This is a genomic window from Rathayibacter sp. VKM Ac-2762, assembly GCF_009866585.1.
Classification (GTDB): domain Bacteria; phylum Actinomycetota; class Actinomycetes; order Actinomycetales; family Microbacteriaceae; genus Rathayibacter.
The window spans coordinates 2426926-2539150 of sequence record NZ_CP047419.1 but is presented as its reverse complement, the minus strand read 5'-3'; the positions used below and the strand labels follow the sequence as shown (position 1 = coordinate 2539150).

Below are 112225 nucleotides of genomic sequence, written 5' to 3'. Positions count from 1 at the left end.
GGCGAGCAGCAGCACGGGCAGGATCGCGCCTCCCGCGACCACGAACCACCGTCGCGTGGTGAGCGGGTGGGAGCGGTCCTCGCGGAGGCGGCGCTGGGAGGCCGCGACCGACGGGCCCGCCGTCACGAGTCCGGGCTCACCCGGCATCGGCGCGGACAGCGCGCTCCGCCGCAGCACATCGGCGTCGGTCGCGGTGTCGTCGTCGCGGATCGTCATCGTCGGTCTCCTCGGATCACGGGGTCGGGGGCGGAGGGCCGGACCCTCAGGCGCCGATGGCGCTCGGGTCGGCCGCCGAGGCGTAGGTGTCGTCGAGCAGCGAGTCGAGCGCGTCGTCGACCTGCTGCTGCGAGGCGACGTCGCCGTTCTCGACGAAGATCGGGCCGATCACGGCGAGCACGTCGGTCTGCGCGGAGCCGGGGACGTTGTCGACGTCGAGGTTGCTGCGCTCGGTGATGACCGTCGTCGCCACCGCCACGTCGAGGCCGGCGACGGAGGCGAGGATGCTCGCCGTCTCGTCCTGGTTCTCGAGCGCCCAGGCGCGGGCGTGCTCGTACGCGTTCACGACGGTCTGCGCGAGGTCCGGCTTCTCGGCGAGGAAGCTCTCGGTCGCGTTGAGCAGGCCGTAGGAGTTGAAGTCGACGTTGCGGTAGAGCAGGGTCGCCCCGGCCGCCTCGGCGCCGGCCATGATCGGGTCCAGGCCCGCCCAGGCGTCGACGGAGCCGTTCTGCAGCGCCGCCCAGCCGTCGGCGTGCTGCAGGTTCTGCACCGTCACGTCGCCGATGCCCAGCCCGGCGGCCTCGAGCGCCTGCACCAGGAAGAAGTACGGGTCGGTGCCCTTGGTGGCCGCGATCTGCTTGCCCTCGAGCTGCTCGACCGACGTGATCGCCGAGCCGGCGGGGACGACGAGGGCCGACCACTCCGGCTGCGAGAAGATGTCGATCGTCTTGATCGGCGAGCCGTTCGAGCGGGCGAGCAGCGCGGCGGAGCCGGCGGTGGAGCCGACGTCGATCGCTCCGGCGCGCAGGGCCTCGTTGGCCTTGTTGGAGCCGGCCGACTGCACCCAGGCGACGGTGACCTGCTGCTCGGCGAGGGCGGCCTCGAGCCAGCCCTTCTCCTTGATGACCAGGCTCAGCGGGTTGTACGTCGCGAAGTCGAGCGTGAGCGTGCCGCCCTGAGTTCCTCCGGAGGCGGCGTCGGCGGTCGCGGCCGCCGCTCCTCCTCCGCCCTCGCCCTGCACGCAGCCCGCGAGGAGCGGGACGGCGGCGGCGGTGAGCAGACCGGCGAGAGCGGTGCGGCGGGTGAGCGGGGAGCTGGTGAACGACATGGGGGCCTCGGCTTCGGGGATGCGGTGACAGCGAGTGTGGACGCTGCAGGGGAGGGGCGGTGCGGGGAGGTGCTCGTGCGGTGGAGAGCGGGAGGAGGAGGCGGCTGGGGAGGGAGGTCGTGCCGCCCGGACCGTGCCGCCCGGGTGGAGGGACGCGGGTCGATCCGCCCGGGGTCAGTGCCGCTCGATGCCCAGCCCCGCGAGGAGCTCGGCCCGGTGCTCGGCGAGCTCCGCCGAGCCGCGGTCGCGGGGCCGCGCGCCGGGGACGGTGACGATCCGCTGGATGCGCGAGACGCCTCCGGGCTCGTCGCGCCCGAGGAGCACGATGCGGTCGGCCAGCTGGAGGGCCTCGTCGACGTCGTGGGTGACGAGCAGGATCGTCGCCGGAGCCGCCGCGTGCACGTCGAGCAGCAGGTCCTGCATCCGCAGGCGGGTCAGCGCGTCGAGCGCCCCGAAGGGCTCGTCCAGGAGGAGCACGCCGGGGTTCCGGGCGAGGGCGCGGGCGAGGGAGGCGCGCTGGGCCATCCCCCCGGACACCTCGCGGGGCCGCGAGCGGGCGTGCGCGGTGAGGCCGACCAGCGAGAGCAGCTCGTCGACGGCGGCGCGGGCGGCCGGGCGCGGGGTGCCGCGCGGCAGTCCGAGCGCGACATTGTCGGCGATGCTCCGCCAGGGCAGCAGCCGCGGCTCCTGGAACGCCACCGCGCAGCGCGGGTCGATGCCGGAGACGGGGGCGCCGTCGATGAGGACGGACCCCTCGGAGGCGGTGTCCAGGCCCGCCGCGATGCGCAGCAGCGTCGACTTGCCGCAGCCGCTCGGGCCGAGGATCGCGATGACCTCGCCCGCGGCGGCCTCGAGCGTCACGTCCGTCAGCACGGGGGACCCGGGCGCGAAGGTGCGGCCGACCCCCTCGAAGCGCACGGGGAACGCCGACTGGCCGAGCTCGGCGTCGAAGGCCAGGCTCGTGCGGGCGGCGGGGGTGGCGGGCATGTCTCTCCGGGCAGCGGGACGGGCGGGCGGATCGTCCGATCGTACGGAGAGGCTCCCGGCGGCACAGCGGGGACCGACACGGGGAGTAACACAGGGGGTGGGACGCGGAAGGCCTCCCCGGTCCGCGGACGGGGGAGGCCTTCTGCCGGAGGGCTACGCCTGGACGAGCACGAGCTCCTCGAGGGGCAGGCGGGTGCGCGGCGCGGTCTCGCGCTCGCGGAGGGTCTCGTTCGCCAGCGCGTCGGCGTCGGCCGCGACTCCCACCGCGGCGATCGTCACCGGGTCGAAGCGCTCGTCGACGCCGAACGCGGCGCGGACGGCGTCCTTGTCGAAGCCGGCCATCTGGTGCACGTGCAGGCCCTCGTGGTGCGCCTGGACGCTGAGGTGGGCGATCGACTGGCCGAGGTCGTAGACGGCCCAGGGGCGCGGCTTCCCCTCGGAGTCGACGGTCTCGGCGAGCGCGACGACCAGGACGGCGGCGGAGCCGGCCCAGGCGCCGTTGAAGCCGGCGAGCGTCGCGACGATGCGGTCGAACTCGTCGGTTCCGCGGCGGGCGACGATGAAGCGCCACGGCTGCGAGTTGCTGGCGGACGGGGACCAGCGCGCGGCCTCGAGGAGGGACGCGAGGGTCTCGTCGGAGACGGTCGCGGACGCGTCGTAGGAGCGGGGGCTCCAGCGCTCCGCGAGGACGTCGAGGATCGGGGCGCTGGTGCTGGCGGTGCGGGAGGCGGTGGCGGACATCGCGGGGCTTCTTCCGTGCGGGGGACTGGGGGAGGGGCTCCGTCGCCCGTGGAGCCCAACCGTCCCCGCCCCGCGGGCATTCCCGCGCGTGCACGGCAGGCGCCCGCACGCGCGTTCGCCCACGGAGGAGCGGGCCGCCTCCGAGCCCCGGAACGGTACGGTGGGAGACGGCGTGGTCACCCCGCGCACCACCATCCACGACTCTGGAGGATCATCCATGGCCCAGCACTTCGACGTCGTCGTCCTGGGGGCAGGCCCCGGCGGATACGTGGCCGCGATCCGCGCCGCCCAGCTCGGCAAGTCCGTCGCCGTCGTCGAGAAGCAGTACTGGGGCGGTGTCTGCCTTAACGTCGGCTGCATCCCGTCCAAGGCGCTGCTGCGCAACGCGGAGCTCGCCCACCTCTTCCACACCCAGGCGAAGCAGTTCGGCATCTCGGGCGACGTCTCGTTCGACTTCGGCGCGGCGTTCGACCGCAGCCGCTCGGTCGCGGACGGCCGCACCAAGGGCGTCCACTTCCTGATGAAGAAGAACAAGATCGCCGAGTTCGACGGCGTCGGCTCCTTCACCGGCCCGCAGGGCCTCGACGTGCAGCTGAGCAAGGGCGGCACGGAGTCGCTGACCTTCGACGACGCGATCATCGCGACCGGCGCGAGCGTCCGCCTCCTCCCCGGCGTCGAGCTCTCCGAGAACGTCGTCACCTACGAGACCCAGATCATGACCCGCGAGCTCCCCGACACGATGGCCATCGTGGGCGCGGGCGCGATCGGCATGGAGTTCGCCTACGTCCTCAAGAACTACGGCGTCGACGTGACGATCATCGAGTTCATGGACCGCGCCCTCCCCAACGAGGACCCGGACGTCTCCAAGGAGATCCAGAAGCAGTACAAGAAGCTCGGCGTCGAGATCCTGACCTCGACCAAGGTCGAGTCGGTCGTCGACAAGGACGGCTACGTCACGGTCACCTACACCGCGAAGGACGGCACGCAGTCGACCCTCGAGGTCGACAAGGTGCTCATGTCGATCGGCTGGGTCCCCCGCACCGAGGGCTTCGGCCTCGAGAAGACGGGCGTCGAGCTCACCGAGCGCGGCGCGATCGCGATCGACGACCACATGCGCACCAACGTGCCGCACATCTACGCCATCGGCGACGTCACCGCGAAGCTGCAGCTCGCGCACGTCGCGGAGGCGCAGGGCGTCGTCGCCGCCGAGACCCTCGCCGGTGCCGAGACCCAGACCCTGGGCGACTACCGGATGATGCCGCGCGCGACGTTCTGCCAGCCGCAGATCGCCTCCTTCGGCCTCACCGAGAAGCAGGCGACGGACGAGGGACACGAGATCACCGTCTCGACCTTCCCCTTCATGGCGAACGGCAAGGCCCATGGCCTCGGCGAGCCCACCGGCTTCGTGAAGCTCATCGCGAGCAAGAAGTACGGCGAGCTCCTCGGCGCCCACATGATCGGCCCGGACGTCTCGGAGCTGCTCCCCGAGCTCACGCTCGCCCAGAAGTGGGACCTCACCGCGACCGAGCTGGCCCGCAACGTGCACACCCACCCGACGCTGTCGGAGGCGCTGCAGGAGGGCTTCCACGGCCTCAAGGGGCACATGATCAACATGTAGGGCTCGTCCCTCCACGGCCTCCGGCCCGCAGGATCCCGCTCGGCTCGTCCGCGGCGGATCCTGCGGGCCGGAGCCGTCTCCGGGGGCGTCCGCGGGGCTCCGGCGCCGCTCCCGCTACCGTGGCCCGATGGATCCGCGCCTGCTCGACCGCCTCGCCGCCGACGCCTGGCCCGCGCTCGTGCGGCGCCCCTTCGGCGCGTGGGAGCTGCGCGCCTCCGCAGGGGTCACCAAGCGCGCGAACTCGGTGCTCGCGTCCGGCGACGTCGTCGACCAGGAGGCGGCGCTCGACGCGGCGGAGGCGTTCGCCCGCGAGCACGGGATCGCGCCCCTCGTGCAGATCGGGCCGCCGAGCCCCGCCGGTCTGACCGGGCTGCTCGCCGAGCGGGGCGCCGCGCCGATCGACCGGACGCTCGTGCTGACGGGTTCGGTGCAGGAGGCGCTCGCCGCCCTGTCCACGACGTCGGGGTCCGCGCCGTCGGTATCCGCGCCGCGGCCTCGCGTCCGGCTCGCCCCGGCTCCCGACGAGGACTGGCTCGCCCTCTGGTGGTCGGTGGACGGTCGCGGGGGAGCGGAGGAGCGCGCGGTCGCCGAGCGCATCCTCGCGGGCTGCCCCTCCTCCTACGCTCTCGCCGTCGACGGGGACGGCCCGGCCGCGACCGGCCGCCTCGCGCTCGTCACGGCGCCGGACGGCGAGCTCTGGGGCGGCCTCTTCGCCCTGGCGACCCGGCCGGACGCCCGGCGCCGCGGGCTCGCCTCCGCCGTGATCCGCGCCCTCCTCGAGGACGCGTCCGGCCGGGGTGTCGCGCGCTTCTGGCTCCAGGTGCTCGCCGAGAACGCCGGCGCCCGCCGCCTCTACGCGTCCCTCGGCTGCCGCGAGTCGTCCTGGTACGAGTACTGGCGCTGACGCGCTCGCGGAGGAGGAGAGAGGCGCCGCGGGTCAGGCGTTCGCGAGCACGGCGCGGGCGACGGCCTCGGCCTTCGCCGCGTCGCCGGTGACGGTCACGCGCCACCACACGTCGTCGGCCAGCGCGTCGATCTCGCAGACGCCCGCCGCGCAGCCGGTGAGGGCCTTCTCGCCGAAGCCGTCGAGCGGCTCGAGCGGGATCGCCAGGCCCGAGGTCAGCGAGAGGTTCCGCCAGCCGTCGTCGCCGTTCGGGAGCGCGTCGACCGTCACGCCCGAGTAGGCGGCGCTGGAGGCGTCGCTCCAGCTGCAGGAGGCGTACCCGGCCCGGGCGGCGGCAGCGGCCGACGCGGTGGTCGGCGTCCCGGTCCCCGTCCCCGCGGTCGCCTGCGCGAGACCGGCGGCACCGGACAGCTGCTCGGCCGTCAGGACCTCGGTGCAGACGGGCGCCGTCGCGGTGACCGGCTCGTCGAGGGTACCGAGCGCGGCGGAGGCGGTGCCGGTCGCCAGCGCGGCGAGGTCGACGGCCGCGGGGGCGCCGCGCAGCTGCAGCGTCACCCAGGTGGCGCCGGCGAGCAGGTCCAGGTCGCAGCTGCCGTCGGTGCAGGAGCCGTAGGCCTCGACGGCGGTCTCGAGGCGCGGGCCCGGACGGCCGGCGAAGGCCTCGGCGGCGTCGTCGACCGCGGCCGCGGTGATCGAGGCGTCCTCGTCGTACCAGGCGCAGCGGAGCACTCCGCCGTTCTCCTCCGCGGCCTCGCGGATCAGCTCGCCCGAGGAGCGCGTCGTCACCTCGCGGCTGCCCTCGAGAGCGCTGCGGGAGACCCCCAGCGCCGAGGCCGCCCGTGTGGCGGGGAGGAGGGAGTCGCAGCCCAGGCGGGTCGAGGCCGTGGGCGAGGGCGTCGGAGTCGCGGAGGGAGTCGGAGCGGCGGTCTCGGACGCCGACGGGGTGGCCGCGACGTCCGAGCGCTCGGCCGACGTGCAGCCCGTCAGCGCGACGAGAACGGCGAGCGCGGCGCCGACCGTCGCCAGGCGCGGGAGGCGGGCCCTCACGCGGCCAGCTCGCGCTCGATCGCGGCCGTGAACGCGTCGATGTCGTCCTCCGTCGTGTCGAAGGAGCAGACCCAGCGGACCTCGCCGGTCGCCGGGTTCCAGTCGTAGAAGCGGTAGGCGGTGCGGAGCCGGTCCGCGACTCCGGGCGGCAGCGTCGCGAACACCGCGTTGGCCTGGGTCTGCTGCGTGAACTCGAGCCCGGTGATCCGGCCGGCGGCGATCGCCTCCTCGAGCCCCGAGCGCAGGCGCGCCGCCATGGCGTTCGCGTGCCGGGCCGAGCGGAGCCACAGGGGCTCCTCCTCGCCGCCGTCGCCGAGCAGGGCGAGCAGCTGCGCCGAGATGAAGCGCATCTTGGAGGACAGCTGCATGTTGGTCTTGCGGAGGAAGGTCAGCCCGGTCGAGGCCGCCGGGTCGAGCACGACGATCGCCTCGCCGAGCAGGATGCCGTTCTTGGTGCCGCCGAACGAGAGCACGTCGACGCCCGCGTCGGTCGTGAAGGAGCGCAGGGGCAGGCCGAGGGCGGCCGCGGCGTTCGCGATGCGCGCCCCGTCCATGTGCAGCCGCATGCCGAGGCCGTGCGCGTGGTCGGCGAGCGCGCGCACCTCCTCGGGGGTGTAGACGGTGCCGAGCTCGGAGGACTGGGTGATCGAGACCACGAGCGGCTGGGCGCGGTGCTCGTCGCCGAAGCCCCACGCCTCCTGGTCGACCAGCGCCGGGGTCAGCTTGCCGTCGGGCGTGGGGACCGTGAGGATCTTGATCCCGCCGACCTTCTCGGGCGCTCCGCCCTCGTCGGAGGTGATGTGCGCGGTGCCCGCCGAGACGACGGCGCCCCACCGGGGCAGCATCGACTGCAGGCCGGTGACGTTGGCGCCCGTGCCGTTGAAGACGGGGAAGGCCTGGGCCTGCTCGCCGAACTCGCGGCGGAACGCCTCCTGCAGGCGCTCGGTGTAGACGTCCTCGCCGTAGGCGATCTGGTGCGCTCCGTTGGCCGCGGCGATCGCGGCGAGGACCTCGTCGTGCACTCCGGAGTAGTTGTCGGAGGCGAAGCCGCGGACGTCGGGATCGTGCAGAGCGCTCATCCCTCCATCTTCGCAGCCCGCCGCCCGGAGGAGCCCGGGAGGCGCCCGCCGAGACACCCCTCCTGCCTCCCGCATGTTTCGGGCAGGTGAACGGACGACGACCCGAAAGCCGATCTCCGTCAAGAAGTTGGTATCGGCTGGGAGGCAGGCCACTCTTGACGTATGCGCATGGACACGACGGGAGCTGTCCGCGACATGCCCGCCCCTCCCGGGGTGGACGAGATCGCGGCTCGCTTCGGCGATCCCGTCCTCGCGTTCGCGCCCCAGCCGAGGCTGGAGGAGTTCGCCGCGGCGCAGACGATGGCGCTCGGCCGCTTCGTCGAGATCTCGCTCTCGTACTCGTTCTACAAGAACCCGCGCAACCGCGCCGACCCCGTCAACCACGTCCCGCTGACCCCCGAGCAGAAGCGCGCGATCGAGCGCGCCGAGAACGACCACCTGCCGCCATGGATGGTCGACCAGGTGACGCGGATGCGGTACCCGGTGCTCTGGGAGGCGGTCCGCACCTCCGTGCCGATCCCCGCCGAGCGCAGCCGGCCCCTGGAGTCCCGCCTCGCGGCCCACATGGGCGACGTGCTCCGCAACACCTTCCCGGGCCGCGTGCGCAGCCGCCGCGGCGGGATGCCGGTGGTCGCCGCCGCCCTCCGCGACGAGGACGTCGTGCGCGGCGTCCCGGTGATCGTGGACGGGGAGGCGCTGCGCGGCTACCGCGTGGACACCGACCCGGACGTGGTCGCGATCGGCGCCCGCGTCGACGGCCGCTACATGACGGTCGTGCTCGACCGGAAGATCGTGCCGGAGATCCGGATGGAGTTCGTCCGCCGCGCCCCGCCGCGCCCGGCCTCGAGCCAGCCCCGGCGCTGACCGCCCCGGCGTCGAGCACCCGCAAGCAGATCCCCCGGCCGACCGCTCAGGGGCGCCCCGGCACCGCGATCCCGTGCTCGTAGGCGAACACGACCGCCTGGATCCGGTCGCGCACGCCGAGCTTCATCAGGATCTTCGAGACGTGCGTCTTCACGGTCGCCTCGCCCACGAACAGCTCGGCCGCGATCTCGGCGTTCGACCAGCCCCGCGCCAGGTGCACGAGCACCTCCCGCTCGCGGTCCGTCAGGTCGGCCACTCCGGAGTGGTCGGCCGCGGCCGGCGTGTGCTCGGGCACGGACGCGAACCGCTCGATCACGCGCCGGGTGACGTCGGGGGCGAGCATCGCGTCGCCGCGGGCGACCACCTGCACGGCCTCGACCAGCTCCTCCGGCGACGCGTTCTTGAGCAGGAACCCGCTGGCGCCGGCCGAGAGCGCCTCGAAGAGGTAGTCGTCGCGGTCGAAGGTGGTGAGGATGAGCACCCGCGAGCACAGGCGCGGGTCGGCCACGATCTCGCGGGTCGCGGCCAGGCCGTCGAGGCCGGGCATCTGCACGTCCATGCAGATCACGTCGGGGCGCAGCTCGGAGGCGCGCTGCAGGGCCTCGAGCCCGGTGCGGGCCTCGCCGACCACCTCGATCCCCGGCTCCGACTCGAGGATGATGCGGAAGCCCACGCGGACGAGCTCCTGGTCGTCGACGAGCAGCACCCGCACGTGCTCGGTCATGGGCGGCCCCCGCTCGCTCGCTCCTGACGCCCCCGCGACGTCTCCGACGACGGTACCGGGTCGTCGGCGTCCGGCACGCTCGCCCGGACGGGGGACAGCGGCACCCGGGCGTGCACGAGGTAGCCTGCGCCCCTCGGCCCCATCTCGATCCAGCCGCCGACCGCGGCCGCGCGCTCGCTCATGCCGGTGTGCCCCAGTCCGCAGGAGGCGGGAGCGCTCGGGTGCGGGCCGGACCCGCCGTCGTCGGCGATCTCGAGCTCGACCGCGTCGGGGGCGTAGCGGAGGCGCACCTCGGCGTGCGCGCCGCGCCCCGCGTGCTTGCGGACGTTCGTGAGCGACTCCTGCGCGATGCGGTAGAGGCTGAGCCCTACCGTCGCGGGGATCTCGCGGGGCGTGCCGAGGGTGAGGAAGACGGTGGGCAGGCCCGACCCGCCGGACGCCGCGACCAGCTCCTCGAGCTGGGCCACCCCGCGGGTGGACGCGGCGTCGGTGAGCGGATTCGGGACCGCGTCCTCGGCGCGCAGCGCGACCAGGATGCGGTGCAGCTCCTCGATCGCCGAGCGCGCGTCGCCCTCGATGGCGCTGAGCGAGGCCGCCGCCCGCTCCGGATCCCGCGCCAGCACCCGCCGCGCCGCTCCCGCCTGCACGCCCATCACGCTGACGTGGTGCGCGACCACGTCGTGCAGCTCGCGGGCGATCCGCAGCCGCTCGGAGGACACCGCCTGCCGCGAGGAGCGCTCCCGCTCGTCGTCGAGCTCGGCCGTGCGCGTCTCGAGCGCCTCCAGCCGGCGGGCCGACTGCCACGACGCCTCGCCGAAGACGTAGGCGCTGCCGAAGTAGAGCAGGTTCGAGACGACCGCGAGGGCCGACTCCGCCGCGTAGGGCGAGAGCAGGCCGGGGGAGTCGTCGACCGGCACGGAGCTGCCGAAGTACTCGCCCGTGGCGAGGGTGGTGAGCAGCCAGCCCAGCATCCCGACCGCGATCGCCACTCGGACGACGAGCGCCGTGCGCCGGTTCCGGCCCCACGCGCCGACCGTGTAGAGCGCGAGGAACAGGCAGATCTGGCCGAAGAGCGACTCCGGCACCTGGAGCACGATCCCGAGCGCGTAGACGACGGAGAGCCCGGCCGCCACGCTCGCGGGGAACCGGCGGCGCAGCGCGAGGGGAAGGGTCATCAGGACGGCCCAGTGGGCGCTGACGACGGGGTGCGCCGCGTCCGGGAAGCCCGCCGAGGAGTACAGCGCGACGGAGACGATCGTCGCCACCAGCAGGATCCCCGCGGTGACCGCGTCGCGCACGTATCCGGCCCGGCTCGGCGCTCGCCGGATCCAGCCCGCGTCGAGCGGGTCCGCGGCTCCGTCACCTGAGGGCATGCGCCCCACGCTAACCGACGCCGGTCGGACGGGGCCCCGGGAGGCGGAGGAGCGCACCCCGCCGCCTCCCGGGCGCGACGTCAGTCCCGGCCGGTGATGCCCCGGGTCGAGGCGATGACGTCGCCCATCTTCTTCCCGAGGGCCTCGTAGAACATCGACAGCGGGAACTCGTCGTCCAGCACCGCGTCGGTGAGCCCGCGCGGGGCGCCGAGCAGCACCTCGTCCGGGAGCCCGCGGGCCCAGGCGGAGGCGGGGTGCGGAGTGAGAGTGGCCGCGATCAGCTCGTGCGCGGCCAGCCAGTGCGCCGTCTTCGGCCGGTCGATCGAGCGCCAGTAGAGCTCGTCGATCGCGTCCGAGAGGGCGACGACCACGTCGGCGACGCCGTCCCACTCGAACGCCAGCCGGGTGTCGGTCCAGTGCAGGACGCCGTGCTGGTGCAGCCAGGCGAAGAGCAGCTGGCCGCCGAGGCCGTCGTAGTTGCGCACCCGCGACCCGGTGAGCGGGAAGCGGAAGAGCCGGTCGAACAGGATCGCGTACTGCACGAAGCGCGAGCGCTCGGCCAGCGCCTCCTCCTCGTCGTCGCGGCGGTCGAGCGCGCCGAGGCGGCGCTCGATGGCGACGGCCTCGCGGAAGGCGGTGAGGTCGCACCGCAGCTCCTCCAGCGAGTAGAGGAAGAAGGGCATCCGCTGCTTGATCATGAACGGGTCGAACGGCAGGTCGCCGCGCATGTGGGTGCGGTCGTGGATGAGGTCCCACATCACGAAGGACTCCTCCGCCAGGCGCTGGTCGGCCAGCAGGCGCTGCGCGTCCTCCGGGAGCTCGAGACGGGTGATCCGGGCCGCCTCCGTGACGACGCGGCGGAACCGGGCCGCCTCGCGGTCGGCGAAGATCGCGCCCCAGGTGAAGGACGGGACGGAGCGCATCGCGACCGTCTCGGGGAACAGCACGGCGCTGTCGGTGTCGTAGCCGGCGGTGAAGTCGACGAAGCGCACGGGCACGAAGAGGGCGTTGGAGTAGTCGCCCGCCTCCAGCTCGGCGACGAACCGCGGCCAGACGACCTCGACGAGGACGGCCTCGACGTGGCGGTCGCGGCTGCCGTTCTGGGTGTACATGGGGAAGATGACGAGGTGGCGGCGGCCGTCGACGCGCTCGAGCTGCGGCTGGAACGCGGTGAGCGAGTCGAGGAAGTCGGGCAGGCCGAGGCCGCCGGCGCTCCAGCGCTCGAGGTCGACGACCAGCGCGTCGAGGTACGCGGCGTCGTGCGGGAACGCGGGGGCGAGGGTGCGGACGCCGGCGACGATCCGCTCGACGAGGGTGCGCGCCTCCTCGAGCCGCTCGGGCTCGGCGAGCGAGCCGTCCTGGGACTGGAGCGGCTGCAGCGCGGCGGCGGCCGCCTTCAGGTCGAGCCAGGCGGCGGACTCCTCCACGCGGTCCTCGACGACCTCGGGTTCTCCGACGACGGTGCTCTGCACGGCTTGCGACATGGTGATCCTCCTCACGCTGGTGATACGGGGCTGCAGGAGCGGAACGCGCTCCGACTCCGAGCGTATGGGCTCGTGCGCGCGCTTTTCTTGCGTCTCGGCGGAGCGAAGCGGCGATCTCGCGGGGGCGGGCGCACGTCTCCGCCGCCCCTCGGAGGCCCCGCGGTCAGCGGTTGCCCAGGTGTTGTGCAGGTGCCACCCCCCGTCCGGGGCTAGATTCCTCACCGCTTCCGTTTCCCTCCCCTCATCGGGTCGAAGATGGGGCGATACCGTGTCCGCATCCCGAGTGCGGAGACATCCGATCGGACAGGCGCGCCGAACACCCTGGCGGCGCGCTCGATCGGCGAGCCATCCTGAGAGAGAGGATCGGAGCGCGTGACGGGACCCGAACCCGGAAGCGACCAGAGAACAGCCAGCATCGACCACCACCCCGAGAACCTCCGCCTGCTCCCCTGGCCGCAGGCGGACGCCTCCGTCCTTCGCGACACCCTCGCGCACGCGGGCGGCGGACTCGAGAGCGAGAGCGAGATCCTCGTGCGCCACGACCGCTACCTGCGCGGTTGGGCGGACGGCGACGCGTTCTTCTACGTGGTCGAGCTGGACGGACTCTCCGTCGGCTCCATCGGCTATTGGTACGGCTGCTCGCGCGGCGTCGTCGCCTACGAGGCGGCGTGGAGCATCGCTCCGCACGCCCGCGGCATCACCGCGGACTCCGTGCGGATGCTGCTCGAGGAGGCGGCGGCGTTCCCCGTGCCCCGCTTCGTGCACGCCTTTGTAGCGGAGAGCGACCTGGACGCCGGCGCGACCTGCGTCGAGGCCGGCTTCGACCGGATCGACCTCGTCGAGCAGGGCGAGCCGCCGGAGCTCTACGTGGACTGGGCGTTCGACCTGGCCGCCGTGGCCTGATCAGATCCCGTGGCGCTCCAGCCACGGCCGCAGCACCGCGAGGAACTCCTCCGGGTGCTCGAGGCTGGGCAGGTGCGCCGCGTCCTCGAGCACGTGCAGCTCGGCACCGCTCACCTCGGCGGCGAGGTGCTCGCAGACCGGCAGCGACTCCGAGAGGTCGTGCGCGCCCGCCACGACGAGGGTCGGCACGGCGATCTCCCCGAGCCGCTCGCCCGCCGGCCCGGAGGGCCCGATCGGGCGGGGGGCCTCCGCCTCGTGGCCGACGCCCGTGAGCGCGAGCTCCCGGACCCGCGCGAGGAACTCCGGAGCGACGTCGTCCGCGGAGCGGTCGGGACCCACGGCCCAGAGCTCCGCCTCGACGATCGCCGCGGCCTCCCGCTCGCCCGCGAGCTCCAGCGCCTCGACCTCCCCGAAGCGGCGCTCCTCCTCCGCCGTCAGCGCGGGGTAGTCGAAGCCCGCCAGGCCCGGGGCGATCACGACCAGGCCGGTCACCCGCTCCGGATGCTCGAGCGCCAGGTCGAGCGCGAGCGTCCCGCCCCGCGAGCAGCCGACGACCACCGCGTGCTCGACCCCGAGGTGGTCGAGCACGTCCAGGGCGTCCCGGCGCGGGTCGTACTCCACGTCCTCCGTGCTCGTTCCGCCCGCGCCGCGGACGTCGTAGCGGACCACCAGCCGGTCGCGCGAGAGGTCGGGGACGAGCGGGTCCCACATCCGCAGGTCGGCGATGCCCGCGTGCACGAGCAGCAGGGCGGGCGCGGAGGCGTGGCCGTCCGCCTCCCAGTGGAGGCTCGCGCCGGGGACCTCGAGATGCGGCATGCCGCACACCGTAGGCGCGTCCCGCCGGCGCTGCAACGCCCGGCCACTGCCTAGGGTGGAGGCGCGACAGCGGACGGGCCGCGGCGGGGAGGCGGCGGCGTGGAGGGCGTGCTCACCGGCTTCTCGATCATCGGGGTCGTCATCGCGGTCGGCTACCTGATCGCGCGGTTCCGGATCGTCCCGCCCGAGAGCCGGCTGATCCTGTCGCGGATCGCCTTCTTCGTCACGACGCCGGCGCTGCTGTTCACCGTGCTGTCGCGGGCCGACGTCTCCGTCCTCTTCTCCTCGTTCCTGCTCGTCTCGCTCCTGACGGTGCTGACCGTCGCCCTGCTCTACGTGCTGGCCTCGCGGCTGCTCTTCCCCCGCCCGCTGCCGGAGACGGTGATCGGGACCGCGGCCTCCTCCTACGTCAACGCCAACAACATCGGACTGCCGGTCGCCATCTACGTGCTGGGCGATCCGCAGTGGGTGGCCCCGACGCTCCTCCTGCAGCTGATCGTCCTCGCGCCGACGATCCTGACGCTGCTCGACGTCTCGACGAGCGGGCGGACCTCGGTCGGCGCGATCCTCACGCAGCCGCTGCGGAACCCGATGATCATCGCCTCCGCCCTCGGCCTCGTCGTCGCCCTCATTGGCGTGGAGCTGCCCGCGCCCGTGCTGCAGCCGTTCTCGATCATCGGCAACGCGTCGATCCCGCTGGTGCTGATCGCCTTCGGGATGTCGCTGCGCGGGCAGCGGCCGCTGGAGGCGGGGCCGGCGCGGGTGGAGGTGGTGGTCGCGTCCGTCCTCAAGTCGCTGGTGATGCCGGCGGTCGCGCTGCTGCTGGGGCGCTTCGCGTTCCACCTCGACTCCGAGCACCTCTTCGTGGTGACGGTGACCGCCGCACTGCCGACCGCGCAGAACATCTTCACCTTCGCCTCGCGCTACGACCGGGGCGTCGCCGTCGCCCGCGACACGGCCCTTGTGACCACGGTCGCCGCAGTGCCCGTGCTCATCGGGGTGTCCCTCCTGCTGGGCTGAGCGGAGCAGCATCCCCGCCTCCCGCTCGGTCCCGGCGGAGGCGCCGGACGGCCCGCGCATCCGCGTCGCGTGTCCCTCGTCCTGGGACGGGGCCGGTGGCGCGGGCCCGGTCGCACTCCGCCGACCGTCGCTTAGGCTCTCTCGAATGAGCACCACCACGTCCGCCGACCGCTCCGCCCGCGGCAGGCCGCGCCGCCGTCGCGGCCTCTGGATCACGCTGATCGTCCTCCTGGTCCTGCTGATCGGCGCCGTCGTCGCGGTGCTCCTCGGCGTGCGCACCTACGACAAGGCGATGACCGTCCGCGACAAGCTGACCGAGGCGATCCCGCTGGTGTCGCAGGTGACGGACAGGCTGACGACGTTCGACACCTCCGGTGCGGAGGAGACCGCGGGCCGGATCGCGACCCTCACCGGCGAGGCGCGCGACGAGACCGAGGACCCGGTGTGGCGGGTGATGGAGGTGGTGCCCGTCCTCGGGCCGAACCTGTCCGCGGTCCGCGCCGCGACCGAGATCGCCGACGACGTCTCCGGCCGGATCGTCACGCCGCTCTCCACGACCTCGCTCGACATCCTCAAGCCCGTCGACGGCAGGGTCGACCTCGCGGCGATCACCGAGCTCTCGCAGAAGATCACCGTCGCCAAGGAGGTCGTCGACGCGGCGCAGACCCGCGTCGAGGGCATCGACCGCGGCCCGCTGGTGCCGCAGGTCGCCTCGGCCCTCGACTCCTTCACTCCGCAGCTGGCCACCGCGACCGCGGCGATGGAGCAGGTCGAGCCGCTCACCGCGATCCTCCCCGACTCCCTCGGAGCGTCCGGTCCGCGCCACTACCTGGTGATGTTCCAGAACCTGGCGGAGTCGCAGGCTCTGGGCGGCGGCGCGTCGTCGGTGATGCAGCTCGACGTCGACGGCGGCGCGATCTCGATCGGCCGTCAGCTGGGCAGCGGCGACTTCCGCGGTCTGGCGCCCGTCACCGTCGACCAGAGCGCGCTCGACACCATCGGCGAGAACATGGCGACGACCTTCAACGTCTCGACCAGCCGCCCCGACTTCCCGACGGCCGCCTCGATCGCCTCCCAGTTCTGGGCGCAGAAGTTCCCCGAGCAGAGGATCGACGGCGTCCTCGCGATCGACCCCGTCGCCCTCTCCTACCTCCTCGGCTCGACCGGGCCGGTGACCCTCACCGACGGCACGGTCCTCACGAGCGAGAACACCGTCTCGACCCTGCTCAACGAGGTCTACTTCCGCTACCCGGAGTCGGTCGTGGCCGAGCGCACCGACGAGTTCTTCTCGGAGGCGAGCGCGACGGTCCTGGGGAAGATCCTCGGCGGGGAGATGGAGCCGACGAAGATGCTCCCGGCGATCGTGAAGGCGGTCGACGAGAGCCGCATCCTCGCCTACAGCTCCGACGCCGACGAGCAGGCGCTCCTCGCGCCCACGCCGATCGCGGGGGTCCTGCCGCAGACGACGACCGACGGCACGACCACCGGAGTGTTCTTCCAGGACGCCTCGGGCGGCTCGAAGATGGACTACTACCTGAGCACGGCGGTCACGCAGTCGAGCGCGGGCCGGTGCGCCGCCTCCGGCGCGGTCTTCACCACCTCCGTCACCGTGACCAACACGATCTCGAAGGCGGTCGCTCGGACGCTGCCCGGCTACGTCGCCGCGGCCGGCGGGCGCGGTGCGTACCCTCTGGGCGACTTCGTCACCAACATCTACGTCTACGGCCCTCCCGGGACCACGGTGTCGAGCGCGGCCTGGGCCGACGGCACCGGCTACGGACCCGAGAGCCTCGACGACCTCGGCCGTCCCGTCTCGAAGGTGGCCGTGCAGCTCTCGCCCGGCCAGTCCGAGACGTTCGACGTGCAGTTCAGCGCCGGCGACGCCTCCGGCTTCGGCGACCAGACCGTGCGGGTGACCCCGATGATCAACCCCACCGCGGTGACGCTGAACGACGAGCCCGCCTGCGGCTGACCGCGCGATCGCGCCCCGAGCACGCCGACCGCTGACGCGCCCCCGGGTCGGTGCTGGACCAGCGCCGCCCGCCCGACCGCTGACGCGCCCCCGGGTCGGTGCTGGACAAGCGCCGACCGCTCCGACCGCTGACGCGCCCCCCGGGTAAGTGCTAGACCAGCGCCGAACCGGGGATCGAGCTCGTCACGAGCGAGGAGGCGAGGAACGCGGTGGCGATGCAGAGCACGAACCCGATGACCGGCACGAGGAACGCGCGTCGGCCCACGAGGTAGCGCACGACCGTCACGACCACGGCGATCAGCGTCAGCGCGGGCGGCCCGATCAGCGCGATCGAGACGCCCCAGTCGATCCGGTCGAAGTCGCAGGCGAAGTTCTGGCCCTCGCACTGCGCGGGGAAGACCGAGAGGATCGCGGCGAGGTAGCCGAGCACGATCGTGAGCAGGCCGAGGGCGAGGCAGCCGAGGATCGAGAGCACGAGGTCCCAGCGGCGCCGGCGCGGCTTCCCTGCGGCGATGATCTCGCCCACCGAGCGGTAGGCGTCGGACCGGAACTCGTCGTGCGCGGCTCCGGGACGGGCGGTCGCAGGACGGGCGGTCGCAGGGCGTGCCGTCGCGGGTCGGGAGGCGGGGCGGGAGGCGCCGGCCGAGGCGGCCTGGGCCCGCGCGCGCTTCTTCTTCGACGAGGCCATGCTCAGAAGATCATCGGGCGGTCGTCGTCGAGGGTCGTCTCCAGGTCGAGGTCGACCACCACCGGGACGTGGTCGCTCGGGGCGTCGCCCTTGCGCTCGTCGCGGTGGATCGAGGCGCCGGTGACGAGCTCGCCGAACGCGGGGGAGCCGAGCACGAAGTCGATCCGCAGCCCCTCGTTGCGCGGGAAGCGGAGCTGCTTGTAGTCCCAGTAGGTGTAGCCCTCGGGCACGAGCGGGCGGACGACGTCGCGCAGGCCCGCGTCCTCGAAGGCGGCGAAGGCGGCGCGCTCGGGGATCGAGACGTGCGTGGATCCGGGGCCGAGGCTCGGGTCGCCCACGTCGCTGTCGAGCGGCGCGACGTTCCAGTCGCCGACCAGGGCGAGCGGCAGGTCGGGCTCGGCGGCCAGCCACTCGCGGGTGCTCGCCTCGAGGGCCGCGAGCCACTCGAGCTTGTAGAGGTAGTGCGGGTCGTCGACCGCGCGGCCGTTCGGGACGTAGAGGCTCCAGACGCGCACGCCGTCGACCGTCGCGCCGATCGCGCGGGCCTCGAGCGGGTAGGAGCCGTCGGCCGCCGCCTCCTTCGCGAAGCCGGGCATGCCCGGGAAGCCGATCTGCACGTCCTCCATCGGCAGGCGCGAGGCGATGCCGACGCCGTTCCACTGGCTGAGCCCGACCATCTCGACGTGGTACCCGGCGTCGGCGAAGGCCTCGTGCGGGAACTGCTCGGGCTTGCACTTGAGCTCCTGCATGGCGAGGACGTCCACGTCCTCGCGCACGAGCCAGTCGACGACGCGGCCGGTGCGGGCCCGGATGGAGTTCACGTTCCAGGTGGCGATGCGCATCCTGGAAGTGTAGGAGCCGCCGCCGACACGTCTCCTGCGCGTCCTCCGCGCGTCCCGGCGGCCGCGGGCCGGGGGAGTCATCCCCTCGGCGGATTGCGGAACCGGTGTCGGTGGTCGATGGTTGTCTAGCGCCGTCCCGACCGGCCGTTCGTCGTGCCGTCCGGACGCCGCCGCCGCCCGCGCCGTGCGGGCCCGACGGGCTCCCCGGCGCTCCGCGCTCCCCAGCCCGGTCCCCTCCCCTCCCGCTCCTGCTCCGCCCCTCCGGAGGACCCATGATCCTGCTCCGCCTCGCCTCCGCCTACGCGAAGCCCTACGCGCGCTGGGTGGCCGCCGTCGTCGTGCTGCAGCTCGTCGCGACGCTCGCCGCGCTCTACCTGCCGAGCCTCAACGCCGAGATCATCGACCAGGGCATCGGCCGCGGCGACACCGACTTCATCTGGGGAACCGGCATGACCATGCTCGGCGTCTGCGTCGTGCAGGTCGCCGCGGCGATCGGAGCCGTCTACTTCGGCGCCCGCACCGCCATGTCCGTCGGCCGCGACCTGCGCCGCGACGTCTACCGCCGCGTCGACTCGCTCAGCGGGCTCGAGGTCGGCGGCTTCGGCACGGCCACCCTGATCACCCGCGGCACGAACGACGTGCAGCAGGTGCAGATGCTCGTGCTGATGACCCTCAACTTCATGGTGTCCGCGCCGATCATGTGCGTCGGTGGCATCGTCTTCGCCCTGCGCGAGGACGCCGGCCTCTCCTGGCTGGTCTGGGTGTCGGTGCCGCTGCTGTTCGTCGTGGTCGGCTTCCTGGTGTTCCTGCTGCTGCCGCTGTTCCGCCTCATGCAGGACCGGATCGACGGGATCAACAGCGTGCTCCGCGAGCAGATCACGGGCATCCGCGTGGTGCGCGCCTTCGTGCGCGAGCCGTTCGAGTCCGAGCGGTACCGCAAGGCCAACGCGGCGATCACCGAGGTGTCGATCAAGGTCGGCAACATCTTCGTGCTGATGTTCCCCGCGATCATGATGATCCTGCACCTGGCCACCGCGGCCGTGCTGTGGTTCGGCGGGCAGCGGGTCGACGCCGGTCAGATGCAGGTGGGCTCGCTCACCGCGTTCCTGCAGTACCTCCTCCAGATCCTCACCGCCGTGATGATGGGCGTCTTCATGGTGATGATGATCCCGCGCGCGGTCGTCTGCGCCGAGCGGATCCAGCAGGTGCTCGACGCCCGCACCAGCCTCACCACGCCCCAGGGGGGAGTCCCGACGCCCGCGCGCGGCCGCGTCGAGTTCTCCGGGGTCGTCTTCGGCTACCCGGGGGCCGAGCGCCCCGTGCTCTCGGGCATCGACATCGTCGCGGAGCCGGGCCGCACCACGGCCGTCGTCGGCTCCACCGGCGCCGGCAAGACCACCCTGCTCGGCCTCGTGCCGCGCCTGTTCGACCCGCAGGAGGGCACCGTCACGATCGACGGCGTGCCCGTCTCCTCCCTCGACCGGGCGCAGCTCGCCGAGGTGATCGGGCTCGTGCCCCAGCGCCCCTACCTCTTCTCGGGGACGATCGCCTCGAACCTGCGCTTCGGCCGCCCCGACGCGACGGACGCCGAGCTGTGGGAGGCGCTGCGCATCGCACAGGGCGAGGACTTCGTGCGGAGCAAGGAGCACGGGCTCGACGAGCCGGTCTCGCAGGGCGGCACCAACGTCTCCGGCGGGCAGCGCCAGCGGCTCTGCATCGCGCGGGCCCTCGTCGCGAAGCCGCGGGTCTACCTGTTCGACGACTCGTTCTCGGCGCTCGACGTCGCGACCGATGCGCGGCTGCGGGAGTCGCTGGCCGACGCCACCACCGACGCGACCGTGATCATCGTGGCCCAGCGGGTGTCGACCATCCGCCACGCCGACCAGATCGTCGTGCTCGACGCGGGCCGCGTCGTCGGCCGCGGCACGCACGACGAGCTCCTCGAGACGAACGCGACCTACCGCGAGATCGTCGAATCCCAGCTGAGCGTCGAAGGAGTGTCCTGAGATGGCGCGCACACGCGACACCACCGCCCCCGAGGAGACGACGTCCCCCGAGCCCGAGTTCGAGCCCGGCGAGGGCGACGGCGGCATGTTCGGGGACGGGCCGCCCGCCCGCAAGGCGCAGAACTTCTGGCCCTCGGCCAAGCGCCTCTTCTCGCTGCTCGGCCCCGAGCGCGCCCGGATGGTCCTCGTGGTCGCCCTGGTCTCGCTGTCGGTCGTCCTCACCGTCATCGCGCCCAAGATCCTCGGGCAGGCGATGGACACGATCTTCAACGGCGTGATCGGCTCGCAGCTCCCCGCCGGCGTCCCGCTCGAGCAGATCATCGAGCAGCAGCGCGCCTCGGGCAACGGCACCTTCGCCGACATGCTGGCCAAGACCGATATCGTGCCCGGCGCGGGCATCGACTTCGTGGTCCTCGGCCGCCTGATCATCATCGTGCTGCTGATGTACGTCGTCGCGTCGGTGCTCATGTGGGCGCAGGGCTACATCCTCAACGGCCTCGTGATGCGGGTGGTCTTCGGCCTCCGCCAGGACATCGAGGCGAAGCTCAACCGCCTCCCGCTGCGCTTCTTCGACACCCGGCAGCGCGGCGACGTGATGTCGCGCGTCACGAACGACGTCGACAACATCCAGACGGCGCTGCAGCAGGCCTTCTCGCAGCTGGTGCAGTCGGTGCTCACCATCATCGGCATCGCCGCGATGATGTTCATCGTCTCGTGGCAGCTCGCGCTGATCGCGCTGATCTCGATCCCGCTCTCGGGCGTGATCGCAGGCGTGATCGGCGCCCGCTCCCAGAAGCTCTTCGCCGCCCAGTGGAAGAACACGGGCGCGCTCAACGGCCACATCGAGGAGACCTTCTCCGGGCTCGAGATCGTCCGCGCCTTCGGCCGCGACCGCGAGATGCTCGAGGAGTTCGACCGCCGCAACGACAGCCTCTACACCGCCTCGTTCGGCGCCCAGTTCGTCTCGGGCATGATCATGCCCGCGATGACCTTCGTCTCCTACCTCTCCTACGTGCTCATCGCCGTGGTCGGCGGCCTGCGGGTCGCCTCCGGTCAGCTGACGCTCGGCGACGCGACCGCGTTCATCCAGTACTCGCGCGAGTTCACCCAGCCGGTGACCCAGCTGGCGAGCATGGCGAACATGCTGCAGTCCGGCGTCGCCTCGGCCGAGCGCACGTTCGAGCTGCTCGACGCCGAGGAGCAGGAGCCGGAGACGGCGACCGCGTCGCTCCCGCAGCGCACCGACGGCCACGTGGAGTTCGAGGGCGTCTCGTTCTCGTACGACCCGGAGCAGCCGCTGATCGAGGACCTGACCTTCTCGGCGCAGCCCGGGCAGACGGTCGCCATCGTCGGTCCGACCGGGGCGGGGAAGACCACGCTGGTCAACCTGGTCATGCGCTTCTACGAGCTCACCGGAGGGCGCATCCTGCTCGACGGCGTCGACATCACGAGCCTCGCGCGCGGCGATCTGCGCTCGCGCGTGGGCATGGTGCTGCAGGACGCGTGGCTCTTCCAGGGCACCATCCGCGAGAACATCCGCTACGGGCGCCTGGACGCGACCGACGAGGAGATCGTCGACGCGGCGAAGGCCACCATGGTCGACCGCTTCGTGCGCCAGCTGCCCGACGGCTACGACACGGTGCTGGACGCCGACGGCGACAGCGTCTCGGCGGGCGAGCGGCAGCTGATCACGATCGCGCGCGCGTTCCTCGCGAACCCGTCGCTGCTGATCCTCGACGAGGCCACCTCCTCGGTCGACACCCGCACGGAGCTGCTCGTGCAGCACGCGATGAACGCGCTGCGCACCGACCGGACCTCGTTCGTCATCGCGCACCGGCTCTCCACGATCCGCGACGCCGACACCATCCTGGTGATGGAGTCGGGCCGGATCGTCGAGCAGGGCGCGCACGAGGCGCTGCTGAAGCAGCGCGGTGCCTACTACGAGCTCTACATGACGCAGTTCCGCGGAGGAGGCGACGAGGCGGGCGAGCACGCCGCAGCGGGCGCGCTCCCGAGCGGGGGAGGGGTCGCCCCGTAGAGTAGGCGCGTGACCGACGCACGCCAGCAGCTCATCGAGTACATCGGCTCCGACGCCGTCTTCCACGGGGACTTCACCCTCACGAGCGGCAAGAAGGCGTCGTACTACGTCGACCTGCGCCGCGTGAGCCTCGACCACCGCGTCGCGCCGCTGATCGGGCAGGTCATGCTCGACCTCATCGCGCCGATCGAGCGCGTCGACGCGGTCGGCGGCCTCACCATGGGTGCCGACCCGATCGCCGCCGCGATCCTCCACCAGGGCGCCGCCCGCGGTCTCGCCTACGACGCGTTCGTCGTGCGCAAGGAGCCCAAGGACCACGGCCGCGGCCGGCAGGTCGAGGGCCCCGACCTCGAGGGCAAGCGCGTCGTCGTCGTCGAGGACACGTCCACCACCGGCGGCTCGCCGCTGAAGGCGATCGAGGCCCTGCTGAAGGTCGGCGCCGAGATCGCAGGAGTCGCCGTCGTCGTCGACCGTGCGACCGGGGCCCGCGAGATCATCGAGGACGCCGGCTACCCGTACTTCGCCGCGATCGGTCTGGCCGACCTCGGCCTGAGCTGATGGTCGACGAGGGGGGACGCGGCGGGGGCCCGGGAGGCGGCGACCACCCGGAGCCGGAGCGCCGCGGGTCCGAGGGCCGCGAGCCGGAGCCTGCCGGATCGGAGGCCTCCGAGCCGGAGCGTGCCGAGCCGGAGCGTGCCGAGCCGGAGCGTGCCGAGCCGGAGCGACCCGAGCCGGAGCGTCCCGTCGGCAGCAGCGAGTGGCTGTTGCAGCAGCTCAGCGGCGGCCGCCTGAAGAGCATCTTCGACTCGCCCCGCCCCGCCCCTGGCGTGGACGAGTCGCGCGCGGAGCGGACGTCCGGTCCTGCTGAGTCCGCAGCCGACGAGGCCCACGCGTCAGCGGAGGAGCGGAGCGTTGCGAGCGAGTCGGCCTCCTCCGCCGACGCGGCCGGACCGTCGTCGAGCGACAGCGACTCCGACGCGGCGCCGCGCCGTGCCCCTGCCGCTCCGGTCGGCCTGTGGCCGGGGGAGCCCGTGCTGAGTGCGACGCCCGCCGCCGAGGAGGCCGGCGGCGACCTCCCGAACCCCGCGGACGACTCGGCTCGGGTGGAGGAGCAGGACGCCGACGCCGACCGCGGAACGGTCGCGGAGCCGGAGCGCTCCTCCGGCCGCGACGGCGTCCCCGCCGAGGGACGGAGCTCTCCGGGCCCTGACACGGGAGCCCCCGACACGGGAGCCCGCGCCATGGGAGCGCCCGAGACGGGTGCCCGTGAGGCGAGTGCCCGCGAGACGGGTGCCGGTGGGACGACTGCCCGCGACACGAGTGCCTCCGACGCGGACGTGTCCGACGAGGACGCCTTCGACGCGTTCTTCGCTCCCCTCCTCGACGACGATGCCGACGGCTCCGGCTCCGACGCCTCCGCCGATGCCGGCCGCACCGAGGTGCACCGCCGCGGGGCGGACTCCGTGCGCCCGGTCCTGCCGCACACCGACCCTCCCGCCGACCTGCCGACCGCCCCCGCCGGACTGCGAAGCGCGCACCGGCCGGACGACGAGCCCGATGCCGGATCCTCGGCCGACGTCGACCCGGCGGGCCGCTCCGGCGTCCCCTCCCCCGCCGACGGACGCCCGGTCGGCGCCACCCCTCCGACTCCGCGCGAGCCGACTCCGCCCGCCGTCTACGAGTGGCCCGACCCGCGAGGGGACTGGGACCAGCCGCCCGTGTGGGAGCAGGTCGTCGCTCCGCAGGACGAGCCCGACGAGGACGGCGGCGACGAGGAGCTGTGGCGCGAGACCGCCGGCGCCTACTCGTGGAACCTCGAGCCGGCCGCCGAGCCCGCCGACCGCGCCGAGCCCGCGCCCTTCCGCACCGCTCCCGCGGCCGCCCACGTCAACGCCGCTCCGCCGCGGAAGCGCCGCTCCGCCCGGTCCCGACCCGAGAGCCGCGAGCGCGACTCGGCGCCCGCCGGAGCGCCCGCATGGCGCACGCTCAGCCGACGCCGGCTCCTGATCGGCCTGATCGCTGCGGGTGCGGTGATCCTCCTCGCCGGGCTCTTCGCGATCGGCATCGCCGTCGGGAGCGCCGGCGGCCGGGCCGAGCCGCAGGCCGCCCCGGTCGTCAGCGAGACGCCCACGGCGAAGCCGACCCCCTCGCCCACTCCGACCGCGACCCTCCCGACCGTCGGACCGCTGCCCGTCGGCACCTGGGCCTGGAGCGCGCTCCTCGGCGGCGAGTGCGTCGAGCCCTTCGACTCCGTCTGGGCGGAGGAGTTCACCGTCGTGGACTGCGCGGGAGCTCACTCCGCCCAGCTCGTCGCCACCGCGGAGCTGACAGACGCGGTGTTCCCCGGCCAGGACGCCCTGGCCGTCACCGTCTCCTCGCTCTGCCAGGCGCAGGGCGTCGTGGACGTCGCCGCGGCCGAGACCTACGGCGACGTGCAGGTCGCCGGTGCGTTCCCCGTCACCCAGGAGCAGTGGGACGCGGGCGAGCGCAGCTACTACTGCTTCGTCGACCGGGCGGGCGGCGGCGAGCTGACCGGCTCCCTCGCCGGCACCCCCGCGGCCTGACGCGCGCCGTCGCTCGGGCCTCGGAGGACGCCGCCGGGCACCGGCCCGGTGCACCCGGCCGAGCCGCGGAGCGCCCAGTAGGATCGCTCGTCGTGCAGGAGAACGAGGCGACCCCCGCGACCGGACCCACCGCCTCCGTGGAGCTCACCACGAACGGCGTCGGCCCCTGGCAGGGCGAGCGGCCCGAGGACGACCGCCTCGACCCGGAGCTGCTGGAGCGTGGCGACGCGCGCAACGTGGTCGACCGCTTCCGCTACTGGCGGATGGACGCGATCGTCGCGGAGCTCGACCGCACGCGGCACCCGTTCCACGTCGCGATCGAGAACTGGCAGCACGACATGAACATCGGCTCGATCGTCCGCAGCGCCAACGCGTTCGGCGCGGAGGGCGTCCACATCGTCGGCCGGCGGCGGTGGAACAAGCGCGGCGCGATGGTCACCGACCGCTACCAGCACGTCCAGCACCACGAGACGGTGGCCGACCTCGTGCAGTGGGCCGCGGAGGCGGACGTGCCCCTCCTCGCCGTCGACAACGTCCCCGGCTGCGTTCCGCTCGAGACCTACCGGCTCCCCGAGCGCTGCCTCCTGTTGTTCGGGCAGGAGGGACCCGGCCTCTCGGAGGAGGCGATCGCCGCCTCGGAGGCCGTGCTCGAGATCACGCAGTTCGGCTCGACCCGGTCGATCAACGCCTCGGCGGCGGCAGCCGTCGCGATGCACGCCTGGGTGCTGCAGCACGTCCGCTTCTGACCCCCGCGAGCCGCGGTGCCGTGTCGGGAACCGGCGCCCGACCCGCTGCCGGGCCGCCGGGACTCAGACCGCCGAATCCGGCGGGAACTCCGACTCCAGCGGCTCCGACGACAGGAGCTCGTGCACCCCGCTCAGCACCTCGTCCGGGCGGAACGGATAGCGCTCGATCTCGGCCTCGTCGCTGATCCCCGTCAGCACCAGCACGGTGTGCAGGCCCGCCTCGATGCCCGCGACGATGTCGGTGTCCATCCGGTCGCCGATCATCCCGGTGTTCTCGCTGTGTGCGCCGATCTTGTTCATCGCCGAGCGGAACATCATCGGGTTCGGCTTGCCGACGACGTACGGATCCTTGCCCGTCGCCTTCGTGATGAGCGCCGCGATCGCCCCCGTCGCCGGGAGCACGCCCTCGGCGCTCGGCCCCGTCGCATCGGGATTGGTGACGATGAAGCGCGCACCCGCGACGATCAGGCGGATCGCCTTCGTGATCGCCTCGAAGCTGTAATTGCGGGTCTCGCCCACGACCACGTAGTCCGGCGCCGTCTCCGTCATGATGAATCCCGCCTCGTGCAGCGCGGTGGTGATCCCCGCCTCGCCGATCACGAACGCGCTCCCGCCCGGCTTCTGCGACGCGCAGAAGTCCGCCGTCGCCAGAGCGCTCGTCCAGATCCGCTCCTCCGGCACGTGCAGCCCCGACCCGCGCAGCCGCGCCGCCAGATCCCGCGGCGTGAAGATCGAGTTGTTCGTCAGCACCAGGAACGGGGTGCCCGAATCGGTCCACTCCTGGATCAGCTCGGGCGCGCCGGGGAGCGCCTTGTTCTCGTGCACCAGCACGCCGTCCATGTCCGTGAGCCAGGCCTCGACTTCACTGCGGTTCGTCGCCATGGGTCGATGCTATCGGCGGCACCCCCGCGCACGACGGCGACGACCGGCGAACCGCCCGGCTCCCTCCGCTGACGCCCCTGTGGAGGGACGACCGTCGTGCGCCGGACGGCCGGACCCCGGACCCGCACAGCCGCGAGCGGGATAGCCTGGGAGGCATGAGTGGCGAGAACCTGCTGGGCCCCGAACCGACCCTCCTCCCCGACGAGCCCGCGGTCACCGCGGCCCTCGCGAAGCACGCGAACCCGGGAGCCGTCGAATTCGCCGCCCTCGCCGCCGCCCACCCGCGCTCCCCGCTGGCCTGGGCACTCCTCGCCGACAGCGTCTGGGGCATCGACGCCGCCCTCCCCTCCTACGCCTACGCCCGCGTCGGCTACCACCGCGGCCTCGACCTCCTCCGCGGAGCCGGCTGGCGCGGCCAGGGCCCCATCCCCTGGCGCCACGGACCCAACCGCGGATTCCTGCTCTCCCTGTACGCCCTCCGCCGCGCCGCCGACTCCATCCACGAGACCGAGGAGGTCACCCGCCTCACCCAGTTCCTCCAGCAGGCCGATCCGATCGCCATCGAGGAGATCGAGCGGTACCACGAGGACGCGTTACCCCCTACCGCCGCCATCATCATCCTCGGCAACGACTAGGCGGCGCCCGGGTGCGGTTCTGGCGGCGTTGTCGTCGGGCGCCGTAGCGCCGCTACGGCTTCCTCCTCCGCCTTGCCAGAACCGCACCCGGACGCCGCCTAGCCCTGTGCTGGTGGGGTGGGCGCCGTGCCTGCGGCACGAGCGCGGGGCGCCGTGCCTGCGGCACGAGCGGCCGCGGGGGGCTTGAGCGGGGGGCCGTGCCTGCGGCACGAGCCTGGTCCGGGGGGAGTGCGGGGGGCCGTACCTACGGCACGAGCCTGCTCGCGTGGGAGTGCGGGGGCCGTGCCTGCGGCGCGAGCCTGGTCGGGGTGGAGGAGTCGGGCCGTGGTTGCGGCACGAGCGTGGTGCGGGTGCTGGAGGGTCGGGCCGTGCCTTCGGCACGAGCCGCTTCGGGCGCGGGGGTACGGACGTGCGTTCGGCGCGAGGCCGGCCTCGGGTGGCGGGTGATCTAGGCGGCGCGAGAGGGCTGCGGCAGGATGGGGGGATGGACGGCGGGGCGGTGGAGCGGCTTCTCGAAGGGCTTCCGGGAGCGGAGGCGGGGTTCCCGTTCGGGGAGGGGATCCGGGTGTGGAAGGTCGCGGGGAAGGTGTTCGCGCTCGAGTCGGAGCGGTTCGGGCGGCCGGTCGTGAGCGTGAAGGCGCTGCCCGAGAACGTGGTGCACCTGGTCGCGGGGGTCGACGGGATCGAGCCCGGCTACCACCTGAACAAGAAGCACTGGGTCACCGTCGACGCCGGCGGGACCGTGGAGCCCGAGCTGGTGCTCGAGCTCATCGAGGAGTCGCACGCGATCGTGGTCGCGAACCTGCCGAAACGGCTCCGCCTCGCCCTCGACGGCACGGCGTCCGGATCGCTGAACGAGGACGTCTGACAGCGGCCGCGACGCGCAGGGCCCGGACGCGCAGACTCCCGAACCGGCCGAGCCCGGACGCGCTGTGCCCGCGGCCCGACGGAGGGCCGGACGCCTGACGGTGCCCGCCTGCGCAGCGCCTGGACGCGTGGGTGCACAGGACCCGCGAGGGGGCGCCGACGCCTGACGGCGGCTGGACGCGCACCGCCCACGACGTCCAGCGCCCGAGGCCTGCGACGACCCCCGGATGCACGGAATCCCCCGCCGCAGCAGGGGATCCCGGAACGTCTCGCGCGCGGAGCGGCTACAGGCCGTAGGAGCGGAGGTACGCGGCGGTGTCGTGCCAGCCCTCGACGGCGAAGCACTCGACGCCCATCGCCTTGACGGGGTAGTCGTTGCCGTCGGGGTCGAGGCGGTCGCCGACGAAGATCATGTCGTCGAGAGGGATGCCGGTGAGCTCGGTGAGCTTGTTCATCCCGTACGCCTTGTCGATGCCCTTGCGGGTGATATCGACCGACGTCGAGCCGCCGGAGCGCACCTCGAGGTCGGGGAGCACGGCCTGCACGGCCTCGCGGAGGGTGTTCTTCTTCTCGCCGTCCGGGTCCCAGGCCTGCTTGACCTCGACGGGCGCGGACTGGCCGAGGGCCGAGAAGGTGATCTGCGAGTCGCGGTCCTCGAGGATCGGGCCCCAGGTCTCGGACTCCCAGTAGCCGAGCTCCTTCGCCTTCTCCTCGACGGCGGCGAGCGCGCGCGACTTCTCGTCCTCGGTGAGGTTCTCGGCGTAGATCTGCGCCCAGTCGCCGTTCTCGTACCGGTAGTACTGCGTGCCGCAGGTGGGCATGAGGTGCAGCTTCGCGAGCACCTCGGGGTCGGCGCCCTCGAGGCGGTCGAGCACCTGCATCCGGAACTGGCCGATCTGGCCGCCCGAGATGATGCACACCTCGGTGGCCTGGAGCAGCTTCACGAAGAGGTCGGCCATCGCCGGGTCGACGGGGGACTTCGAGGCGGCGAGGGTGTCGTCGAGGTCGAAGGCCATCAGGCGGGGCAGGGTGCTCATGGAACTCGTTTCACGGTCTGCGGACGGGGCGGTAACGAGGATACGGGGCGCCGCCGGAACGCGCTCGCGGTCGGCGCGAGCGGGCTCCGAGCGCAGACTGGGGGCATGACCGCCGCCACAGCGACCGACGGAGGACGCCGCTCCCTCCCGCGCACTCTCGCCCGCATCCTCCTGGGCCTGCTGCTCGTCACGGCCGGCACGGCGCACCTGACGGTCGCGCGTCAGGCCTTCCAGGCGCAGGTCCCGCCGTGGCTGCCGGCCGACCCGGACCTGGTGGTCGTCGCGTCGGGCGTCGTCGAGATCGCGCTCGGGCTCGCGCTCGTCGTGCTCGTGCGGTGGCGCGTGATCGTGGGAGTCGTGGTGGCCGCGTTCTTCGTCGCGGTCTTCCCGGGGAACATCTCGCAGCTGGTGACGCGGACGCCGGCGTTCGGCCTCGAGACGGACGCGGCGCGCGCGGTGCGGCTCGTCTTCCAGCCCCTGCTGGTGGTCTGGGCGCTCTGGTCGACCGGGGCGTTCTCGGCCTGGCGGGCCCGCCGGTCGCGACGCCGCGGGGACTGAGCCGCCGGTCCGCGGCCCGATCGTCCCGCGATCCTCCGGAACGACGAACGACGAACGGCGGCCGGCGGGAGACCCCGCCGACCGCCGCCCGTGCCCTGCTCGGCTAGGCCGCGAGGCGGCGTCGCGCGACGACCAGCGCGAGACCCGACAGCAGCAGCACGAGGGCTCCGCCGATCAGGCCGGCCGCGTCGGCGCCGGTGTTCGCGAGCGAGCCCGGGCCGGAGCCTCCCGCGACGGGGGCCGCCGTGGTGGTGGGGTGCGGCGACGGAGCGGTGGTGGGCTGCTCCGTCGGGGTGCCGGGCTCGGTCGGCGCCGGGGTGACCGGGACCTCGGCGGCGGGCTCCGTCGTCAGCGACCAGTTGGGGTCGTAGAAGTCGGCCTGGTCGATCACGCCGCGGGCGGTCGACCAGTCGATGAGGAGCTGGCGGATCTCGAGACGCTCGTCGTAGACGAGCGGTGCCTGCGCGACGGCGGGGTAGGCGCCTCCGCCGCTCTGGCGGTAGTTGTTGACCGCCATCACGAAGCGCTCGTCGTCGGCGACGGGGGTGCCGTCGGCGTGGGCGAGACCGCGGATCCGCGAGCCGGCGGGCTGGGAGACGTCGATCACGTAGTCCAGGCCCGAGATCGCGTCGTAGTTGTAGTCCGGGATGCCGTCGGGGCGGTCCTCGGTCGTCGCGTTGGTGCCGGTCTCGGGGTCGAACGCGGCGCCCTCGGCGGTCTGCACGAAGTAGCGGGCCGAGAACTCGAGGTAGTCGCGCACCTCGGCTCCGGTCAGCTCCACTCCGCGGAGGGTGTTCTCGTAGATGTACAGGCCCGCGATGTCGCGGATGCTGACCTGCCCCTTCGGGAAGACGGCGGTGCGCGAGAACGGCGACGCCTGGGAGATCACCGGCAGGTCGGCCCACTCGGTGCCCTCGAGCGCCGTCTCGACGGTCTCGGCCTGGACGGTGTTGATGAAGTCGATGATCGGGGTGTCCTCGTAGCGCGAGGTCGCGGCCGAGAGCTCCTCGACCGAGTCGGCGACGGGGGTGTTCACGTACTCGATCGTGGCGGCGTGCTGCTCGGCGAGGGCGTCGACCAGTGCGGGCGACTCCTCGGCGATGTCCTTCGCGTAGACGGGCTGCGTGACGGGTGCGTTCCCGGCCGACCAGTCGACCTCGAGGCCGCCCGCGGCGTCCGGCACCAGGTTCAGGGTGACCTCGGTGAGGCCCTGCGCCCAGAACTCGGGCTGGGTGACCAGCACCTGCTCGCCGGCGACGTTGGTGAACAGCGTCTGCGGCAGGTCCTTGTGGCTGTGGCCGGCGACGACCACGTCGATCCCGGGGACCTGCGTCGCGATGTTGTTGACGACGTCCTCGTTGAGGTCGGCGGCGTCGTACTCGGCGTCCGGCACCGTGCCCTGGCCGGTGTGCGCGAGGACGACGACCACGTCGGCCTGCTCCTGCACGATCGGGACCCACTGCTTCGCGGCGGCGACCATGTCCTGGAACTCGAGGACGCCGTCGACGTGCTGCTTGTCCCAGACCCGGACGCCGGGCGTGACGAGGCCGAGGACGCCGACGGTGACCGTCTTCCCGTCGATCTCGCGCTCGATCAGCGTGTAGGGGTCGTGGTACGGCTTGCCGGTGGCGACGTCGACGACGTTCGCGCCCAGCAGCGGGGCGTTCAGGTCGCCCTCGTACGCGCTGAGCATGTCGAGCCCGTAGTTGTACTCGTGGTTGCCGACGACCTGCGCGTCGTAGCCGATGGTGTTGAACGCGGTGGCCATCGGGTGCGTCGTCTCGCCGGAGAGGACGCCCGCGGCGCCGTCGCCGAGGCCGTAGTAGTAGGTGAGCGGCGTGCCCTGGATCGCGTCGCCGTTGTCCATGACGAGCACGGACTCCTCGCCCTTCTCGGCGCGGAGGCGGTCGACCTCGGTCGCGACGCGGGTGAGGCCGAGCGCACCGTCGGCCGGGTACGGCGCGTTCGCGAAGTAGTCCCAGTCGTAGACGTGCCCGTGCGTGTCGGTCGTCGACACCAGGGTGAGCTCGACGCCGTCGTCGAGAGGGGCGGCCGAGGCGATCGGAGCGGCGGTGGCGGCTCCGAGTGCGACGACGGCGAGGAGGCTTGCGGCGCGGAGTCTGCGCATCGTGGTCCTGTTCGCGTGATGAGTGGAGTGTGAACGTCCTCGAATCTATGCGCCGCGTGTGAACTGCGCATGACGGGATCGAGAGCATTGCTCGGCGATGCGTCGGCGGTGCCGGCCCGGAGCCGGGGGAGTCCGCGGTGCCGCCCCCGCGCGCTGGAGCCGTCCTCCGGCCCCTCCGCTAGAATCGAGCGGCTGGTCGCGCGGAGGCGGCACGACTGCCGCGCCGCACCCGCCCACCCCCGCCCCTCCCGTCGAGAAGGACACGCCATGCCAGCAATCGTCATCACCGGCGCCCAGTGGGGCGACGAGGGCAAGGGACGCGCCACCGACCTCCTCGGCAGCCGCGTCGACTACGTCGTGAAGTTCAACGGCGGCAACAACGCCGGGCACACCGTCGTGGTGGGCGACGAGAAGTACGCCCTGCACCTGCTCCCCTCCGGCATTCTCACCCCGGGCGTCGTCCCGGTCATCGCGAACGGCGTCGTCGTCGACATCGAGGTGCTGTTCCACGAGCTCGAGGCGCTGAGCGCGCGCGGGGTCGACGTGTCGAAGCTGCTCGTCAGCGCCAACGCGCACGTCATCACCAGCTACCACCGCACCCTCGACAAGGTGACGGAGCGCTTCCTCGGCAAGCGCCAGATCGGCACCACCGGCCGCGGCATCGGCCCGGCGTACGCCGACAAGATCAACCGCGTCGGCATCCGCATCCAGGACCTCTTCGACGAGAACATCCTCCGCCAGAAGGTCGAGGGCGCCCTCGACCAGAAGAACCACCTGCTGGTGAAGGTCTACAACCGCCGCGCGATCCTGGTCGAGCAGGTGCTGGAGGACCTGCTGCAGTACACCGAGCGCCTCCGCCCGATGGTCGCCGACACGTCGCTCGTCCTCTCGCAGGCGCTCGACGCCGGCAGGACGGTGCTGTTCGAGGCCGGCCAGGCCACGATGCTCGACGTCGACCACGGCACCTACCCGTTCGTCACCTCTTCCAACGCGACCTCGGGAGGAGCGGCCACCGGCTCCGGAGTCGCGCCGAACCGCATCGACCGCGTCATCGCGGTCATCAAGGCGTACACGACCCGCGTCGGCGCCGGACCGTTCCCGACCGAGCTCTTCGACGAGTGGGGCGAGTACCTCCGCCGGCAGGGCTTCGAGTTCGGCACCACGACCGGCCGCCCGCGCCGCTGCGGCTGGTACGACGCCCCGATCGCCCGCTACTCGGCGCGGATCAACGGGGTCACCGACTTCGTCCTCACCAAGCTCGACGTGCTCTCGGGCCTCGAGACCATCCCCGTCTGCGTCGCCTACGACGTCGACGGCGTGCGCCACGACGAGGTCCCGGTCTCGCAGAGCGACTTCCACCACGCGAAGCCGATCTACGAGGAGTTCCCCGGCTGGCAGGAGGACATCTCCGGCTGCCGCGAGTTCTCGGACCTGCCGCAGACCGCGCAGGACTACGTGCGCGCGCTCGAGGCGATGAGCGGTGCCCGGTTCTCGGCGATCGGCGTCGGGCCGGAGCGCGAGCAGGTCGTCGTGCTGCACGACCTGCTCGACTAGAAGCGGCGAGGAGCCGGGCCGGGCAGACCTCTCGGAGGCGGCCGACGTGGTCACAACGGAGGAAGAACGTCGGGGACCTCGCGGAGTGACGCGGATCCCGGGCCCTCTCGACGAATTCTTCCTCCGGTGTGGACACGACCGCCGCCGAGCGCGCCGGATAATCGGCGCATGCAGATCTACGCCGACCTCCCGGCCGTCCGCGCGCGGCAGATCCTGGCCGACGCCCTCGCTCTCGGCGTGGCCGTCGTGGCGATCGCCGCGGGGATCGCGGTCGGCTCGCTGATCGCCGGCCTGGCCGAGATCGGCCGTCGGCTCGAGAGCGCCGGCAGCGGCTTCGGCTCGACCATGAGCGACGCCGGGACCACCCTCGGCGGCATCCCCCTGCTCGGCGACGCCGTGCGCGCGCCGTTCGACGAGGCGAGCGGGGCCGGCTCCGTGCTGGCCGCCGCCGGACGCGACCAGCAGCAGCTCGCGAGCGCCCTGGCCGTGGTCGCCGGGCTCGCCGTCGGGGGCCTCCCGCTCCTGCTCCTGGCCGTGCTCTGGCTCCGGCCCCGGCTCCGCTTCGCCCGCCGGACCGCCGAGCTGCGCGCCCTCGGCTCGACCGTCGGCGGCACCGAGCTGCTGGCCCTGCGCGCGCTCACCCAGGCGTCCCCCCGCGACATCCTCGCCGCGCACCCGGACGCCGCCGCGGGCTGGCGGACCGGCGACCCCGCCGTCACCGCCGCGTTGGCGGCCCTCGCCCTCCGCCGGGCGGGACTCCGGCCCCGCTGACCCCGCAGGACCACCGCGGGTCCGCCGGAGGGATGACGCCGCGAGCCACTGCGGACGACGCCGGCGACACGGGTGCCTCCGTAGCGTCGAGGACATGCAGAACCAGACCTCCTCCGTCGTGGCGCGCGTCGAGGGCGTGCGCAAGCTCTACGGCAGCACGCCGCCCGTCGTCGCCCTCGACGACGTCACGCTCTCGATCGAGCGGGGCGAGTTCACCGCGGTGATGGGCCCCAGCGGATCCGGCAAGTCGACGCTCATGCACGTCCTCGCCGGCCTCGACACCGCCTCCTCCGGCCGCGTGTTCCTCGGGGACGCCGAGATCACCTCGATGAGCGACGCCGAGCTGACCGTGCTCCGCCGCCGCAGCGTCGGCTTCGTCTTCCAGGCCTTCAACCTCGTCCCCACGCTCGACGTGCGCGGCAACATCCGCCTCCCGTTCGAGCTCGACGGCCGCTCCGTGACCGGCGACGAGGAGCAGTGGATCGCCCGGCTGATCGAGTCCCTCGGGCTCCGCGAGCGCCTCACGCACCGGCCCCATGAGCTCTCGGGCGGGCAGCAGCAGCGCGTGGCGATCGCCCGCGCCCTCGCCACCCGGCCGCAGCTGATCTTCGCCGACGAGCCCACCGGCAACCTGGACTCGCGCACCGGCCGCGAGGTCCTCAGCCTGCTCCGGGCCTCCACCCGCGAGTACGGCCAGTCGATCGCCATGGTCACCCACGACCCGATCGCGGCGGCCTACGCCGACCGCATCGTCTTCCTCCGCGACGGGGCCGTCGTCGACGACCGCCGCGGGATGAGCGCCGAGGAGATCTCGCGCGCGATGCTCACGATGGAGGGCGCGGCGTGAGCGGCGTGCGCACGGGCTCGAGCCAGGGCGGGGGCGCCATCGTCACCGTCGCCGCACTCGCCGCGGCGTTCGGCGCCGTGCTGGTGCAGGTCATCGCCGACATGGTCGCGGCCTTCGCGGCAGCGGGGATCGACGGCATCGGCCAGGTCGCCCTCATGCTCGGGATGGTCGGCGCCGTCTTCTTCGGCATAGCGGTGTTCGTGGGCGGGATCGTCACGGCCAACGCGGTCTCGACCGTCATCGCCGGGCGCACCCGCGAGATCGCCCTGCTGCGCCTGCTCGGCGCCTCCGGCCGGTCGCTGCGCAGCGGGATCGTCCGCACGGGCCTCCTGCAGGGGCTCCTCGGAGCGGCGATCGGCCTGGTCGCCGGCGTCGCTCTCGTGGCGCTCGCCGCGGAGCTCGCCATCCGGAGCGGCACCCTGCCCCGCTTCGACTACCCGCTCGTCTCGCCCGGCCTCTTGCTGCCGCTGATCGCCGTGGTCGCCTCGACGGTCATCGCCTCGTGGTCCGGATCGCGCCGCGTGCTCGCGGTCGCGCCGTCGCAGGCCGCCGGATCCTCCGCCGAGCCCCGCTACGAGGAGCTGCGCGGCCGCACCGCCCGCAACGTCACGGCGATCGTCTTCGTCGTGGTCGGCGCGCTGCTGCTCGCCGCCGGCGTTGTGTTCGGGCTCGCCAACCCCGGCGGCGTCCTCCTCGGGCTGGTCGGAGGCATGGCGTCCTTCACCGGCGTGATCCTCGGGGCGCCCGTCCTGCTCCCTCCGCTCACGGCCCTCGTGGGCCGCGCCTTCGGCCGGGGCCCCGTCGCCCGCCTGGCGTCCGCCAACGCAGTCCGCAATCCGGCGCGCAGCGCCCGCGCCGTCATCGGACTGGTCATCGGAGTGTCGCTGGTCACGATGTTCGCGGTCGCCGCCGCCACCTTCGGCACGATCATGGAGCGCTCGGGCGAGACGAACCCCGAGGTGATCGCGGCGTTCGAGCAGTTCATCCAGGTGAGCACCGCGGTGATGAGCGTCCTGCTCGGCTTCTCGGTCGTTCTGGCCGCCGTCGGCATGGTCAACACGCTGTCGCTCAGCGTGCTGCAGCGCCGGCGCGAGCTGGGCCTGCTCCGCGCGCTCGGCTTCACCGGCTCGCAGGTGCGGTCGATGGTGGTGCTCGAGGCGGCGCAGATGATCATCGCTGCCGCGGTGCTCGGCATCGTGCTCGGGATCGTCTACGGCTGGTGCGGCGCGATCTCGGTGTTCGGCTCGCTGCCGGGCATCGGACTGATCCCGCCGACCGTCCCGGTGCCGATCCTGGTGGCGGTGCTCGTGGTGGGCGTCGTGATCACGGTCGTCTCGGCCGTGCTGCCCGCCCGCCGCGCCACGAAGGTGTCGCCGGTCGCCGCTCTCGCCGTGGCCTGAGGACCGGCACCACGTAGAACCCGCGGCCCGAGGATCGGCGCCCTCACCACGGAGGACCCGGTGCCCCGAGGGCCGGCGCCGCGCAGAACCCGCAGCCGGAGGGCCGGCGCCCTCACACCACCGAGAACCCCGCGGCGAGGGGCTCCCGCCCGCTCAGCGCGAGCAGGAGCTCCTCGCCCCGTCCGGCTCGAGCGGCCAGCCCGCCGGTCAGCGCGCAGCACGCCTCGACGGCCTCGCCGGGCAGCACGTGCGGGATCCCGGTGGCCCGCGAGAGGTCGAGCGTGTGCACGACCAGCTCGAGCAGCCGGGTCCGGAGGTACTCGTCCAGCTCGATCGCGTGGCCGCCCACGGCGACGAGGCGGCCGGGACGCTGAGCGGCGACCAGCTCGACCGCGCGGCCCGCCGCCTCCGCCAGCGCCTGAGCCGGCCTGTCGCCGAGCAGCAGCCCCGCCTCGACCCCGCGCCGCGCCACCGCCGCGGGGTCGGCGACGTTCCCGGCCAGCGCGGCGTAGTAGTCGAGCGCGTCCTCGATGGTCGGCTCGGGCGGCTCCGGAGCGAGGAGGTACGCCTCGACCGTCAGCACCGCCCGCGACGCGTGGCCCGCGAGGCCGCGGACATCCCAGACGCCGAGCCCCGGCTGCTCCCACTGATCGTCCCGCACCTGCGCGAGCAGGCCGACGAGGGCGGCGGCGGCGGCCTCGAACAGCGCGGCGGTGCTCATGGAGCCATGCTGGCACGGTGCCCCACACTGATCGCATGAGCAGTCCCCGCCGCCCCGGTCCCGTCACGCTCGTCGGCCGCTCGATCGTCCTCGAGCCGCTCGCCGTCGAGCACGTCGAGCCGCTCGGGCGGGCGATCGGGCGTCCGGAGGTGTTCGCCGGCGGCTACGGAGGAGGACCGTCCGGCCTCCCCGGCACCCCGGAGGAGTTCCGCGCCTTCGTCGACCGCTACTACCCCTGGGGCACGGGCCTGCCGTTCGCCGTGCTGCAGGAGGGACGCGTCGTCGGCACGACCTCGCTGGCCGACTTCGACGAGGCGCGCGAGGCGGCCCACCTCGGCTGGACGGCCTACGCGCCCGAGACGTGGGGCACCGTCGTGAACCCGGAGGCGAAGCGGCTGGTGCTCGGGCTCGCCTTCGACAGCGGCTACGAGCGGGTGAAGCTCCAAGCGGATGCGGTGAACGCGCGCTCGCGGGCCGCGATCCTCCGTCTCGGCGCCGTGTTCGAGGGGGTGCTCCGCCACGACCAGCGGCGGGCCGACGGCTCGTGGCGCGACACGGCCGTCCACTCGATCCTCGCGGCCGAGTGGCCGGCCGTCCGCGACGCGCTCGACCGCCGGATCGACGCGGCGCTAGCGCTCCCCGCCTCGACCGCGCAACCGCTGACCGGGCGGCCGCCCGAGGAGTAGGAAGGAGGCATGGAACGCATCCACTACGCCGGCAGCTCCGTGCTGACGGGTACCGCCATCGCGCGGTCGCTGCTGGCCTACGCGGAGGCGCTGGCGCTCACCAAGGGGTCGATCACGGTCGACATCCCGATCCGCCAGGAGTCCGGCCGGCCCGGACGGGCGGCGCTGCTGATCGGACCGGCGAGCCAGCTGTTCTCGGAGTCCGAGGACGACGGAGCCGAGGAGCTGCTCGACGAGGAGCTCGTCGAGCGCTTCACCCGCGAGACGGCCCGCCTGGGCGTCTCGCACCCCGTGGCCGAGGAGGACGGCGGCGCCGGGCCCCTCTCCGCCGTCGACACCGAGATCCCGCACTTCCACGGCGAGGACGACTCCTGGTGAGCATCCGGGGCGCCGGTAGGATCGACACTCACGACTCCGCCCGATCCTTCGCGGACGGGCGACTTCCCGAACGGAGAACCGCCTGATGGGGCGACTGATCTACGACTCGACCCTCGAGGCCGACTTCGACGACCGTCTGCTGGCGCACCTGCAGATCGTGATCGGCTCGAAGCTCGCGCGCAACGAGTCCTTCTACTTCTCGTGGAAGGACTCGCAGGCGGTCGGCGACGGACGCACCTCGATCTGGCTGCACCCCGCCATCCCGTTGCGCTTCAAGTACCACGGCGGCCGTGCCCCGAACATCAACCCGGACTGGATCCGACAGCTGCTCGCCGACTCGCACACGGCGCACGGGCTGCGGATTAGCGAGGAGCCCCACGGGACCGCCCGTCAGAGCGAGGAGAGCATGCTGTGAAGCGCGTCGAGATCATCTACGGCGGAGCGCCGTTCAGCCTGAGCGAGACGTCGGCCGCGGAGGTGCGCGAGAGCATCGACCGCGCCCTGGACGGCTCCGCGTCGCGCTGGATCACGGTGAACCAGGGCGAGGGCGAGCCTCGCGAGACCTCGATCCTGATCACGCCGGGAGTGGCGTTCTCGGTCGCCGACGTCGCGCACTGAGGTCGACGCCGCGGTCACGGTGATCGCCGCCGCTCACGGCGCCGGCTCGGTCCGGGGCGCTCGCGCCGCCGGCCCGCCTCGGAACGACTGCCGTCCTCAGCGCACCCGCGCCGCTCAGCCCGCCAGCACGCGGGGGAACTCCCCCGGGATCTCGCTCGCGAGGTACCCGGCCGGGCCGATCCGTGCGGAGAGGCGCGTGTCCGCCTCCGTGTGCAGGAACGCGCCCCACGCGGCCGCGCCCATCGGATCGACGCCGCGCCCGCGCAGGCCCGCCGTCGCTCCGGCGAGCACGTCGCCGCTGCCAGCGGTGGCCAGCCCGGGGTGCTCGCCCTCGATCCGCACCGCGTCGCCGTCGGGCGAGGCGATCGTGTTGAACAGGCTCACCACCGCGCCGTAGCGCTCGGCGACCGCGAGGGCGGCCCGCTCGACGTCGTCGACCTCCTCGCCGAGGAGCCGGGACGCCTCCTCCGAGTTCGGGGTCAACAGGAGCCTGCCCGCGAGCCTCCGCGCGAGACGGCGCTGCCCGGGCAGGACCCCGAGCGGGAAGGCGTCGAGGTGCACGGCCGGCACGTCGTCGAGGAGCGGAGCGAGGGCACGGAGGGTCGCGGCGGTCGCGCGCGGGTCGTCCAGGCCGGGTCCGATCAGGGCGACGTCGGCGGAGGAGAGCTCGCCGGCCAGGACGTCGAGCCCGCGGCCCGAGACGGAGCCGGTGCGCGTCTCCGCGAGCGGGACCACTCCGCACTCCGGCAGCGCGGCCGCGGTGGCCGACGCGACCGACTCGGCGACGCAGAGCGTGATGCGACCCGCGCCGGTCCGCAGCGCGGCGATCCCCGCGAGGATCGCGGCGCCGGGCGTCTTGCGGGCGCCGCCGACGACGACCACGTCGCCGCGGGAGTGCTTCGAGCCTCCGGGCTCCGGGAGGGGCCAGCGCTGCTCGAGCAGGGCGCGGGAGACGAGGTCACTCATGAGGGTCTCCTTCTCCGGCCGCGCGGTCGTCGTGCCGGGTGACGGGTGCGCCGGAGCGCTCGAGGTGGGACGTGCGGTTGAAGAGCTCGAGGCGCCACGCGTCGCCGTCGCGGACGAGACGGGTGACGGAGCCGTTGGCGACGGGCGTCGAAGCGCCGATGTCGAGCAGCTCGTGCTCGGAGAGGCCCTCGAGGACGTAGCGGAGGACGAGGACGACCGCGTCGTGGCAGAAGAGGATCGCCGGCCCGGGAGGCGCGGCGACGGCGAGGTGGTCGACGAAGGCGCGGACGCGGAGCGCGAGGTCCGTCCAGGCCTCGCCTCCCGGCGGTCGGTAGTAGAACTTGCCGAGCCACTCGCGCCGCGCCGCCTCCTCGGGCATCCGGGCCCGCACGCCGGCGGAGGTGAGGCGGTCGGTGACGCCGAGGTCGCGGTCGCGCAGGCGCTCGTCGGGGCGCAGCCGCAGGTCGATGCCGGCCTCGCCGAGGGCGAGGCGGGCGGTCGCGGAGGCGCGGCGGTAGGGCGACGTCCAGGCGGAGGCGGGTCGCGCCTCCTCGGCCAGCCAGCGGCCGAGCGCGCGCGCCTGCTCCTCGCCGGCGGGGGAGAGCTCGACGTCGGGGTCGCGGCGGTCGACGGCGATCTCGTGAGCCCCCGAGGCCTCGGCGGCGCTCGCCGCGATGTTGGCGAGGCTCTCGCCGTGACGGACGAGGAGGAGCTCGGTCGGGCCGGTGGAGGAGGCGGGCATGGCTCCACGCTCCGCCTCGCGGGCCGGAGGCGCCAGGGGGTTCCGCCGCGGCGACGCGGGTTGCTACGGAGGGGTTCCGCCGCCGTCAGGGCGCCTCTCCGTCGGCGCGCTCCTCCGCAGAGACCGCCGTGACGACCGCGGTGAGCGTCTCGGGGTCGCTCAGGATGCGGAAGTGCCCGCCGGTCTCGATCCGGACGTTGACCGCGCCCTCGAGCATGCTGCCCTCGGGGATGTGCGGATCGAAGAGGCCGAACACGGAGGTGATCCGCGCGTTCGCTCCGGAGCGGCTCGACAGCAGCAGGGTCGTGGCGTCGCGCGGCGAGAAGGCGCGCAGGCTCCGGAGGACCAGGTAGGGCGCGTAGCGGGAGCCGCCGAACGGGGTCGCCACGGCGACCATCCGGTCGACCCGGCCGTCCGGGTCGAGCTCGGTCATCACGTACTTGCCGATCAGTCCGCCCTTGCTGTGGGCGACGATCACCACGTCGCGGAGCCCGTGCTCGGCGAGGTAGGCGGCTACGTCCTCGGCCGTCCGGGCGACCGGGCGGCCGTTGCGGCCGAGGCTCGTCAGCACGTGGAGAGGGTGCCCGCGCTCGTGCAGCGGATCGATGATCGGGCGGAGGAAGGACCAGGTCTCCCAGATCCCCGGCAGGACCACGACGGGCCGCCGGTCGCCGTCGAGGTAGTCGTCCGGGGCACGGCGCGAGAGGACGCCGCGCACCTGCCAGGCGACGGCGTAGGCGTAGTCGCGGATCCACCAGACGGCGTCGCGCACCAGGCGCCGGAGCCGGCTCATGCGGCGGGCTCCGACCGGAGGGGCAGCGGGGCGGCGGGCCTCTCGCCGAGCGCAGCGGCGAAGCGGAGGATCTCGCGGGCGAGCGCTCCGGGCTCGGTGCGGGGGACGACGTGGCGCGAGCCGGCGAACTCGACGAGCCGCCCCTCGCGCGCGCGGGCCGTGAGCCGCTCGCACCAGTCCCGGGTGGCGATCGGGTCGTCGTGGCCGCGGGCGACGAGGACCGGCACCTCCAGCTCGGCGACGCGCTCCTGCACCGGATGCCGCAGCATCTCGGGCAGCTGGCGCAGGTACCAGCGCAGGCCGCCGCGCAGGTAGTCGGCCAGCAGGATCGCGTCGACGCCCACCGGCTCGCCGAGGCAGTCCCGCAGCAGCGCGAGCCCCTGGCGGACCGCTCCGGGCCGCTGCGGATCCACCACCGGCCCGATGAGCACCGCACCGCCGACCAGGCCGGGCGCGCGCAGCCCCAGCTCGACCGCCACCTGCGACCCCATCGAGTGACCGACGACGACCGCGCGCGAGACGCCCAGTCCGCGGAGGACCTGCTCGACCTGCCGCGCGTGGTCCTCGAGGCCGATCCTCCGCCGCGGTCGCGCGTTCGCGCCGAAGCCGGCGAGGTCGACGCCGATCACCCGGCCGTGCCGCTTCAGGCGGGCGGCGAGCGGCGAGAAGGTGTGGTGCGACATCCCGATCCCGTGGATCAGGACGAACACCGCGCCCGCTCCGGCCGGACCGGTGTCGACCGTCCGCAGCGTGACGCCCTCGACCTCGTGTCGCACGGGGAGGACGCGGCGGGGCGGTGTCGGCAGCATCGTCCCAGGCTAGGGATCGTCGGCCGGCCGCGCGGGGGGATGCGCCCGCTCCCGCCGTGGTCTAGGCCGCGTCCGCCCTGGGGAGGAGCGTCCACCCGGCCGGCCGCCGGCGGTCCCCGCCGAGCGTCCCGTCGTCCCCGCTGTCAAGCGGCTCCTCCCCGGCGGCGCCCCTGCCTAGCCTCGGAGGAGGGGGTCGGCGCGCGCCGCTCCCGGAGGGATGACGCCATGCGGATCGCGATCGTCGGGGCGACCGGCAACCTGGGGACGGCGCTGCTGCGGCGCCTGCACGGCGAAGCCGGGGTGGAGGAGATCGTGGGCATCGCCCGCCGGGCCCCTCGGCTCCGCTCGGAGGAGTACCACGACGTGCGCTGGGTCGAGATCGACCTCGCGTCGAGCGTCGCCCCGCGGCGGCTCCGCGAGGCCTTCGCCGGCGTCGACGCCGTCGTGCACCTCGCCTGGGCGCTGCAGCCCAGCCACGACGAGCCGTTCCAGCGGCTGGTCGACGTCGGAGGCACCGCGGCCGTGCTCGAGGCGGTCGCCGCCGTGGGAGTCGGCCAGGTCGCCGTCGCCTCGTCCGTGGGCGCCTACAGCGCGGCGCCGAAGTCGATCCGGGTCACCGAGGACTGGCCCACGGGCGGCCTGCACACCTCGACCTACAGCCGCCACAAGGCCGCGAACGAGCGGCAGCTCGACGCCTTCGAGGAGCGGCACCCCGAGATCGTCGTCACACGCCTGCGCCCGGGGCTCGTCTTCCAGCACGGAGCGGCGACGGAGATCGCCGGGCTCTTCGCCGGTCCCCACTACCCGACGCGGTGGCTGAAGGCGGTCCGGATCCCGGTCCTGCCGCTGCCGCGGAGCATCGTCTTCCAGGGCGTGCACGCCGACGACGTGGCCGACGCCTTCTGGCGCGCGCTCGACCGGCGCGCCGGCGGGGCCTTCAACATCGCGGCCGAGCCGGTCCTCACTCCGGAGCGGCTGGCGCACGCCTTCGGCGCCCGCCTGGTCACGGTGCCGTTCGGGCTGCTCCGCTCCGTCGTCACGGCGACCTGGCACCTGCGCCTGCAGCGCACCGACGCGGGCTGGCTCGACATCGCGGGCAACGTCCCGGTCATGTCGACCGAGCGCGCCCGCGCCGAGCTCGGCTGGGCGCCGACCCGCACGGCGGAGGAGGCGCTCGCCGAGCTCGTGGCCGGCCTGGCCGACCGCTCGACCGTCCCGGGCTCGCCCCCGCTCCGGGGATGATCCGGCCGGTCGTCGATCGGAGGCGAGCCCTCCCGGTCAGTCGGCGACGCGGATGAGCACCTTGCCCGTCGCGCCCTGCTCGACCGCGTCGTGGGCGGCCGCGGTCTCCTCGAGCGGGAACCAGGTCAGCGGGAGGCCCGCCTCCTCGCCCACCGGGAGCGCGCCGTCGACGAGCGCCGCGGTGATGTCCTCGGCCGCGGCCTGCAGTGCCTCCTCGCCCACGGTGTAGAGCAGCAGGCCCTGCCAGCGGGCGTTCTTCGCGAAGCTCGCGACGATCGGCACGGTGAACTCGTCGCCGTTGTTGTTCGCGTAGTACCCGATGCTGCCGTGGTTGGCGAGCACCTCGACGTCGAGCGCGGCGTTCTGAGCCGGGGCGACCTCGACCACGTGCTGGACGCCCTCGGGGGCGAGCTCGCGGATCCGGTCGGCGAGCGCATCGTCCGGGTACTGCAGCACGTGCTGCGCACCGGCCGCACGGGCGAGCCGCTCCTTGGAGTCGCTGCTCACCGTCGCGATGACGGTCGCCCCGGCCCAGACCGCGAGCTGGATCGCGGCGTGCCCGACGGCTCCGGCGCCGCCCTGGACCAGGACGGTGCGGCCGGCGAGGGCGCCGGGCGCGAGACGGGAGGGGCCGTGCTCGTGCACGGTGAGGGCGCGGTGGGCGGTCATCGCGGGGACGCCGAGGCTCGCGGCGACGTCGATGCCGACGCCCTCGGGCAGGCGCACGACGTGCTCGGCGGCGAGCACCGCCGACTCCTGCGCGGTGCCGGTGGGGCGGCGGTGCGCGGAGAGGTACATCCAGACCCGGTCGCCGACGGCCAGGCCCTCGACGCCCTCGCCGACCGCCTCGACGACACCGGCGCCGTCCTGGTTCGGGACGACCTCGTCGAACGCGAGGTCGCCGTCGGCGCGTGCCTTCCAGTCGGTCGGATTCACGCCCGACGCCAGGACGCGGACGCGGACCTCGCCGGCGCCCGGCGCCCGCTCCTCCCGATCGACGAGGGAGAGGACGGAGGAGTCACCGGTGCGGGAGTAGACGATCGATCGCATACGGAGGGCAAGGAGTGCGGGCGGCGGCGTATTCCCGGCGGCACGACGAAGGGCGGCGGGCCCGGAGGCCCACCGCCCTGTCAGCGCCGACGGATCAGTGCTGCACGTCCTCCTGGACGGCGTGCTTGGCCTCGCGGGCCGAGTCCTTCACGTCGTCGGTGGCGGAGGTGCCCGCCTCCTTGACGTTCTGCGCAGCGTCGGTCGCGGTCTCCTTGACGGAGGCGAAGGCCTGCTGCGCGGGCTCGCGGAGCTCGCTCGCCGCCTCCTTGGCCGCGTCGGTCACCTTGTCGACGACCGGCTGGGCCTGCTCCTTGACGCGGCTCGCCGCCTCCTTCTCCTTGCTGGAGGCGGGGATGAGCGAGGCGACGAGGAGTCCGGCGCCGAGGGCGATGAGCCCCACGGCGAACGGGTTGCCCTCGGCCTTGGCCTTCGCCGAGCCCGCACCGCTCGAGAGCGAGTCGGAGGCGTCGTGCGCCGAGCCCATCACCCGGTCGCGGACGGAGCCCACGGCCGACTTGACCTTGTCGGTCTGACGCTGCGCGATGGCGGACGGGCTGACCTTCTCGGCCAGCGCGTCGACGTCTCCGCCGAGCTCGAGGCGCGTGCGCTCGATGTCCGCCCGGATCTCCTCGGGTGTCTTGTTCTGTCCTGCGTCGTACGTCATCGTCCTGCCCCGTTCGGCTTGAGGGTGTCGGGAATCTTCTTGAGGGAGTCGACCGTCTCGGGAGCGCCGTCGACCTGCTTCAGGCTCTTGCGGCCCACCGCGTAGAGGATCGCGGCCACGATCGCCCAGATGACGGCCACGACCACTCCGGACCAGCCGTTGCCGATCAGAGTGCCCAGGCCCCACCAGAGGGCGATCGAGAGGAAGAGCACGGCCATCAGCGCGGCGTAGCCCGCCCCGCCGAGGAGGCCCGCTCCCTTGCCCGCCTTGCCGGCGGACTCCTTGAGCTCGGCCTTGGCGAGGGCCATCTCCTGGCGGATCAGCGTGGAGAGGTCGCGCGAGACCTCGCCGAGCAGATCGCCCAGCGACGTCGACCCGGCCCGCTGGTCGGGCGTCTCCGTCGAGCGGTGGACGCCCGTCGGGTCGGTCACAGCCGGCCGCCGTTCGGGAAGCCGCCGTCGAGCGGGTCGGCGACGGGCTCGGTCGGCGCGTAGTCGCGCTCGAGGGAGCTCGAGCCGACGGTGCCGTAGGCGGACGCGACGGGCGCGTCGTACGCGGAGGCGTCGGAGTACGCGGTGGTCGAGGCGGGGGCGTCGAACTCGGGCCCGTCGGTGCGGGTGCTCGTCGCCTCCTTCTCGTCCTTCGCCTCGGCGGTCAGGGCGCGGATGAGGCGCCCGCCGACGAGTCCCGTCGCCGCGGCGATGAGGATGAAGGCACCCGGGCGGCGGCGGGCGAACGCGCGGACGTCGTCGAGGAGCTCGGACGGGTCGCGGTTCTCGAGCCACGAGGCCACACCCTGCACGCGGGTGGCCGCCTGGGAGACGAGCTTCGCGGCGGCGTTGTCGCTGCCGCCCTCGCCGTTGGCCAGCGCGGTCAGGTCGTCGCTGAAGGCGCGGGCGCCCTTGGCGGCGTTCTCCTTCTGGGCGTGGGCCTGCTCGGTGAGCTGGGTGCGGCTCTGGTCGTAGAGGTCCTTGACCTGGACCTTGGCCTCCTGGACCACGTTGGCGGCCTCGTCCTTGCCGGTCGAGAGCACTTCGCTCGCGGCCTGCTTGGCGTCGCCGGCGACGGCGCCGGCCTGGTCCTTGGCGGTGCCCGCGGCGGCGCTCGCCTTCTCCTTCGCGGAGTCGGCCGTGCCGCCCGAGGAGGAGCCGGAGGAGGTGTCCGTGGAGGCGACGTGCGCCCCGCTGTCGATGGGGGTCTCGGTCGCGCCGAAGTTCGCGGCGCCGTCTCCGAACGGAGGTGAAGCGGGATCGATGTTCGACATCGTCTGTCCCTTCCAGGATCGAGTGGGGAATGAATGCGTGCCGGCGTCGCCAGTCTGTTCGGGCCCTCGAGTACCGGGAAGGGCATAGCGGCTGACCCCCCGATGGGGCTACCATCCCGCGCCCACGAGGGCGGGTCCCGAGGGCCCGTGGATCGACTGCTCCGCCGCCGCGTCAAGCCCCTTCTGACCCGCGAACAGGGCTCCCTACCGTCGAGAGGACAGACATCGGACGTCCGCACCCGGATCCGCCCGGCTACCCCGGAAAGGCAACCAGTCATGTTCTTCCACCGTCAGGAACTCCAGTTCACGTCCACGCCCTCGAAGCCCGACGCGGTCTTCGCCCGCCGCTTCCAGGAGGTGCTCGGCGGCCAGTACGGCGAGATCACCGTGGCGATGCAGTACGGCTTCCAGGCCTGGAACGCCCACGACCCGGGCAAGTACCGGGACCTGCTCTTCGGCATCGGCGCCGAGGAGTTCGGCCACGTCGAGATGATCGCCGTGATGATCGCCCAGCTGCTCGAGAAGGCCCCGGTCGAGCAGTCCGAGGACGCGATGAAGAAGGACCCCGTGCTCGCGGCGGTCATCGGCGGCTCCGACGTGCAGCACGCCATCGTGGCCGGCGCCGGCGCGCGCCCCGTCGACAGCATGGGCAACCCGTGGCAGGGCTCCTACATCACCGCCAGCGGCAACCTGCTGGCCGACTTCACCGCCAACGCGAACGCGGAGATGCAGGGTCGGCTCCAGGTCGCCCGGCTCTACCACATGACCGACGACCACGGCGTGCGCGACCTCCTGTCGTTCCTCCTGGCCCGCGACACCATGCACCAGAACCAGTGGATCGCGGCGGCCGCCGAGCTGCGCGCGGAGGGCCGGGAGGACCTGCCCGTGCCCTCGAACTTCCCGATCTCGAAGGAGGAGCGCTCGGTGTCGTACGAGTACATCAACTTCTCGGACGGAGCGGCGGCCTCCGAGGGCAGCTGGGCCTCGGGCCCGACCCCGGACGGCAAGGGAGAGTTCAGCTACCGGGTCGCCGAGCCCGGCGGCAACGTCCCGATGCCCCCGCCCACGCAGCCGGACGAGCGCCTCTACGGCACCGACCCGAAGCCGAACATCGTCGAGAAGGCAGTGGGGGCCGTCAAGGACGCGGTGACGGGCAAGTGAGCGCCGCACGGATCCTCGGGGCGCTCGGCGCCTCCGCCCTGACGATCGGCCTGCTGGCCGGCTGCACCGGCGACGCCCAGACGCCGAACCAGTCGGGGAGCGCGGTGCCCACCAGCGCCGACGACGGATCGTCGCAGACGCCCACGAACGCGCCCTCGCAGTCCGCTCCGTCCGAGTCCGCCACCCCGGCGACCTGATCCCGCGCCCTCGACCGGCCGGCACCGGTCGAGGGCGCGAATCATCGCAGTCCAGCGGGCGCCCGGGCAAGCCCCTTCCCGCTCCCAGGAAGCGGGCAGTTCCCGGTCCTACGGTCGTGCCAACGATCAGCGAAGGAGGCACCACCATGGGGCTCGATGACAAGATCAAGAACGCCGCTCAAGACATCGCCGGCAAGGCGAAGGAAGCCCTGGGCGACCACAAGAACGACGACAGCCTGAAGGCCGAAGGCCAGAAGGACCAGGCCGCGGCCTCGGCCAAGAAGGCCGGCGAGGACGTCAAGGACGTCTTCAAGTAGGTCTCGGCAGTACCGCGAAGGCGGCGCTCCCCTCGGGGGGCGCCGCCTTCGCTGTTCCCCGGCTAGGGGCGCAGGACGACCTTGATGCAGCCGTCCTCCTTCTTCTGGAAGGTCTCGTAGAGGGCCGGAGCGTCCTCGAGCGGCGCCCGGTGGGTCACGAGGTCCATCACGCCGAGCGGATCGGAGGAGTCCTCCACCAGCGGCAGAAGATCGTCGATCCAGCGCTTCACGTTGCACTGGCCCATCCGCACCGTCACCTGCTTGTCGAACATCGACTTCAGCGGCATCGGGTCGGCCTCTCCGCCGTAGACCCCGCTCAGCGAGACGGTGCCGCCGCGGCGGACCAGGTCGAGGGACGCGTGGACCGCGGCGAGGCGGTCGACGCCGACCGTGTCCATCGCCTTGCGGGCGATCGGGTCGGGCAGGAGCCCCGCCATCGACTGAGCGAACGAGCCGACCGGCGAGCCGTGCGCCTCCATGCCGACCGCGTCGACGACGGAGTCGGGGCCGCGCCCGTCCGTGAGGTCGCGCAGCTGCGCGGCGATGTCGTCGGACAGGTCGAACGTCTCCACGCCGTACCGCTCGGCCATCGCGCGCCGCTCGGCGACGGGCTCCACGGCGAGGACGCGGTAGCCGCGGTGGGCGCCGATCCGCGCCGCGAACTGGCCGACAGGGCCGAGTCCGAAGACGACCAGGGTCCCGCCGTCGGGCACCTGCGCGTACTCCACGCCCTGCCACGCGGTGGGCACGATGTCGCTGAGGAAGAGGTAGCGCTCGTCCGGCAGGTCCGTGCCGACGACGATCGTGTTGTAGTCGGCCAGCGGCACGCGGAGCAGCTCGGCCTGCCCGCCGGGGACCTGGCCGTACATCTTCGTGTAGCCGAAGAGCGCCGCTCCCGAGCCGTACTCGGTGACCTGCGTCGTCTCGCACTGCGACTGCAGCCCTCGGCGGCACATGAAGCACTCGCCGCAGGCGATGTTGAAGGGCACGACGACCCGGTCGCCGGGCTTCAGGGTGGTGACTCCGGAGCCCACCTCCTCGACGACGCCCATGGGCTCGTGGCCGAGCACGTCCCCGCGGTCGATGTAGGGCCCGAGGAGGCGGTAGAGGTGCAGGTCGGAGCCGCAGATCGCGGTCGAGGTGATCCGGACGATCGCGTCGGTCGGCTGCTGGATGCGGGGGTCGGGGACGGTCTCGACCGAGACCTTCTCGATGCCCTGCCAGGTGAGTGCTCGCATGCTCGTGTCCGTTCTCCGGCTCGCGCCGGTCGGGGTCGGTGTCCCTCCACCGCACACCCGGAGGGCGCCGAGGGGGAGGGGCTTGACGCTCCCCGGAGCGTTCCCGAGGGGGATTCCCGGGAGAACGCACGGACGTGCATCCCGCGTTCACCCGACTCACGGCGGCCGAGTGGTGGGATGGGGGAATGGATGCTCTCTACACCGCCATCGCCCACGCCTCCGGTGGAGGACGCGACGGCCACGTCCGCACCGAGGACGACCGTCTCGACCTCGACACCCGCGCCCCGCAGGAGCTCGGCGGCTCCGGCGAGGGGACCAACCCCGAGCAGCTGTTCGCGGCCGGCTACTCCGCCTGCTTCCTCAGCGCCCTGCACGGAGCCGGTCGCCAGCTGAAGATCGACACGACCGACGCGGCCGTCTCGGCCAGCGTCTCGATCGGGAAGAACGACTCCGACGGCTTCGGCCTCTCGGTCGAGCTCGACGTCTACGTGCCGAAGGCGAGCTCCGAGGACGCGCAGAAGGTCGCCGATGCGGCGCACCAGCTCTGCCCGTACTCCAACGCCACCCGCGGCAACATCCCCGTGCAGATCAACCTGGTCGACTGACCGGGCCCTCTCGACGGCCCCTCCCGGACTCCGGGCAGGGGCCGTCGTCGTGTCCGGGGGCGGTCCGTTAGGGTCGGGGCATGACCGAGGAGCTGTCGCACGAGGAGCCGTCGCACGAGGAGTCCCTGGCGCGGGCCGAGCTCGTGCAGATCCGTCAGAGCATCGACAACATCGACGCGGCGCTGATCCACCTGCTCGCCGAGCGCTTCAAGTTCACGCAGAAGGTCGGCCGGCTGAAGGCCGCGCACGGGCTGCCCGCCGCGGACCTCGAGCGCGAGGCCCGCCAGATCGCGCGGCTGCGGGCGCTCGCCGAGGAGTCGCACCTCGACCCGGCGTTCGCCGAGAAGTTCCTCGGGTTCATCGTCGCCGAGGTCATCCACCACCACCAGCGCATCGCCGACGGCGCCGAGGACTGAGGCTCAGCCCTCGATCCGCAGCAGCCCCGCCGTGCGCTCGCGCAGCACGCCGAGCAGCAGCGGGTAGTCGGGGAAGAGCTGGTCGCGCCGCAGCGTCGGCACCCGCAGCCCGAGGGGGACCTCCGTGATGCGGCCGTTCGTCTCGGTGAGGGTCAGGCGGAGGCTATGGCTCCCCGTCGGACTCGAGGCGACGACCGAGCGCAGAGCCTCGAGCGGGAAGATCAGCCCGTCGATCTGGATGGCCGACTCCGACACCACGATCGAGCCCGGCAGCCCGGGCCGCAGCGCCAGCCGCGCGGCGACCAGCCCGAGCGGGAGGGAGAGCGCCACGACGACCGCCCCCAGCGCGATCTGCGCGCGGTCGCCCGACGGGGATCCCGCGAGGGCGACGGCCAGGACGCCGGCGGCGAACGCCTCCGTGGCGACGACGACCAGGGCGACCGCCCGGCGCTGGAGCGGAGCGCGGTGCGGCCGGAAGCGGACGGCCGAGGCGGGCCCGGCCAGAGCGGGCGGCAGGGCGTGGCGGACGCGGGCGGCGGCGCCGAGGTCGGCGAGCAGGGCGGCGAGGTCCTCCGGGCGGAAGTGCGCGCAGCGGACCTCGACTCCGTCGCCGCGGCACCAGGCGACGAAGCCGTCGCCGTCGGCGGACTCGAGGAAGCGGACCGACCGGCGGGGCCACTGCTCGCGGCGGCGGCGGCCGCGCATCAGCACGACCTGCGTCTCGGTCGTCATCACGCGGGTGGGGGAGACGACGAAGAGCGAGACCGCCGAGGCCAGTCCGATGACGACGGTGAGGGCGAGGAGCCCGAGCGCGAGCACCGACTCGTCGAGGACCCCGCGGCGGTCCGCGAGGACGGCGAACGGGATGAGCACGGCCGCGAGGCCGGCGCCGAGGAGCCGCAGGAGGAGGGCGCGGAGGCGCCGCAGGACCGATGGACCGTACACCCGTCGCGTCCGGATCGCCATCGGTTCCGACTCCATCGCGTCAGGCTAGCCCCGGCCGGGGCCGGTCGCCCGGAGAGGCGCGGCGGTGGCGCGATCCTCGCGCCACCCGTCCCCGGTTCGGGGGAGGAGTGGCGCGAGACGCGGCCTACGCCTCCGCGGTGCGGTGCAGGGCGCGGACCGAGACGACCCGGCGACGGGCGATCGCGGCGACGGTGAGCAGCAGCCCGAACAGCAGCCAGATCACCAGGCCGACGACGGCGCCGGCCGTGCCGTCGGTGCCCTCGACCACTCCGGACAGCGCGTTCTGCGCCGCCGAGAGCGGCAGGAACCCGAGCACGTCGTCGAACAGCCCGGGGACCGTCGAGATGATGCCCGCGCCGAGCGCGATCACCGCCGCGACCATCGCGAGGAAGCGGCCGATCCCTCCGAGCAGGGCGACCAGCCCCTGGTTCACCGCGGCGAACGAGGCGCCGGTGAGCATCGCCAGGAGGGCGAAGCCGACCCAGCGGCCCGGCTCCAGGCCCGCGACCCCGCTCATCACGATCGCGACCGCGAGTCCCTGCACCACGCCGATCACGAGCGCCGGCACGTAGGAGGAGAGGGCGAGCGCCGCGGAGGAGCGGGTCGAGGAGAGTGCACGGTGCGAGAACGCCGCGAGCACCAGGAACGTCGCGAGGGCGCCCAGCCAGAGGGCGATCGTCGCGAAGAACGGGACGCTGGAGGCTCCGAACAGGTCGGTCGCGCTGCTCGCGTTCTCGACCGGGTCCGAGACGACGTCGGCGAGGTTCGTCGACTCCGACTCGGTGTAGGTCGGGAGCTGCGCGACGGCGGCGTCGAGGCCGGTGGCGAGCGTGCGGATGCCGTCGGCGAGCTGCACGGCGCCGTCCGAGACCCCGCTCGCGCCGTCGGCGAGCTGGTCGGCTCCGTCGGCGGCGGAGGAGGCTCCCGTGGCGAGGTCGGCGGCACCGCCCGCGGCCGTGGTCGCGCCGGTCGCGAGGTCGCGGGCGCCGGCCGCGGCGGTGGTGGCGCCGGTCGCGAGCTGCGCCGACCCGGCCGCCGTGGTGTCGAGGCCGTCGGCGAGCTGGGACGCTCCGCCCGCGGCGTCGTCCGCGCCGTCGGCGAGCTGCGTCAGGCCGCCGGACAGCTGTCCGATGCCCCCCGAGAGAGTGCGCGCGCCGGTGGCGGACTGCCCGACCGCGTCGATCAGCGAGGGCTGCCCGTCGCCGCCGAGGCGGATGCCCGCGTCGATCCCGGCGACGGCTCCCGCGGTCGTCGTGGCGAGGGTGGTCGCGCCGGTGGGTCCGTCGGCCGAGGCGATGACGGCGCGCGCGGCGAGGCACTGCGTCGTCTCGCAGCCCTCGAGGGCGGCGCTGAGCGCCTCGAAGGTCCCCGCGGTGGCGGCGGCGGCGCCGGCGCTGAGTGCGGCGACCTGCTGGGTCCCGTCGCCGGTCCTCACCACTCCCTCCCTCAGCTGGTCGAGCCCGTCGGCCAGGTCGGAGGCGCCGCCCTGCAGCGCGGTCGCCCCGGTCGCCGAGTCGCGGGCGCCCGTCGCGAGCTGTCCCACTCCGCCGGAGAGGCCGCGCGCACCGGTGGCCAGCTGCGCGACTCCGCCGGAGAGGTCGGAGGCTCCGGTGCCCAGCTGCCCCACGCCGTCGGCGAGGGACGAGGCTCCGGTGCCGATCTGCCCGACGCCGTCCGAGAGCGAGGAGGCGCCGGTGGCGAGCTCGTCGATCCCGTCGGCGAGGCTGCTGGTGCCGTCGGCGAGGGTGGAGGCGCCGGTGCCGAGCTGGTCGGCGCCGTCGGCGAGCGTGCCCGCGCCCTCGGCCGCCTGGCCGATCTGCTCGTTGAGGGTGTTGAAGCCGACGTAGACGTTCTCGAGGTAGGCCGTGGTCAGCTGCGTGTTGAGCAGCGAGGTGGCGGTGCTGGTCACCGTGGCCGAGATGGCGTCGTCGACGAGCTTGGCCTTCTCGCTGGTGGCGATGTCGATGGTCGCCTTCGTCGCCTCCGCGGCGTCGCCCGAGTACGAGGTGGCGGCGGCGGAGAAGGAGGAGGGGATCGTCACGACGGTCGCGTAGCTGCCGTCGGCGAGGCCCTTCGCGGCGTCGTCCTTGTCCGTGAGGACCCAGGTGAAGTTGCCCGTCGAGTCCGAGCCGGAGACGTTGGGCACCGGGGTCGTGCTCGCGGACGGCGTCGCGCTCGCCGAGGGGGTGGAGGAGGGGGCGTCCGAGCTCGCGGAGTCGGTGCCGCCCGTCACCAGGCCGGCCGCGAGCTGGCGCCCGAGCGGCACGGTCTGCCCGTTGATCTCGACCGGGGTGTCCTCGTTGACCACGGCGGCCGTGATCGTGTCGAGGCGCTCGGTCGGGTTCCACAGCGCCCAGACCAGGAGGCCGCCGATGACGAGGGGGACCAGGACGATCCCGAGAAGGGTCAGCCAGGACACCTTCTTGACGCCGCGGGGGCGTTCGAGGGAGAGGAGAGCCATCTGTCAGAGGACCTTTGCGATCGCGCGGCGCTCGGCCGCGGGCGAGACCGCGAGCACGCCGCGGTCGGAGGGGAGGAGGTCGTCGAGCGCCTCGGCGTCGACGGAGGAGGCGACCACGGTGAACGCGTCGTCGGCGGCGCGGGCGGCGTCGAGCTCGGCCCGGATCGCGTCCCGCAGCTGCGGGTCGGTGACCGTGTCGAGGTCGTCGAGCACCAGGATCGGCGGGGCCGACTCCAGGGCCGACCGGACGTCGGCGACGGGGTCGGCGGCTCCGGCGAGGCGCACCAGCCCGACCCGGCCGCGCACGGCGGCGGAGCGGATCGGCACGACCAGGCCCGCGACCTTCAGGCGCCCGGAGTCGGGGGCGAGCCGGCCGGCGATGCTCAGCAGCAGCGCGGTGCGGCCGGAGCGGTGCGGCCCGTGGACCACGAGGGAGGAGCCGGGAGCGACCCGCAGCGAGACGCCGCTGTAGACGGGACCGTCGGGTCCGTCGAGGCGGAGGTCCTCGGCCGCGATCACGTCGGTGGATCCGGGCTCCGGCCAGTCGGCCAGCGCGAGCTCCTTCGTGAGGCCCTCGCCCTCGACGTCGAAGGACGGGAGGATGCGGTCGAGCCAGCGCGGCATGTGCCAGGCGCGGTCGCCGAGCAGGTGCAGCACGGCGGGCACCAGCGTCATCCGCACGATGAACGCGTCGACGAAGACGCCCACGGCGAGCCCGAGCGCGATCGGCTTGATGTTGGTGTCCCCCTCCGGCACGAAGGCGGCGAAGACCGAGAACATGATGACCGCGGCGGCCGTGACCACCTTGGCCGAGCCGACGAAGCCCGACTCGACAGCGGCGCGCGCCGGCCTCCCGTGCACGTAGTCCTCGCGCATCCGCGAGACCAGGAACACCTCGTAGTCCATCGCGAGGCCGAAGAGCACGCCCATCAGGATGATCGGCATGAAGCTGATGATCGGGCCCGTCTTGTCGACGTGCAGAGCGTCCGAGAACCATCCCCATTCGAACACCGCCGCCACGGCGCCGAAGGACGCACCGACCGACAGCAGGTAGCCCAGCGTCGCCTTGATCGGCACCCAGAGCGAGCGGAACACCATCGTCAGCAGCACCAGCGACAGGCCCACGACGAGCAGGCCGAACGGCAGCAGGGCCTTGGCGAGAGTGTCCGAGATGTCGATCCCGACCGCGGTCTGGCCGGTCACTGCGAGGTCGACGCCGTACTCCTGCTGGAAGTAGTCGTGCTTGTCGCGGATCTCGGCGACCAGCGCCTTGGTGGCCTCGGAGTCGGGGCCGCCCTCGGGAATGACCTGGATGATGCCGGTGTCGGCGGTCTCGTTGGGCGTCGCGAGCGGCACCGAGGCGACTCCGTCGAGCTTCTCGATCTCGCCCTTGAGGTCGTCCATCAGGCCGAGCGGATCGGTCGAGCCGATGATCGTGCCGGTGACGATGAGCGGGCCGTTGTAGCCGGCGCCGAAGTTCTCGGCGAGCAGGTCGTAGGTGGTGCGCGCGGGAGTGCCCTCGGCCTGGTAGCCGGCGTCCGGCAGGGCGAGGCGGAGGCTGAGCGCCGGGATGCTCGCGACGCCGAGCACGCCGATCACCGCGATGATCGTCACGATCGGGAAGCGCGTGACGACCCGGACCCAGCCGCGGAAGAACCCGCGCGGGACCTCGGCGTGCACGTGGCCGCCGGGGGAGGCGGTCGCCGCCTCCTCGTGCGCCTCGGTGTCGACGTGGGTGCCCGCGGCGGCGGCGGCCTTCGCGGCCTTCTTCTTCGCGCGGCGCTCCTTCGGGCGCAGCCGCGCGCCGGCGAAGCCGAGGAGGGCGGGGGTCAGGGTGAGCGCGATGACCACGGCGATCGCGACTCCGCCCGCCGCTGCGACGCCCATCGTGGTGAGGAACGGGATGCCCGCGACCGAGAGGCCGACGAGCGCGATGATCACGGTCAGGCCCGCGAAGACGACGGCGGAGCCCGCGGTCGCGGTCGCCCGCGCGGTCGACTCCTCCGGGTCCATGCCCTGCTTCAGCTGGTCCTGGTGGCGGCTGATGATGAAGAGGGCGTAGTCGATGCCGACCGCCAGGCCCAGCATCAGCGCCAGGAGCGGCGTGGTCGAGGAGATCGAGGCGAAGCGGGTGGCGATGAAGATGGCCGACATCGAGAGGGCGACGCCGAGCAGCGCGGTGACCAGCGGCATGCCGGCGGCCAGGAACGAGCCGAAGGTGAGCACGAGGACGACGAGGGCGACCACGAGGCCGATCGCCTCCGTGATGGTCACGCCGGGGAGGTTCTGGGCGAAGAGGTCGCCGCCGAGCGAGACCACGGAGCCGGCGGGCAGCGCGTCCTGGAGGGTCGTCGCCTCGGCCTTCAGCGCGTCGCGGCTCTCGGGGCTCGTGGTGGTGGCGGAGCCGTCCATCTGGGCGGTGATGACGAGGGCGTTCCCGGCGTCGGAGATCGTGCCGGAGACGCTGTCGGAGTAGGGGTCCGTGACGGCCGCGACCTCGTCGACGTCGCCGAGCGCGGCGACCGCGTCACTGACGGGGCCCTTCACGTCGGCGTCCTGGACGCTGCCTCCGTCGGGCGCGACGACCACGTACCGCGCGGACGTGCCGCTGACCTGGGGGAAGGTGCGCTCGAGCTGGTCGAGGGCGGTCTGCGACTGCGTGCCCGGGATGGAGAACGTGTTGTCGGTGCCCTGGTTGAGCAGCAGCGCTCCTCCTCCGCCCGCCACCACGATCAGCAGCCACAGGACGGCGACGAGGCGGTGGGCGCGGTACACGCGACGACCGAGACGGTAGAGCAGCGACGACACGCGGTCTCCTGACGATGGGTGGGGAGGATGGCGATACGTCTCTGTACCAGGGCGGAGCCGGGCTCCGATACACGAGCGTATCCGATACAGGACCGTATTCGATACGTGAATGTATCGGATAAGGTGAACGGCGTCGAAGGTGTTGACAGGGCGGGCAGGAGGCTGGTGATGACGGCGATCGACTCCACCCCTCCCGAGACCTCCCGCCGCGGCCGCACCCGCGAGCGCCTGCTCGACGCGGCCTACGACGTCTTCGCCGAGACCGGCGTGCACAGCGCGTCCGTCGAGCAGATCTGCGAGCGCGCCGGGTTCTCGCGCGGCGCCTTCTACTCCAACTTCTCCAGCAAGGAGGAGCTGTTCTTCGCGCTCATGGAGCGGGAGAACGGCGCCCGGGTGACGGCCCTCGTCGAGCAGATGGACCGCACGATCCCGCGCGTCGTCTCGGCCGACGAGCCGCTGACGGCCGAGACGCTGGCCGTGGTCATCCTCGACTTCCTCCAGGGTCCTGCCACCGACAACCGCCGCTGGTGCGTGGTCGAGTCGGAGTTCGAGCTGCTCGCGCTCCGCGACCCGCGGATCGCTCCGCAGTACCGCGACTTCCGCGCCGGCTTCGACGCCTCGCTCGTGCAGATCGTGCACGGGGCGCTGCGCCAGGTGCGCCGCGAGTTCTCCCTCGAGCCGACGACCGCCGTGCGCCTGCTGGTGGCGGGCTACGACGACGCGGTCAAGCAGTCGATCCTCGAGGACGAGTCGGAGCCCGCGTCGCTCGAGCGCCTGCGGGCGACGCTGACGGCGATCGTCCTCGCGATCTCGTCCGCCGACGCCTGAGCCGGGCCGGCCCTCGCGACGGCCGCCGCCGTACCAGACGGCCGGCTCCGCACCGGGAGGCCGAGCGGCCGCTGGGGAGTGCCGGGTCCGGTCCCCGCTCCTCCGCCCGCGCGACGAGGATGGACCCATGGAACTGCGTCAGCTCGAACACTTCCTCGCCGTCGCGAAGGAGCAGCACTTCACCCGCGCCGCGAGCGCCCTGCAGATCTCGCAGTCGGGCCTCTCGGCGTCGATCCGCGCGCTCGAGAGCGAGTTGGGCAGCCCCCTCTTCACCCGCAGCACGCGCCGGGTCGAGCTGACGCCGGCCGGTCGGGCGATGCTCGCGGAGTCGGAGCGCTCGGTCGCCAGCGCGCTCGCCGCCCGCGACGCGGTGCTCGCCGTGCAGGGGGTGCTCCGCGGGAGCCTCGCGGTCGGCACGGAGGAGTGCCTCGGCGGCGTGCACCTGCCGCGCGAGCTCGCGAACTTCCGCGAGCAGCACCCGGGAGTCGCGCTCCGGCTGATCCACGAGGGGTCCGGCACGCTGCTCGACTCCGTCGCCGCCGGCCGCCTCGACCTGGCGCTGGTCGCCGACATCGGAGCCGTGCCGGGCGGCGTGCGGACGATGCCGCTGGCGAGCGAGGGCTTCGCGGTGCTCGTGCGCCCGGGTCACCCGCTCGCGAGCCGCGTCGGCTGCCGCATCCCGGACCTGGCGGGCGAGACGATCGTGGGGCTGCAGGAGCACTGGGCGGCGAGTCACCTCGCGGCGCGGGCGTTCGCGGCGCACGGCCTCGCGTTCGAGGTCGAGCTCGAGGTGAACGACGTGCACACGCTGCTCGACCTGGTCGAGTACGGCATGGGGATCGCGGTCGTGCCGGCGCACTTCGCCGAGAAGCGCCCGGCCGGGCTGCGGGCGGTGGCGCTCGCCGATCCGCTCCTGGTGTGGCGGACGATGGTGGCGGTGCCGGAACGGCCGAGCGCCGCGGCCCGCGCGTTCGTCTCGGCCCTCCCGCAGCCGCTGCAGGACGCGGTCTGAGTCGGAACGCGCTCGCAACGGAGGAGGGACCAGCGCCGAGATCCCGCGATCCGCGTCGGACCGGTGCCTCGACCGGATCCCTCCTCCGTCCTGAACGGGCTCAGTCGAGCGAGGCCAGCTCCTCGGGCGTGAGCTCCAGGTCGGCCGCCGTGGCGGAGTCGCGGATGCTCTCGGGGCGGGAGGCGCCCGGGATCGGCAGCACGACCGGGGCCTTCGCCAGCTCCCAGGCGAGGCAGACGACCTGCGGCGTCACGCCGCGGGCCTCGGCGACCGCCGCGAACGCGGAGTAGCGCGAGCCGAGCTCGCCCGCCGAGGAGATGCCGCCGAGCGGGCTCCACGGCAGGAACGCCAGTCCGAGCTCGGCGCAGAGCTCGAGCTCCGGCTCGCTGGAGCGGAACGACGGCGAGAACTGGTTCTGCACCGAGACCAGGCGCTCGCCGAGGATGCCGTGCGCCTCGCGGATCTGGTCAGGGTCGGCGTTCGAGATGCCCGCTCGGAGGACGACGCCCTCGTCGAGCAGCTCGGCCAGCGCTCCGATCGAGTCGGCGTAGGGGACCGCCGGGTCGGGCCGGTGGTACTGGTAGAGGCCGATCGCGTCGACGCCGAGGCGCTTCGCGGACGCGCGGGCCGCCTCCTTGAGGTACTCGGGGCGGCCGTCCTGGTCCCAGGGGCCGGGCTCGCGCCGCAGGTGGCCGCCCTTGGTGGCGACGAGCACGGCGGAGGTGTCGCCGCCGTAGCTGCGCAGCGCCTCCGCGATCAGCAGCTCGTTGTGGCCGAGGTCGTCCTGGGTGGCGAGGTGGTAGGCGTCGGCCGTGTCGATCAGGGTCACGCCGGCGTCGAGGGCGGCGTGGATCGTGGCGATCGAGCGCTCGCGGTCCGGGCGGCCCTCGATCGACATCGGCATGCCGCCGAGTCCGATCGCGCCGACCTGGAGGTCGCCGAGAGTGCGCTGCTTCATGAATGCTCCTTCGCAGTGGGGTGGGTGGTCACCAGGCGTAGTCCTCGGGGGCGGTCCGGTGGCCGGGGAAGATCTCGTCGAGGCGCGCGAGGGCCTGGGCGTCGAGGGTGATGTCGACGGCGGCGACGGCGCTCTCGAGCTGCTCGAGCGTCCGCGGCCCGGTGATCGGACCGGTGACGGCGGGCTGGTGGAGGAGCCACGCCAACGCCAGCTCGCCGGGCGCCTCGCCGCGCTCGCGGGCGAACGCCTCCCACTGCTCGAGCGCGGGACGGTGCTCCTCGATCGCGGCGAGGGTGCGCTCGGAGGAGCGGCGCCCGCCCTCCGCGGTCTTCTCGAGCACGCCGCCCAGCAGTCCGCCCTGCAGCGGCGACCAGGGGATGACGCCGAGCCCGTAGTGCAGCGCGGCGGGCAGGACCTCGCGCTCGACGTCGCGGACGAGCAGGTTGTAGATCGACTGCTCGGAGGCGAGGCCGGTGAAGTGGCGGGCGCGCGCCGCCTCCTGCGCCTGGGCGAGGTGCCAGCCGGCGAAGTTGCTGGAGCCGACGTAGAGGACCTTGCCCTGCTGGACGGCGACCTCCATCGCCTGCCAGATCTCGTCCCAGGGAGTCGACCGGTCGACGTGGTGGAACTGGTAGAGGTCGATGTGGTCCGTCTGCAGGCGGCGGAGGCTCTCGTCGAGCGCGCGGCGCAGGGTGAGCGCCGAGAGACGGCCGCCGTTGGGCCAGGAGTCGCGGCCGCGCTCGGCTCCGGGAGCGGCGAACTCGCCCATGTCGCCGAAGACCTTGGTCGCGAGGACGGTGCGCTCGCGGCGCTCGCCGCCCTGCGCGAACCAGCGGCCCACGATCTCCTCGGTGGCGCCGCGGCCGGCCTCGCCTCCGTACACGTTGGCGGTGTCGAAGAAGTTGACGCCGAGCTCGTGCGCGCGGTCCATGATCGCGAACGAGTCGTTCTCCTCGGTCTGCATGCCGAAGTTCATGGTGCCGAGGACGGTGCGGGAGACGGACAGGCCGGTGCGGCCGAGGTGCGTGTACTGCATGGTCCCAGTCGACTCCGGTTCGGGCCGCGTGTCCAACAGGTGCTCGGCATGGGTGCGATCGACGGGGGAGGTCAATCGGGGGCGCGCCGTCCAGGGGCCGCCCCGCTCCCCGCCTCGGGCCTGCGCGTCGGCCGGGTCCAGCGGCCTCGACCGGATCGCCCGCGGCCCGCTGGGCGCGGTGGCGCCCGGCCGCCCGGGTGCCGGGTTAGAGTCGCGGAATGGTCCGGACGACGCAGCGCCTCGTGATCGCCCTCTCCGCCGTGGTCCTGCTCGCCGGCTGCACGGCGGAGGCGACGAGCCCCGCCGCCGCACCCGCCGAGCCGACCGCCTCCACGGCGCCGCCCGCCGCCGGAGCCGAGTCCACGCCGCGGCCGGTGCCGAGCGTCTCGACCACTCCCGCACCGGTCGAGGACGTCTCGGGCGAGTGCGTCGTCCAGGCGCTCGACGAGGGGACGCTCGACGGCGTCGACCTCGAGCGCGTGCGCGACCGCGGCACCCGCGTCGGCGCGACCGGGACGGCGAGCACCGCCTCCGACGGCGCCCCGGCCTCCTACCTGGTGGCAGCGGGCGACATCAGCGAGCGGATCGCGGACCGGTTCTGCATCAGCTTCGACTACCTCTCCGCGCTGAACTCGGTGCGCCGCGACGGCGTCGACATCGACAGCCTCTACGGCGGCGACACCCTCAACCTCCGCCCGACGACCGTCCTGAGCGTCGGCGACCAGAACGGCCGCGTCCTCGACAACGCCGAGCCCGACGACCTCCCCGCGCAGACCGGCTGACGCCGCCGACGCCCGCCGCCACTCCTCCCGCCTCGCAGCAGCACGCGACCACCGCGGAAGGCGCGGATCCGACGGCACGTGCGCGGCACTCAGCCCAGGACGCCGATCAGGACCGCCGACACGGCGACGGTCGCCGCGAGCCCGGTCGTCCGCGAGCGGCGGCGCGCCGGATCCTCGAACCACGGCAGCCCGCCCCAGCGCAGCACGGCGCCGGCCGCCCCGGCCGCGGTGAGAGCCACCAGCGCGGCCCAGGGGAGCAGCGTCAGCGCCGACCAGTCGACGAGCGCCCGCCCGAGCAGCAGCACGGCGACGGCCTCGACGCCGCGGGCGAGCGTCCGGACGCGGTCGCGGTCGAGGAGCCCGGCCGCCCGGCGCCGGGGGACGCTCCCCAGGGCGAAGCGGCCGACGGTGAACGCGACGACGAGCAGGACGAGGATCGAGGCGATCATCACGACTCCTCCCCGGCGCGCTCCAGCAGGCGCAGACCGAGCTCGTCGACCGAGCTCGCCGTGTCCCCGTTGACGAACACGGCCACGCCGCGCTCCCGGTCCATCGCGAGCATCGTCGAGTAGCCGGAGGTCCCTCCGTTGTGCCAGGTCACGGATCCGCCGTCCTCCGACTCCGAGGTGAACCAGCCGAGGCCGATCCGCGCCCCGTCGGCGTCGAATCGGGGATCCAGGACGCTCGCCGCGGGCACGCCCAGCGCGGGGTCGTCGGTGAGGAGGGCCTGCGCGTAGCGGGCCATGTCCGCCGCCGTGGAGCGGACGCCGCCCGCCGGCGCGTAGCCCGCCATCGTCCAAGCGTCGACGGACCGCCCGCTCTCCGAGAAGCCGGTCGGCGCGTCGGCGGGGAGGGCGTCCGCGGTCTCCGGGACGGAGGTCGCGGACATCCCGAGCGGAGCGAGGACGCGCTCGCGGAGGAGGTCGGCGTAGTCGCGGCCCTCGGCGCGGGCGAGCGTCTGGCCCAGCACCGCCGCACCGAGGTTCGAGTAGGCGTGCACGTGCTCGCCCTGGTCCGCCTCGGCGGCCTGCCGGAGGACGTCGTCGGCCGACCAGCCCGCGTAGGGGTCCGTGCCGCGCAGCTGGGCGAACAGCGTCGAGGCGAGGTCGCCGACACCGGTGGGGAGGCGCGGCAGGCCGGAGCGGTGGGTCGCCAGCTCCTCGAGCGTCCCGGTGAAGCCGCCGACGTCGGCGTGCTCCGCGGCGGGGTCCTCGAGCCCGACCGTCCCCTCGACGGCGCTCCGGGCGAGGAGGAGCGCGGTCATCGTCTTGGTGACCGAGCCGATCTCGACCTCGGTCCGCTCGTCGGCTCCGAGTCCGCCGTAGCGCACGCCGTCGGGCGTGATCACGGCGGCGACGAGGTGGTTCCGCGCCCCGTCTCCGACGTCGGTCCGGAGCCACCCGGCGATCTCGGCGTCGCCCGTCGCCTCGGTCGAGAGGGTGGGAGCGGAGGGACGGAGCAGCACTCCGCCGAGCAGGACGACGGCCGCGGCGGAGGCGGCGGCGAGAGCGAGGCGGCGGCGGGTCATCGGGGTCCTCCGGAGGCGAGCAGGATCACGAGCAGGGGGACGAGGCGCTCCGGCGGGACCCCGTAGCGGCCGCGGCCGCGCGCCTCCAGCCAGCCGGCGGCGACCAGCTGGTTGACGTGGTGGTAGATCTGCCCGGTGGTGCCCGCGCCCTCGCTCTCGGCGAGCTGCGCGACGGTCTCGACTCCGCCGGCCACCGCCTGCAGGAACCGCAGACGCACGGGGCTGCCCAGCGCGGCGAGCGCGGTCGGCCCGGGGCTCGCTCCCCAGTCGCGCTCGAAGAACGCGTCGGTGCTGAGGCCGTACTGCCACTCGACGGAGCCGGCCGGAGTGGCGACCGAGCCGGCGAAGACGACTCCGCCGGGAGAGGGCAGGCGCTCGCGGAGAGCGGTCAGGGCCCAGAGCGGATCGTCGGCGGCGGGCGCGGCGGGGGTGTCGGCGCGCTCGAGGCGGTCCAGCCGCGCTCGGAGCTCGTCGACCTCGCCGGCGAGGTCTCGGGAGGAGGTCATGCCTCCACTATTGCAAACATTCCGTAATCACGGAACTCCGGAGCGGAGCCGATACCGCAGAAGTCGCGGTGGTCCAGCTCGACCACCGCGACTCCTGCGGACTCGGATCGCCCGGAGGCTCAGCCGAAGTGGCGCGGCAGCACGGCGCCGTTCACCGAGCGCAGCTCGTCCAGCGGCAGCGTGAAGAGACCCTGCACCTCGACCGCGGGGGTCGCCGCGTCGGTCACGCCGATGCGCAGCACCGGGTAGCCCCGGCCCTCGCAGAGCCCGCGGAACTTCACGTCGTCCTCGCGCGGCACCGACACGAGCACGCGGCCGGTCGACTCCGAGAACAGCGCGGCCGTCGCGTCGACGCCGTCGCGCTCCATCAGCTCGTCGAGCCAGATGCGCGCCCCGACGCCGAAGCGCAGCGCCGACTCGGCCAGCGCCACCACGAGCCCGCCGTCGGCGAGGTCGTGAGCGGAGGCGATGAGCGACTCCTTCGCGCCCGCCGAGATCAGCTCGGCCAGCGCGCGCTCGGCGGCCAGGTCGAGCTGCGGGGGCAGCCCGCCGAGGTGGTCGTGGATCGTGCCGGCCCACGCCGAGCCGTCGAGCTCGTCGCGGGTGGTGCCGAGGAGGTAGAGGTTGTCGCCCTCGTCCTGCCAGCCGGAGGGGATGCGGCGCGCGACGTCGTCGATCACGCCGAGGACGCCGACGACGGGGGTCGGGAAGATCGGCACGTCGCCGGTCTGGTTGTAGAACGAGACGTTGCCGCCGGTGACGGGGATCTCGAGCTCGAGGCAGGCGTCGGCGAGCGCGCCCACGGCCTCGCGGAACTGCCACATCACCTCGGGGTTCTCGGGGCTGCCGAAGTTGAGGCAGTCCGAGACGGCGACCGGGGTCGCTCCGGTGACGGCGACATTGCGGAACGCCTCCGCCAGCGCCAGGCGGGCGCCCTGCGCCGGGTCGAGCTGGCACCAGCGCCCGTTCGCGTCGGTCGCGACCGCGAAGCCGAGGCCCGACTCCTCGTCGACGCGGACCATGCCGCCGTCGTCGGGATAGCTGAGCGCGGTGTTGCCGAGCACGTAGCGGTCGTACTGCGAGGTGATCCAGCTCTTGTCGGCGAGGTTCGCCGAGCCCAGGAGCGCCAGGGTCTCGGCGCGCAGCGCGTCGCCGCCGGTCGAGCGGGGCAGTCGGGAGGAGGAGTCGGCCTGCAGCGCGTCGAGCCAGGAGGGGTACTCGATCGGGCGCTCGTAGACCGGGCCGTCGACCGCGACGGTGCGCGGGTCGACGTTGACGATCTCCTCGCCGTGCCAGTTGATGATGAGGCGGCCGGAGTCGGTGACCTCGCCGAGCACGCTGGTCTCGACGTCCCACTTGCCGACGACCTCGAGGAACGCGTCGAGCTTCTCGGGCGTGACGACGGCCATCATCCGCTCCTGCGACTCCGACATGAGGATCTCCTCCGCCGTGAGCGAGGGGTCGCGCAGCAGCACCGAGTCGAGCTCGATGAACATGCCGCCGTCGCCGTTGGAGGCCAGCTCCGAGGTGGCGCACGAGATGCCCGCGGCGCCCAGGTCCTGGATGCCCTCGACGAGGTCCTTGCGGAACAGCTCGAGGCAGCACTCGATGAGCACCTTCTCGGCGAACGGGTCGCCGACCTGCACCGCGGGGCGCTTGGTCGGTCCGCCGTCGGCGAAGGTGTCGGAGGCGAGGATCGACGCGCCGCCGATGCCGTCGCCTCCGGTGCGCGCCCCGAACAGCACGACCTTGTTGCCGACGCCGCGGGCGTTCGCGAGGTGCAGGTCCTCGTGGCGGAGGACGCCGACGGCCAGCGCGTTGACGAGCGGGTTGCCCTGGTAGACCGAGTCGAAGTAGGTCTCGCCGCCGATGTTCGGCAGGCCGAGGCAGTTGCCGTAGAAGGAGATGCCGGCCACGACGCCGTGCACCACGCGCGCGGTGTCGGGGTCGTCGATCGCCCCGAAGCGCAGCGCGTCCATCACCGCGACCGGCCGGGCGCCCATCGAGATGATGTCGCGGACGATGCCGCCGACCCCCGTCGCCGCACCCTGGAAGGGCTCGATGTAGCTCGGGTGGTTGTGGCTCTCGATCTTGAAGGTGACGGCCCAGCCCTCGCCGACGTCGACCACTCCGGCGTTCTCGCCCATGCCGACCATGAGGTTCTTCTTCATGGCGGGGGAGACCTTCTGCCCGAACTGGCGGAGGTACATCTTCGACGACTTGTAGGAGCAGTGCTCGCTCCACATCACCGAGTACATCGCGAGCTCGCCGCTCGTGGGGCGGCGGCCGAGGATCTCGCGGATGCTCGCGTACTCGTCGGGCTTGAGTCCGAGGGCCGCGTAGGGCTGCTCCCGCTCGGGCGTCGCCTCCGCGTTCGCAGTGGTGTCGGGAACGGCGGTGCGGCTGTCTGCCATGTGCTGGAGGCTCCAGGGGAGGGGGACGGGATGCGCGTCGATCCTACCCGCCGCGGTCGCCGGGGCCCGGGCCCTCCGGTGGAGCGGTGCGGGCACCGGCGCCTAGGATCGGGCGGGTGAAGCGGGCGGCTCTGATCGGGACCGTGCTGTGGGGGCTCTACCAGTGCTTCGGGAACCTCGGAGCGGCGAACATCTCGTCGGACGAGCCCGTGTACCTCGCCGCGGGGTGGGACTACCTGCACGGCGACGTGAGCGCGAACCTCGAGCATCCGCCGACGGCGAAGTACCTGATCGGGCTCGCGCAGGTGCTGCTCGGCGAGGGGCTGCTCGCGGGCAGGATCGCCGCCGGCGCGGCCGCGTTCCTCACCGGGGTGGTGCTCTGGCTCTGGTTCCGGCGCGAGCTCGGCCCGACGCTCGCGCTCGTCCCGGCCGGCCTGTTCCTCCTCCTCCCGCGCACCGCCGTGGGCGCCGGCACCCGGATCGACCGCCTCGCGCTCCTGGAGCCGTTCATGGTGCTCTTCGCCGTCGCGGCGATGGCGGCGGCGTGGACCTGGTCGCGCGCCTCCCCGGGCAGGCGGAGCGGATGGCTGATCGCGCTGGCCGGTGCGCTGCTGGCGCTGTCGGTCACCTCGAAGCTGACCACCGCGGTCCTCGCGCCCGTGCTCCTGCTGCCGCTGCTGTGGTCGGGGAGCAGGGCCCGGGCTCTGCGGGGCGGCCTCGCCCTCTCCGTCGCGTTCGTCGTCACCGGGGTGCTCGCCTACCTGCCGGTGCACCCGGTCGAGGCGGTCCGGTACCTGCTCGAGTTCCAGTCCGAGCACAACGCCGACGGCCATCTGATCGAGGTCGCCGGGACCGCGTACGTCTTCCCTCCTTGGTGGGCGAACCTCTGGTTCATGGTCGTCGGCATCGGGCCGGCGGCGCTCGCCGTGCTGCTCCTCGGGACCCTGCTGGCCCTGCTCGCTCCGCGGCGCCGCGCGCTGGTGCTCTACCTGGGCGCCGCGACGCTGCTCCTCCTCGTGTTCCACCTGGCGATCAGCTCGGTCGCGCTGCCGCACTACTACGCGGCGTGGGCGTGGCTCCTCTGCGCGCTGGCGGGCGTCGGCATCGCGGAGGCGCTGCGCGGCGGGATCGTGCTGCCCGCGCCCCTCGCCCGCGGCGCCGGCGCGGTGCTGCTGGCCGCCTTTCTCGTGATCGCGATCGCCACCTCGGCGGGGATCGCCCAGGAGCGGCCGACCGGGATCGCGCGGGTGGCCGACGTGCTGCGCGAGCGCGGCCTCGACGGCGGCCTGGTCCTCGCGCAGGGCATGTCCTCGGGCGTCTACGTGCCCTACATCGGCGACCGGGTGACGACCGATCCGTCGTCCGCCGGGATCGTCGCCATCGCGATCGAGCGGTCGGCGCGCTTCCCCGTCGATCCGCGCGTGTCCGCCTACCTCGAGTCGGCGCGGCCCGAGACGGTGCGGCTCGACGACCTCACCCTCGTGCTGGTCGACGGACCGCTGCCGTGACCGCTCACTTCGAGCGGCAGGCCCCCGGATCGACGGCATCCGTCAGCGAGGCGGCCTGCTCGACCACGGGAGTGAGGACCGAGAGCGGGATGGCGTAGCCGACGTTGTCGACGGAGGCGGCCTTGCCGAAGACGACGCCCGACACGGTGCCCTCGAGGGAGAGCAGCGGGCCGCCCGAGTTGCCCTGGTTGACGACGGCGGCGAGGGTCAGGACCTCCCGTGAGGTCGGTGCTCCGTCGACCATCAGCGAGACCGTGGCGTCGGAGGAGATCTCGGCCGAGCCGAGGGTCAGCGGGCCGCCGAAGGGGTAGCCCGCGACCACGGCGTCGTCCCCGGCGGCGACGGCGTCGTCGAGCGGGAGCGGGGAGGCGTCGAGCCCGTCGACGGCGATCACGGCGAGGTCGGCGGCCGGGTCCAGGTAGACGACGCGGCCGGTGCGCGGGGCCTCGCCCGGCGCCTCGACGACCGGCTGCGAGACTCCGCCGACCACGTGCGCGTTGGTGATCACGCGGTCGTCCGAGACGACGAAGCCGCTGCCCGTCACTCCGACGTCGCAGGCCCAGGCAGTGCCGGAGACGCGCACGACCGAGCGGGTGGCGGCGGCGACCTCCGGGTCGTCGGTCGAGACGTCCGGGATCGCGGGCGCCTGGGTCGGAGCGTCGAGCGCCTCGACGACCCAGGACGTGCCCTCGTCGACCACGGTCGACTGCAGCTGGGCGAGGAAGGCGCGGACGGGGGAGGGGGTGAGGTCGTCGATCGTGCGGATGACCGTCGAGCCGGCGACCGAGGTCGTGACGAGGGGGACGCCGAGGAGGGAGACGGCCGAGGTGACAGCGATCCAGACCAGGCCGGAGATCGCGACGCCGGCGACGCCGCCCGCGAGCCGGTCGAGCAGGCCGAGCTTCACGCGGTCGGCTCCGCGGCCGATGACCGCGCCGAGCGTCGCTCCGATCGCGTAGCCGACGCCCAGCAGCAGCACGGCGGTGCCGATCACGGCGAGCAGGCGCCACTCGCTGCCGGCCGTCCACGACGAGACGGCGGGCACGGCGAACGAGGCGCCGATCGCGCCCGCGACGATCCCCGCGAGACCGCCGAGGGTCCTGAGCAGGCCGCGCCGCAGACCGTCGACGAGCGCGCCGATGAGGCTCAGCACGACGATGACGTCGACGATCACGGATGCACCCACGCGGAACTCCTGCCGGTGTCGGGGACGGGTCCTCCAGCATGACCGACGCGGGATGCGCGGACGCCCGGAGGCGGCTGGCAGTCCGCGGCGGCCGCGGATGCGCGGGGGCGGCGGCGGCGGCGCGGGAGCCGGACACCGCCGGCCGCGCGCTGCCGCCGAGAGGGCGGTGCCGCCGAGCGGGCGGTGCCCCCTAGAAGAACGAGATGCAGTACGGCGTCGCGATCGGCGCGAACAGGCGGTCCATCCGCCCCGCCTCGCCCGTGACGCGCGCCAGCCCGGCCTTCGCCAGGATCGACGGCCGCACCGAGCCCAGCAGCAGCGAGCCCAGGTCGGCCACGTCCAGCGCGAGCTCGGCCTCGTCCCCGGTGCGCTCCACGGTGGCGGAGCCGCCCGAGGCGGTGAGGCGGTAGCGGCCGTCGGCGAGCCCGAGCCCGTCGGCCACCTCGACCACGACCGAGCCGTCAGCGGTCCACGGCCGGGCCGAGAACGCGGCGGCGACGTCGAGGATCCGCAGCCAGATCAGGTCGCCCACGTGGCTCACCTGCACCACGCGCGCGTCGCGGAGCGCCCAGGTCAGCGGGTCGTCCACCGGCGCCATGTCCCAGGTCACCGCGGAGGCGAGGTCGACCGCGCCGAGGTAGCCCCAGAGCGCGAGGTAGGCGTCGGCGCCGGGGGCGACGAGGTCGACGATCTCGAGGGTCTTGTCGTCCTCGGGCCCGACCGCGCGGTAGGTCACGAAGCCGTCGAGCGTCCCCTCCTCGTCGAGGTGGACGGCCGAGCGGACGTCGAGGCCGGGCGTGGTCTCGCCGGACGCGGTGCCGACGGAGTTCGCCTCGTAGCGCGACTGCCGGGTGAGCGAGCCGGGGGTCGACGCCTGGAACGCGGCGAACACCGCGGGGATGCGCGGCTGCAGCCAGCTCGTCGCGACCACCTCGACGCGGCCGGCGGGCTCGGTCTGCAGGCCGAAGCGCGGCCCGGTGTCGACGCGGATGGAGCGGGTGAAGGCCGAGCGGCCGAAGCCGAACCGGCGGTAGATGGAGGCCTCGCTCGCCGTGAGCGCGGCGACCGGGGTGCCGGCCTCCTTCGCCAGGCGCAGGTCCTCGGTGATCATCGCGCGCAGGATGCCGCGGCGCCGGTGCGTGGGCCGCACGGTCACCTGCGAGACGAGGTGCGCCGGCAGCTCGCGTCCGCCGCCGACCTGCAGGGCCCCGGGGAACGCCGCGTAGGTGCCGACCGGCACGCCCGCGCCGTCGAGTCCCTCGGGGGCGGAGGAGTCGACGACCGCGGTCAGCACGCGCTGGTCGGCGACCATGTGCTCGGCCCAGTCCCGCAGCTTCTCCGGCGTGAACTCCTTCTCGTGGAAGCCCGCGTTGATCGCGGTGGCCCACGCGGCGGTGGCGGCGTCGGGACCGCCCTCGTCGTTCAGGGCGGCGGGGAAGCGGCGGAGGTCGAGACCGGTGAGAGGCATCCGTCCAGCCTATTCACCCGGGGTGCGCGGGGGCTGAACCGGTGCGCGAACGGTCACCGCGACGGGCGCGCCCGTAACGCGGACCGCCGTCAGAGCACGGTCCACCGCTTCTCGAGCGCCGCGTCCACCGCCTCCGCGAGCTCGTCCAGCCGCCGGGAGTCGAGGCGCCCCGGGTCCGCGGCCGCGCGGATCCGCCCGCTCATCGCTGCGATCGCCGAGCGCCGCCGCGGCAGGGTCGCGGTGAACGCGCAGTCGCGCAGCAGCACCAGCAGCTCGCCCGCCCGGCCCTGCGCCTCCGCGAGGACCTCGAGCCGCCGCTCGAACGGCGACTCCGGGACCGTCACGCGCAGGAACCCGTCCGGATCCTGGAACGCCGCCGGCGGATCCGGGACCCGCGCGAGCAGCGCCAGTGCGGCGCCCAGTTCGTCCAGATCGCCCTCGTGCGCCAGCTCCCGCAGCCGGGAGTCCACGTCCTCGGCCGGCCCCGCCCCGAGCTCCACCGTCCGCAGCACGAGCGCGTCGAGCCGGCGCTCCTCCTCCTCGCCCGGGACCGACGGAGTCGCCGACCACCAGGAGAGCACCGGAGTCGCGGCCACCGCGTGCTCGCCGATCCGCCGCTCCAGCGCGATCAGCAGGTCCTCCCGCGCGGCGAGCGCCACCAGCGCGTCCACGTCGACGTGGAGCAAGGTGCCCGAGGCGGGCGGCGCCACCAGCCGGCGTCCGGAGGGCGGGACGGTCTCCGCCCGCGTCCTCGCCCCGGGTCCGCGCTCGCTCGCCCGCTGGATCTCCTCCTCGAGGGTCCGCCGGGGTCGTCGTCGTCCGCTTCCGCGCGCCATGCCGTCACGCTACCGTCGGCCGCATGACCCGGTTCCTCGCCCTCCTCCGCGGAGTGAACGTCAACGGCCGCACCGTCCGCAGCGCCGAGCTCGCCGAGACGGTCGCCGGGATAGGCGTCGACCGGGTGCGGACGGTCCTCGCGAGCGGCAACGCGGCCTTCGACTCCGACAGCCCGGCCGCCGAGCTGAAGCCCGCGCTCGAGGCGGCGCTCGCCGAGCGGTTCGGCTACGACGCCTGGATCGTGCTCGTGACGCAGGAGGCGCTCGCCGCGGTGCTCGCCGCCTACCCGTTCCCGCGGATCGACGAGGAGGCGCATCCGTACGTCGTCTTCGGCTCGGACGAGGAGGCGCTCGACGACGCGCAGGCCGCGATCGGCGAGCCGGATCCGGCGGTCGAGCTCGTCGCCCGGGGTGCCGGTGTCCTCTACTGGCGCTGCCCGCGCGGCTCCTCGACGGACACTCCGGTCGCGAGGATCCTCGCCCGTTCCGCCTACCGCTCGAGCACCACGACCCGGAACCTGCGCACCGTCGAGAGGCTCGCGACGGCGTGACGTCCGCGGCCGTGGCAGGGCCGTCTCCGGGCTCCGCGAGCGGCGCCTCGGGGCGCCTCCGACCTCGGGAGGCGAGGAATCGGGGCTGAGAGCACGCACATTCTTTGGTTAGGCTGTCCTTAGTGCCGGTCCACTCGGACCCTGCGCCGCCTCCCGCACAGCCTCTCGAAAGGGACCCATGCCCCGCGCCACCACGCCCCTCGCCCTGCTCGCCGCCACCGCGCTGACGATCGGCCTCGCCGGCTGCAGCGGCTCGGCCGCCGGAGACGACGCCGCCGCCGACAGCGGCTTCACGCCGATCACGATCGAGCACGCTCTCGGCACCACCACCATCGAGTCGGCGCCCGAGCGCGTGGCGACGGTCAACTGGGCCAACCACGAGGTCCCGCTCGCGCTGGGTGTCGTCCCCGTGGGCATGGCCGCCGCCAACTTCGGCGACGACGACGGCGACGGACTCCTCCCCTGGGTGAGCGAGAAGCTCGACGAGCTCGGCGCCGAGACCCCCGTCCTCTTCGATGAGACCGACGGCATCGACTTCGAGGCCGTCTCGGACACCGACCCGGACGTCATCCTCGCCGCCTACTCCGGCCTCACGCAGGAGGACTACGACACCCTGAGCGAGATCGCCCCCGTCGTCGCCTACCCCGAGGCCGCCTGGGGCACCTCCTGGCGCGACATGATCACGCTGAACAGCGAGGCGATGGGCAGGGCCGACGAGGGCGCCGCCCTGATCACCGAGCTCGAGGGCGAGATCGAGGAGAAGGTCGCCGCGCACCCGCAGCTGGCCGGCACCTCGGCGATGTTCCTCACCCACGTCGACCCGACCGACCTCAGCCAGGTCAGCTTCTACACCTCGCACGACACCCGCCCCGCGTTCTTCGAGGACCTCGGCATGGCCACCCCGGGCAGCATCGCGACCGCCTCCGCCGCGACCGACAAGTTCTCGCTCACGCAGAGCGCCGAGCAGGCCGACGCGTTCAGCGACGTCGACGTGATCGTCACCTACGGCGACGACGAGCTCGTGAGCACCCTCAAGGCCGACCCGCTGCTCTCGCAGATCCCCGCGGTCGCCGACGACGCCATCGTGCGCCTGCCCTCCACCCCGCTCGGCACCGCCGCCAACCCGACGCCGCTCTCGATCTCGTGGGTCCTCGACGACTACCTGGACCTGCTCGACGAGGCCGCCGCCAAGGCCGCGCAGAGCACTCCGGCCGCCTGAGCCGGGATCCGACCCGCGTGACCCTCGCCGCTCCTCCCGCCGCCTCGGGCGTCGCCGCCGTGCGCCGCCCGAGGCGGCTGCGCGCCCTCTGGCTGCTCGCGGCCGTGGCCGTGCTGCTCGCCGCCGCCGTGGTGTCGGTGCTGGTGGGGTCGCGGGAGGTGGCGTGGAGCGACGTGGTCGCCGCGTTCGGCGGGTCCACGGACGGGTTCGCGCAGGCCGCGGTCGCCAAGCGCATCCCGCGCACCGTGCTCGCCGCGATCGCGGGCGCGGCCCTCGGCGTCGCCGGCGTGCTGATGCAGGGGGTGACCCGCAATCCGCTGGCCGACCCCGGCATCCTCGGGGTGAACACCGGAGCCTCGCTCGCGGTCGTGACGGGCATCGTCTTCTTCGGGCTGACGAGCTCCGCCGCCTACGTCTGGGTCGCGATCGGCGGGGCCGCGGTCGCCGCGGTCTTCGTCTACACGGTCGGGTCGCTCGGGCGCGGCGGCGCGACTCCGCTCAAGCTCGCCCTGGCCGGGGCCGCCACCTCGGCCGCGCTGGTCTCGGTGATCAGCGCGATCGTCCTGCCGCGCGCCGACATCGCGGGCGGCATCCGCTCCTGGCAGATCGGCGGAGTGGGCGGCGCCACGTCCGCGAGCATCGCGCAGGTGCTCCCCTTCCTCCTGGCCGGCCTCGTCCTCTGCGTGCTCTCGGCCAAGAGCCTCAACACCCTCGCGCTCGGCGACGAGCTCGCCGCGGGCCTGGGGGAGCGGGTCGCCCTCGCGCGCGGCGGGGCCGCCCTGGGCGCGGTCGTGCTCTGCGGAGCGACGACCGCGGTCACGGGGCCCATCGGCTTCGTCGGCCTGGTCGTCCCGCACGCCTGCCGCCTCCTCGTCGGCGTCGACCACCGCTGGCTGCTGCCGTTCTCGGCGGTGACCGGCGCCGTGCTCCTGATCGCCGCCGACATCGTCGGCCGCGTCGTCGCGCGCCCGAGCGAGATCGATGTGGGCATCGTCACCGCGCTGGTCGGCGCCCCGGTGTTCATCGCGATCGTCCGCCGCCAGAAGGTGCGCGAGCTGTGACCGCGCTGGTCGAGGCGCCCTCCGCCACCGCCCGCGCCGTCGCGGCCGGCCGCCGCCGCCGCGGGGCCCGCCGCCGGATCGTCGTCGCCGTCCTCGCTGTCCTGATCGCGGCCGTCCTCGCCGTCTCCCTGCTGGTCGGCCAGACCGTCTACTCGCCCGACGAGGTGCTGCGCGTGATCCTCGGCGAGCAGGTCCCCGGGGCGAGCTTCACCGTCGGGCGCCTCCGCCTCCCGCGCGCCGTCCTCGCCCTGCTGGTGGGCCTGTGCTTCGGGCTCGGCGGAGTGAGCTTCCAGACCATGCTCCGCAATCCGCTCGCCAGCCCCGACATCATCGGGATCAGCGCCGGGGCGAGCGCCGCCGCGGCCTTCGCGATCGTGACGCTCTCGCTCGGGGCGGCGCAGGTCTCGGCCCTCGCGATCGTCGCGGGACTCGTGGTCGCCCTGCTCGTCTACGCCCTGTCCTACCGCAGCGGAGTCGCCGGCACCCGGCTGATCCTGATCGGCATCGGGGTCGCCGCGATGCTCGACTCCCTCACCGCCTACGTGCTCTCGCAGGCCGCCGCGTGGGACCTGCAGGAGGCGTCCCGCTGGCTCACCGGGAGCCTCAACGGCGCGAGCTGGAGCGAGGTCGTGCCGGTCCTCGCCGCGGTCGTCGTCCTCACTCCCGTCCTGCTCTCGCGCTCGCGCGATCTCTCCGCCACGCAGCTCGGCGACGACACCGCCTCCGCGCTCGGCATCCGCGTGAACGCCACCCGCCTCGTCGTGATCGTCGCGGCGGTCGGGCTGATCGCCTTCGCGACGGCCGCCGCCGGCCCGATCGCGTTCGTGGCCTTCCTCTCCGGCCCGATCGCCGCCCGCCTGATCGGGCCCGGCGCGTCGCTCCTCATCCCCTCGGCCCTCGTCGGCGCGCTGCTCGTGCTCGTCGCCGACTTCGTCGGGCAGTTCGGGCTGGGCCTGCGCTACCCGGTCGGAGTGGTCACCGGCGTCCTCGGGGCGCCGTACCTCGTCTACCTCATCGTCCGCAGCAACAGAGCGGGAGGCTCACTGTGACCACCGCGCACACCCTGACGGCCGAGGGGGTCACCCTCGGCTACGGCGACCGGACCGTCGTCGACGGCCTCGACCTCGTCGTCCCGCCCGGCCGCATCACCGCGATCGTCGGAGCGAACGCCTGCGGCAAGTCGACGCTCCTGCGCTCGATGTCGCGCCTGCTCGCGCCCCGCTCCGGCGCCGTGCTGCTCGACGGCAGGGCCGTGCACCGGACGCCGGCGAAGCAGCTCGCCCGCACGCTCGGCCTTCTCCCGCAGTCGCCGATCGCCCCGGAGGGCATCACCGTCGCGGATCTCGTCGGCCGCGGCCGCCATCCGCACCAGGGGATGCTGAGCCGCTGGAGCGCCCACGACGACGAGGCCGTCGCGACCGCGCTCGACGCGACCGACACCGCCGCCCTGGCCGACCGCTCCGTCGACGAGCTCAGCGGCGGGCAGCGCCAGCGCGTCTGGATCGCGATGGCCCTCGCGCAGGAGACCGACGTGCTGCTGCTGGACGAGCCGACCACCTTCCTCGACGTCAGCCACCAGATCGAGGTGCTCGACCTGCTCGTCGACCTCAACCGCACCCGCGGGACGACGGTGGTGATGGTGCTGCACGACCTCAACATGGCCGCCCGCTACGCCGACCACCTCGTGGCCATCGCGCACGGCGCGGTGCACGCCTCCGGCACCCCGGCCGCGGTGCTCACCGAGGAGACGGTGCTCGCCGTGTTCGGCCTCGACAGCCGCATCATCACCGACCCGACCTCGGGCACCCCGCTGATGCTCCCCCTCGGGCGGCACCGCCTCGCCCCCGAGCGGATCGACGCCCCCGGCGGCGCGCAGATGACGGACGTGTAAACGGTTCCACACGGCGGCCGGGGGGCGTATACGATACCTGCAGTCCGCGGCGGACGACCGTCATCGGCGGAACCGCCGAACGCCTGCCCCCGATCAGAGGTCCTCCCCGCCGTGACTGCATCCCCGACGCGCCCCGACGCCTCCGCCCTCCGCGGCGTCCGCGCGCTCCTGTTCGACCTCGACGGCGTGCTCACGCCGACCGCCGACGTCCACATGCAGGCCTGGTCGCGGCTGTTCACGGAGTACCTCTCCTCGCGCGGGATCGCCGAGGGCTACACCGACGCCGACTACTTCCGGTACATCGACGGACGCCCGCGGTACGACGGCGTCCGGGCGGTCCTCGCCTCGCGCGGCATCACCCTCCCCGAGGGCGCGCCCGAGGACGACCCGTCGCTCGAGACCGTCTGCGGGCTCGGCAACCGCAAGAACGACGCCTTCAACCGCACCCTCGCCGAGACCGGCGTCGCTCCCTACCCGGGCTCGCTCCGCTTCGTCGACGCCGCGATCGCCGCGGGCGTGCAGGTCGCCGTCGTCACCTCCTCCCGCAACGGCGTGCCGGTGCTCGAGGCGGCCGGCCTCCGCGACCGCTTCGAGGTCGTCGTGGACGGGCTCCTCGCCGCCGAGCGCTCGATCGCCGGCAAGCCCGCGCCCGACACCTACCTCTACGCGGCCGAGCTCCTCGGCCTCCCGGCCGCCGAGTGCGCCGTCCTCGAGGACGCGCACTCCGGAGTCGCGGCAGGCCGCGCGGGCGGCTTCGGCCTCGTCGTCGGCGTCGACCGCGGAGTCGGGGCCGACACCCTGCTCGAGCACGGCGCCGACCTGGTCGTGGACGACCTGGCCGAGCTGCTCCCCTTCCTCCCCACCGCTCCCGCCCCCGAGGACGCCGCATGAACCCCATCACCTCCGACCCGCTCGACCGGAACCGCTTCCCGATCGACGAGTGGGCCCTCGTCGAGACCGAGTTCGCCTCCGAGCTGCAGGGCCGCACCGAGACGCTCTTCGCCACCGGCAACGGCTACCTCGGCCTCCGCGGCAACGTGGAGGAGGGGCGCGACGGCTACGCCTACGGCACCTTCATCAACGGGTTCCACGAGACCTGGCCCATCCGCCACGCGGAGGAGGCGTTCGGCTTCGCCCGCGTCGGCCAGACCATCGTCAACGTGCCGGACGCCAAGATCATCCGCCTCTACGTCGACGACGAGCCCTTCGTGCTGAGCGAGGCCGACGTCCTCGCCTACTCGCGCCGCCTCGACTTCGCGAACGGCGTGCTCACCCGCGAGCTGGAGTGGCGCACCCCCTCCGGCAAGCGCGTCCTGATCCGCTCGCGCCGCCTGGTCTCGTTCACCGACCGGCACCTCGCGATCCTCGACTACGAGGTCGAGATGCTCGACCACGACGCGTCCGTGCTGATTTCGAGCCAGATCCTCAACCGCCAGGACGGCGTGGACGAGTACCACGCCCCCTCCGGCAGCGAGGGGGCCGGCTTCGACCCGCGCAAGGCGGAGTCGTTCGAGGACCGCGTGCTCCAGCCGCGCCTCAAGCGCGTCAGCGGAACCCGCTACCTCCTCGGCTACCGGACCACCAACTCCCAGATGACCGTGGCCTGCGGCGCCGAGCACCAGCTCGAGACCGAGAACGAGTGGGACCAGACCTCCCAGATCGACGACGACCTCGCCAAGCACGTCTACCGCGTGAAGGCCAAGGCCGGCCGGCCGGTCCGCCTGGTCAAGACGCTGACCTATCACACCTCCCGCGGCGTGCCCGTGCGCGAGCTCGCCGACCGCTGCGACCGCACGCTCGACCGCGCCCGCGAGACGCCGGTCGAGGAGCAGTTCGTCAAGCAGCGCGAGTGGCTGGACGACTTCTGGACCCGCTCCGACGTGCAGCTGGACGGCCAGCCCGCGATCCAGCAGGCCACCCGCTGGAACCTCTTCCAGCTCGCCCAGTCCACCGCCCGCACCGACGGCGGCGGAGTCGCGGCCAAGGGCGTCTCGGGCTCCGGCTACGGCGGCCACTACTTCTGGGACACCGAGGTCTACGTCCTCCCGTTCCTCAGCTACACGGCGCCCCTCGTCGCCCGGAACGCCCTGCGCTTCCGGCAGAACATGCTCGAGGCCGCCCGGGCGCGCGCCTCCGAGCTCAACCAGCGCGGCGCGCTCTTCCCCTGGCGCACCATCAACGGTCAGGAGTCGTCGGCGTACTACGCCGCCGGCACCGCTCAGTACCACATCGACGCCGACATCTCCTACGCGCTCATGCAGTACGTGGGTGCCACGGGCGACGACGACTTCCTCGCCCGCGGAGCGATCGACATCCTCGTCGAGACCGCGCGGATGTGGGCCGATCTGGGCTTCTGGCGCAGCAACGGCGACGACCACTTCCACATCCACGGAGTGACGGGGCCGGACGAGTACACGACCGTCGTCAACGACAACCTGTACACGAACGTCATGGCCCGGGCGAACCTCCGCTCGGCCGCCCGCGCGGTCGAGCTGCTGAAGGCCGTCGAGCCCGCCGCGTACGAGCGGATGGCCGACCGCCTCGCTCTCGACGAGGGCGAGGTGCTCGAGTGGGCGCGCGCCGCCGAGAAGATGCACATCCCCTTCGACGCGCGGGCGGGCATCCACCCGCAGGACGCGGCCTTCCTCGAGAAGGAGCTGTGGGACCTCGAGAACACCCCCGCGAGCAAGCGCCCGCTGCTGCTGCACTTCCACCCGCTGGTGATCTACCGCTTCCAGGTGCTCAAGCAGGCCGACGTCGTGCTCGCCTTGCTGCTGCAGGGCAACGAGTTCACCGCCGAGCAGAAGCGCGCCGACTTCGAGTACTACGACGCGCTGACCACCGGCGACTCGACCCTCTCGGCCGTCGTGCAGTCGATCATCGCCGCCGAGGTCGGCTACAGCGACCTGGCCCGCCACTACTTCCTGTCGGCGCTGTTCGTCGACCTCGCCGACCTGCACCGCAACACCGCGGACGGCATCCACGTCGCCTCGACGGGCGGCGTCTGGAGCGCCCTCGTCTACGGCTTCGGCGGGATGCGCGACCACGGCGGCCGGATCACGCTCGACCCGCGCCTGCCCGACGACTGGGACCGCCTCGCCTTCCGCATCACCCTCCACGGCACGCGCGTGCGCGTCGAGGTGACGCAGACCGAGGTCCTGCTGACGGTCGAGACCGGCGACTCCGCCGCGATCACCGTCCGCGACGAGCGCGTGCACGTCGCCGCCGGCAGCCCCGTGCGCGTCCCGCTCACGCACCAGGGCCGCCGCCTGCACGGAGCGCCGACCACGTCCGACATCGAGGGCACCCGCCGCTCCGACGGCACCGTGATCACCGCCTCGATCCCCACCATCTCGATGACTCCGGAGCCCGAGGTCCTGACCGGGCCCTGACCGGCGCCGCGAACATCGCCCATCACGCACGGGACCCCCGGCCGGAACCGGGGGTCTCGTGCGTCGCGGGCGGGCGGAGCCGCCCGGACCGGATGCGTCAGGCGGAGGCGAGCAGCGACTTCAGCGCCGACGTGAAGAACGTCAGCCCGTCCACACCCGAGCGCATCGCGGCGGCAGTGTCGGGCCCGAAGCCCTCCTCGACGGCGTGCTCCGGGTGCGGCATGAGCCCCACCACATTGCCGCGGCGGTTGCTGATGCCGGCGATGTCGTTCATGGAGCCGTTCGGGTTGTGGCCGAGGTAGCGGACGACGACGCGTCCCTCCGCCTCGAGCTCGAGCAGCGTGTCGGCCGAGGCGATGTAGCCGCCCTCGCCGTTCTTCAGCGGGATCGTGATCTCCTGGCCGGGCTCGAAGCCGTTCGTCCAGGCGGTCTCGGTGCTCGCGACCATCAGGCGCTGGTCGCGGCAGACGAAGGATCCGATGTCGTTCGCGATCAGGCCGCCGGGCAGCAGGTGCGCCTCGGTGAGCATCTGGAAGCCGTTGCAGATGCCGAGGACCGGGGTCCCGGCGTTCGCCGCGTCGACGACCTCGCGCATGATCGGGGAGTGGGAGGCGATGGCGCCGCAGCGCAGGTAGTCGCCGTAGGAGAAGCCCCCCGGCAGGACGATCGCGTCGACGCCGTCGAGGTCGTGGTCGCCGTGCCACAGCGCGACCGGCTCCGCACCCGCGAACCGGACGGCGCGCTGGGCGTCGCGGTCGTCGAGCGAGCCGGGGAAGGTGATGACGCCGATCCTCATCGGGCGGCCTCCGCCGGGTAGTGGATCCCGACGACGTCCTCGATCACCGAGTTCGAGAGCATCTCGTCGGCGATGCGCTGCACCGAGGCGCGCACCTCGTCGGTCACCTCGTCGACGGTGATCTCGAAGCGCTTGCCCACCCGCACGCCGTGGAGGGCGGAGTGGCCCAGTCGCGCGAGCGCGCCGGCGACGGCCTTCCCCTGCGGGTCGAGCAGCTCGGCCTTGGGCATGACTTCAACGACGATCGTGGGCACCGTGTTCTCCGGAGTCTCGGGGGAGTGCGGTCTTCCGCGCGACCATCGTACCCGCGGGGGTCCCCGCGATCGGCGGCGCTCAGGAGGTCGTGACGCGGATCGCGTTCGCCCAGGGGTCCTCGAAGGCGAGGGTGCGGCCGTCGTCGCGGGTGGCGACTCCGGAGCGGGCCAGCCGCTCGCCGAGCGCGCCGAGGTCGTCGCTGCCGGGCACCACGATCTCGACCTGTCCGAGGCCGAGGGCCTGCTGCCGGCGTCCGGCGCCCGCCGAGTTCCAGGTGTTCATCGCCATGTGGTGGTGGTAGCCGCCCGCCGAGACGAAGAGCGCCTGCCCGCCGTACGCGATCGTCGTCTCGAAGCCGAGCCGGTCGACGTAGAACTCCTTCGCGGTGGCGACGTCGCCCACGCTCAGGTGCACGTGGCCGACGGAGGCGCCGCCGAGGCGCGGCTGCGCGATCGACTCCTCGGTGAGGTGCTCCTGCAGGAACGCGTTCGGGTCGAGGAAGAGCGTGCTCATCTCGATCCGCCCGTGCGTCCACGACCACTGCGTGCGGTCGCGGTCCCAGTAGAGCTCGACGCCGTTGTGCTCGGGGTCGTCGAAGTAGAAGGCCTTGCTGACCAGGTGGTCGGAGCTGCCGGTGAACGAGCCGGGGTGCCGGGTCGCGACGCTGTACACGGCCGCGGCGAGCGCCGCCTCCGATTCGAAGAGGATCGCCGTGTGGAAGAGGCCGGCGCTGCGCGGCGAGGCGTGCACCAGCTCGGGCGCGTGCTGGAGGATCACGGCCGGCACTCCGCCGCGGCCGAGCACCGCGACCGGTCCGTCGTGCGAGAGCAGCTCGAGCGTCACGGCGTCGCGGTAGTAGGCGATCATCCCGTCGAGGTCGGCGACGCGGAGGGTCACCGCGCCCATCGCGGTGTCGGGAGCGAGCAGGTCGGGGGAGGAGGTGGTCACGGCGGAGACGCTACCCGCTTTTGGTTGAAGCTACAACCATTCGGGGAGGTGCGCGCTCATAGGAATCGCATAAGCGACATCCAGGCGGCGCCGGGAGGCCGGGCGTGGAATGGGAACCGGTCGCCGTCAGGGGCGGCCCCGGCACGAGGACGACACCATGAACGAGCGACACGAATCCGACGAGCGAGAGCTCACCGACCAGCCCGCCATCACCGAGGCGACGGGCGCCGACGAGGTGCGCGCGCTGCGCGCGGACGACCGTCGTCGTCGTCGTCGGGCGCTGATCGCCGGCGGCCTCGGCCTCGCCGTGCTGATCGGAGTGACAGCAGGCGGAGTCGCCACCGCAGGCCGCACCGAGGCGGCCTCCTCCGCCTCGGCCGGCGCCGCCACGATCGTCTACCCCGGCGGCTCGCGGGGATCCTTCGGCGGCGGGTACGTGATCGTCCCCTCCTGGGGCGGATCGACGCAGGGCGGCTCCTCCCCGTACGGCTCGACGCAGGGCGGCTCCTCCGCCTCCGAGCCGGCCACCGGCGCGACCGACGCCGTGGCCGCGAGCACCGCGCAGACCGCCGGCGTCGTCACGATCACCTCCGAGCTCACCTACCAGGGCGCCCGCTCGGCCGGCACCGGCATGATCCTCACCTCCGACGGCATGATCCTCACCAACAACCACGTCGTCGAGGGCGCCACCGCGATCTCGGTCACGGTGGAGTCGACGGGCCGCAGCTACACCGCCCGCGTCGTCGGCACCGACGCGACGAACGACGTCGCCGTCCTGCAGCTGGAGGACGCCTCCGGCCTCACCCCCGCCTCGCTCGACACGGACGGGGTCGCTGTGGGCGACACCGTGACCGCCGTCGGCAACGCGGGAGGGACGGGCGACCTGGTCGCCGCCACCGGCACGGTCACCGGTCTCGATCAGCAGATCACGACCCGCTCCGAGTCGGGGATCTCCGCCGAGACGCTGACCGGGCTGATCCAGACGGACGCAGACATCGTCTCCGGCGACTCCGGCGGCCCGCTCGTCGACTCCGCCGGCCGCGTCGTGGGGATGGACACCGCCGCCTCCAGCGGGACGGCCGACATCACCGGCTTCGCGATCCCGATCTCGAAGGCCCTGGACATCGTCGCCACCATCGAGGCGGGCGCCGACACGGCCACCGTCGAGATCGGCTACCCGGCCTTCCTCGGCGTCTCCCTCTCCTCCGGCACCGCGTCGCCGACTTCGCGCGCGCTCGGGACCACCGCGTCCGGCGCCGCGATCGGCGGAGTCGTCGAGGGCGGGCCGGCCGCGCAGGCGGGCCTCGAGGCGGGGGACGTCGTCACCGCGGTCGACGGGGTCGCCGTCGCCTCGGCCGACCAGCTGTCCGCCTCGCTCGCGCAGCGCGAGCCCGGGGAGTCGGTGACGATCTCGTGGACCGACTCCGCGGGCGCCGCCCGCTCCGCCCAGGTCGTGCTGGTCGAGGGTCCGGTCGCCTGATCGGAGCCTCCGCGTGGCCGCCGGAGCGTTCCCGGCCGTTCACCCGGACGAGCGCGCCACGCCGCCCGTTGTTTTGATCCGCTCAAGACAACTCGGGTAGTGTCCTCGGCATGACGACAGTGGACGAGCGGCTCCGAGCCTCCGGGCTCAAGGTCACCGCCACCCGGCGCGCGGTGCTCCTCGCTCTCGAGGAGCACCCGCACTCCGGGGTGGACGCGGTCCTGGCCCGAGTGCGCGAGGGCCTCCCCGAGGCTTCGGCCCAGGCGGTCTACGGAGTGCTGTCGGCGTTCACCGACGCCGGGATCGTCCGCCGCATCGAGCCGGAGGGCCACCCCCGCCGGTTCGAGCTGCGGGTCGGCGACAACCACCACCACGTGGTTTGCCGGCGCTGCGGGGCCGTGGCCGACGTCGACTGCGTCGTCGGGGAGGCGCCGTGCCTGCATCCGCAGACCGCGAGCGGCTTCGCCGTGGACACCGCCGACGTCACGTTCTGGGGCACCTGCCCCGACTGCCTGGCCCTGGCCCACTGACCGACATCCGCTACACCGCAGCGGCGGGCTCCGTGCCCCTCGCCGACAGGAGGAACATGACCGAGGAACGATTCACCACCACGAACTCCGGAGCACCGGTCGCGAGTGACGACCACTCGCTGAGCGTCGGAGCCGACGGACCCCTCGCGCTCCACGACCACTACCTCGTCGAGAAGCTGGCCCAGTTCAACCGTGAGCGCATCCCGGAGCGGGTCGTCCACGCCAAGGGCGGCGGAGCCTTCGGACGCTTCACCACCACCGCCGACGTCAGCGCCTACACGCGTGCCGCGCTCTTCCAGCCCGGAGTCGAGACCGAGATGCTCGCGCGGTTCTCCACTGTCGCCGGCGAGCAGGGCTCGCCCGACACCTGGCGCGACCCCCGCGGCTTCGCGCTGAAGTTCTACACGAGCGAGGGCAACTACGACCTCGTCGGCAACAACACCCCCGTCTTCTTCATCCGCGACGGCATCAAGTTCCCCGACTTCATCCGCTCGCAGAAGCGCCTGCCCGGCAGCCACCTGCGCGACCACGACATGCAGTGGGACTTCTGGACCCTCTCGCCCGAGTCGGCCCACCAGGTCACATGGCTCATGGGCGACCGCGGCCTCCCCTCCTCGTGGCGGCACATGGACGGCTTCGGCTCGCACACCTACCAGTGGATCAACGCCGCCGGCGAGCGCTTCTGGGTCAAGTACCACTTCAAGACCGATCAGGGCGTCGAGATCCTGAGCCAGGAGCAGGCCGACCAGATCGCCGGTGAGGACGCGGACTTCCACATCCGCGACCTGTCCTCCGCCATCGACCGCGGCGACTTCCCCTCGTGGACGCTATCCGTGCAGGTCATGCCGTACGAGGACGCGAAGACCTACCGGTTCAACCCGTTCGACCTCACCAAGGTCTGGCCCCACGCGGACTACCCGCTGATCCAGGTCGGCACCATGACGCTCGACAGGAACCCCGAGAACTACTTCGCGCAGATCGAGCAGGCGGCGTTCGCCCCCTCGAACTTCGTGCCCGGGATCGCGGCCAGCCCTGACAAGATGCTCCTCGCGCGCATCTTCAGCTACGCCGACGCGCACCGCTACCGCGTGGGGACCAACCACGCGCAGCTGCCGGTGAACGCGCCGAAGTCGCCGGTGCACTCGTACTCGAAGGACGGCCCCATGCGGTTCGACTTCCAGAAGTCCGAGGTGCCCGTCTACGCGCCGAACACGATGGGCGGCGCCCACGCCGATCCCGCCCGGGCGGCGGAGTCGGCTGGCTGGGAGACCGACGGCGAGCTGACGCGCGCCGCGGCGACCCTCCACCCGGAGGACGACGACTTCGGTCAGGCGGGGACGCTCTACCGCGAGGTCCTCGACGACGACGCGCGCGCCCGCCTGGTCGCGAACATCGCCGGCCACGTGTCGAAGGTCACCCGTCCGGAGCTGCGGCAGCGCGTGCTCCAGTACTGGGCGAACGTCGACTCGTCGCTCTCGCAGCGCGTCGCCGAGGCGCTCGAGCCCTCGGCTCCCGGTGCGGACGTCTCCCCCGAGGCGGTCGGCATCGGGGCGTAGTCCCGGCATCCCCTCGAGGAGCGCGCGGTACCGGAGCGATCCGGGTCGCGCGCTCCTCGTCGTTTCCAGGAAGGGTCCTTCCACTCGGTGGAGATCGGATCCCGCGCGCGCGGGTGCCCGCCTCGGTCCGATGCAGCCGGCTCGGACCCAAGATCCGCCCGCGGAACCGGGCGCCGACGAAGAGGACCCCTGATTTCGACACGCCCGGGATGTGCGATTTCGGCCCGTCGTTTGACAGCACCGCGATCGCTGCGTAACTTATTCCGAGTCGCCACAAAGGCCGCAGGGAAACGGAAAGAGCAGCAGCTCCTACGTCCCGGCCTCAATCGGGACCATCCACTCGGCAAGACAGCTTTTCGGAGCAGGTCTGCCGCACGGATGTAAAGCCTTCGCAGGATTCCTCGGATCCAGCAACTTCGCCGCCCGGCGCAGGACTCAGGTCCTGAACCGAGCAACGTCGGAGCGCCTATGAGCGTGACGGCATCGCGAAGAAGCCGGATTTGACACGGCCTGCGGATGTGCTAAGTTATACAAGTTGCCACGGCGACAGGGAGAAAGAAACTTCTCCTAGTCTACCGAGAAGACGCGTATGACGCAAGCAACATTATCTTCGATCACTTTCGTTGTGAAGCACCGTTCTGGTGTGGAGGCGGGATGTGTCCGATTCTTGAGAACTCAACAGCGTGCACTATGTTCAATGCCAATTTTATACCCCGGCCTTGATCTTCGGATCGGGTTGGGATTCCTTTGGAAATTGATGTCAGCTTCCGGCTTTCGGGTCGGAGAGATGTCTTATTTGCTAGAGGTCAAACTTGACTCTCCTTCTCTTCGGGGTTGGGGGTCGTAATTTTTTTACGGAGAGTTTGATCCTGGCTCAGGACGAACGCTGGCGGCGTGCTTAACACATGCAAGTCGAACGATGAAGCCCAGCTTGCTGGGTGGATTAGTGGCGAACGGGTGAGTAACACGTGAGTAACCTGCCCTTGACTCTGGGATAAGCGCTGGAAACGGCGTCTAATACCGGATACGACCTGCCCCGGCATCGGGTGCGGGTGGAAAGTTTTTCGGTCAAGGATGGACTCGCGGCCTATCAGCTAGTTGGTGAGGTAATGGCTCACCAAGGCGACGACGGGTAGCCGGCCTGAGAGGGTGACCGGCCACACTGGGACTGAGACACGGCCCAGACTCCTACGGGAGGCAGCAGTGGGGAATATTGCACAATGGGCGAAAGCCTGATGCAGCAACGCCGCGTGGGGGATGACGGCCTTCGGGTTGTAAACCTCTTTTAGTAGGGAAGAAGGGCTTTGGCTTGACGGTACCTGCAGAAAAAGCACCGGCTAACTACGTGCCAGCAGCCGCGGTAATACGTAGGGTGCAAGCGTTGTCCGGAATTATTGGGCGTAAAGAGCTCGTAGGCGGTTTGTCGCGTCTGCTGTGAAAACCCGAGGCTCAACCTCGGGCCTGCAGTGGGTACGGGCAGACTAGAGTGCGGTAGGGGAGAATGGAATTCCTGGTGTAGCGGTGGAATGCGCAGATATCAGGAGGAACACCGATGGCGAAGGCAGTTCTCTGGGCCGTTACTGACGCTGAGGAGCGAAAGCGTGGGGAGCGAACAGGATTAGATACCCTGGTAGTCCACGCCGTAAACGTTGGGAACTAGATGTGGGGACCTTTCCACGGTCTCCGTGTCGCAGCTAACGCATTAAGTTCCCCGCCTGGGGAGTACGGCCGCAAGGCTAAAACTCAAAGGAATTGACGGGGGCCCGCACAAGCGGCGGAGCATGCGGATTAATTCGATGCAACGCGAAGAACCTTACCAAGGCTTGACATATACCGGAAACTTCCAGAAATGGTTGCCCCGCAAGGTCGGTATACAGGTGGTGCATGGTTGTCGTCAGCTCGTGTCGTGAGATGTTGGGTTAAGTCCCGCAACGAGCGCAACCCTCGTTCTATGTTGCCAGCACGTCATGGTGGGAACTCATAGGAGACTGCCGGGGTCAACTCGGAGGAAGGTGGGGATGACGTCAAATCATCATGCCCCTTATGTCTTGGGCTTCACGCATGCTACAATGGCCGGTACAAAGGGCTGCGATACCGTAAGGTGGAGCGAATCCCAAAAAGCCGGTCTCAGTTCGGATTGAGGTCTGCAACTCGACCTCATGAAGTCGGAGTCGCTAGTAATCGCAGATCAGCAACGCTGCGGTGAATACGTTCCCGGGCCTTGTACACACCGCCCGTCAAGTCATGAAAGTCGGTAACACCCGAAGCCAGTGGCCTAACCGCAAGGAGGGAGCTGTCGAAGGTGGGATCGGTGATTAGGACTAAGTCGTAACAAGGTAGCCGTACCGGAAGGTGCGGCTGGATCACCTCCTTTCTAAGGAGCATCTGGACACCGCAGGGTGTTCCAGGCGCCAGATCAAAGCGAATGTCTTTGCTGGTAGCTCATGGGTGGAACATTGAACTAGGTGCTCGGTGAGATCGTCTCGCGTCAGTACAGCCTTCGGGTTGGGAACGCGTCGGGGCGGTGGAGTCGGGTACATGCACGCTGTTGGGTCCTGAGGGACCGGGCCGGCTGCCTTCGGGTGGCGGGGTCGACTCTCCGGATCCTTTTCTCACGCCTGGGTGTGTGGGAGAGGGATACCGCCCGTATTTTGAGAACTACACAGTGGACGCGAGCATCTTAGATTCACGGCTTCGGTCGTGGATCGACAAGATTCGCATGGCGCGGCTTTCGGGCTGCGGTCATGCAAATCATTGGATCTGCAACTTTTCGAGTTGTAGTTTCTTAACTCATGTGATTAGCAAGTTCATAAGAGCAAACGGTGAATGCCTTGGCATCTGGAGCCGAAGAAGGACGTCGTAATCTGCGATAAGCCTCGGGGAGCTGATAAACGAGCTGTGATCCGAGGATTTCCGAATGGGGAAACCCCGCCAGGCCCCTTGTGGTGACCTGGTGACTCCCGCCTGAATATATAGGGCGGGTAGAGGGAACGTGGGGAAGTGAAACATCTCAGTACCCACAGGAAGAGAAAACAACAGTGATTCCGTCAGTAGTGGCGAGCGAACGCGGAAGAGGCTAAACCGAGTCATGTGTGATACCCGGCAGGGGTTGCATGGCCGGGGTTGTGGGACTTTTCGTTCCGGTCTGCCGGCCGGTGAACGTTACAGCGCATCATAGACGAACAGGTTTGAACGCCTGGCCAGAGCGGGTGCGAGCCCCGTAGTCGAAATGGTGTTATGGCGTGAAGAGTATCCCAAGTAGCACGGGGCCCGAGAAATCCCGTGTGAATCTGTCAGGACCACCTGATAAGCCTAAATACTCCCAGATGACCGATAGCGGACAAGTACCGTGAGGGAAAGGTGAAAAGTACCCCGGGAGGGGAGTGAAATAGTACCTGAAACCGTTTGCTTACAAACCGTCGGAGCCTCCTTGTAGGGGTGACGGCGTGCCTTTTGAAGAATGAGCCTGCGAGTTAGTGCTCTGTGGCGAGGTTAACCCGTGTGGGGCAGCCGTAGCGAAAGCGAGTCCGAATAGGGCGATTCAGTCGCAGGGTCTAGACCCGAAGCGAAGTGATCTATCCATGGCCAGGTTGAAGCGACGGTAAGACGTCGTGGAGGACCGAACCCACTTCAGTTGAAAATGGAGGGGATGAGCTGTGGATAGGGGTGAAAGGCCAATCAAACTTCGTGATAGCTGGTTCTCTCCGAAATGCATTTAGGTGCAGCGTTGCGTGTTTCTTGCCGGAGGTAGAGCTACTGGATGGCCGATGGGGCCCAAAAGCTTACTGACGTCAGCCAAACTCCGAATGCCGGTAAGTGAGAGCGCAGCAGTGAGACTGTGGGGGATAAGCTTCATAGTCGAGAGGGAAACAACCCAGACCACCAACTAAGGTCCCTAAGCGCGTGCTAAGTGGGAAAGGATGTGGAGTTGCACAGACAACCAGGAGGTTGGCTTAGAAGCAGCCACCCTTGAAAGAGTGCGTAATAGCTCACTGGTCAAGTGATTCCGCGCCGACAATGTAACGGGGCTCAAGCACGCCACCGAAGTTGTGGCATTGACATTAGTGGTAGGCCTTCGTGGTCCAGCCGTGTTGATGGGTAGGAGAGCGTCGTGTGGCGAGTGAAGCGGCGGTGTGAACCAGCCGTGGATGCCACACGAGTGAGAATGCAGGCATGAGTAGCGAAAGACGGGTGAGAAACCCGTCCTCCGGAAGACCAAGGGTTCCAGGGTCAAGCTAATCTTCCCTGGGTAAGTCGGGACCTAAGGCGAGGCCGACAGGCGTAGTCGATGGACAACGGGTTGATATTCCCGTACCGGCGAAGAACCGCCCAAGACAATCCAGTAGTGCTAAGTATCTGAATCCCTTTGATGGATCCCTTCGGGGTGAAGCGTTGGGCCTAGCGTACGACCCCGTGCTGGTGCGTTTAGCGTATTAACAGGTGTGACGCAGGAAGGTAGCCGAGCCGGGCGATGGTTGTCCCGGTCTAAGGATGTAGGGCGAACGATAGGCAAATCCGTCGTTCATACAGCCTGAGATCTGATGGGTAGACGCAAGTCGAAATCGGTGATCCTATGCTGCCAAGAAAAGCATCGACGCGAGGTTCTAGCTGCCCGTACCCCAAACCGACTCAGGTGGTCAGGTAGAGAATACTAAGGAGATCGAGAGAATCGTGGTTAAGGAACTCGGCAAAATGCCCCCGTAACTTCGGGAGAAGGGGGGCCTGAGGCGTGAACGGACTTGCTCCGGGAGCGTTCGATGGCCGCAGAGACCAGTGGGAAGCGACTGTTTACTAAAAACACAGGTCCGTGCTAAGTCGCAAGACGATGTATACGGACTGACGCCTGCCCGGTGCTGGAAGGTTAAGAGGAACGGTTAGCCGCAAGGCGAAGCTGAGAATTTAAGCCCCAGTAAACGGCGGTGGTAACTATAACCATCCTAAGGTAGCGAAATTCCTTGTCGGGTAAGTTCCGACCTGCACGAATGGCGTAACGACTTCCCAGCTGTCTCAACCGCGAACTCGGCGAAATTGCATTACGAGTAAAGATGCTCGTTACGCGCAGCAGGACGGAAAGACCCCGTGACCTTTACTATAGTTTGGTATTGGTGTTCGGTGTGGCTTGTGTAGGATAGGTGGGAGACGTTGAAGCGGGCACGCTAGTGTTCGTGGAGTCATTGTTGAAATACCACTCTGGTCACTCTGGATATCTAACTTCGGACCCTAATCGGGTTCAGGGACAGTGCCTGATGGGTAGTTTAACTGGGGCGGTTGCCTCCCAAAGAGTAACGGAGGCGCCCAAAGGTTCCCTCAACCTGGTTGGCAATCAGGTGGCGAGTGTAAGTGCACAAGGGAGCTTGACTGTGAGACTGACAAGTCGAGCAGGGACGAAAGTCGGGACTAGTGATCCGGCAGTGGCTTGTGGAAGCGCTGTCGCTCAACGGATAAAAGGTACCTCGGGGATAACAGGCTGATCTTGCCCAAGAGTCCATATCGACGGCATGGTTTGGCACCTCGATGTCGGCTCGTCGCATCCTGGGGCTGGAGTAGGTCCCAAGGGTTGGGCTGTTCGCCCATTAAAGCGGTACGCGAGCTGGGTTTAGAACGTCGTGAGACAGTTCGGTCCCTATCCGCTGCGCGCGCAGGAAATTTGAGAAGATCTATCCCTAGTACGAGAGGACCGGGATGGACGAACCTCTGGTGTGTCAGTTGTTCCGCCAGGAGCACCGCTGATTAGCTACGTTCGGAACGGATAACCGCTGAAAGCATCTAAGCGGGAAGCCGGCTTCGAGATGAGATTTCCATCCCTTCGGGGGAGAGGCTCCCAGCCAGACGACTGGGTTGATAGGCCGGATGTGGAAGACAGGACTAAAGACTGTCGGAGCTGACCGGTACTAATAAGCCGATAACTTGATAATCACTACACTCATACCGTTGTAAAGGCTGGTAGGAGTGGTCAGAGATTGCTTGCGTCCACTTTGTGGTTCCCAGAAGACGGGCACCCCGCATCCTCCTTCGGGAGGAGCGGAACAATTGAATACACGCACGGCGTGTAACCCAGATTTGACCATGTGCCCTCGGGCGCGTGTGTCGCCAGGGTTACGGCGGCCATAGCGAGAGGGAAACGCCCGGTCACATTCCGAACCCGGAAGCTAAGACTCTCAGCGCCGATGGTACTGCAGGGGGGACCCTGTGGGAGAGTAGGACACCGCCGGACACCATTCACGATGGCCACCCAGAAATGGGTGGCCATCGCTGTTTAACCACCACCTCGGATCCCCGCTGCTCACTGGAGCGCGGTGCGGGTTAGGGTGGTGCGACGGTTACGGCCGTCCTCCCCGCCCTCGGGCGGGTCAACTCCACAGAGCATCACCACGACAGGCGAGGAACGCATGGACGACTCAGGATCCGACCGCAACGACCGGGACTCCGGACGTCGTGACGAGCGGCCGCCTCGCGCCGGCGGCCCCGGCGGCTCCTCGAACGATCGCGGCGGCTCGGGCGGTTCCCGCCCCCGCCGCGACGGTGATGCTCGTCCTCCCTATCGTGGCGGTGGCGACTCCCGTCCGCAGCGTGATGGTGACTCGCGTCCTCCGTACCGCGGTGGTGGCGATTCCCGTCCGCAGCGCGACGGGGACTCCCGTCCGCAGCGTGATGGCGATTCCCGTCCGCAGCGCGACGGGGACTCCCGTCCTCCTTACCGTGGCGGTGGGGATTCGCGTCCGCAGCGTGATGGTGACTCGCGTCCTCCTTACCGTGGTGGTGGGGATTCCCGTCCGCAGCGCGATGGGGACTCTCGTCCTCCTTATCGCGGTGGCGACTCTCGTCCGCAGCGAGACGGCGACTCTCGTCCTCCTTACCGTGGTGGTGGGGATTCCCGTCCACAGCGCGATGGTGAGTCTCGTTCTCCTTATCGCGGTGGCGGCGACTCGCGTCCGCAGCGTGATGGTGACTCGCGTCCTCCGTACCGCGGTGGCGGCGACTCTCGTCCGCAGCGTGACAGTGACTCTCGTCCTCCTTACCGCGGGGGTGGGGATTCCCGTCCTCAGCGCGATGGGGACTCCCGTCCTCCTTACCGTGGAGGTGGGGACTCGCGTCCGCAGCGGGACGGTGACTCGCGTCCTCCCTATCGCGGTGGCGACTCGCGTCCCCAGCGTGACGGGGACTCCCGGCCTCCTTACCGTGGAGGTGGGGACTCGCGTCCGCAGCGGGATGGAGACTCCCGCCCTTCCTACCGTGGTGGTGGCGACTCTCGTCCGCAGCGTGACGGGGACTCGCGTCCTCCGTTCCGTGGTGGATCGCGCGACGGGGGAAGCAGGCCGTGGTCGGACGATCGTCGTGGCGGCGGAGACCGCCAGGGCGGCGGACGCGGACGCGAGGGCTTCGGCGGCGGACGCGGCGGCCCCCGCGAGGAGCCGGAGCTCACCGAGGAGGAGCGCGAGCGGCGCTCCCTCCAGTCGGTGCGTCCGCGCCACGACGACCCGGACCTTCCGGACGACGTGCAGGCCAAGGACCTCGACAAGGTCGCCCGCAACGAGCTGCGCACGCTCTCGAAGGACAACGCCGAATGGGTCGCCCGTCACCTGGTGATGGCCGGCCGCCTCCTCGAGGAGGACCCCGAGCTGGCGCACCGCCACGTGCTCTCGGCGGCCCGCCGCGCGGGACGTATCGCCGTGGTCCGCGAGTCGCTGGCCATCTCGGCGTACGCGACGGGCGACTTCGCCCTGGCGCTGCGCGAGCTGCGCACCTTCCGCAGGATCTCCGGCTCGGACGAGCAGGTGCCGCTGATGGTCGACTCCGAGCGCGGCGTCGGCCGACCCGACAAGGCGCTCGAGCTGGGACGGTCGATCGACCGCACCACGCTGAGCCCCGGCGCGCAGGTGTCGCTGGCGATCGCCATGTCCGGCGCCCGCCTCGACCTCGGGCAGGCGGAGCTCGCTCTCATGGAGCTCGAGATCCCGCAGCTGGACCCGGACCGCGCGTTCTCGTACAGCCCGGATCTCTTCGCCGCCTACGCACTCGTCCTCGAGGAGGTCGGCCGCTCCGAGGAGGCGGCCGAGTGGCAGCGTCGCGCCGACATCGCGGCGCAGGCCGTCTTCGCGGCCGAGGGCGGCGGTGACGACGAGACGATCGAGGTGATCGAGGAGGAGCACGAGTCGGCCGACGCCGCGTCCGCTCCCGATCGCGCCGAGGAAGGGACCGCGGTCGACGACGCGGACGACTACCTGGACGACGAGGAAGGCCCGACCGCCGTCGACGACGCGGACGAGGACGAGGTCCACCGGACTGTGTCCGAGGAGATCGACGACGACGACGACGCGGACGCGGACGACGCCGACGCGAGCGCTGACGCCGACGCCGACCTCGTCGACACGGACGAGCCGACCTTCGCGGACGAGTCCCTCGAGTCCGACGATCTCGCCGAGACGGACCCGGATGAGGCTCTCGACTCGGCGGAGCCGACCGCCGACGAGTCGGTCGAACCCGCCGACACCACCGAGGAGGACGCCGATGTTCCGCAGCAGCAGGACTGAGCCCACTCCCCTCGACGGCCGCGACTCCGTCCTGGCCGACCTCGACGGGGTCGTCTACAAGGGCGCCGACGCGATCCCCTTCGCGGTGGAGAGCCTCAACCGCGCGGCCGAGACGCTGCGGGTCGGCTACATCACCAACAACGCCTCCCGCACGGACGCCTCCGTCGCCGGGCACCTCTCCGAGCTGGGGCTGAGCGTCCGGCCCGAGGACGTCGTCACCTCCCCGCAGGCAGCGGTCGTGCTGCTCGCCGACCTGGTGCCGGCCGGCTCGACGATCCTCGTCGTCGGGGCGGAGGGCCTCACCTCCGAGGTCGAGCGCGCCGGGTTCACCGTGACGCGCAGCGCGGAGGACTCGCCGGCGGCGGTCATCCAGGGCTTCGCACCCACGGTCGGCTGGGAGCAGCTGGCCGAGGCCTCGTTCGCGCTCCACACGGGGATCCCGTGGGTCGCGACGAACACCGACTGGACGATCCCCGTCGCGCGCGGCATCGCCCCGGGCAACGGGACCCTCGTCTCGGCCGTGCACACCGCGGTCGGCCGGCTCCCGGTCGTCGCGGGCAAGCCCGAGCGGGCCATCTTCGACGCGGCGACCGCGCGCTTCGGCTCGACGAACCCGCTGTTCCTCGGCGACCGGCTCGACACCGACATCGCCGGCGCGAACGGCGCAGACATGGAGAGCGCCCACGTGCTCACCGGGATCGACCGGGCCAAGCAGCTCCTCGCCGCGGAGCCCAAGCTCCGGCCGACGTACATCCTCGGCGACCTTCGCGAGCTGCACCTGCCCTACCCGGCGACGACGGTCTCGCGGAACGGCACGCACGCCGTCCGCGGCGCCAAGGTCCGCCTCGACGGCGACTCCGTGGTGATCGTGGACGCCGGCGACGACGCGACCGATCTGCTCCGGGCCGCCTGCTCGGTGATCTGGTCGTCCGGCCGCGCGATCTACGGCCTCGACGTGCCGGAGTCGCTCTACAGCTGAGCCTGCTCGGCGGGCTCCCGGCGTCCCTCGCGGCGCAGGAGCCCGTCGAGCCGGCCGGCCAGACCGACCGCGACGATCGCGATCAGTGCGGCGTACGAGAAGGTCGCGGCGAAGACCCCGGTCCCGGCCCCGATCAGCCCGGTGACCGCCGCCGCGAGGAGGCCCGTCAGCGCGAGGGAGACCGAGGCGCCGGTCGAGTCGGCGATCTGCAGGGCCGAGCTGTTGAAGCCCTCCCGGCCCGGAGCGGAGAGCGCGAGCGTCATCGTCCCCATCCGCGGGAACATCGTGCCCATGCCGCCGCCGGCCAGGAACCAGCCCACGCCCGCGACGATCGGGCTGAGGGCGAGCACCGTGACGAGCAGCACGACTCCGATGCCGGCGAGCACGAGCGACGTGCCGAGCCGCATCGCTCCGCCGTGGCTGAGGCGGGTACCCGGGCGTCCCTGGATGTTCGAGCCGAGAGCCCAGGAGACGGCGCCCGCGGTGAGCATGGCGCCCGAGAGCCAGGGCGGCAGGCCGTACTGCTCCGAGAGCAGCAGCGGCAGGTAGACCTCGGTGCCGAAGAACGCCGCGGCGACGAGGGCGCGGAGGAGGATCACCGACGGCAGGACGCCCCGGGCGCGCAGCGTGCCCGCGGGCAGGAGCGCGCGAACCGCCACGACCACGACCACCACGGCGGCCGCGGCCAGGAGCCCGGCGAGGTCGGGCGCGAGCTCGGCGCTCGTGCTCAGCACGACGACTCCGGCCGAGACGACCACGGCGCGGGCGATGCGGCCCACTGCCCGGCGATCGAACGGGAGGCGCTCGCGCGGCTCGAGCGAGCGGAGCGTCGGCGCGATCGCGGCGCTCGCGAGGGCCACCAGGGCGACGACTCCGAAGAAGACCCAGTGCCAGCTCGCGAGCTCGGCGACGACTCCGGCCACCAGCGGCCCCACCAGCGACGGCACGACCCAGGCCGCGGCGAAGGCGCCGAAGATCCTCGGATGCAGCTCGCTCGGGTAGACCCGCGCGACGAGCACGTAGAGGGTGACGGTGATCCCTCCGCTGCCCAGCCCCTGCAGCAGGCGGGCCGCCACGAAGACCGGCATCGCCTGCGCGGCGCCCGCGGCGACGAGACCCAGGGTGAAGAGCAGGATCGCGACCACGAGCGACGGCGTCGGGCCGCGGCGGTCGGCCGAGGAGCCGGCCGCGACCATCCCGACCACGGCGGCGGCGAGCGTCGCCGCGAAGGCCAGGGGGTAGAGGGCGCGGCCGTCGAGGTCGGCGCTGACGATCGGCATGATCGTCGTCACGGCGAGCGACTCGAACGCGCAGAGGAAGACGAGGCTCGTCGTTCCGATGGTCGTCAGGAGGAGGGGAGCCGAGGTGATGCCGCGGCGATCACGAGAACGCACCTGCTCAACAGTACGCCGAGCGCAGAGCCGGTCAGCGGTAGACGGCCCAGTCGTCCTTCGCGAGCACCGTCGGGGTGCCCTCGATCTCGACCAGCCAGCCGCGGTCGTCGCGCTCGAGGTAGCGCCCCTGCACGATCTCGGGGGCCCAGCCGCCGTCGCGGGAGGAGATCCAGCGGACGAAGCGGACGGTGCCTCCGCGCCGGAACAGTGTGCCGTTGTGGTCGCTCATGCGGGGATCTTCTTCACGGAGAGGTCGTCGGGCGACGAGGTTTCGGGGAGGAGGTGGAGGCCGAGGCGACCGTTCGAGGCGTTCGAGAGCTCGCGCAGCCAGTGCGGGTTCAGCTCGATCGCGGCGGTGCCGTCGTACTCGTAGCGGGTGGGGATGCCGGGGTGGAGCCACAGTTCGGACCGGCGGCCCTCGGCGTCCTCGATCGTCAGGAGGAAGCCCTCGCCGCGGCGGAACCGCGAGGTGATCACGGTCTGGAGGTGGGCCAGGGCGCGGTCCTCGAAGGAGTGCGAGCTGGCGGGTGCGCCGTAGAGCAGTCGTCCCATCGCGCGCACCTCCTCACCGTCGGCGGCGCACGGAAGGCGTGCCGCACCGTCGACACTAGGTATTGCTAAGTCGGTTGACTAACAGTCTCGGCGCCGACTGCGCTTTCGGGACACACGCCGTCCGATCGCCGGAGAAGTGGTTCGATGGGGGCAGCGAGTTCCCGTCCGGGGCGCCTGCCGCTCGGAAGGTGCACCTCGATGGACGCTCGGCCAGACCTGTTCGCTCTGCTCACGCGATTGCGCACGGCGGAGCGCGACTACGACGGCCGCGTGGAGCGCCGCCTGGGCATCGGCGCCACGGATCTCGCGGCCCTGCGGCTGATCGGGGTCGGGGAGCGGCGCGACGAGATCGTCCGCGCCGTCGACCTGTCCGCGGCCCTGTCGATCACGACGGCGGCCGTCTCCCTCCTCGTCGACCGCCTCGCCCGCGCCGGCTACGTGGACCGCACTCCCGACCCGTCCGACGGGCGCGGCCGCATCCTCTGCCTGACGGAGCGCGCGCAGAAGGCCATCGTCGGCACCGACGACCCGACCTACGAGCAGATCCGCGCGATGGTCGCGAAGGTGCCCGAATCGGAGGCCGCGACCGTCGCGGTGCTGCTCGACGGCCTCAGCCGCATCCTCGAGGGGCAGCCGCCGCCCGAGCTCGTCGACTGATCAGCGCTGCAGCGTGGCGCTCGGCGACTCGCCGAATCGCTCCGCGTAGGCCGCGCTGAAGCGGCCCGCGTTCCCGAAGCCCCAGTGCCGGGCGACGGCGGCGACCGTCGTCCCGAGGGGCGGACTCACGGCGAGCTCCTCCCGTGCGCGGTCGAGCCGCACCAGGCGCAGGTAGGCGATCGGGCGCATCCCGAGCACCCGCTGGAACGCGGACTGCAGGCCCCGGACGGTCAGGCCCGACGCCGCCGCCATCTCGGCGGGGCCGATCGGCTCGCTGCAGTGGGCGTGCACGTACTCGACGGCCGTGCGGATCCGTGCGTTCCGGGGGGCGAGGAGCTCGGGCGGGACCGGAGCGGACTCCGGAGGGTAGAGGTCGAGCAGCGCGGAGGCCGTGGCACGGGTGAGCTCGTCCCAGAGCAGCGGCTCGACGCGCTCGCTGCGCAGCGCGCGGGCGGAGTCGGCGACGGCCGTGCGCCAGCGGCGGATCGCCGCGGCGTCGGGGCGGTGCTCGGAGTCGAAGACGAGGGAGCCGACGAGGCCGCGCTCGGCGGCGACCCGGTCGACCACTCCCCGGTCGAGGTGCACCAGGCGCTGGTCGAAGTCGACGTAGTCGAAGGCGAACGGCCGGCCGACGGGGAAGAGGACGGGACGGTTCTCCTCCATCGCGATCGAGGCGCGGCCGACGTCGATCCGGCCGGAGCCGCCCACGATCCACTGCACGACGACGTCGTCCGAGTCGCCCACGCCGCCCGCGAGGCGCCCGGACATCCGCGAGGTGCGGAGGGTCATCCCGCCGTCGCCGATGGCCGCGTAGCGGTAGCTGAAGTCGGCCGCGGTGGTGGCGGCGCGCCACTCGTCGCCGTTGTAGAGCCGCGCGAGGCTGTGCCGCGCCTCGTCCGGATCCTCGCCGCGGGCCTCCAGCCGGACGCGAGGGTGGTGATCGTCCACAGGTCGTTCCGGTGCCTCAGCGCGTGAGGCGCTCGATGAGCTCGCGGTAGCGCGCGGCCGTGCGCTCGACGATCTCGGACGGGAGGGTCGGCGGGAGGCCCTGGCCGTCCCAGTTGTCGGAGAGCCAGTCGCGCACGATCTGCTTGTCGAACGAGCGGCCGCGGATGCCGGCGTCGTAGTCGTCGGCGTCCCAGTAGCGGGAGGAGTCGCTCGTGAGGACCTCGTCGCCGAGGGTGACGACTCCGGTCCCGCGGTCGACCCCGAACTCGAACTTCGTGTCGGCCAGCAGCACGCCGCGGGCCAGGGCGATGGTGGACGCCTCGCGGAAGACCGCGAGCGAGAGGGTGCGCAGCGCCTCCGCGGCCTCCTCCCCGACGATCTCGACCGTGCGCTCGAAGGTGATGTTCTCGTCGTGCTCGCCCTGCGGGGCCTTCCAGGCCGGGGTGTAGATCGGCTCGGGGAGCGCGTCGCCGTCGTGGAGGCCCTCGGGGAGCGGGACGCCGCAGACGGAGCCCGTCTCCCGGTACTCCTTCCAGCCGCTGCCGGAGAGGTAGCCGCGCACGACGCACTCGATCGGGAACATGTCGAGCGTCTTCACCAGCATCGACCGGCCGCGGACCGCCTCGGGGATCGCGCCCGGGATCAGGTGGTTGGGGACGTCGGAGAGCTGCGCGAACCACCAGAGGGAGAGCGTGGTCAGCAGCTCGCCCTTGCCGGGGATCCCGGGCTCGAGGACCGCGTCGTACGCGCTGACCCGGTCGCTGGCGACGACGAGCATGCGGTCGGCGCCGAGCACGGGGTCGGCGTCGTCGGGGGTGTAGAGGTCGCGCACCTTGCCGGAGTAGGCGTGCTGCCAGCCGGGCAGCGGCGCCGTGGTGTCGAAGGACAGGGAGTCGTCGCGGGTCACCGCACCATTCTCCCCGATCCGGGGGGCTCCGCGGCTCCTGAAGACCTCCTGTGTCCTGGCGGATCGGGGCTGTCAAGCACGCGCGGCCGCCGATCCCGCGCGCCTAGCGTCGAGACATGACCTCGCAGAACGACCAGACTCCGCAGAACGACCAGTACACGTTCCAAGACCCGACCGCGATGTTCGCCGACATCGACACGGAGGCCCAGTACCAGGAGGGCTCCGGCCTCGACTCGAAGATGGACGACCCCGCCGACCGCGGCGAGTCGACCTACCGCGGCTCCGGCCGTCTGACCGGGCGCAAGGCGCTCGTCACCGGAGGCGACTCGGGCATCGGCGCGGCCGTCGCCATCGCCTACGCCCGCGAGGGCGCCGACGTCGCGATCGTCTACCTCCCCGAGGAGGAGTCGGACGCGAAGAAGGTCGTCGCGCTGATCGAGGAGGCCGGCCGCACCGCCGTCGCCATCCCCGGTGACATCACCGACCACGACTTCGCGGTGGGCGCCGTCGCGAAGGCCGTCGAGGGCCTGGGCGGACTCGACATCCTCGTCAACAACGCGGGCAAGCAGCAGCACGTCGAGGACTTCCTCGAGCTCTCGGACGAGCAGTTCGACGAGACCTTCAAGACCAACGTCTACGCGATGTTCTGGATGACGAAGGCGGCCGTGCCGCACCTCGCCCCGGGCTCCGCGATCATCAGCACCTCGTCGATCCAGGCCTACCAGCCGTCGCCGATGCTGGTCGACTACGCCAGCACGAAGGCCACGATCAACACGTTCTCGAAGGCGCTCGCGCAGCAGCTCGCGCCCAAGGGGATCCGCGTGAACGTCGTCGCCCCGGGCCCGATCTGGACGCCGCTGCAGACCGCGGGCGGCCAGCCGTCCGACAAGCTGCCCGAGGTCGGCTCGCAGACGCCGCTCGGACGCTGGGGCCAGCCGGCCGAGCTCGCTCCCGCCTACGTGTTCCTCGCCTCCCCGGAGTCGAGCTACGTCGTCGGCGAGACGCTGCACGTCAACGGCGGCATGCCCACGCCGTAACACTCGGCGCTCACGGCGGGCCCGGTCGCGGCGCGGAGGAACCCTCTTCCGCGCCGTGGCGGGGCCCGCCGTTTTGGTTGTCGTAACAATCGACTGCTGTGCAGGTTCGTGCGCGAGAGTCGGTGCATGACCGATTCCCTGCCGATCCTCGACCTGTCCCGCCTCGACCAGGGGGAGGCGGAGGCCGCCGCCTTCCGCCGCGACCTCCGGGAGACCACGCACGACGTGGGATTCTTCTACCTCGTCGGCCACGGCGTGCCCCAGGACCTCCTCGACGACGTCGTCGCCGTCTCCCGCCGCTTCTTCGACCTGCCGGAGGAGGAGAAGCTCGCGATCGAGAACACCCTCAGCCCGCAGTTCCGCGGCTACACCCGCTTCGGCGCCGAGCTCACCAACGGCGACGTCGACTACCGCGAGCAGGTCGACATCGGCATCGATCGACCGGCCGTTCCCGCCGGGCCCGGCGTCGCCGACTACGAGCGCCTCGAGGGGCCGAACCTCTGGCCCGAGGCGCTGCCGGAGCTCCGCGAGGTCTTCGAGCGCTGGCACGCGGAGCTCGCTGCGGTCGCCATCCGGCTGCTGCGCACCTGGGCCGTCGCGCTCGACGCCCCGGAGGACGTGTTCGACGAGGCGTTCGCCGAGCGGCCGTTCTCGCTGGTGAAGGTCGTCCGCTACCCGGGCACCTCCGACCCGGAGCCCAAGCAGGGCGTGGGCGCGCACCGCGACGGCGGCGTGCTGACGCTGCTGCTGGTCGAGCCCGGCAAGGGCGGCCTGCAGGTCGAGCACGACGGCTCGTGGATCGAGGCACCCGCGATGGAGGGCGCGTTCGTCGTCAACATCGGCGAGATGCTGGAGCTCGCCACGGGCGGCTACCTCAAGGCCACGCTGCACCGCGTGATCTCGCCGCTGATCGGAACGGACAGGATCTCGATCCCGTTCTTCTTCAATCCCGCGCTCTCGGCCACCATGCCCTCGCTCCCGCTGCCCGAGGAGCTCAAGTCCGGCCTCTCGGTCGACCCGACGAACGCGCCGATCCTCGAGACCTACGGCGAGAACGCGCTGCGCTACCGCCTCCGGGCCCACCCGAACGTGGCGGCCGCCCACCACGCGGACCTGCTCGCTCCCACCGTCTGACCCGGGAACGACGAAGGGCCCCCTTCCGCGCGAGCGCAGGAGGGGGCCCTTCGTCGTCAGTGCGTCAGCAGCGCGCGGCGGCCACGGGGACCGTCGCGGTGAACGCGGGCTGGCCGGTCGCCGATCCGGTCACCGTCACCGTGCCGGCCGGCGTCGAGGCCAGGCGGGTGGTGAAGGCGGCGGAGGCGGACGAGCCGGGAGCGACCGCGGTGAACGACTTCGAGCCGTAGGCCGAGGTGATCGTGACGTCCGCGGCAGCGGTGTCGGTGTTCTTCACGGTCGCGGTGAGCACGATCTTGCCGGCGAGGCAGCGCGTGGCGACCGCGGGGACGAGCTCGAGGGTGTCCAGCGGGACGGCGGCCGAGACCGACGTGCGCACCAGCTTGTCCGCGTACCCGGTGTAGGAGGCCGTGACGCCGGTCACGCCCGCCGGGACCGAGACGCTCGCCGAGCCGCCGGAGAGCGGGACGGTCGAGGTCCACGAGCCGCCGGTGAAGGTGACCGAGCCGACGACGTCGCCCTTGTCGGCCGCCGCGACCGTCGCCGTGACCGTGCGGCCGTCGGCGGTGAGGGTCGTGGTGGAGTCGACGGCGGTGACGCCGGTCCAGTTCTTCATGGCGGTGAGGACCGTCTGCGGGACGCTCACGAACGCGCCGTGCCGCGGGCTGGCCGGGAGGCCGGCGCGGCTCTTGGGCGAGACGTTCCAGTCGGCCGACTGCGAGAGGCGGTTCGTCTGCGAGCTGCCGGCGATGGCCGCTCCGGAGGTGAGGAAGGCCTTGTAGCCGCCGTCGCCGTAGTTGTCGACGAGGAAGGCGTAGCCGTCGCCCGTGCCGGTGGTGTCGTTCGGGTCGCCCGCGTTCAGCTTGATGATCTCGGGTCCCTCACCGGCCTGGCCGGTCTCGAGCGAGGTCATCCGGGTGTCGGTGAGCTGCCACGTGGTGTTCGGGTCGGCGCTCCAGTTCGAGGAGGTCGTCCCGGCGGTCAGGACCTTCGACTTCTCGAGGAAGATGTCCTTCCCGGCCTCGAGGGTTCCGGCGGCGCCGCCCTCCTCGTTCTTCGTGAAGCGGTAGTAGTAGTCGCCGATCTTCGTGATCGTCGAGTCGATCCGCGCGTAGCCGGTGTCCTGCCAGGTGGCGGGAGGAGCGGTGAAGGTGCGGAAGTCGCGGGTGATCACGGAGAAGACGCGGGAGTAGAGCTTGTCGCTGTTGGTCTTCGTCGCGTCGGAGTAGAGGCGCGAGGAGAAGAACACGACGTAGGACTGCAGGGCGTCGTCCCAGTACGCCTCGGGCGCCCAGGTCATTCCGGCGGCCGGCTGGTTCACCGTGATGCCGGTGTCGGCGCCGTTGGTGCGGGTCCACTGCACCAGGTCGGTCGACTCCCAGACCTCGATCTTCAGGCTGCCCTTGGACTGGGCGTCGCCCCAGCCGGTGCCGCAGGAGATGCAGAGGTCGGTGGCGACCATGTAGTACTTGTCGCCGTTGTGCGAGCGGAGGATGAACGGGTCGCGCAGGCCCTTCGTGTCGGTCGTGGAGGTGATGACCGCCTTGCCGCCGTTGACCGGCGAGAAGGTGAAGAAGTCGTTGCCCGAGGTCGCGGCCTGGTAGATCTTCTCGTCGCCGTCCGACTTGAAGTACGCCGAGGCGTAGCCCGCGTCGGGAGCGGTGCGGCCGAGCTCGGCGACCGTCAGCGTGAAGGCGCGCGTCTCGGTGACGCCGTTGAGGGTGGCCGTCGCGGTGAGGGTGACGGTCCTGTCCCCGGAGCCGTAGGCCGGCCGGGTGACCACGCCGCCGCCGCGGTAGGGGTCGGCCGCGCCGACCGCCGGAGCCGCGTAGGAGGTGTTCGTCGGCGTGACGAGGGCCGGGTCCGAGGAGGTCCAGGTGATGTCGGTGCCGTTCCGGGCGCCCTTCACCGCGAGGGGGAGGTTCTCGGTGGTGCGCGTGGCGAGCTTCAGCGCGTCGAGGTCGTCGTTGATGCTCGGGGCGAGCACGACCACCTCGAAGGCGATCGTCGCGCCCTGGGCGGTGGTCGCCGTCAGGGTGACCGGGGTGTTCTGCGCGATCGAGCGCGAGACGACACCGGTGGCCGAGACGACCGCGCTGTTCGAGGAGGTCCAGGTGAGCGGGACGCCGCTGCTGGAGGCGGGCAGCGTCAGGTTCGAGGAGACCTGGGTCAGCGACGGGTTGCCGGCCAGCAGGACGGGCTGGATGTCCGAGCGCAGCAGGGCCGAGGTCGCGGACGCCTTCGCCGTGGCGGTCGGCATGCTCGAGGCGACCTGCTCGGCGGTGAGGGAGGTGTCCCAGAACTTCACGTCGGTGACGTCGGCGGTCACGAGCGCGTCGCCGGAGTAGAGCGAGCGGCCGAGGTAGCCGAGAGTGGACCCGGTCGGCACGATGCTCGCCATCGACTTCGTGGTGTTCGCCGTCGAGATCTGCGTGCCGTCGCGGTAGAGGGTCAGCACGGTGCTCGAACCCGTGCCGGTGCCGACGAGCGTGAGGGTCGTGAATCCGGGGTTCAGCGTGCCGCCGAACGGCATGCGGGTCTCGCCGTTGCTGGTGGGCTCCTTGACGCGGATGCCCGCGAGGACCTGTCCGCTGGGCGAGCCGTCGGGGTTGCGCGGGTTCACGAAGACGTGGTTGCCGAGCTGCGTGGTGTTCCACGGGCCGACGCCGTCGCCGATGACCCAGCCGAACTGGTTGGCGGTGGTCTGCGTCTTCACCGTGTACTCGACGGCGAACGCGTTGTCGGCTCCGGTGACCAGGCCCTGGGGCAGGCTCGCGTAGCCGTCGTTCTTGAACCGGGCGACCTGGTCGCCGCCGGCGTTCGCGAAGGACGCGTCGGTGAGGCCGGTCAGGGTGGCGTTGCGTCCGTTGCCCGAGATGTCGAGCAGGGCCGAGCCGGCGTGGGACATGTCGTAGTGCGCGGTGGGCGTCGGGACGTCGACGGCCTGCGCCGAGACGGGGACGAGAGCGCCGGTGAGGGCGACGCTCGTGCAGGCGAGAGCGGAGAGGAAGAGGGATCGCACGCGGCGCCGAGGCGCGGCGGCAGGGGGCTCCGGGGAGCGTCGTCTCATCGTCGAGACCTTTCCTTCAGGGGAGGGATGCGTCGAGCCGAGGGGACCGACGCGTGTGTTCACGTTAACATGTGAGCCGCCTCAGAGCCATGGGGGAATTGCTCCGGCGGCGAGAGCGAACCATGCGACAGGGGAGCGCATCGGCGCAAGACCTGCACCCGCGAGCGACCAGGGCGTAGCGTGAGCGCACCGCATCCTGGCCCCCGGTGACGGAACCATGCCCATCCGCCTGCCCTGCGAGGACTTGACCATGACGACGCTCTTCCACACCGGTGGCTCCCTCTCCCTCGACGACGCGACCGCCGACGCCGTCGTCCGCTACTCGCTCGCGCTCGCGCAGCAGCACCGGATGAGCACGGTCAGCGTCGCCGACGACTCGGCCCCCTCCTCCGTCGTGACGCTCACCGTCGGGCTCGGCGTCCCCCTGGTGGTCGCAGGGACCGGTAGCGCAGCGGCGGAGTCGAGCGCCGAGATCCTCGAGCGCCTCGACGCGCTCGACAGTGCGGGCGGACCGGTGCCCGCCTCGGACGTCGACCCCCGCGCGACGTGGGAGCTCGAGAACGAGTACTGAGCTCCGAGCCGCGGCGCCGCCGGCGCGGATCCGCCCCGCTCCTGCTCCGCGGGCGCGGAGCGTCAGCGCCGGTAGTCGCGGATGATCTCCTGGGCGAGCGTCGTGATCGGGGTCGACGTCGCTCGCGCGCGGACCCGCAGCACCTCGAAGGCCTGCTCGACCGTGGTGCGGTGGGCGTAGGCGAGGATCCCCTTCGCCTGCTCGATCAGCACCCGGCTGTCGAGGGCGTGCTGCAGCTGCTCCTGAGTGACCGTGCTCTGCTGGAGCGCGCGCTGGTGCAGGATCCCGATCGTCGCGACGTCGGCGAACGCCTGCACGACCGCGATGTCGTCAGGATCGAGCCGCCCCGGCCGGGCCTGGAAGAGGTTGAGGGAGCCGATCGTCGTCCCCGCCGAGCGCATCGGCACGCAGTGCGCCGAGAGCACGTCGAGCTCGACCGCCAGCGTCCGGAACTCCGCCCACTCCTCGCCCACGGCGCGGGCGTCCTCGACGATCACCGGCCGCCCGGTCTCGAAGCACTGGATGCACGGGCCCGACCCGCTGTCGAGCTGGAGCAGCTCGATCAGCCGGGTGTCCTCGTCCGTGGAGGCGAGCACCTCGAGGGAGCCGGTGGAGTCGGCGAGGACGAGCCCCGCCGAGACGGCGTCGAAGAGGGTCGCGCTGCTCTCCACGAGGGTCTGGGTGAAGTCGACGACGTCGTAGTCGTCGACCAGCGTGTCGGAGAGGGCGACGAACGTCTGGATGACGCTGCGCTCGCGGGAGATCGTCACCATGTGTCGTCCTGGGCGGTGAGAGGGCGGTCGGGGAACCCGTCGTGCCGGGCCACGATGCCGGAGGCGACATCGACGACGGAGCGCTGCTGGGCGAAGGCGTGGGCGCGCAGCAGCAGCTGCGCCTCCTCGGCCGTGCTGCCGTAGCGCGCGATGATCATGCCGGTCGCCTGGTGCACCACGCGTCGCGAGCGCGGATTCGTGCTCTCCTCGACCTCGTTGTCGCGCAGCACCGCGGCCAGCACCAGCAGCGCCGTCGCGGTGGTCGAGGCGCTGATCCGGCCGAGGAGGGAGTCGCTGAGCGACGTGGGGCGGCGGGAGTAGAGGTCGACCGCGCCGATCGAGAGCCCCGCGATCGAGAGCGGGAAGGCGAAGACCGCGCGCACCGCCGTGGGGCCGATCGCCTCGGTGAAGAGCGGCCAGCGCTCCTCCGCGCCGGTGTCCGGCACCGAGACGGGGCCGGCAGCGCGGATCGCCTCCCAGCACGGGCCCTCGCCGAGGTCGATCTGGATCTCGTCCAGCCGGCTCGCGGTGCTGTCGCTCGCGGCGACGGTCTCGCCGCCGAAGGGGCTGCCGAGCGTGGAGATCGCGACGCCGTCGATCGGATACCCGCGCAGATACGGGTCGCAGAGAGCGTCGGAGTCGGTCACCGCGCCCATTTTAGCCGTCGGCTCCGCTCGGAGCGACGCTCCCCCGGACCGGCGGGGACCACGACACGGTGACGCGCGGGAGCCCGCCTGGCTGCGCTGCCCGGGCGCACGAGGCGACGGCCCGTGAAGCGGCTCGTCGGGCGCGGACGGTGCGCGGTGCGGGGCGACGGGAGCCGGAGGACGGCGGCCTGCACGGCGACGGAGCGGCTCAGGCCGGGGTCGATCGAGCCGGGACGCTCGAGGGCGGCGATGAGGTCGTCGAGGACGGCGAAGGCGGGATCTGTCATCACGGCTCCTGGCCGGGTGTCCGCGGCCGTTGTTCTGCGCGCCGGGGCGCGGGCGGTGTCGATCGGGTGTCGCCGTGCGGGGTCCGCGCACGACGTCGACGAGGTCCTGCCCGACGGTACGGGGCGCGGATCGACCGGACGACGTGGTTGACCTCCCCGAGGTCCGCCGCTACTCGTACTCTGCGTTGAGCTTGTCGAAGTCGTTCGTGATGATCGACAGCGGGGTGTACGGCGTGATGAGGAGGAGCGCCGGGTTCGCGCGACCCTCGCCGTAGTTGACGGTCAGCCACTGCGGGGTCGGGGAGGCCAGGGCGGCCTCGACCTCGGCGCGGAACTCCTCGAGGCTCCTGTTGTTGACGGTGTAGGCGGTGCCGTTGTAGATCAGGTCGATGCGCTTCACAGCTGGTCGCCCTTCGCCGGGGGACGCACCGGTTCGGCGGGCTCCGAGATCACGTACAGCCCGCCCGCGGAGTTCGCGAGGTCGGTGAGCGCGGAGATCCAGGCGGGGTTGATGCGGGGCATCCGGCCGCCGAAGTACTTGTAGCGGAGCGCGTGGGAGGGGTGGATCCAGATCGCGCTGCGGCCGTCGCCCATGCTGTGGTCGTCGCGCCAGCTGAGCAGGAACGACTCGTTGCGGCGCAGCTTCGCGGTGATGACGATCTGCAGGTGCGCGAGCACGCGGTCCTCGAAGTCGATCTCGACGGTCCCGTCGTAGTGCAGCTTCCCCATCAGCGTCTCCAGCCCCTGATCTCCGGCAGGCAGACGCCCGCCGTTGCCTCCACCCTTCCGCAGACCGGACGGATCCGACAACCCGCTATGCCATTCTCTGCTCGATCTGTCCAGGTCTTCCGTCAGCGGCGGTCATCTGTCAACCTCCTCCCTCCACGCAGCCGGCGCTGCCGAGCATGGGCGGCATGAAGCACATCCTCTTCGCCGACAAGACGATCCTGGTGGGGGACGAGGCGGCCGACGCACTCGTCGAGTACGCCGTCGCCCTCGCCTCGAAGGGCGCGGCCGACACCGTCGAGTACACGGGGATCGGCGCCGACGGCGGGACGGTCGACGCCACCTTCCTCGTGAACGCCGCAGCCGCCCTCATCGTCGAGACCACGCCGAGCGACCTGCCCGAACCGGACAACGCGGCGGAGGTGGCACGGCTGCGCGAGCGGATCGACGCGCTCACCGGCGAGCATCCCGTGCAACCCGGCGACGGCGAGCTGACCAGTGGTGCCGACTACGAGGACTCCTACGAGCAGTGAGTGGTTCCCCGTCGTGCGCGTCCGGGCGCGACCGGCGTCCGCTACCACTGCGAGGCTCCGCAGTGAACCCCCTGATCGGCTGAGGGGAGGCGGACGTACCGTGGCCCTGCGGGTCGCCGACGACACGATCACCGGTCGACCGCTACGGGCACGGCCGCGGGTCGGCCGGGGAGGACGGGCACGATGACCGGAGACCATCCCTTCTGGGTGCGCCTCGCGCGCAAGGAGCCGCAGTGCGCCATCGTGCGCGGCCGGGTCTTCGAGATCGGCGCCCCCGACGAGCGGGACGGCGCCTTCCTCCTCACGGTCTGGGAGAAGGGGCGGCCCGTCGGGCACGTCCTGAACGTGGATCCGCCCGCCTACAAGCCGTGCGGACCCGGGCACCCGGTCGAGCCGCAGCGGGTCGACGGGGTCGAGGAGCTGCTCGAGCTCCTGGTGCCCCAGCGCACCCGGCTCGCGGCGCACGGCTGACGCCGCTCCCGTCCGCGGGGGCCGCCCGAGTCCTGTGCACCGGGAGCGGGGCGAGCGCTGAGCACCCGCCGGCGGACGCCCGGGACGGGGGAGTCGTGCGGCCGGGCGGCGGCTGGCATCCTGACCTCGGTGCGACGAGCGCGCCCGCGAGGGGGAGCCCGATGAGCACCACCGAGGACGTCGACGACGGGACCGCCGAGTTCGGGTACCGCCCCTCCCTCACCCGCGGGATCGGCCGCTTCGGCAGCTTCGCCGCGGGCGTGAGCTACATATCGATCCTGACCGGCACGTTCCAGCTCTTCTCCTTCGGCTTCGCGCTCGGCGGTCCCGCCTACTGGTGGTCCTGGCCGATCGTGTTCACCGGGCAGCTCATGGTGGCCCTGTGCTTCGCCGAGCTCGCCGCCCGCTACCCGGTCGCCGGCTCCGTCTACAACTGGAGCAAGCGCCTCGCCGGGCCGACGGTGAGCTGGATGGCGGGCTGGCTGATGGCCACCGCGTCCGTGGTCACGCTCGCGGCCGTCGTGCTGGCGTACCAGGCGACGCTCCCGCAGATCTGGAGCGGGTTCCAGCTCGGCGGCTCCGCGGGGGTGAGCGCGGTGGTCTGGGGAGCGCTGCTGATCGCGTTCACCACCGCGGTCAACGCGCGCGGCGTGCGGCTGATGGCCCGGATCAACAGCGTCGGCGTGCTGATCGAGCTCGTCGCGGCGGTGCTGCTGGTGGCGGTGCTCGCGGTGAACGTGGTGCATCCGCCGACCGTGCTGCTCGACACCAGCGGCTACGGCGGGAGCACGCCGGGCGGGTACGCCGGCGCGTTCCTCATCGCCGCGATCGCGTCGGCGTACGTGATGTACGGGTTCGACACCGCGGGCTCGCTCGGCGAGGAGACGGTCGATCCGCGCCGGACCGCGCCGACGGCGATCCTGCGGGCGGTGACCGCCTCCTTCGTCCTCGGCGGCCTCATCCTGCTGCTGGGGATCCTCTCGGCGCCCGACCTCGCCGACCCGGCGCTCGGGCAGGCGTCGGGCGGGCTGCAGCGGATCGTGCTGCAGGTGCTCGGCGGCCCCCTCGGATCGGTCCTCCTGCTCTGCGTGGTCGTCGCGATCACGGTGTGCGCGCTGGCGGTGCACACGGCGGCCATCCGACTGATCTTCGCGATGGCCCGCGACAACGCCCTGCCTGGCAGCCGCGTGCTCGCCCGCGTCGACCCGCGGCGCGGGACACCGGTGGCGCCGGCGCTGGTCGTGGGGGTGCTCGCGGTGCTGATCCTGGTCGTGAACATCGGGACGCCGGCGATCTTCACGGCCGTGACGAGCGTGGCGGTCATCCTGATCTACCTCGCCTACCTGCTGGTGACGGTGCCGCTGCTGATCGCCCGGCTCCGCGGCCGGTGGCCCGCAGCCGCGCCCGGGCGCTTCTCGCTCGGCCGCGCGGGCCTGCCGGTGAACGTCGTCGCGGTGCTCTGGGGCGCGGCGATGACGGTCGACCTCGCGTGGCCGCGCGTCGAGGTCTACGGGGAGGAGCTGCGCTGGAGCGCGGTCGTCGTGGTCGCCGCGGTCGTCGGGATCGGCCTGGCCTGGTTCCTCCTCCGCGGCCGGCACCGCCTCGGCACCCTGCCCGCGCACGCGCTCCCCTCGCCGCCGCCGCAGGGCTGAGCCGGAAGGCTCGTTCTCGAGGGGGGAGGACGGGCGTGCCCGGGCGACTCGGCGGCGGCACCGGGAGGAGGATGGGGGAGCGGGTGCTCGGCCGAGCGCCGGGAAGGAGCGCGCGTGCGGAACCGCCTGGCGACTCCGTCCCTGCTCGCGCACGCCGTGCTCATCCAGGCCGTCGCGTTCCTGCTCCGGCCGGCCGCCGTCTACCAGGCGATCCGGCTCGACGTGCCGGCCTGGGCGCTCGGGGCGCTCGGCGCCTCGTTCGCGCTGGTGCCGCTGCTGATCGCGCTGCCGGTGGGCGGGCTGGTCGACCGGGTCGGCGCCCGGGCCGTGATGGCCGTCGGCTCGCTCGTCGCGGTGGGAGCGGCCGCGGTGCTGCTCCTGGCGGGCGGGAGCGTCGCGGGGCTGCTCCTCGGCATCGCCCTGCTCGGCGCGGGGCACCTGGGCTGCGTGGTCGGGCAGCAGACCGTCGTCGCGGGCGGCACCGGAGGGACGCGTCTCGACAGCCGCTTCGGCTACTACACGTTCGCCGCGTCGCTCGGGCAGGCGATCGGGCCCGCGTTCATCCCGGTGCTCGCGGGCGGCTCGGTGCGGCCCGACCCGGCGCCGCTGTTCCTCGTGGGCGGGATCCTCGCGGTGCTGCTGCTGGTCTCGACGGCGGGGATCCGCAGCCCGTCCCCGCGCGGACCCGCGGCGGAGGGGGCTGCGGCTCCGGGCTCGACGCTCGGTCTCCTCCGGGTGCCGGGCCTCGCGCGCGCCCTGCTGACCAGCGCGACCGTCGTCGCCGCCGTCGACCTGACCGTCGTCTACCTCCCCGCCCTCGGCGCCGAGCGCGGGCTCCCGGCCGGCGTCGTCGGAGCCCTGCTCACCGTGCGCGCGCTCGCGTCGATGGCCTCGCGGCTCCTCCTCGGTGCGGCCACCGCCCGGCTCGGGCGCACCCGGGTGATGGTGGGCGGCATCCTGATCTCGGCGCTCTGCCTGGTGCTGGTCGCCCTGCCCGCGCCGACCGTGCTCCTCTTCGTCGCGGTCGCCGCCCTCGGCCTGGGCCTCGGGATCGGCCAGCCCATCACGATGTCGTGGCTGATCGAGCGGACCCCCGCCGACCGCCACGGCCGCGCCCTCGCGCTGCGCCTGGCCGGGAACCGCCTCGGGCTGATCGCCCTGCCCAGCCTCCTCGGCGTCCTCGCGGCGGCGGCCGGAGCGGGCGGTGTCCTCATCGGCACCGGTGCCGCGGTCGGCGCGACCCTCCTCCTGCTGCGCGGGGTGCGCCTGGACTGAGGTGCCGGGGACGCAGCGGATCGCCGGCGCGCGCCGCGTTCCCGGGCATCTCCGTCGGAAGACCGGAGGATCAGCTGCCCGCCTCCTCCACGCGGACGTCCGCGGCGGCCTTGTCGGCGCGCCAGCCGCGCCAGACCGGCTGGCGGAGGGTGCCGGAGGCGGTGCGCTCGCGGTAGCGGACCTCGCCGACCAGGGCGGGCGACACCCAGTGCACGCCGCGCGACTCGAGCGGAGGGACGGAGACGGCGGGCTCCTCGGTGGCGTGCTCGGCCAGGCGGTCGACCAGTCCGCGGCGCTCGCGGTCGCTGAAGCCGGTGCCCACACGGCCGGAGTACGCGAGCCCGTCCTCGCCGGGGATCGCGGTCAGCAGCGCCCCGACCGACCCCTGCAGGCCGCCCTCGCCCTCGCGCCAGCCCACGATCACGACCTCCTGCAGCCGGTGGTGGGTGAGCTTGATCCAGTCGCGCGAGCGGCTGCCCTCCTGGTAGCGCGAGTCGCGGCGCTTGGCGACCACGCCCTCGAGGCCGAGGGTGCGGCTGGTGGCCATCGCCTCCTCCAGGTCGCCGTCGAACACGGACGGGACGTGCACGCGCTCGTTCTCGGCGACGAGGTCGACAAGTGCCGAGCGACGGGTGTCGTAGTCGCTCCCGGTCAGGTCCTCTCCTGCGCGCTCGAGCAGGTCGAAGACCATCAGGTGCACCGGAGTGGACCGGGCGGCCGCCTCGATCTCGCGCGGCTTCGTCAGCCCGCCGCGGGTCTGCAGGGCGCCGAAGTCGGGGCGCCCGCGAGCGTCGAGGGCGACGATCTCGCCGTCGAGCACGGCGTCGGCGGCGGCCTCGGCGAGCGGGGCGAGCAGGTCGGGGAACGCCGCGGTCAGGTCGTTGCCGTTGCGGCTCGTGAGGGTCGCGGTGCCGCCCTGCACCCGCACGAGAGCGCGGTAGCCGTCCCACTTCATCTCGATCGCGGCCCCGGGGTCCACGTCGCCGCGGCGTCCGGCCGTGGCGAGCATGGGGCGGTGGCGGCGCGGAGCGGAGTCCTCGGCCGGGCGGTCGGCGGAGGGTGCGGGGCGGGGAGCGGGCGACGCGGCGGACGCGGCCGCCCGGCCCCGTCGCTGCGTCCCGTGCCCGTGAGCGGGACCCGGCGCCATCAGGTGCAGGAGCCAGTTCTTCTCGGCGCCCTCCCTCGAGCCCGTGTGCAGCAGGGCGTAGCGTCGGGGCTCGCCGCCGAGCCCGCCGTCGGGGCGGCCGGTCAGCACCGCGATCACCTCCTTCCCCTCGCGCCACTTCTCGAGCGCGTAGGTGCCCTCGTCCCAGATGCGCACCTCGCCGCCGCCGTACTCGCCGGCCGGGATCGTGCCCTCGAAGGTCGCGTACTCGAGGGGGTGGTCCTCGGTCTGCACCGCGAGCCGGTTCGGGTCGCCCTCCAGCGGCGGGCCCTTCGGCACCGCCCAGCTGACCAGGACGCCGTCGTGCTCGAGCCGGAAGTCGTAGTGCAGGCGCCGCGCGTGGTGCTCCTGGATGACGAAGGAGTCGCCCGAGGAGGTGCCCGCGGACCCCGCCTCGGGCACCGGCTCCGGCGTCCTCGACGCGTCGCGCATGCTGCGGTAGGTCGCCAGGCGGTCGGAGGAGGCGTCCGTCGCGGCGAAGCCCGCCATCCGCTCCGGGGTCGGCTCGAGCCCGGCACCCCGGGCGGCGAGCAGCGGGCGGAGGAGGTCGCCGTCGCTCCGCAGCCGCTCCACCACCTCGTCGGGCGACAGGTGGCGCAGGTCCTCGGCACCCAGCTCCTCCCACGTGCGGGGCGCGGCGGCGGCCGGCCGGAG

Annotated in this window: 105 protein-coding genes and 3 rRNA genes (2 of these 108 running past the window's edge); 55 read left to right on the top strand and 53 right to left on the bottom strand. The window is 72.3% G+C overall.

Features of this window, described 5'->3' with window-relative positions:
* From GTU71_RS11960 to GTU71_RS11945, 4 genes are all read right to left on the bottom strand, one after another.
* On the bottom strand, positions 1-216 hold the 5' portion of the coding sequence (locus GTU71_RS11960) for an ABC transporter permease (RefSeq protein WP_244229541.1). Its footprint begins 696 nt before the window's first position; 216 of the gene's 912 nt are visible here — the first part of the coding sequence; it begins with the start codon at positions 214-216; the stop codon falls past the left edge of the window.
* Positions 217-262: 46 nt separating this feature from the next.
* Positions 263-1324 (bottom strand): aliphatic sulfonate ABC transporter substrate-binding protein, encoded by a 1062-nt coding sequence (locus GTU71_RS11955; protein WP_104327643.1) that lies wholly within the window; start codon positions 1322-1324, stop codon positions 263-265.
* A 174-nt stretch (positions 1325-1498) separates the two neighbouring features.
* Positions 1499-2311: an ABC transporter ATP-binding protein gene (locus GTU71_RS11950; protein ID WP_104222820.1), complete on the bottom strand. Its 813-nt coding sequence runs from the start codon at positions 2309-2311 to the stop codon at positions 1499-1501.
* A 153-nt stretch (positions 2312-2464) separates the two neighbouring features.
* A complete protein-coding gene (locus GTU71_RS11945) occupies positions 2465-3052 on the bottom strand; it encodes a nitroreductase family protein (protein ID WP_104222819.1) in 588 nt (195 codons plus the stop codon).
* Positions 3053-3269: 217 nt separating this feature from the next.
* Here GTU71_RS11945 and lpdA point away from each other — a divergent pair, with 217 nt between their 5' ends.
* Positions 3270-4670: a dihydrolipoyl dehydrogenase gene (gene lpdA, locus GTU71_RS11940; RefSeq protein ID WP_104222818.1), complete on the top strand. Its 1401-nt coding sequence runs from the start codon at positions 3270-3272 to the stop codon at positions 4668-4670.
* 127 nt (positions 4671-4797) lie between these two features.
* On the top strand, positions 4798-5574 hold the full coding sequence (locus GTU71_RS11935) for a GNAT family N-acetyltransferase (RefSeq protein WP_159940228.1): 777 nt from the start codon (positions 4798-4800) through the stop codon (positions 5572-5574).
* 33 nt (positions 5575-5607) lie between these two features.
* Here GTU71_RS11935 and GTU71_RS11930 read toward each other — a convergent pair whose 3' ends face one another.
* Both GTU71_RS11930 and GTU71_RS11925 read right to left on the bottom strand, forming a co-directional pair.
* The gene (locus tag GTU71_RS11930; RefSeq protein WP_159940226.1) at positions 5608-6621 is read right to left on the bottom strand and encodes a hypothetical protein; all 1014 of its coding nucleotides are present in this window, start codon (positions 6619-6621) and stop codon (positions 5608-5610) included.
* Complete coding sequence (locus tag GTU71_RS11925) at positions 6618-7700, bottom strand: beta-eliminating lyase-related protein (protein ID WP_104256598.1); 1083 nt, start codon at positions 7698-7700, stop codon at positions 6618-6620. The genes GTU71_RS11930 and GTU71_RS11925 overlap by 4 nt, the downstream gene beginning before the upstream one ends.
* A gap of 168 nt (positions 7701-7868) precedes the next feature.
* Here GTU71_RS11925 and GTU71_RS11920 point away from each other — a divergent pair, with 168 nt between their 5' ends.
* On the top strand, positions 7869-8564 hold the full coding sequence (locus tag GTU71_RS11920) for a hypothetical protein (protein ID WP_159940224.1): 696 nt from the start codon (positions 7869-7871) through the stop codon (positions 8562-8564).
* Between the two features lie 46 nt (positions 8565-8610).
* On the opposite strand, the gene GTU71_RS11915 is transcribed toward GTU71_RS11920, so the two are convergent.
* From GTU71_RS11915 to GTU71_RS11905, 3 genes are all read right to left on the bottom strand, one after another.
* Positions 8611-9288, bottom strand: a complete 678-nt coding sequence (locus tag GTU71_RS11915) for a response regulator transcription factor (RefSeq protein ID WP_104309565.1) — start codon at positions 9286-9288, stop codon at positions 8611-8613.
* On the bottom strand, positions 9285-10661 hold the full coding sequence (locus GTU71_RS11910) for a histidine kinase (protein ID WP_159940222.1): 1377 nt from the start codon (positions 10659-10661) through the stop codon (positions 9285-9287). The genes GTU71_RS11915 and GTU71_RS11910 overlap by 4 nt, the downstream gene beginning before the upstream one ends.
* An 80-nt stretch (positions 10662-10741) precedes the next feature.
* Positions 10742-12145, bottom strand: coding sequence for a DUF6421 family protein (locus tag GTU71_RS11905; protein ID WP_159940220.1), 1404 nt, complete (start codon positions 12143-12145; stop codon positions 10742-10744).
* A 372-nt stretch (positions 12146-12517) separates the two neighbouring features.
* On the opposite strand from GTU71_RS11905, the gene GTU71_RS11900 reads away from it, so the two are divergent.
* Positions 12518-13048, top strand: a complete 531-nt coding sequence (locus GTU71_RS11900; RefSeq protein WP_104260956.1) for a hypothetical protein — start codon at positions 12518-12520, stop codon at positions 13046-13048.
* Here the strand turns inward: GTU71_RS11900 and GTU71_RS11895 are convergent, their stop codons facing one another.
* Positions 13049-13864, bottom strand: a complete 816-nt coding sequence (locus tag GTU71_RS11895) for an alpha/beta fold hydrolase (RefSeq protein WP_159940218.1) — start codon at positions 13862-13864, stop codon at positions 13049-13051.
* A 99-nt stretch (positions 13865-13963) separates the two neighbouring features.
* Between GTU71_RS11895 and GTU71_RS11890 the strand changes: the two genes are divergently transcribed.
* Together GTU71_RS11890 and GTU71_RS11885 are read left to right on the top strand one after the other, a co-directional pair.
* Positions 13964-14884, top strand: a complete 921-nt coding sequence (locus GTU71_RS11890) for an AEC family transporter (protein WP_159940216.1) — start codon at positions 13964-13966, stop codon at positions 14882-14884.
* A gap of 145 nt (positions 14885-15029) precedes the next feature.
* Complete coding sequence (locus GTU71_RS11885) at positions 15030-16856, top strand: DUF4012 domain-containing protein (protein WP_104222808.1); 1827 nt, start codon at positions 15030-15032, stop codon at positions 16854-16856.
* A 151-nt stretch (positions 16857-17007) separates the two neighbouring features.
* On the opposite strand, the gene GTU71_RS11880 is transcribed toward GTU71_RS11885, so the two are convergent.
* Together GTU71_RS11880 and GTU71_RS11875 are read right to left on the bottom strand one after the other, a co-directional pair.
* Entirely contained in the window at positions 17008-17544 is a 537-nt protein-coding gene (locus GTU71_RS11880) for a hypothetical protein (protein WP_159940214.1), read from the bottom strand.
* Positions 17545-17546: 2 nt separating this feature from the next.
* The gene (locus GTU71_RS11875; protein ID WP_104295563.1) at positions 17547-18386 is read right to left on the bottom strand and encodes an exodeoxyribonuclease III; all 840 of its coding nucleotides are present in this window, start codon (positions 18384-18386) and stop codon (positions 17547-17549) included.
* Between the two features lie 272 nt (positions 18387-18658).
* Here GTU71_RS11875 and GTU71_RS11870 point away from each other — a divergent pair, with 272 nt between their 5' ends.
* The 5 genes from GTU71_RS11870 (at position 18659) to GTU71_RS16485 (ending at position 25740) form a co-directional block, all read left to right on the top strand.
* The gene (locus GTU71_RS11870; protein ID WP_104247972.1) at positions 18659-20392 is read left to right on the top strand and encodes an ABC transporter ATP-binding protein; all 1734 of its coding nucleotides are present in this window, start codon (positions 18659-18661) and stop codon (positions 20390-20392) included.
* 1 nt (position 20393) lies between these two features.
* A complete protein-coding gene (locus tag GTU71_RS11865) occupies positions 20394-22430 on the top strand; it encodes an ABC transporter ATP-binding protein (RefSeq protein WP_159940212.1) in 2037 nt (678 codons plus the stop codon).
* 9 nt (positions 22431-22439) lie between these two features.
* Positions 22440-22988 carry an orotate phosphoribosyltransferase gene (gene pyrE / locus GTU71_RS11860; RefSeq protein ID WP_104222804.1) on the top strand — a complete coding sequence of 183 codons (549 nt, stop codon included), beginning with the start codon at positions 22440-22442 and terminating at the stop codon, positions 22986-22988.
* 206 nt (positions 22989-23194) lie between these two features.
* Positions 23195-24994 carry a hypothetical protein gene (locus GTU71_RS16490; protein WP_244230714.1) on the top strand — a complete coding sequence of 600 codons (1800 nt, stop codon included), beginning with the start codon at positions 23195-23197 and terminating at the stop codon, positions 24992-24994.
* A gap of 137 nt (positions 24995-25131) precedes the next feature.
* Complete coding sequence (locus tag GTU71_RS16485) at positions 25132-25740, top strand: TrmH family RNA methyltransferase (protein ID WP_104314963.1); 609 nt, start codon at positions 25132-25134, stop codon at positions 25738-25740.
* A gap of 63 nt (positions 25741-25803) precedes the next feature.
* Here GTU71_RS16485 and GTU71_RS11850 read toward each other — a convergent pair whose 3' ends face one another.
* Entirely contained in the window at positions 25804-26622 is an 819-nt protein-coding gene (locus tag GTU71_RS11850; protein ID WP_104225721.1) for an HAD-IIA family hydrolase, read from the bottom strand.
* A 155-nt stretch (positions 26623-26777) separates the two neighbouring features.
* On the opposite strand from GTU71_RS11850, the gene GTU71_RS11845 reads away from it, so the two are divergent.
* Entirely contained in the window at positions 26778-27257 is a 480-nt protein-coding gene (locus GTU71_RS11845) for a DUF3151 domain-containing protein (RefSeq protein WP_159940210.1), read from the top strand.
* A 484-nt stretch (positions 27258-27741) separates the two neighbouring features.
* Positions 27742-28125 (top strand): MmcQ/YjbR family DNA-binding protein, encoded by a 384-nt coding sequence (locus GTU71_RS11840; RefSeq protein WP_104258040.1) that lies wholly within the window; start codon positions 27742-27744, stop codon positions 28123-28125.
* Between the two features lie 283 nt (positions 28126-28408).
* Here GTU71_RS11840 and GTU71_RS11835 read toward each other — a convergent pair whose 3' ends face one another.
* Positions 28409-29161, bottom strand: coding sequence for an HAD-IIB family hydrolase (locus GTU71_RS11835; protein WP_104222786.1), 753 nt, complete (start codon positions 29159-29161; stop codon positions 28409-28411).
* Between the two features lie 105 nt (positions 29162-29266).
* Here GTU71_RS11835 and GTU71_RS11830 point away from each other — a divergent pair, with 105 nt between their 5' ends.
* Positions 29267-29719 carry a hypothetical protein gene (locus tag GTU71_RS11830; RefSeq protein ID WP_104247486.1) on the top strand — a complete coding sequence of 151 codons (453 nt, stop codon included), beginning with the start codon at positions 29267-29269 and terminating at the stop codon, positions 29717-29719.
* A 103-nt stretch (positions 29720-29822) separates the two neighbouring features.
* On the opposite strand, the gene GTU71_RS11825 is transcribed toward GTU71_RS11830, so the two are convergent.
* Positions 29823-31847: a 5'-nucleotidase C-terminal domain-containing protein gene (locus tag GTU71_RS11825; protein ID WP_159940208.1), complete on the bottom strand. Its 2025-nt coding sequence runs from the start codon at positions 31845-31847 to the stop codon at positions 29823-29825.
* Between the two features lie 267 nt (positions 31848-32114).
* Here GTU71_RS11825 and GTU71_RS11820 point away from each other — a divergent pair, with 267 nt between their 5' ends.
* The 4 genes from GTU71_RS11820 to GTU71_RS11805 all read left to right on the top strand — a co-directional run bounded on the left by GTU71_RS11820 (position 32115) and on the right by GTU71_RS11805 (position 36419).
* The gene (locus GTU71_RS11820) at positions 32115-33401 is read left to right on the top strand and encodes an adenylosuccinate synthase (RefSeq protein ID WP_104222783.1); all 1287 of its coding nucleotides are present in this window, start codon (positions 32115-32117) and stop codon (positions 33399-33401) included.
* Between the two features lie 168 nt (positions 33402-33569).
* Positions 33570-34172 (top strand): hypothetical protein, encoded by a 603-nt coding sequence (locus GTU71_RS11815; protein ID WP_104353050.1) that lies wholly within the window; start codon positions 33570-33572, stop codon positions 34170-34172.
* Positions 34173-34266: 94 nt separating this feature from the next.
* Positions 34267-35019, top strand: coding sequence for an ABC transporter ATP-binding protein (locus GTU71_RS11810; protein ID WP_104222781.1), 753 nt, complete (start codon positions 34267-34269; stop codon positions 35017-35019).
* Positions 35016-36419, top strand: a complete 1404-nt coding sequence (locus GTU71_RS11805) for an FtsX-like permease family protein (protein WP_159940206.1) — start codon at positions 35016-35018, stop codon at positions 36417-36419. Before GTU71_RS11810 ends, GTU71_RS11805 begins: the two co-directional genes overlap by 4 nt.
* Before the next feature lie 112 nt (positions 36420-36531).
* On the opposite strand, the gene GTU71_RS11800 is transcribed toward GTU71_RS11805, so the two are convergent.
* Complete coding sequence (locus GTU71_RS11800; RefSeq protein ID WP_159940204.1) at positions 36532-37140, bottom strand: maleylpyruvate isomerase N-terminal domain-containing protein; 609 nt, start codon at positions 37138-37140, stop codon at positions 36532-36534.
* A gap of 35 nt (positions 37141-37175) precedes the next feature.
* Here GTU71_RS11800 and GTU71_RS11795 point away from each other — a divergent pair, with 35 nt between their 5' ends.
* The 4 genes from GTU71_RS11795 (at position 37176) to GTU71_RS11780 (ending at position 38822) form a co-directional block, all read left to right on the top strand.
* Complete coding sequence (locus GTU71_RS11795; protein WP_104282711.1) at positions 37176-37826, top strand: GNAT family protein; 651 nt, start codon at positions 37176-37178, stop codon at positions 37824-37826.
* A gap of 9 nt (positions 37827-37835) precedes the next feature.
* Positions 37836-38204 carry a hypothetical protein gene (locus GTU71_RS11790; protein WP_104222777.1) on the top strand — a complete coding sequence of 123 codons (369 nt, stop codon included), beginning with the start codon at positions 37836-37838 and terminating at the stop codon, positions 38202-38204.
* 85 nt (positions 38205-38289) lie between these two features.
* Positions 38290-38619 (top strand): ATP-dependent DNA ligase, encoded by a 330-nt coding sequence (locus tag GTU71_RS11785; protein WP_104222776.1) that lies wholly within the window; start codon positions 38290-38292, stop codon positions 38617-38619.
* Positions 38616-38822 (top strand): hypothetical protein, encoded by a 207-nt coding sequence (locus GTU71_RS11780; RefSeq protein WP_104222775.1) that lies wholly within the window; start codon positions 38616-38618, stop codon positions 38820-38822. The genes GTU71_RS11785 and GTU71_RS11780 overlap by 4 nt, the downstream gene beginning before the upstream one ends.
* Positions 38823-38936: 114 nt before the next feature.
* Here GTU71_RS11780 and GTU71_RS11775 read toward each other — a convergent pair whose 3' ends face one another.
* From GTU71_RS11775 to GTU71_RS11760, 4 genes are all read right to left on the bottom strand, one after another.
* Positions 38937-39788, bottom strand: a complete 852-nt coding sequence (locus GTU71_RS11775) for an NAD(P)H-hydrate dehydratase (RefSeq protein WP_159940202.1) — start codon at positions 39786-39788, stop codon at positions 38937-38939.
* A complete protein-coding gene (locus tag GTU71_RS11770) occupies positions 39781-40530 on the bottom strand; it encodes a histidine phosphatase family protein (protein WP_104250670.1) in 750 nt (249 codons plus the stop codon). Before GTU71_RS11770 ends, GTU71_RS11775 begins: the two co-directional genes overlap by 8 nt.
* A gap of 85 nt (positions 40531-40615) precedes the next feature.
* Entirely contained in the window at positions 40616-41323 is a 708-nt protein-coding gene (locus GTU71_RS11765; RefSeq protein ID WP_104239324.1) for an alpha/beta hydrolase, read from the bottom strand.
* Positions 41320-42132 (bottom strand): alpha/beta hydrolase, encoded by an 813-nt coding sequence (locus tag GTU71_RS11760; RefSeq protein WP_104329304.1) that lies wholly within the window; start codon positions 42130-42132, stop codon positions 41320-41322. Before GTU71_RS11760 ends, GTU71_RS11765 begins: the two co-directional genes overlap by 4 nt.
* A gap of 225 nt (positions 42133-42357) precedes the next feature.
* Here GTU71_RS11760 and GTU71_RS11755 point away from each other — a divergent pair, with 225 nt between their 5' ends.
* The gene (locus GTU71_RS11755; protein ID WP_159940200.1) at positions 42358-43374 is read left to right on the top strand and encodes an NAD-dependent epimerase/dehydratase family protein; all 1017 of its coding nucleotides are present in this window, start codon (positions 42358-42360) and stop codon (positions 43372-43374) included.
* 36 nt (positions 43375-43410) lie between these two features.
* Here GTU71_RS11755 and GTU71_RS11750 read toward each other — a convergent pair whose 3' ends face one another.
* The 4 genes from GTU71_RS11750 to GTU71_RS16475 form a co-directional block, all read right to left on the bottom strand.
* Positions 43411-44424, bottom strand: a complete 1014-nt coding sequence (locus GTU71_RS11750) for an NADPH:quinone reductase (protein WP_104329303.1) — start codon at positions 44422-44424, stop codon at positions 43411-43413.
* Positions 44425-44518: 94 nt separating this feature from the next.
* Entirely contained in the window at positions 44519-45088 is a 570-nt protein-coding gene (locus GTU71_RS11745) for a DUF3618 domain-containing protein (protein ID WP_104222768.1), read from the bottom strand.
* The gene (locus GTU71_RS16480; protein WP_104222767.1) at positions 45085-45519 is read right to left on the bottom strand and encodes a phage holin family protein; all 435 of its coding nucleotides are present in this window, start codon (positions 45517-45519) and stop codon (positions 45085-45087) included. Before GTU71_RS16480 ends, GTU71_RS11745 begins: the two co-directional genes overlap by 4 nt.
* The gene (locus tag GTU71_RS16475; RefSeq protein WP_104225698.1) at positions 45516-46352 is read right to left on the bottom strand and encodes a hypothetical protein; all 837 of its coding nucleotides are present in this window, start codon (positions 46350-46352) and stop codon (positions 45516-45518) included. Before GTU71_RS16475 ends, GTU71_RS16480 begins: the two co-directional genes overlap by 4 nt.
* 276 nt (positions 46353-46628) lie before the next feature.
* Here GTU71_RS16475 and GTU71_RS11730 point away from each other — a divergent pair, with 276 nt between their 5' ends.
* The 3 genes from GTU71_RS11730 (at position 46629) to GTU71_RS11720 (ending at position 48027) form a co-directional block, all read left to right on the top strand.
* On the top strand, positions 46629-47513 hold the full coding sequence (locus GTU71_RS11730) for a manganese catalase family protein (RefSeq protein ID WP_104222765.1): 885 nt from the start codon (positions 46629-46631) through the stop codon (positions 47511-47513).
* Positions 47510-47710, top strand: a complete 201-nt coding sequence (locus tag GTU71_RS11725) for a hypothetical protein (RefSeq protein ID WP_104255990.1) — start codon at positions 47510-47512, stop codon at positions 47708-47710. The genes GTU71_RS11730 and GTU71_RS11725 overlap by 4 nt, the downstream gene beginning before the upstream one ends.
* A 146-nt stretch (positions 47711-47856) precedes the next feature.
* Positions 47857-48027 (top strand): CsbD family protein, encoded by a 171-nt coding sequence (locus tag GTU71_RS11720; RefSeq protein WP_104222763.1) that lies wholly within the window; start codon positions 47857-47859, stop codon positions 48025-48027.
* Positions 48028-48089: 62 nt separating this feature from the next.
* Here GTU71_RS11720 and GTU71_RS11715 read toward each other — a convergent pair whose 3' ends face one another.
* On the bottom strand, positions 48090-49265 hold the full coding sequence (locus GTU71_RS11715) for a zinc-dependent alcohol dehydrogenase (RefSeq protein WP_159940198.1): 1176 nt from the start codon (positions 49263-49265) through the stop codon (positions 48090-48092).
* Positions 49266-49450: 185 nt separating this feature from the next.
* On the opposite strand from GTU71_RS11715, the gene GTU71_RS11710 reads away from it, so the two are divergent.
* The gene (locus GTU71_RS11710) at positions 49451-49870 is read left to right on the top strand and encodes an organic hydroperoxide resistance protein (protein WP_104222761.1); all 420 of its coding nucleotides are present in this window, start codon (positions 49451-49453) and stop codon (positions 49868-49870) included.
* 80 nt (positions 49871-49950) lie between these two features.
* Complete coding sequence (locus tag GTU71_RS11705) at positions 49951-50286, top strand: chorismate mutase (protein WP_104222760.1); 336 nt, start codon at positions 49951-49953, stop codon at positions 50284-50286.
* A 3-nt stretch (positions 50287-50289) separates the two neighbouring features.
* Here the strand turns inward: GTU71_RS11705 and GTU71_RS11700 are convergent, their stop codons facing one another.
* The 3 genes from GTU71_RS11700 to GTU71_RS11690 form a co-directional block, all read right to left on the bottom strand.
* A complete protein-coding gene (locus GTU71_RS11700; protein WP_159940196.1) occupies positions 50290-51267 on the bottom strand; it encodes a hypothetical protein in 978 nt (325 codons plus the stop codon).
* Positions 51268-51376: 109 nt separating this feature from the next.
* On the bottom strand, positions 51377-53713 hold the full coding sequence (locus GTU71_RS11695) for a YhgE/Pip domain-containing protein (RefSeq protein WP_159940194.1): 2337 nt from the start codon (positions 53711-53713) through the stop codon (positions 51377-51379).
* 3 nt (positions 53714-53716) lie between these two features.
* Positions 53717-56521: an MMPL family transporter gene (locus GTU71_RS11690; protein WP_159940192.1), complete on the bottom strand. Its 2805-nt coding sequence runs from the start codon at positions 56519-56521 to the stop codon at positions 53717-53719.
* 168 nt (positions 56522-56689) lie between these two features.
* Here GTU71_RS11690 and GTU71_RS11685 point away from each other — a divergent pair, with 168 nt between their 5' ends.
* Together GTU71_RS11685 and GTU71_RS11680 are read left to right on the top strand one after the other, a co-directional pair.
* A complete protein-coding gene (locus GTU71_RS11685) occupies positions 56690-57349 on the top strand; it encodes a TetR/AcrR family transcriptional regulator (RefSeq protein ID WP_104234269.1) in 660 nt (219 codons plus the stop codon).
* 127 nt (positions 57350-57476) lie between these two features.
* Complete coding sequence (locus GTU71_RS11680) at positions 57477-58361, top strand: LysR family transcriptional regulator (RefSeq protein WP_104247471.1); 885 nt, start codon at positions 57477-57479, stop codon at positions 58359-58361.
* Between the two features lie 100 nt (positions 58362-58461).
* Here the strand turns inward: GTU71_RS11680 and GTU71_RS11675 are convergent, their stop codons facing one another.
* Together GTU71_RS11675 and GTU71_RS11670 are read right to left on the bottom strand one after the other, a co-directional pair.
* Positions 58462-59319 carry an aldo/keto reductase gene (locus tag GTU71_RS11675; protein WP_104239446.1) on the bottom strand — a complete coding sequence of 286 codons (858 nt, stop codon included), beginning with the start codon at positions 59317-59319 and terminating at the stop codon, positions 58462-58464.
* Positions 59320-59347: 28 nt separating this feature from the next.
* Complete coding sequence (locus GTU71_RS11670; RefSeq protein WP_159940190.1) at positions 59348-60355, bottom strand: aldo/keto reductase; 1008 nt, start codon at positions 60353-60355, stop codon at positions 59348-59350.
* A gap of 218 nt (positions 60356-60573) precedes the next feature.
* On the opposite strand from GTU71_RS11670, the gene GTU71_RS11665 reads away from it, so the two are divergent.
* Entirely contained in the window at positions 60574-61137 is a 564-nt protein-coding gene (locus GTU71_RS11665) for a hypothetical protein (RefSeq protein ID WP_159940188.1), read from the top strand.
* A gap of 89 nt (positions 61138-61226) precedes the next feature.
* Here the strand turns inward: GTU71_RS11665 and GTU71_RS11660 are convergent, their stop codons facing one another.
* The 4 genes from GTU71_RS11660 to purL all read right to left on the bottom strand — a co-directional run bounded on the left by GTU71_RS11660 (position 61227) and on the right by purL (position 65585).
* Positions 61227-61586 (bottom strand): hypothetical protein, encoded by a 360-nt coding sequence (locus GTU71_RS11660; RefSeq protein WP_104225688.1) that lies wholly within the window; start codon positions 61584-61586, stop codon positions 61227-61229.
* The gene (locus GTU71_RS11655; protein ID WP_159940186.1) at positions 61586-62665 is read right to left on the bottom strand and encodes a serine hydrolase domain-containing protein; all 1080 of its coding nucleotides are present in this window, start codon (positions 62663-62665) and stop codon (positions 61586-61588) included. The genes GTU71_RS11660 and GTU71_RS11655 overlap by 1 nt, the downstream gene beginning before the upstream one ends.
* Positions 62662-63171, bottom strand: coding sequence for a winged helix-turn-helix domain-containing protein (locus GTU71_RS11650; RefSeq protein WP_159940184.1), 510 nt, complete (start codon positions 63169-63171; stop codon positions 62662-62664). The genes GTU71_RS11655 and GTU71_RS11650 overlap by 4 nt, the downstream gene beginning before the upstream one ends.
* Before the next feature lie 119 nt (positions 63172-63290).
* Positions 63291-65585 carry a phosphoribosylformylglycinamidine synthase subunit PurL gene (purL, locus tag GTU71_RS11645; RefSeq protein WP_104234263.1) on the bottom strand — a complete coding sequence of 765 codons (2295 nt, stop codon included), beginning with the start codon at positions 65583-65585 and terminating at the stop codon, positions 63291-63293.
* A 116-nt stretch (positions 65586-65701) separates the two neighbouring features.
* On the opposite strand from purL, the gene GTU71_RS11640 reads away from it, so the two are divergent.
* Entirely contained in the window at positions 65702-67093 is a 1392-nt protein-coding gene (locus tag GTU71_RS11640) for a glycosyltransferase family 39 protein (RefSeq protein WP_159940182.1), read from the top strand.
* A 4-nt stretch (positions 67094-67097) separates the two neighbouring features.
* Here the strand turns inward: GTU71_RS11640 and GTU71_RS11635 are convergent, their stop codons facing one another.
* The 3 genes from GTU71_RS11635 to GTU71_RS11625 all read right to left on the bottom strand — a co-directional run bounded on the left by GTU71_RS11635 (position 67098) and on the right by GTU71_RS11625 (position 70583).
* Positions 67098-68279 carry a MarP family serine protease gene (locus GTU71_RS11635; RefSeq protein ID WP_244230541.1) on the bottom strand — a complete coding sequence of 394 codons (1182 nt, stop codon included), beginning with the start codon at positions 68277-68279 and terminating at the stop codon, positions 67098-67100.
* 190 nt (positions 68280-68469) lie between these two features.
* Positions 68470-69747, bottom strand: a complete 1278-nt coding sequence (locus tag GTU71_RS11630) for a GNAT family N-acetyltransferase (RefSeq protein WP_104222746.1) — start codon at positions 69745-69747, stop codon at positions 68470-68472.
* Positions 69748-69836: 89 nt separating this feature from the next.
* Positions 69837-70583, bottom strand: a complete 747-nt coding sequence (locus tag GTU71_RS11625; protein WP_159940180.1) for a DUF2254 family protein — start codon at positions 70581-70583, stop codon at positions 69837-69839.
* 23 nt (positions 70584-70606) lie between these two features.
* On the opposite strand from GTU71_RS11625, the gene GTU71_RS11620 reads away from it, so the two are divergent.
* From GTU71_RS11620 to GTU71_RS11590, 7 genes are all read left to right on the top strand, one after another.
* Positions 70607-71134, top strand: a complete 528-nt coding sequence (locus GTU71_RS11620) for a DUF1697 domain-containing protein (protein WP_159940178.1) — start codon at positions 70607-70609, stop codon at positions 71132-71134.
* Between the two features lie 178 nt (positions 71135-71312).
* Positions 71313-72353, top strand: a complete 1041-nt coding sequence (locus GTU71_RS11615) for an iron-siderophore ABC transporter substrate-binding protein (RefSeq protein WP_159940176.1) — start codon at positions 71313-71315, stop codon at positions 72351-72353.
* Between the two features lie 17 nt (positions 72354-72370).
* On the top strand, positions 72371-73414 hold the full coding sequence (locus tag GTU71_RS11610; RefSeq protein ID WP_104222742.1) for an iron ABC transporter permease: 1044 nt from the start codon (positions 72371-72373) through the stop codon (positions 73412-73414).
* Complete coding sequence (locus GTU71_RS11605) at positions 73411-74463, top strand: iron chelate uptake ABC transporter family permease subunit (protein ID WP_244230540.1); 1053 nt, start codon at positions 73411-73413, stop codon at positions 74461-74463. The genes GTU71_RS11610 and GTU71_RS11605 overlap by 4 nt, the downstream gene beginning before the upstream one ends.
* The gene (locus tag GTU71_RS11600; protein ID WP_104222740.1) at positions 74460-75305 is read left to right on the top strand and encodes an ABC transporter ATP-binding protein; all 846 of its coding nucleotides are present in this window, start codon (positions 74460-74462) and stop codon (positions 75303-75305) included. The genes GTU71_RS11605 and GTU71_RS11600 overlap by 4 nt, the downstream gene beginning before the upstream one ends.
* A gap of 111 nt (positions 75306-75416) precedes the next feature.
* Positions 75417-76196, top strand: coding sequence for a beta-phosphoglucomutase family hydrolase (locus GTU71_RS11595; protein ID WP_159940174.1), 780 nt, complete (start codon positions 75417-75419; stop codon positions 76194-76196).
* Positions 76193-78697 (top strand): glycosyl hydrolase family 65 protein, encoded by a 2505-nt coding sequence (locus tag GTU71_RS11590; protein WP_104222738.1) that lies wholly within the window; start codon positions 76193-76195, stop codon positions 78695-78697. Before GTU71_RS11595 ends, GTU71_RS11590 begins: the two co-directional genes overlap by 4 nt.
* Before the next feature lie 97 nt (positions 78698-78794).
* Here GTU71_RS11590 and purQ read toward each other — a convergent pair whose 3' ends face one another.
* The 3 genes from purQ to GTU71_RS11575 all read right to left on the bottom strand — a co-directional run bounded on the left by purQ (position 78795) and on the right by GTU71_RS11575 (position 80654).
* Complete coding sequence (gene purQ / locus GTU71_RS11585) at positions 78795-79493, bottom strand: phosphoribosylformylglycinamidine synthase subunit PurQ (protein ID WP_104222737.1); 699 nt, start codon at positions 79491-79493, stop codon at positions 78795-78797.
* Entirely contained in the window at positions 79490-79747 is a 258-nt protein-coding gene (gene purS, locus GTU71_RS11580; RefSeq protein WP_104222736.1) for a phosphoribosylformylglycinamidine synthase subunit PurS, read from the bottom strand. The genes purQ and purS overlap by 4 nt, the downstream gene beginning before the upstream one ends.
* Before the next feature lie 79 nt (positions 79748-79826).
* Entirely contained in the window at positions 79827-80654 is an 828-nt protein-coding gene (locus tag GTU71_RS11575) for a VOC family protein (RefSeq protein ID WP_159941233.1), read from the bottom strand.
* 199 nt (positions 80655-80853) lie between these two features.
* On the opposite strand from GTU71_RS11575, the gene GTU71_RS16300 reads away from it, so the two are divergent.
* The 6 genes from GTU71_RS16300 to rrf all read left to right on the top strand — a co-directional run bounded on the left by GTU71_RS16300 (position 80854) and on the right by rrf (position 90476).
* Entirely contained in the window at positions 80854-82176 is a 1323-nt protein-coding gene (locus GTU71_RS16300; RefSeq protein WP_208543585.1) for a trypsin-like peptidase domain-containing protein, read from the top strand.
* 110 nt (positions 82177-82286) lie between these two features.
* A complete protein-coding gene (locus tag GTU71_RS11565; protein WP_104222735.1) occupies positions 82287-82706 on the top strand; it encodes a Fur family transcriptional regulator in 420 nt (139 codons plus the stop codon).
* Positions 82707-82762: 56 nt separating this feature from the next.
* Positions 82763-84262, top strand: coding sequence for a catalase (locus GTU71_RS11560; protein WP_159940172.1), 1500 nt, complete (start codon positions 82763-82765; stop codon positions 84260-84262).
* Positions 84263-85113: 851 nt separating this feature from the next.
* Positions 85114-86636 (top strand): 16S ribosomal RNA (locus GTU71_RS11555).
* A gap of 425 nt (positions 86637-87061) precedes the next feature.
* Positions 87062-90177 (top strand): 23S ribosomal RNA (locus GTU71_RS11550).
* A gap of 182 nt (positions 90178-90359) precedes the next feature.
* Positions 90360-90476: ribosomal RNA gene (gene rrf, locus GTU71_RS11545) — 5S ribosomal RNA — on the top strand.
* Together the 16S, 23S and 5S rRNA genes form the textbook arrangement of a ribosomal RNA operon.
* A 184-nt stretch (positions 90477-90660) precedes the next feature.
* Here the strand turns inward: rrf and GTU71_RS11540 are convergent.
* Positions 90661-91734: a hypothetical protein gene (locus tag GTU71_RS11540; RefSeq protein ID WP_159940170.1), complete on the bottom strand. Its 1074-nt coding sequence runs from the start codon at positions 91732-91734 to the stop codon at positions 90661-90663.
* Between GTU71_RS11540 and GTU71_RS11535 the strand changes: the two genes are divergently transcribed.
* Together GTU71_RS11535 and GTU71_RS11530 are read left to right on the top strand one after the other, a co-directional pair.
* Complete coding sequence (locus GTU71_RS11535; RefSeq protein ID WP_244230539.1) at positions 91720-92793, top strand: hypothetical protein; 1074 nt, start codon at positions 91720-91722, stop codon at positions 92791-92793. The two genes, GTU71_RS11540 and GTU71_RS11535, sit on opposite strands and share 15 nt — an antisense overlap.
* A complete protein-coding gene (locus tag GTU71_RS11530; protein ID WP_104226795.1) occupies positions 92771-93772 on the top strand; it encodes an HAD-IIA family hydrolase in 1002 nt (333 codons plus the stop codon). The genes GTU71_RS11535 and GTU71_RS11530 overlap by 23 nt, the downstream gene beginning before the upstream one ends.
* Here GTU71_RS11530 and GTU71_RS11525 read toward each other — a convergent pair.
* The 3 genes from GTU71_RS11525 to GTU71_RS11515 are packed head-to-tail and all read right to left on the bottom strand — an operon-like array spanning position 93763 to position 95718.
* Positions 93763-95166 (bottom strand): MFS transporter, encoded by a 1404-nt coding sequence (locus GTU71_RS11525; protein WP_159940168.1) that lies wholly within the window; start codon positions 95164-95166, stop codon positions 93763-93765. The two genes, GTU71_RS11530 and GTU71_RS11525, sit on opposite strands and share 10 nt — an antisense overlap.
* Before the next feature lie 31 nt (positions 95167-95197).
* Positions 95198-95395 (bottom strand): hypothetical protein, encoded by a 198-nt coding sequence (locus GTU71_RS11520; RefSeq protein WP_068256013.1) that lies wholly within the window; start codon positions 95393-95395, stop codon positions 95198-95200.
* The gene (locus GTU71_RS11515; RefSeq protein WP_104223794.1) at positions 95392-95718 is read right to left on the bottom strand and encodes a hypothetical protein; all 327 of its coding nucleotides are present in this window, start codon (positions 95716-95718) and stop codon (positions 95392-95394) included. The genes GTU71_RS11520 and GTU71_RS11515 overlap by 4 nt, the downstream gene beginning before the upstream one ends.
* 198 nt (positions 95719-95916) lie before the next feature.
* Here GTU71_RS11515 and GTU71_RS11510 point away from each other — a divergent pair, with 198 nt between their 5' ends.
* A complete protein-coding gene (locus GTU71_RS11510; RefSeq protein ID WP_159940166.1) occupies positions 95917-96375 on the top strand; it encodes a MarR family transcriptional regulator in 459 nt (152 codons plus the stop codon).
* Here the strand turns inward: GTU71_RS11510 and GTU71_RS11505 are convergent, their stop codons facing one another.
* Positions 96376-97323, bottom strand: a complete 948-nt coding sequence (locus tag GTU71_RS11505; RefSeq protein ID WP_104233810.1) for a helix-turn-helix domain-containing protein — start codon at positions 97321-97323, stop codon at positions 96376-96378.
* Positions 97324-97339: 16 nt separating this feature from the next.
* Positions 97340-98230: a phosphoribosylaminoimidazolesuccinocarboxamide synthase gene (locus GTU71_RS11500; protein ID WP_244230538.1), complete on the bottom strand. Its 891-nt coding sequence runs from the start codon at positions 98228-98230 to the stop codon at positions 97340-97342.
* A gap of 116 nt (positions 98231-98346) precedes the next feature.
* On the opposite strand from GTU71_RS11500, the gene GTU71_RS11495 reads away from it, so the two are divergent.
* Together GTU71_RS11495 and GTU71_RS11490 are read left to right on the top strand one after the other, a co-directional pair.
* On the top strand, positions 98347-99267 hold the full coding sequence (locus tag GTU71_RS11495) for a glucose 1-dehydrogenase (protein WP_104223791.1): 921 nt from the start codon (positions 98347-98349) through the stop codon (positions 99265-99267).
* A 126-nt stretch (positions 99268-99393) separates the two neighbouring features.
* Positions 99394-100401: a 2-oxoglutarate and iron-dependent oxygenase domain-containing protein gene (locus GTU71_RS11490; protein ID WP_159940164.1), complete on the top strand. Its 1008-nt coding sequence runs from the start codon at positions 99394-99396 to the stop codon at positions 100399-100401.
* A gap of 64 nt (positions 100402-100465) precedes the next feature.
* On the opposite strand, the gene GTU71_RS11485 is transcribed toward GTU71_RS11490, so the two are convergent.
* Positions 100466-103423 carry an immunoglobulin-like domain-containing protein gene (locus GTU71_RS11485; RefSeq protein ID WP_244230537.1) on the bottom strand — a complete coding sequence of 986 codons (2958 nt, stop codon included), beginning with the start codon at positions 103421-103423 and terminating at the stop codon, positions 100466-100468.
* A 298-nt stretch (positions 103424-103721) separates the two neighbouring features.
* Here GTU71_RS11485 and GTU71_RS11480 point away from each other — a divergent pair, with 298 nt between their 5' ends.
* Positions 103722-104042, top strand: a complete 321-nt coding sequence (locus tag GTU71_RS11480) for a hypothetical protein (protein WP_104239020.1) — start codon at positions 103722-103724, stop codon at positions 104040-104042.
* 62 nt (positions 104043-104104) lie between these two features.
* On the opposite strand, the gene GTU71_RS11475 is transcribed toward GTU71_RS11480, so the two are convergent.
* The 5 genes from GTU71_RS11475 to GTU71_RS11455 all read right to left on the bottom strand — a co-directional run bounded on the left by GTU71_RS11475 (position 104105) and on the right by GTU71_RS11455 (position 106478).
* Positions 104105-104815, bottom strand: coding sequence for a GAF and ANTAR domain-containing protein (locus GTU71_RS11475; protein WP_159940162.1), 711 nt, complete (start codon positions 104813-104815; stop codon positions 104105-104107).
* Positions 104809-105462, bottom strand: coding sequence for a GAF and ANTAR domain-containing protein (locus GTU71_RS11470; protein ID WP_104351715.1), 654 nt, complete (start codon positions 105460-105462; stop codon positions 104809-104811). Before GTU71_RS11470 ends, GTU71_RS11475 begins: the two co-directional genes overlap by 7 nt.
* Positions 105459-105749, bottom strand: coding sequence for a hypothetical protein (locus GTU71_RS11465; RefSeq protein ID WP_159940160.1), 291 nt, complete (start codon positions 105747-105749; stop codon positions 105459-105461). Before GTU71_RS11465 ends, GTU71_RS11470 begins: the two co-directional genes overlap by 4 nt.
* Positions 105750-105918: 169 nt before the next feature.
* Positions 105919-106149, bottom strand: coding sequence for a hypothetical protein (locus GTU71_RS11460; RefSeq protein ID WP_104282666.1), 231 nt, complete (start codon positions 106147-106149; stop codon positions 105919-105921).
* Positions 106146-106478 carry an ATP-dependent DNA ligase gene (locus tag GTU71_RS11455; protein ID WP_104223784.1) on the bottom strand — a complete coding sequence of 111 codons (333 nt, stop codon included), beginning with the start codon at positions 106476-106478 and terminating at the stop codon, positions 106146-106148. The genes GTU71_RS11460 and GTU71_RS11455 overlap by 4 nt, the downstream gene beginning before the upstream one ends.
* Before the next feature lie 185 nt (positions 106479-106663).
* On the opposite strand from GTU71_RS11455, the gene GTU71_RS11450 reads away from it, so the two are divergent.
* The 4 genes from GTU71_RS11450 to GTU71_RS11435 all read left to right on the top strand — a co-directional run bounded on the left by GTU71_RS11450 (position 106664) and on the right by GTU71_RS11435 (position 110406).
* Positions 106664-107008, top strand: a complete 345-nt coding sequence (locus tag GTU71_RS11450; protein WP_104326059.1) for a hypothetical protein — start codon at positions 106664-106666, stop codon at positions 107006-107008.
* A 183-nt stretch (positions 107009-107191) separates the two neighbouring features.
* Positions 107192-107479: a hypothetical protein gene (locus GTU71_RS11445; protein ID WP_104223782.1), complete on the top strand. Its 288-nt coding sequence runs from the start codon at positions 107192-107194 to the stop codon at positions 107477-107479.
* A 161-nt stretch (positions 107480-107640) separates the two neighbouring features.
* On the top strand, positions 107641-109131 hold the full coding sequence (locus GTU71_RS11440) for an amino acid permease (RefSeq protein WP_159940158.1): 1491 nt from the start codon (positions 107641-107643) through the stop codon (positions 109129-109131).
* A 114-nt stretch (positions 109132-109245) separates the two neighbouring features.
* Positions 109246-110406, top strand: a complete 1161-nt coding sequence (locus tag GTU71_RS11435; RefSeq protein WP_159940156.1) for an MFS transporter — start codon at positions 109246-109248, stop codon at positions 110404-110406.
* Positions 110407-110476: 70 nt separating this feature from the next.
* On the opposite strand, the gene GTU71_RS11430 is transcribed toward GTU71_RS11435, so the two are convergent.
* On the bottom strand, positions 110477-112225 hold the 3' portion of the coding sequence (locus tag GTU71_RS11430; RefSeq protein WP_159940154.1) for an ATP-dependent DNA ligase. 756 nt of this gene lie beyond the right edge of the window; only the last 1749 of its 2505 coding nucleotides appear in the window; the start codon falls outside the window, past its right edge — the gene reads right to left on this strand; its stop codon occupies positions 110477-110479.

Bases quoted from the DNA above. Each gene is read 5' to 3' on its own strand.
- GTU71_RS11955 (WP_104327643.1), bottom strand. From the start codon at position 1,324: ATGTCGTTCACCAGCTCCCCGCTCACCCGCCGCACCGCTCTCGCCGGT.
- GTU71_RS11840 (WP_104258040.1), top strand. From the start codon at position 27,742: ATGGACGGCGGGGCGGTGGAGCGGCTTCTCGAAGGGCTTCCGGGAGCG.
- GTU71_RS11575 (WP_159941233.1), bottom strand. From the start codon at position 80,654: ATGGGCGCGGTGACCCTCCGCGTCGCCGACCTCGACGGGATGATCGCC.
- GTU71_RS11445 (WP_104223782.1), top strand. From the start codon at position 107,192: ATGACCGGAGACCATCCCTTCTGGGTGCGCCTCGCGCGCAAGGAGCCG.
- GTU71_RS11790 (WP_104222777.1), top strand. From the start codon at position 37,836: ATGGAACGCATCCACTACGCCGGCAGCTCCGTGCTGACGGGTACCGCC.
- lpdA (WP_104222818.1), top strand. From the start codon at position 3,270: ATGGCCCAGCACTTCGACGTCGTCGTCCTGGGGGCAGGCCCCGGCGGA.
- GTU71_RS11685 (WP_104234269.1), top strand. From the start codon at position 56,690: ATGACGGCGATCGACTCCACCCCTCCCGAGACCTCCCGCCGCGGCCGC.
- purQ (WP_104222737.1), bottom strand. From the start codon at position 79,493: ATGAGGATCGGCGTCATCACCTTCCCCGGCTCGCTCGACGACCGCGAC.
- GTU71_RS11675 (WP_104239446.1), bottom strand. From the start codon at position 59,319: ATGAAGCAGCGCACTCTCGGCGACCTCCAGGTCGGCGCGATCGGACTC.
- GTU71_RS11560 (WP_159940172.1), top strand. From the start codon at position 82,763: ATGACCGAGGAACGATTCACCACCACGAACTCCGGAGCACCGGTCGCG.
- GTU71_RS11715 (WP_159940198.1), bottom strand. From the start codon at position 49,265: ATGCGAGCACTCACCTGGCAGGGCATCGAGAAGGTCTCGGTCGAGACC.
- GTU71_RS11755 (WP_159940200.1), top strand. From the start codon at position 42,358: ATGCGGATCGCGATCGTCGGGGCGACCGGCAACCTGGGGACGGCGCTG.
- GTU71_RS11915 (WP_104309565.1), bottom strand. From the start codon at position 9,288: ATGACCGAGCACGTGCGGGTGCTGCTCGTCGACGACCAGGAGCTCGTC.
- GTU71_RS11750 (WP_104329303.1), bottom strand. From the start codon at position 44,424: ATGCGATCGATCGTCTACTCCCGCACCGGTGACTCCTCCGTCCTCTCC.
- GTU71_RS11465 (WP_159940160.1), bottom strand. From the start codon at position 105,749: ATGACAGATCCCGCCTTCGCCGTCCTCGACGACCTCATCGCCGCCCTC.
- GTU71_RS11870 (WP_104247972.1), top strand. From the start codon at position 18,659: ATGATCCTGCTCCGCCTCGCCTCCGCCTACGCGAAGCCCTACGCGCGC.
- GTU71_RS11490 (WP_159940164.1), top strand. From the start codon at position 99,394: ATGACCGATTCCCTGCCGATCCTCGACCTGTCCCGCCTCGACCAGGGG.
- GTU71_RS11760 (WP_104329304.1), bottom strand. From the start codon at position 42,132: ATGCTGCCGACACCGCCCCGCCGCGTCCTCCCCGTGCGACACGAGGTC.
- GTU71_RS11620 (WP_159940178.1), top strand. From the start codon at position 70,607: ATGACCCGGTTCCTCGCCCTCCTCCGCGGAGTGAACGTCAACGGCCGC.
- GTU71_RS11515 (WP_104223794.1), bottom strand. From the start codon at position 95,718: ATGGGACGACTGCTCTACGGCGCACCCGCCAGCTCGCACTCCTTCGAG.
- GTU71_RS11775 (WP_159940202.1), bottom strand. From the start codon at position 39,788: ATGAGTGACCTCGTCTCCCGCGCCCTGCTCGAGCAGCGCTGGCCCCTC.
- GTU71_RS11925 (WP_104256598.1), bottom strand. From the start codon at position 7,700: ATGAGCGCTCTGCACGATCCCGACGTCCGCGGCTTCGCCTCCGACAAC.
- GTU71_RS11865 (WP_159940212.1), top strand. From the start codon at position 20,394: ATGGCGCGCACACGCGACACCACCGCCCCCGAGGAGACGACGTCCCCC.
- GTU71_RS11785 (WP_104222776.1), top strand. From the start codon at position 38,290: ATGGGGCGACTGATCTACGACTCGACCCTCGAGGCCGACTTCGACGAC.
- GTU71_RS16300 (WP_208543585.1), top strand. From the start codon at position 80,854: ATGAACGAGCGACACGAATCCGACGAGCGAGAGCTCACCGACCAGCCC.
- purL (WP_104234263.1), bottom strand. From the start codon at position 65,585: ATGGCAGACAGCCGCACCGCCGTTCCCGACACCACTGCGAACGCGGAG.
- GTU71_RS11945 (WP_104222819.1), bottom strand. From the start codon at position 3,052: ATGTCCGCCACCGCCTCCCGCACCGCCAGCACCAGCGCCCCGATCCTC.
- GTU71_RS11565 (WP_104222735.1), top strand. From the start codon at position 82,287: ATGACGACAGTGGACGAGCGGCTCCGAGCCTCCGGGCTCAAGGTCACC.
- GTU71_RS11850 (WP_104225721.1), bottom strand. From the start codon at position 26,622: ATGGCGACGAACCGCAGTGAAGTCGAGGCCTGGCTCACGGACATGGAC.
- GTU71_RS11835 (WP_104222786.1), bottom strand. From the start codon at position 29,161: ATGAGCACCCTGCCCCGCCTGATGGCCTTCGACCTCGACGACACCCTC.
- GTU71_RS11800 (WP_159940204.1), bottom strand. From the start codon at position 37,140: ATGAGCACCGCCGCGCTGTTCGAGGCCGCCGCCGCCGCCCTCGTCGGC.
- GTU71_RS11495 (WP_104223791.1), top strand. From the start codon at position 98,347: ATGACCTCGCAGAACGACCAGACTCCGCAGAACGACCAGTACACGTTC.
- GTU71_RS11730 (WP_104222765.1), top strand. From the start codon at position 46,629: ATGTTCTTCCACCGTCAGGAACTCCAGTTCACGTCCACGCCCTCGAAG.
- GTU71_RS11710 (WP_104222761.1), top strand. From the start codon at position 49,451: ATGGATGCTCTCTACACCGCCATCGCCCACGCCTCCGGTGGAGGACGC.
- GTU71_RS11665 (WP_159940188.1), top strand. From the start codon at position 60,574: ATGGTCCGGACGACGCAGCGCCTCGTGATCGCCCTCTCCGCCGTGGTC.
- GTU71_RS11700 (WP_159940196.1), bottom strand. From the start codon at position 51,267: ATGGAGTCGGAACCGATGGCGATCCGGACGCGACGGGTGTACGGTCCA.
- GTU71_RS11440 (WP_159940158.1), top strand. From the start codon at position 107,641: ATGAGCACCACCGAGGACGTCGACGACGGGACCGCCGAGTTCGGGTAC.
- GTU71_RS11475 (WP_159940162.1), bottom strand. From the start codon at position 104,815: ATGGTGACGATCTCCCGCGAGCGCAGCGTCATCCAGACGTTCGTCGCC.
- GTU71_RS11625 (WP_159940180.1), bottom strand. From the start codon at position 70,583: ATGGCGCGCGGAAGCGGACGACGACGACCCCGGCGGACCCTCGAGGAG.
- GTU71_RS11705 (WP_104222760.1), top strand. From the start codon at position 49,951: ATGACCGAGGAGCTGTCGCACGAGGAGCCGTCGCACGAGGAGTCCCTG.
- GTU71_RS11630 (WP_104222746.1), bottom strand. From the start codon at position 69,747: ATGCCTCTCACCGGTCTCGACCTCCGCCGCTTCCCCGCCGCCCTGAAC.
- GTU71_RS11670 (WP_159940190.1), bottom strand. From the start codon at position 60,355: ATGCAGTACACGCACCTCGGCCGCACCGGCCTGTCCGTCTCCCGCACC.
- GTU71_RS11530 (WP_104226795.1), top strand. From the start codon at position 92,771: ATGTTCCGCAGCAGCAGGACTGAGCCCACTCCCCTCGACGGCCGCGAC.
- GTU71_RS11895 (WP_159940218.1), bottom strand. From the start codon at position 13,864: ATGCCGCATCTCGAGGTCCCCGGCGCGAGCCTCCACTGGGAGGCGGAC.
- GTU71_RS11820 (WP_104222783.1), top strand. From the start codon at position 32,115: ATGCCAGCAATCGTCATCACCGGCGCCCAGTGGGGCGACGAGGGCAAG.
- GTU71_RS11720 (WP_104222763.1), top strand. From the start codon at position 47,857: ATGGGGCTCGATGACAAGATCAAGAACGCCGCTCAAGACATCGCCGGC.
- GTU71_RS11950 (WP_104222820.1), bottom strand. From the start codon at position 2,311: ATGCCCGCCACCCCCGCCGCCCGCACGAGCCTGGCCTTCGACGCCGAG.
- GTU71_RS11935 (WP_159940228.1), top strand. From the start codon at position 4,798: ATGGATCCGCGCCTGCTCGACCGCCTCGCCGCCGACGCCTGGCCCGCG.
- GTU71_RS11910 (WP_159940222.1), bottom strand. From the start codon at position 10,661: ATGCCCTCAGGTGACGGAGCCGCGGACCCGCTCGACGCGGGCTGGATC.
- GTU71_RS11920 (WP_159940224.1), top strand. From the start codon at position 7,869: ATGGACACGACGGGAGCTGTCCGCGACATGCCCGCCCCTCCCGGGGTG.
- GTU71_RS11510 (WP_159940166.1), top strand. From the start codon at position 95,917: ATGGACGCTCGGCCAGACCTGTTCGCTCTGCTCACGCGATTGCGCACG.
- GTU71_RS11695 (WP_159940194.1), bottom strand. From the start codon at position 53,713: ATGGCTCTCCTCTCCCTCGAACGCCCCCGCGGCGTCAAGAAGGTGTCC.
- GTU71_RS11830 (WP_104247486.1), top strand. From the start codon at position 29,267: ATGACCGCCGCCACAGCGACCGACGGAGGACGCCGCTCCCTCCCGCGC.
- GTU71_RS11810 (WP_104222781.1), top strand. From the start codon at position 34,267: ATGCAGAACCAGACCTCCTCCGTCGTGGCGCGCGTCGAGGGCGTGCGC.
- GTU71_RS11770 (WP_104250670.1), bottom strand. From the start codon at position 40,530: ATGCCCGCCTCCTCCACCGGCCCGACCGAGCTCCTCCTCGTCCGTCAC.
- GTU71_RS11765 (WP_104239324.1), bottom strand. From the start codon at position 41,323: ATGAGCCGGCTCCGGCGCCTGGTGCGCGACGCCGTCTGGTGGATCCGC.
- GTU71_RS11650 (WP_159940184.1), bottom strand. From the start codon at position 63,171: ATGACCTCCTCCCGAGACCTCGCCGGCGAGGTCGACGAGCTCCGAGCG.
- GTU71_RS11875 (WP_104295563.1), bottom strand. From the start codon at position 18,386: ATGCGCATCGCCACCTGGAACGTGAACTCCATCCGGGCCCGCACCGGC.
- GTU71_RS11655 (WP_159940186.1), bottom strand. From the start codon at position 62,665: ATGACCCGCCGCCGCCTCGCTCTCGCCGCCGCCTCCGCCGCGGCCGTC.
- GTU71_RS11450 (WP_104326059.1), top strand. From the start codon at position 106,664: ATGAAGCACATCCTCTTCGCCGACAAGACGATCCTGGTGGGGGACGAG.
- GTU71_RS11905 (WP_159940220.1), bottom strand. From the start codon at position 12,145: ATGTCGCAAGCCGTGCAGAGCACCGTCGTCGGAGAACCCGAGGTCGTC.
- GTU71_RS11590 (WP_104222738.1), top strand. From the start codon at position 76,193: ATGAACCCCATCACCTCCGACCCGCTCGACCGGAACCGCTTCCCGATC.
- GTU71_RS11480 (WP_104239020.1), top strand. From the start codon at position 103,722: ATGACGACGCTCTTCCACACCGGTGGCTCCCTCTCCCTCGACGACGCG.
- GTU71_RS16475 (WP_104225698.1), bottom strand. From the start codon at position 46,352: ATGTCGAACATCGATCCCGCTTCACCTCCGTTCGGAGACGGCGCCGCG.
- GTU71_RS11680 (WP_104247471.1), top strand. From the start codon at position 57,477: ATGGAACTGCGTCAGCTCGAACACTTCCTCGCCGTCGCGAAGGAGCAG.
- GTU71_RS11660 (WP_104225688.1), bottom strand. From the start codon at position 61,586: ATGATCGCCTCGATCCTCGTCCTGCTCGTCGTCGCGTTCACCGTCGGC.
- GTU71_RS11745 (WP_104222768.1), bottom strand. From the start codon at position 45,088: ATGACGTACGACGCAGGACAGAACAAGACACCCGAGGAGATCCGGGCG.
- GTU71_RS11795 (WP_104282711.1), top strand. From the start codon at position 37,176: ATGAGCAGTCCCCGCCGCCCCGGTCCCGTCACGCTCGTCGGCCGCTCG.
- GTU71_RS11885 (WP_104222808.1), top strand. From the start codon at position 15,030: ATGAGCACCACCACGTCCGCCGACCGCTCCGCCCGCGGCAGGCCGCGC.
- GTU71_RS11880 (WP_159940214.1), bottom strand. From the start codon at position 17,544: ATGGCCTCGTCGAAGAAGAAGCGCGCGCGGGCCCAGGCCGCCTCGGCC.
- GTU71_RS11825 (WP_159940208.1), bottom strand. From the start codon at position 31,847: ATGCGCAGACTCCGCGCCGCAAGCCTCCTCGCCGTCGTCGCACTCGGA.
- GTU71_RS11815 (WP_104353050.1), top strand. From the start codon at position 33,570: ATGCAGATCTACGCCGACCTCCCGGCCGTCCGCGCGCGGCAGATCCTG.
- GTU71_RS11520 (WP_068256013.1), bottom strand. From the start codon at position 95,395: ATGAGCGACCACAACGGCACACTGTTCCGGCGCGGAGGCACCGTCCGC.
- GTU71_RS11845 (WP_159940210.1), top strand. From the start codon at position 26,778: ATGAGTGGCGAGAACCTGCTGGGCCCCGAACCGACCCTCCTCCCCGAC.
- GTU71_RS11455 (WP_104223784.1), bottom strand. From the start codon at position 106,478: ATGGGGAAGCTGCACTACGACGGGACCGTCGAGATCGACTTCGAGGAC.
- GTU71_RS11615 (WP_159940176.1), top strand. From the start codon at position 71,313: ATGCCCCGCGCCACCACGCCCCTCGCCCTGCTCGCCGCCACCGCGCTG.